The sequence below is a fragment of the Methylobacterium sp. J-070 genome (assembly GCF_022829385.1).
Classification (GTDB): domain Bacteria; phylum Pseudomonadota; class Alphaproteobacteria; order Rhizobiales; family Beijerinckiaceae; genus Methylobacterium.
This window is the reverse complement of sequence record NZ_JAKSXX010000235.1, coordinates 57,672-170,372: the sequence shown is the minus strand read 5'-3', so window position 1 is coordinate 170,372 and position 112,701 is coordinate 57,672. Positions and strand designations below refer to the sequence as shown.

The following is a 112,701-nucleotide window of genomic DNA, read 5'->3' as shown; positions in this document are numbered from 1 at the left end:
GATGACCTTCTGGCACATGTCCCGGGCGATCGGCAGGCCGAAGCCGCCGCAGACCACGTCGCCCAGGAAGTCGAGCAGGACGAAGTCGAAGCCCCAGTTGTGGAAGCCCAGCTTCTCCAAAAGCTCGAAGCCGTGGATGATGCCGCGGCCGCCGCAGCCGCGCCCGACCTCTGGACCGCCGAGCTCCATGGCGTAGACGCCGTCGCGCTTGAAGCAGACGTCGCCGATCGCCACCGCCTCGCCGGCGAGCTTCTTCCGGGTCGAGGTCTCGATGATCGTCGGGCAGGCCTTGCCGCCGAATAGCAGCGAGGTCGTGTCGCTCTTCGGGTCGCAGCCGATCAGCAGGACCTTCTTGCCCTGCTGGGCCATCATGTAGCTGAGATTGGCCAGGGTGAACGACTTGCCGATGCCGCCCTTGCCGTAGATCGCGATGATCTGCGTCTCCTTCTTCACCGGTGCGGTCGGCACCGCGTCCGGCTCGATCGCCGCTTCGGCGCGGAGCTGGGTGGCCTGGCTGAGGGCGGCCTTGTTGAGCTGAACGTTCACGCGGCGTCCCTCCAGTCGAGGATCATCTTCAGGCAGGCCGGATCCGCGAACGCGGTCCGGTAGGCGTCCTGTGCCTGCGTCGCCGGGACGCGATGCGTGATCAGCCCGTCGAGGGAGAGCCGGCCGCTGTCGATCAGCCGGGTGACCGCCGCCGTGTCCTCGGCCCGGAACTCCGCGGAGATCCGGATCCGGGCCTCGCGCATGAAGGCGGGCGGGAAGGCGAAGCTGAGGGGCGCCTCGTAGAATCCCGCGAGGACGATCTCGCCGCCGGGTGCCAGCCGGGCGATCAGATCATCGAGTCCGGCGGCATGGCCGCTCACGTCGGTGATCACCGCGTAATCCCGGCGCGGATCGGTCCCCGGTGACAGGACCGGATAGGCATGGTCGCCCGCGGCGCGGACCGGGTCCGTCTCCCAGACGGTCGGTTCTGCACCGGCCGCCAGGGTCAGGCGGGCGAGCAGCCGCCCGAGCACGCCGTGCCCGACGATGAGCGGGGTCGCCCCCGGCTTTAGGCCGCCGAGGGCGCGATGCGCGGTCGCCGCGAGGGCGAGCAGGCAGGCGTCGGCGCCGAGGGCGGGATCCACTGGAACAAGGCGTGCCGCAGGTGCGACCAGATGGGAGGCGGCGCCGCCGAACAGCCCTTTGACGGCACCGAAGCAGCGGGCACCCGGCACGTACACCGTCTGGCCGACCCGAACCGAGCCGCCGGCATCGGCCTCGACGACGGTCCCGACGGACTCGTAGCCCGGGACCAGCGGGTATCCCATGCCGGGAAACGGCGGCATGCGGCCCGACCACAGCAGACGCTCGGTCCCCGTGCTGATCCCGCTCCAGGACACCGCCACGACCGCGTCGGTATCGGCCGCCGGCGTCAGCGGCAGTCGCTGGACCGCCAGCTGCTCCGGGCCTCCGAGGATGACGGCGAGAGCGTCCATAGCTGGGAAATTCCGCCCTGTGCTTGGCGACTCTCGGATGGGGGAGCCGTTAAGTGTCATCCTAGATAGACACACGTCAGCGTCAAGTGACACTTACATTATGGCGCTTGTTTTTTGGCCCGGATCACACGGGTGAGCAGCGGGCGGCGGGTCGGAAGTTCCCGCGACGAGGCAAACCCCGCGGCCCGAAGCATGGCGTGGAGTTCTTCCGCGCGACGCGGGCGGCCGGAGCCCATCGCCAGCAGGTAGAAACCGAAATACGCGTCGCCGACCGGCGCGGCGCCCGGGGTGCCTGCCATCGGCTCCGCGAGGAGCAGGAGGCCGCCCGGCGGCAGCGCGGCGTGGGCGGCCTTCAGCATGGCGAGGGCCGGCCCGTCGTCGTGATCGTGGACGATGCGGACGAGGGAGATCGCGTCGGCGCCGGTGGGCAGTCCGTTGTGGAAATCCCCGCCGCGACAGCTGATCCGGCCTTCGAGACCGACGCGCGCGAGGCGGTCGGCGGCGCGCTCGGCGACCGGCGGAAGGTCGAACAGGGTCAGGCGCGGGCCGGCATGCCGTCGGGCGACGGCCTCGAGAAAGGCCCCCTCGCCACCGCCCACGTCCATCAGGTGCCGGACCCGCGCGAGATCGCAGACGTCGAGCACGTCTTCGGCGATGAGCGCCTGCGAGGCGCCCATCAGGCCGCCGTAGGGCGCGACGGACTGCGCGTCGCCCGTCTGGCCGGCGGCGTAGGGCCAGTAGGTCGAGAGCCGGGTCGGCTGAACGTTGCCGCGCAGGAGCGATACGGGATCGGCCAGATCGGCGTAGAGCAGCGCGTGGTGCTCCACCATCGCGGCGATGCCGGGATTGCCGACCAGGGCGGCGCCGAGATCGGCCAGCCCGAAGCGGTCGCCCGACAGGCCGCGCAGCAACCCGAGCGACTCGGCCGCCCGGAGCAGGCGCCGGGCGTTCTCCGGAGGCAGTTCGAGACGCCGCGCCAGCGCGGCGACCGTCGCCGGGCCCTCGGCCAGGATGGCGAACAGATCCAGCCGGATGCAGGCGGCGAGCACCTGCGCGTAGACGAAGCCCGCGCAGAGATCGAACAGCGCCCGGGTGTTGCGCCGGGCGATCCCGCGGGTCAGCGGGAAACCCGCCGCCCAGCGCTGGAAGCGGGGGCTCGCGACGAGGCGGTTGCGCCATGCGAGCCACCGGTCCGCCCAGGCGGACGGGACCGGCGGCACCGTGCCGGTCCCGGGAAGCGAGCCGGCGCTCAGGCCATCACCGCGCGCAGGCTCGCGGGCAGGAACAGCCGCGCCTGCGCCTCGATCTCGGCGGTGAGTTCGGCCGCGCCGGGGCAGTCCGGGATCGCCGCCACCGCCTCCCGGGTGAGCCGCGACAGGCGCTCCATCGCGCCGCCCATGCCGAGCAGCGCGGCGGCGTTGGGGCGGCCCAGGGTGGCGTCGCGCCCGGCGGGCTTGCCGATCTCTTCCTGGCGGCAGGCCACGTCCCGCAGGTCGTCGGCCACCTGGTAGGCCTCGCCGAGACACTCGCCCAGCCTGCGCCAGGGCTCCGGCTCGGCCCCGGCGGCCGCGGCGCCCGCCACCGTGGCGGCGGCGAACAGCGCCCCGGTCTTGGCCTGCTGGTAGTCGCTCAGGCTGATATGCGCCTCCGATTCCCAGGCTTGCCCGGCTGCAATGCCGGACGGCGAGCCCGCGGCGCGCCCGAGCAGGCCGACGAGGCGGACCAGACGTCCCGGATGCGGCCCGCAGGCCCGGGCCAGGGTCTCGAAGGCCAGCACGATGAGCGCGTCGCCGGTCAGCACGGCGATCGGTTCGCCGAAGGCGACATGGACCGAGGGCTTCTGGCGACGCGTCGGCGCGTCGTCGAAGCACGGCAGATCGTCGTGGACCAGGGACGCGCAGTGGAGGAGTTCGATCGCCGCCGCGGCGGCCTGGGCGCCCGCGGGATCATCGTCGCCGCAGGCTCTGGCCACGGAGAGGCACAGGCGCGGGCGGATCCGATGTCCTCCGGGGAAGACCGCGTAGCGAAGGGCTTCGGCCAGGAGCGGCGGTGCGCCCGGCGCCTCCGCGTAGGCCACGGCGCGATCCAGCGCGCCCTCGATTCGCCGACCGGACTCCATGGGCTGCCCCCGGTGTTGTTTGCGGTTGTCAGCAACAAGTGTCATTTCTTATTGACACTTTGGCGGCCGGAGATCAATCCGGTTTCGCGGGCGGAGCGCGGAGCGAGCGTGGCGCAAGAGCGCGTCGTTGTGATCGGAGCCGGGATCGGCGGCCTTGCAGCCGCCGTTCGGCTGGCGGCCGCCGGACTTGACACCACGGTCGTCGAGAGGGCGCCGCATCCCGGCGGGAAGATGCGCAGCGTCCCGGCGGGCGGGCGCGCCATCGAGGCGGGCCCGACCGTGTTCACCATGCGCTGGGTGTTCGAGGAGCTGTTCGCCGATTGTGGCGCGCGCTTCGGCGAGCGGATCGCGCTGGCTCCGGCGACGCTTCTCGCCCGCCATGCCTGGAGCTCCGACGAGAGGCTCGACCTCTTCGCGGATGTCGAGGCGTCGGCGGCTTCGATCACGGCCTTCGCGGGTGCCCGGGAGGCGGATGGCTACCGGCGCTTCTGCGCCCGGTCGGCCGAGGTCTACAGGACGCTGGAGGGTCCGTTCATCCGCGAGGGGCGGACCAACCCCGCCGGCCTCGCGCGCCGGGTCGGCCTCTCGGGCCTCGGCGACCTCTGGCGGATCCAGCCCTTCGCCACCCTCTGGTCCGCGCTTGGGACGTTCTTCCACGATCCGCGCTTGCAGCAGCTGTTCGGCCGCTATGCCACCTATTGCGGCGCCTCCCCGTTCAGCGCGCCCGCGACGCTGATGCTCGTCGCCCATGTCGAGCAGGCGGGCGTCTGGACGATCGCGGGCGGCCTCAGCAACCTGGCGCGGGCCGTGGCGGACCTCGCCGCCGAGCGGGGGGCGGCGTTCCGCTACGGTCGCTCGGTCGAGCGGATCCTCACCGAGGCGGGCCGCGTCACCGGCGTGGTCCTGGCGGACGGCGAGCGGATCCCGGCCGACCGGGTGGTCTGCAACGCCGATTGTTCCGCGCTGGGCGCCGGCCTGTTCGGGCCGGAGGTCGCGGCGGCGGGCGAGCGGCTCGCCCCGGACGAGCGCTCCCTCTCCGCCGTGACGCTCTGTGCCGTGGCGACCGCGCGGGGCTTTCCCCTGGCGCACCACACCGTCTTCTTCGGGCGGGACTATCGCGCGGAATTCGACGCGATCCTGCGGGCGCGGCGCCTGCCCGCGGATCCGACCGTCTACGTCTGCGCCCAGGATCGGACCGAGGCCGGCCCGGCGCCCGAAGGGCCCGAGCGCCTCTTGATGCTCGTCAACGCCCCGGCGGACGGCCGGGAGCGCCCGCTCACGCCGCCGGAGATCGAGACATGCGCCAGGACCCTGTTCCGCCGGCTGGAGGCCTGCGGGCTGACCCTGGACCTGGCATCGCCGGCAATGACGACGACGCCGCGGGATTTCGAAGCCCTGTTTCCCGGGACGGGGGGCGCCCTCTACGGACGGGCGGCCCGGGGATGGGCGGCGACCTTCAAGCGCGCGGGCGCGCGGACGGCGGTGCCGGGCCTCTACCTGGCGGGGGGCTCGGTCCATCCCGGCCCGGGCGTGCCGATGGCGGCGCAGTCGGGCCGGCTGGCGGCGGCGGCGATCCTGGACGACCTCGCTTCGACGGCGCGGTCGCGCGGGGCGGCTACGCGTGGTGGTACGTCGATGCGGTGAGCGACGACGGAAGTCAGGGCCTCACCGTCATCGCGTTCATCGGCAGCGTGTTCTCGCCCTACTACGGGTGGAGCGCCGACCGGGACCCGTTCGCCCATTGCGCGATGAACGTGGTCCTGTACGGCGCCCGCAGCCGCTTCGCCATGACCGAGCGCGGCGCCTCCAGCGTGTCGCGCAGCGCGGACCACATCGCCATCGGTCCGAGCGCGATGCACTGGGACGGCACCGCTCTGACGATCCGGATCGACGAGCGCGGCGCGCCGGTGCCGCGCCGGCTCCGCGGCACGGTGCGGCTGGAGCCCCGCGGCTTCACGGGCGGCCCGTTCCACCTCGACCGGGCCGGCCGGCACCGGTGGTGGCCGATGGCCCCGGCCTCGCGGGTGGAGGTCGCCTTCGACGAGCCGGGGCTGCGCTGGAGCGGCAGCGGCTACTTCGACACGAACGACGGCGACGAGCCCCTCGGGGCGGCCTTCTCCAGCTGGACCTGGTGCCGGGCCGACCTGCCGGACGGCGCCGCGATCCTGTACGATGTCCGCCACCGCGAGGGGGGCGGCCAAAACCTGTCGCTGCGCTTCTCCGCCGACGGCGGCCGCCGCGAGATCCGCCCGCCCACCGCCGCGTCCCTGCCGAAGACCTCGTTCTGGCGCATGGCCCGCGACACCCGCAGCGACGACGGCCGTGCGCGGGTGCTCGCCACCTACGAGGACACGCCGTTCTACGCCCGGTCGCTGCTGGCTTCGACGCTCTGCGGCGAGCCCGTGCGGGCGATGCACGAGAGCCTGTCGCTGGACCGGTTCCGGAACCCGCTGGTGCAGCTCATGCTGCCCTTCCGGATGCCGCGCCCGCTGAACCGGGCATGAGCGTCGGGTCCGGCGGACGGGCCGACGGTTGGCAGCCCGACGACCGATCCGATCGGCGATCGCGCGCCGCCGCCCTCGGCCGATCCTTCAGGCCGCCGCGTGGCGGCGCCCCGGAACGGACCACGGCGCCACCCGATGCGCGATGCACGCGAGGGTCGCGAGGCTCAGGATCAGCCCGAGGGAGAGCCCGGTGAAGCCCGCAGTCTCCCGGATCACCGCGGCGAGCGGCGCGGCGCAGACGAGGACGCGCTCGTGCGGCCGCAGGCCGCCCGTCCGGTGCGCCACGAGCGCCGACAGCAGCGTCGCCGGCACCAGCGGCGCGAGGTCGTAGACCGGGACGTAGGGCGACAGCAGCGGCCCGGCCGCGAGGAGGGCGGCGGCGCGCAGGTCCGGGTCGGCGGGTCGTAGCCATGTCCGGAGCGCGACCGCCAGGGCCAGGAGCGCCGACGCCGCCTGCAGCGTCCACGCGGCGGCCGTCGAGCCGCCCAGCAGCCGGACGGCGCCGAAGGCGCTGGCGTTCAGTTCCAGGCCGGCCATCGCCTTCTGCAGGATGATGCGGTTGGTCTCGCCGAGGGTGCCCAGGAAGCCGATCCAGGGTGCGGTGCCGAACAGCGCCAGCGAAGCGAGGCAGAGCGTCAGGATCGTCGCGAGGCACGACGCGAGGCAGGCGCGGCGGCTGGTGAGGAGCAGGAGCAGCGGCGCCAGGCTGGCGAATTGCGGCTTGTAGGCCAGGAGGCCGAAGCAGATCCCGGCGAGAACCGGACGCCGGTCGACCAGAACGGCGCCGAGGGTGAGCAGCGACGCGGTGAACAGGCCGTTCTGTCCGTAGGCGAGGTTGCAGAGGACCAGCGGATGGGCGAGCGCGACGCAGGCGGCATCCGACCGGCCGGCTGCGACCCGCATTGCCAGCGCGAAGACCGTGAGGGACAGGATCGTCCAGAGCAGGAAGGCCGGCTGTGGGTCCAGGGTCGCCAAGGCGGCGGCGGGCAGGAGGAAGACCGGCGGGTAGTGCCACGCGAACCGGCATTCGGGCCCGAAGGCGGCCTTCAGGTTCTCCAGATGGACCGGCAGGTCATAGGGTTCGCCACCGCGCCCCTCCAGCGCCGATCGGCCCGCCACCCAGACCTGGCTGAAATCGTTGCCGAGCATGTCGCCGTACCAGTTCCGCCGCGGCTCCGGTCCCGTGCCGTACACGATCACCACCAGGGCGAACCCGAGCGGCACCAGCACGGCGGCGGCGCGCCGGGCGAAGACGAACAACCGGGCATCGCTGCGGAACAGGTCGGCGATGTCGGCCCGGAGAGCCGCCCGGCGCGGGACGGGTCGTTCCGGTGAGAAGCCTCCTGCCGGTGCCGGGGGCGATGAGGGCACAAGCATGGCGGGGCCTTCGGTTTCGATCCGGCGGAATCCTAGGTGCGGACGGTTCCGCCGCGGTTAACAGGAGGGTTTGCCGCACGACGCAGCTTGTGCGAGAGGGCGGCGGCTGCGATCCTCGCGCCGTCAACCAAGGCGGTCATTCTCGATGCGCGTGGACGAGCCGACCCCCGCCTGCCGTGTCCTGATCTACAGCCACGACACCTTCGGGCTCGGCCACCTGCGCCGCTCGCGGGCGATCGCGAACGCGATCGTGTCGCGCAACCGTGGGTCGCGGGCGATGATCGTCTCCGGGTCGCCGGTGATCGACCGGTTCGCCTTCGCGCCGGGCGTGCGGACGGTCCGGCTGCCGCCGGTCACCAAGTTCCCCGACGGCAACTACGCCAGCCTTGACGCGTCGATCCCCCTGGCGATCACCGTCGCGCAGCGCTCGGCGGTGATCGCCCGGGCCTGCGAGGCGTTCCGGCCCGACGTGATCCTCGTCGACAAGGAGCCGTCGGGCTTTCAGGGTGAATTGATGCCGGTCCTGGAAGCCGCCTCCGCCCGCGGGGTCCGGCTGGTCCTCGGCCTGCGCGACGTGCTCGACGATGCCGACCGGCTTGTGCCGGAATGGGAGCGCAAGGGCGCGGTCGAGACGATGGCGCGGTTCTACGACGAGATCTGGGTCTACGGCCTCAGCCGCATCCACGCGCCCCTGGCGGCACTGCCGCTCGACCTCGCGATGGCCGCGCGGATCGACGCCCGGCTGACCTACACCGGCTATCTCCGCCGGGACCTCCCGGAATGCCGCGCCGGCCGCGAGGAGCCCGCCATGGCGGATGGGCCCTTCATCCTCGTGACCCCCGGCGGCGGCGGCGACGGGGCGGCGCTGATCGACTGGGTGATCGCCGCCTACGAAGCCGATCCCGGGATTCCGCTCCCCGCGCTCATCGCGTTCGGGCCGTTCCTCGAAGCCGCCGACCGCGAGGGTTTCGCGGCGCGCATCCGCCCGCTTGCCGGCCGGCTCGCCGCCATCACCTTCGACAGCGAGATCGAGTTCCTGATGCGCAAGGCCGCGGGCGTGGTGGCGATGGGCGGCTACAACACGTTCTGCGAGATCCTCTCCTTCGACCGGCGCGCCATCCTCGTCCCCCGAACGGAGCCTCGCCGGGAGCAGGCGATCCGCGCGCTGGCCGCGGAGCGTCTGGGTCTCGTGCGGGTCCTGATGGAGTCGGACGGGCGGTCCCCGGCGCGGATGGCCGCGGCGCTGCGCGCCCTTCCGGATCAGACCGAGCCGTCGCGGGTCCTGGTGCCGGGCCTGCTCGACGGGCTCGACGCGGTGGCGCGCCGGGTCCGGGCCCTAGCCGGGGCCGGCGCCGACCGGCCGTCGCTGCGGGCCTTCTCGTGAGGGCCGGCCGGATCGCCGTGGTGCTGAAGGGCTACCCGCGGCTGTCCGAGACCTTCATCGCCCAGGAGGTGCTGGCGCTTGAGCGGCGCGGCCTGCCGCTGGAGATCTGGTCGCTGCGCCAGGGCGACCGCGCCCGCCATCCGATGCATCGGCAGATCCGCGCCCCGGTGGCTTACCTGCCGGAATACCTGCACACGGCGCCTGTGCGGGTGTTGCGCGGCCTCGCCGCCGCCCTGCGGCGGCCGTGCCTGCCCGCGCTCCTCGCCCTCTTCGCCCGCGACCTGCGGCGCGACCCCTCGGTGTCGCGCCTGCGCCGCCTCGGGCAGGCCCTGGTGCTCGCCCGCGAGCTGCCGGACGGGGTGAGCCACATCCACGTGCATTTCCTCCACACCCCCGCCAGCGTCGCGCGCTACGCCGCGCTCCTGACCGGGCGCAGCTGGAGCTTCTCGGCCCACGCCAAGGACATCTGGACCACGCCGGACTGGGAACTGGCCGAGAAGCTGCGCGACGCCGCCTGGGGGGTGACCTGCACCCGGGACGGGCTGGCCCGCCTCGAGAGCTTGGCCCCGGGCCGGACGGGGCTCGCCTATCACGGCCTCGATCTCGGCCGCTTCCCCGCACCGCCGGCGCGGCGCGAGCCCCGCGACGGCTCCGATCCGGGGGCGCCGCTCCGGCTGCTCTGCGTCGGCCGCCTCGTCGCCAAGAAGGGGCACGACGACCTGATCGACGCCCTCGCCACCCTCCCCCGCGCCCTGCACTGGCGCCTCGAGCTGATCGGAGGCGGCGAGCGGGCGCGCAGCCTGGAAGCGCGCGTCGGCGCGCAGGGCCTCGCCGGCCGGATCGCGTTCCGGGGGGCGCTGCCGCAGCCCGACGTGGTCGCGGCGATGCGCGAGGCCGACCTGTTCGTCCTGCCGACCAAGGAGGCTCCGGGGGGCGACCGGGACGGGCTTCCGAACGTGCTGATGGAGGCCGCGAGCCAGGCGCTTCCGATCCTGGCGACCGCCTTCGGGGGCACCCCGGAATTCATCACCGCCGGCGTCCACGGCCTGCTGGTTCCGGCGGGGGATCCCGCCGCGCTGGCCGCCGCCCTGGTGCGGCTCGGGCGGGATCCGGAACTGCGGCACAACCTCGGCACCGCCGCGCGGGCCCGGCTGGTGCGCGACTTCTCGGAGGAGGCCGCCGTGGCGCTGATCGCCGACCGGCTGCGGGCGTCCGCGGGTCTGCCGGCTCCGGCACGGGAGGCCGGCTCGGGATTGTCCGCATGCGCGTCCTGATTGCGGTCACGCATCTCCTCGGCGCCGGGCATCTCACCCGGGCCGCGGCGCTGGCCCGAACCTTCGCGGGAGCCGGTCACGAGGCCGTCCTGGTGTCGGGCGGGGTTCCGGCCCCGATGGTGCGCCTCGACGGCGTGCGCCTCGTGCAGCTGCCGCCGCTGCGGATCGCCGGCACGGACTTCGGCACGCTCCTCGGTCCCGACGGCGTCGCCGCCGATCCGGACCTGCTGGCGCGCCGCCGCGCCCTGACGATCGAGACCGTCGCGGCGTTCGCACCGGACGCGGTCCTCACCGAACTGTTTCCCTTCGGGCGGCGGGCGCTCGCAGGGGAGTTCCTGGCCCTGGTCGAGGTTGCCCGCGCCCTCCGACCGCGTCCGCTGGTTCTGGCCTCCGTGCGCGACATCCTGGTCGTCTCCGCGAGGCCGGAGCGGATTGCGCAGGCCCATCACCGGGTGGCGACCCTCTACGATGCCGTGCTGGTGCACGGCGATCCGTCGCTCGCTCCCCTCGACGCTTCCTGGCCGCTCGATCCCGCTACGGCCGCGAAGGTCCGCTACACCGGCTACGTGGACGAAGGCGACCGCGCCGGACCGGCCGTCGCCCGCGCGGGTGTTCTGGTTGCCGCCGGATCGGGACCGGCGGGCCTGACCCTGCTGCGCACGGCGGCGGATGCGGCCCGACGGCGGCCGGACCTCGGCTGGCGGATCCTGGCGGGTCACGGAGTGCCGGAGCCGGCCCTGACCGTGATCGCGCGGGGCCTGCCGGAGGGGACCGTGACGCGGGCGCGGTCCGACTACCGGGCGCTTCTGGCCGGCGCCGCCGTCTCGGTGAGCCAGAGCGGCTACAACACCGTGGTCGATCTCCTGGCGACCGGAACGCCAGCGGTGCTGGTGCCGTTCGAGGCCGGCGGCGAGACCGAGCAGCGGTTGCGCGCGGAACGCGTGGCCGCCCGCGGCCTCGCCCGGCTGCTTCCGGAAGCGGAAGTCTCCGGCGACACGCTCCTCCGCGCCGTGGACGCGCAACGCGCTGCACCCCTGCCCGGCCCGCACGGGATCGACCTCGGGGGCGCCCGCCGCTCGGTGGCGATCGTCGAGGCCCTGCACGCCGGGCGCAGTGCGCCCGGGCGCGCGGGGCGGTCCGGGTTCGACGCGGTGCGAAGGGCGCTCGACGCCGCCGCCGCCCCCGACCGGTCGGTGCCGTTCTTCTGGCGCGACGACGACGCGGTGACCGCGACCCGGGCCCTCGACCGCCTGATCGGCCTCGCCGAAGCGCACGCCGTCCCGCTCCTCCTCGCCGCCATCCCGGCCGGGCTGGAACCCACCCTCGGTCGCCGGATCGAGGGCGCCGGAGGGGTGAGCGTCGCGATCCACGGCCTCGCCCACCGCAACCATGCCCCGGCCGGGGAGAAGCCGGCGGAGTTCGGCGCCCACAGGCCCTTCGAGGCCCTGCGGGCCGACGCCGCGGCGGCCTTCCGGATCGCCCGGGACCGTCTGCCGGCGGCGGTGCTCCTGCCGGTCTTCGTGCCGCCCTGGAACAGGCTGGCGCCGTCGCTCGCGGCCGTCCTGCCGGATCTCGGCTATCGCGGCCTCTCCGCGGTTCCCGGCCCACCGGTCCCGGGCCTCCGGCGGTGGGACGCCACGCTCGACCCGATCGACTGGCGCGGCGGGCGCTCCCTGGCCGATCCGGACGCGCTGCTGCGGGGGCTCGCGGCCGATATCGCGGCTGGGCGGACCGTGGGCCTGCTGACCCATCATCTGGCCCACGACGCGGCCATCTGGCGTTTCGTGGAGGACCTCCTTTCGCTCCTCCTCGGACATCCCGCGGTACAACCCCTCGATTTTCGTCGCCTGTGCGAGCCCGTCGCGGTGGACTCCGGGGCGCCACCGTCTAACTCTCCGGTTTCCGAGATCGCGAGGAGCGCGTGAGCTCGCTGCTGTCCATCCGCGACCTCGCGGTCGCGTTCCGCACCGAGACCGGACCGTTCGAGGCGTTGCACGGCCTGTCCCTCGACGTGCTGCGCGGGCGCACCCTGGCGCTCGTCGGCGAGTCGGGATCGGGCAAGTCGGTGACCGCGCAGGCGATCCTGCGGATCCTGCCGCCATCCGCCACCATCACGAACGGGCGGATTCTCTTCCGGGACGGAACCTCGGAGACCGACATCGCACGACTGCCCGCCGAGGGTCCGGCGATGCGGGCGATCCGCGGGCAGCGCATCGCGATGATCTTCCAGGAGCCGATGACCTGCCTGTCGCCGCTGCACACGATCGGCGACCAGATCGGCGAGGCCCTGCGCATCCACACCGGCGCCGACCGGAGGGAGGCCGATGCGCGGACGCAGGAGGCGCTCGCCCGCGTCGGCTTCCCGGACCCGCGCCGCGCCCTCCGGACCTACCCGTTCGAGCTGTCGGGGGGCCTGCGCCAGCGCGCCATGATCGCCATGGCGCTGATCCTCAAGCCCGCCCTGCTGGTCGCCGACGAGCCGACCACGGCGCTCGACGTCACCACTCAGGCCCAGATCCTCGCCCTGCTGGCCCGGCTCCAGGAGGAGACCGGCATGGCGATCCTGCTGATCACCCACGATCTCGGCGTGGTCGCCAACATCGCCCACGACGTGGCGGTGCTCTATCGCGGTCGCCTCGTCGAGGCCGGGCCGCGCGATACGGTGATGCGCGTCCCCGGCCACGCCTATCTTCAGGCGCTCCTCCGGGCCGTGCCGCGCTTCGACATGGCGCCGGACGAGCGGCTGACCCCGATCCGCCCGGCGCGGGCCGAGATCCCGCCGACGCAGCTGCGCGCGCCCCTCGACGGTCCCCTCCTCCAGGTCGAGGGCGTGACCAAGAGCTTCACCCTGCGGTCGGGTCGGTTCTGGCAGAAGCCGCGGGTCGTGCACGCGGTCTCCGACGTGTCGCTGGTCCTGAAGACCGGCGAGACTCTCGGCCTCGTCGGCGAGTCGGGCTCGGGCAAGACCACGGTCTCGAAGATGATCATGCGCGCGCTTCAGCCGGATTCCGGCCGGATCCTGTTCGACGACGGCGGCGGCCCGCGGGACGTCCACGGCCTCTCCGGCGACGCTCTGTTCGCCTATCGGCGCACGGTCCAGTTCGTGTTCCAGGACCCCTACGCCTCGCTGGATCCGCGCATGACGGTGCGCCAGATCCTGTCCGAGCCGATGGAGATCCACGGGGTCCCGGCGGCGGAGCGTCGGGAGCGCTGCCGCGCCCTGATGGCGATGGTCGGCCTGGAGCCGGGCGGCCTCGGGCGCTACCCGCACGCCTTCTCGGGGGGGCAGCGCCAGCGCATCGGCATCGCCCGGGCGCTGGCGGCGAAGCCGCGCCTGCTCGTGCTCGACGAGCCGGTCTCGGCCCTCGACGTATCGGTGCAGGCGCAGATCCTGAACCTGCTCAAGGACCTCCAGGCGGCTCTAGGGCTGTCCTACCTCATCGTGTCCCACAACTTGGCGGTGATCGACTACATGGCCGACACGATCAGCGTTATGTGCCGGGGCCGGATCGTCGAGGAGGCCCCCCGCGCCGCCCTGTTCCGCCGACCCATGCATCCCTACACCCGGGCGCTGCTCGCCGCGGTGCCGGACCCGAGCCTCGACCACCCCCTCGACTTCGCGGCGGTCGCTGGCGACCGGAACGACCCGTCCCGCTGGGAGGCGCCGTACCGGCTGGCACCCGACGAGGCCGGGACCATGCGGACCATCGAGGCCGGCCACCGGGTGCGATACGGGGCCGCGCAGGCCGCGGAGGCCGCGTGATGCAGCAGCGCCCCCCCGTGATCCTGGAGCGCCTGCGGCGCAGGGTGCTGTCGCCGCTGTTCGACCGCCTCGGCTACGATCTCGTCCCTGCGGCGTCCGACTGGAGCCACCGGCCGACCTCGGAGCGCGAGGTCGCGACGCTGCTCGGATCCGCGGCGGCGATCCTGGAGCGCGACCTCTCCGCCGCCGGCCTGACGCCGGACGGCGACGTTCTCGAACAGGTCCGGACGTTCTGGTCGCTGATCCCGACCGCCCCCGTCCGGCAGCGCCGGGGCGGCAGCGGATTCAACGGCGCCCTTCAGCTCTACGTGGCGATGCGCGCGCTGAGACCGGACTTCGTGATCGAGTCGGGCGTGTTCCGGGGGCTGACTACCTGGGTGATCCGGCAGGCCTGCCCGGGCGCCGCGATCTTCTGCCACGACCCCGACCTGTCGGGACTGCAGTACCGGGACGCCCGAGCGCGCTACAGCTCCGCCGACTGGTCGAGTGCGGATTGGTCCGCGGTGGATCCGAGCCGCACGGTGGCGTTCTTCGACGATCACGTGGCCCAGGGGCGGCGGGTCGTGGAGGCACATGCCCGCGGCCTCACCCGGCTGCTGTTCGACGACGACGCGGCCGCGCACCGGATCCACGCCCATGGCGGCCCGGCCCATCCGACCATCGCGATGATCACCGGACCCGCGGGGAGCCCGGAGCCGATCCGCTGGACGCGGAACGGCCGTGCCTTCGAGCAGCCGGCGGACGATGCCCTCCTGCGCCGGGCGGGCGGGCTGATCGCGCGGTCCCACGCCTTCGACGACCTGCACCGGGCGACGGGCTATTCACCGGCGCGACTAACCTCTGTGACCCTGCGGACCGGGACGCCGGAGGTTCGATCGTGACCGGGGCCGGCACCGGCGCCGTTTCCCCCTTCGTGTCGATCGGCGGGGATGGCGGAGGAGCCGCCGGCAGGCCGCATCCCGAACACCCCCCGCCTCCAGTCCTTGCCGGCACTCGGGAAAACGGCGCGTCGCCGACATTCGGGTGTCGCCCTGCACCCATCGCGGCGTCGGCGGGAAGCGGCATCTCCCGCCGCGCCCTCCTCGCCGGCCTCGGCGTCACGCTTCTCTGGCCCCGCACCGGCCGGGCCGACACCGACGGCCCCGCCCCGCCCGCATCGCCCTTCGTCGTCGACCTGGCCGCCCGCGGCCGCCGGGTCGGCACGGCCGGCGGAACGATCCGCACGCTGATCGCCAAGGCGCGGGATGTCCGCTATCTCTCGGTCTACGGCTATACGCGCCTGGTCGGCTACGATTCCGAACTCAAGCTCCGGCCGGATGTGCTGGAGCGTGTCGATGTCGCGGGCGGGCGCTTCACCTTCACGCTGCGCGAGGGACACCGCTGGTCGGACGGGCATCCGTTCACCGCGGAGGACTTCCGCTATTACTGGGAAGACGTCGTCAACGAGAAGGCGCTGAGCCCGGAAGGGCCGCCGGCCTTCTTCCTCGTGGACGGCAAGCCGCCGCAGGTCGAGTACCCCGACGCCCGGACGGTCCGCTACACCTGGGAGCGGCCGAACCCGATGTTCCTGCCCGCGCTGGCGGCGCCGCGCGATCCCCTGATCTACCGCCCGTCGCACTACCTGAAGCCCTATCACGCCCGCACCATCGGCAAGGAGGCGGCCGACGCCAAGGCGAAGGCGCTGAAGCTGCGCGGCTGGGCGGCCCTGCACAACCGCCTCGACGACAATTACGAGTTGAACAATCCGGATTGCCCGACCCTGCAGGCCTGGGTGCCGCGCACCCGCTCGCCGGCCGCGCGGTTCCGCTTCGAGCGCAACCGCAGCTACCACCGGATCGACACGGCCGGCACGCAGCTGCCCTATGTCGACGCCATCGTGATGGACGTGGCCTCGCAGGGGCTTTTGGTCGCCAAGACCAACGCGGGCGAGGCGGACCTGATGTTCCGCGGCCTGTCGATGCCCGACATCCCGAGCCTCAAGGAGGGCGAGAAGGCGCACCGCTACCGCACCAATCTGTGGCCCGTCGCCCGCGGATCCGAGATCGCGCTCTATCCGAACCTGACCACGCTCGACCTGGTCCTGCGCGCCCTCAACCGCGACGTGCGCTACCGCCGGGCTCTGTCGCTCGCCATCGACCGGCGGACGCTCAACAACACCCTGCTGTTCGGCCTCGGCACCGAGGGCAACGACACGATCGTGGCGGAAAGCCCGCTGTTCTCCCCCGAACTCCGGACGCTCAACGCCACCTACGATCCGGCCCAGGCCGCGCGCCTGCTGGACGAAGCGGGTCTCGACCGACGCGACGGCGCTGGCACCCGCCTGATGCCGGACGGGCGCCCGCTCGAGATCGTGGTGGAGAGCGACGGCGAAGCCGAGATGGTGCTCGACGCGCTCCTGCTCATCACCGAGTTCTGGCGCGAGGTCGGCATACGTCTGATCACCAAGCCGCAGGAGCGGACCAACCTCCACCGGCGCTCCATCGGCGGACTCACCGTGATGGTGGCCGCCCAGGGGCTCGACCTCGCGGTGCCCACCGCCATCATGCCGCCGACGGAGCTGAGTCCCGCGCAGGCCGAGCATTATTCGTGGCCGCTCTGGAGCCTGAACGTCGAGAGCCACGGTCAGAGCGGCCAGGCCTGCGACGTGCCGGAGGTGCGGCAGCTCCTCGACCTCGACCGTCAATGGCGCGACACGGACGACGCCGAGAAGCAGGCGGGGATCTGGCGCGCGATGCTCAGGAACCACGCGGAGAACACCTGGGTGATCGGCACGGTGGCGGGCGCGCTCCAGCCCGTCGTCGGTGCCGACCGCCTGATCAACCTGCCGAAGCGCGCCCTCTATGCCTGGGAGCCCACCGCGATGATCGGCGTGCAGCGCCTCGACGAGATGTTCTGGGACACGGGCGCCGACACGCGCGCGGAGGCCCGGTGATCGGCGTGGTCCTCCGGCGCCTCGTCACCATGGCGCTGACGCTCCTCGCCATCTCGGCGCTGGTGTTCGTCATCATCAAGCTGCCGCCGGGCGACTACCTGACCAACCGGATCATGGAGCTGCGCGCCACCGGGGACGCGAGTTCGGTCGCCAAGGCCGAGCTGCTGATCCGGCAATACGGCCTCGACCGGCCGGTCTGGCAGCAATACCTCATGTGGATCGGCGTCATGCCGGGCGCGGCGGGTTTCTCGGGCCTGCTCCAGGGCGACTGGGGCTGGTCGTTCGAGTACGACAAGCCCGTGGCCGAGGTTGTCGGCGACGCCCTCTGGCTGACGCTCCTGATCAACCTGACGGCGGTTGTCTTCGTCCATCTCGTGGCGATCCCGGCGGCGATCTACTCCGCCACCCACCGGCACACGGTCGGGGACGCGGTGGTGACGCTGCTCGGCTATGTCGGGCTCGCGGTGCCCGGCTTTTTGCTGGCGCTGATCCTGCTGTTCTACGCCAACCGCTGGTTCGGGCTCTCGATCGGCGGCCTCTACGATTCGGCGCTGACCAACCAGCCCTGGACCTGGGAGAAGGTCCGCTCGCTCCTGGCGCATCTGGTCGTGCCGACGCTGGTGATCGGGCTGGGCGGAACCGCGGCGATGATCCGGCGCATGCGCGCCAACCTGCTCGACGAGCTGGCCAAGCCCTACACGGTCACGGCCCGCGCCAAGGGCCTGCCGCCGCTGCAGGCGCTGCTGAAATACCCGTTCCGGATGTCGCTCAACCCGTTCGTGGCCGATATCGGCAACCTGCTGCCGCATCTCGTCTCGGGCTCGGTGCTGGTCTCGCTGGTGCTCAGCCTGCCCACGGTCGGTCCGCTGCTCCTCGACGCGCTGCGCAGCCAGGATCAGTTCATGGCGGCCTTCATCCTGATGTTCGTCGCCAGCCTGACGCTGGTCGGCATGCTGATCTCGGACCTGACCCTCGTCTGGCTCGATCCGCGCATCCGCATGGGGCTGCGATGACCGGGTCCACGATGACCGGATCCGCGATGCGCGACGGGGCCGCCGCCACCGACCACTTCGTCGACCCCACCCCGTTCGAGCCGGAGGCGCGGGGCGAGAACCCGGCGGGCTCGGCCTCCGCGTGGCGGCTGATCCTGCGCAAGTTCCTGCGCCACCGCCCCGCGGTCGCCTCGGCGTTGATCCTGCTCGCACTCTACACGACGGTGCCGTTCGTCGAGCTGCTCGCCCCTTACGGCCAAGCGCGGCGGAACGGCGACTACCTCTACGCGCCGCCCCAGGGCGTGCACCTGTTCCACGACGGGCGGTTCGTCGGTCCGTTCGTCTACCCGTACCGGGCCCATCTCGACCTCGATACGTTCCGCCGGGACTACGTGGTGGACGGCGCCGATCCGCAGCCCCTGCGCTTCCTCTGCCGCGGCGACGGCTACGACTGGCTGGGGCTCATCCACGCCGACGTCCACCTCGTCTGCCCGCCGGAGACCGGCACGCTGTTTTTGTACGGCACCGACAAGCTCGGGCGCGACCTGTTCTCCCGCATGGTCTACGGCGCCCGGATCTCGCTGACGATTGGCCTCGTGGGCGTGGCGATCTCGTTCGCGCTGGGCCTCCTGTTCGGCGGGATCGCGGGGTATTTCGGCGGCCTCGTCGACGCCGCCGTGCAGCGGCTGATCGAGGTGGTGCGCTCGCTGCCCGAGCTGCCGCTGTGGCTCGCCCTGTCGGCGGCACTGCCGCCGAACTGGAGCCCGCTGCTGATCTTCTTCGGCATCACGGTGATCCTCGGCCTGCTCGACTGGCCGGGACTGGCCCGCGCCGTGCGCGGCAAGCTCCTGGCGCTGCGCGAGGAGGATTTCGTCCAGGCCGCCGAGCTGATGGGGGCCTCTCCCGCACGGGTGATCGGCCGGCATCTGATCCCGAACTTCATGAGCCACCTGATCGCTTCGGCGACCCTGTCGATCCCCACGATGATCCTCGGCGAGACCGCGCTCTCGTTCCTGGGCCTGGGCCTGCGGCCCCCGGTGACGAGCTGGGGCGTCCTGCTCAACGAAGCGCAGAATCTGGCGGCGGTGCAGCTCTACCCGTGGCTGCTGCTGCCGGTGCTGCCCGTGCTGGTCACGGTGCTCGCCTTCAACTTCATGGGCGACGGGCTGCGCGACGCCGCCGATCCCTATCACTGAGGCGAGCGACCGGCGGACGCACGCGAACGCGGCGCCGACGCGGCCGGCGGAGCGAAGCGGCGACGGGCTTCCGTCCCCTATCCCGCGAGGGGCAACGGGGCGATCCGCGTCGGTGCGGCGACGCCCTTGCGCTCGATCAGGCCCGGCGGCGGCACCGGCGCGTTGATGGTGCAGACCACACCGGTCGACTCGTAGGACAGGGTCACCTCGCCGGCCAGCTCGCGGGCGAGGCTGCGCTCTATCAGCCGCGAGCCGAACCCGGTGCGGGTCGGTTTCGACACCGGCGGCCCGCCGCTCTCGGCCCAGCGCAGGTGCAGATGCATCTCGGCCTCGCGCCGCACGGTCCAGGCGATCTCGACGCCGCCGCCCTCGGCGGAGAGCGCGCCGTACTTCACCGCGTTGGTGCCGAGTTCGTGCAGCGCCATGGCGATCGAGAGGGCGAGGCGTGGCGGCAGGCGCAGGGCCGGGCCGACGACCCGGAAGCGCGAGGCGCGGCCGTCGGCCGTGTCGAGGGGCCGGATCGCGTCGGCCACCACCGCCGACAGCTCCGCGCCCTCCCAGCTCTCCCTTGTCAGCACGTCGTGGACGCGGGCGAGCGCCAGGAGACGCGCCTCGAAGGCGGCCCGGGCTGCGTCGGCCTCGGCGCCCTCCAGGCCACGAAGCGACTGGGCGGCGATGGATTGCACCGTGGCCAGGGTGTTCTTCACCCGGTGATTCAGCTCGTGGATCAGCAGGAGCAGGTGCTCCTCGGCGTTCTTCGCCTCCGAGATGTCGATGTTGCAGCCGGTGTAGCCGAGGAAGTTCTGGTCGTCGTCGAGGCGCGGCACGCCCTCGCACTGCAGCCAGCGCACCACCCCGGCCTTGTCGATCACCCGGACTTCCAGCCGGAACGGGGCGCGCGCGTCGAACGCCTCACTGAAGGCCTCCCGGAAGGTCTTCAGATCCTCCGGGTGGATGATCCGGTGCCAGCCGTCATCGGCGAATTCGGCCGTCGGCATCCCGAACATGTGCTCGAAATGCAGGTTCGCGAAGCTCACCGCGCCGGTCTCGTCGGTCATCCAGATCAGGGCCGGTGCCGAATCGGCCATGTGGCGGAAGCGCGCCTCGCTCTCGCTCAGCGCCGTGAGGCCGCGCCGCGTGTCGGCGAGCGCCCGGTCCCGCTCAGCCTCGCGGGTGCGCAGGCGCAGGGACGCGTCCGACAGGACCGCCCCGAGCCGCTGGATCTCGTGCACCGGCGACGAGACCCGCGGGATGGCCTCGCCGCGCGCGAGCGCCGGCCCCGAGGCGGCCAGCAGCCGGAGCGGTCGCGAGACCCGCGACCACAGGTTCACCGCCAGCACCGACGAGGTGGCGAGGACCAGAAGGCCGAACCCCGCGAAGGCCCAGATCCAGCGCCGCACGCGGGCGTCGACCAGCGCCTGGGGGATGCTGGTGGCGACCATCCAGCCGGTGAGACGCGAGCGCGCCTCGATCACCACGACGGGCTTGTGCTGGCGATCCTGGCCCTCCCAGACCCCGGGGGTCGCGGTCTGGACCTGCCGAAGGCTCGCGAGCCGCGGACGGCCGACGACGGCGTCCGGATCGGGCAGGCGCGCCAGCACGATCCCGGCGCGATCGCTGATTCCGGTGGTCCAGCCGGGCACGACCTCGCGGGACAGGATCCCCTGAAGGCGGGTGAGCGGAACGGTGAAGCTCAGGATGTAGGCGACCTCGCCGTCCATCATCACGGGGACGCCCACCGCGTAGGTCGCCTCGGCGGGCGTCGGGCCCGGCACGTAGCCGCTGACCATCGCGCGCTGGGTGCCCCGCGCCAGTTCCTGGTCGAAGGGCAGCGCCACGAGCGGCATCGGCGCGCTGCGCGGCACCCCGGTGTTCACGACTTCCTGGCCGTTGGGGCGGCGCAGCAGGACGTCGAGGTCGATCGATTCGCGCACGAGCCGCGCCTGCGCGTCGAAGGCGTCGAAGTCGCTCTGGCGGATCCGCGGCGAGGTCGCCAGCGTCTGCAGAACCGAGACGAGGCCGGCCGTGTCGCGGTCGAGCGACAGGCCGATCCCCCGGACGTTCTCCCGCGCGTCCTGCTCGAACCGGGCGCGCTCGGCCGAGGCGTAGCGCATCAGCAGGATGCTGGTGAACAGCAGGCCCGGACCGATCAGCGCGATCACGAGCGCGATGAGATAGACCTGCGTCGAGAAGCCGTTGCTCCGGAAGCGGTGAAGCCGCCGCGACACCCACGATCCGCGCGCGGGGATCACCGCCGGGACGCCGCCCTCGGTCTGTTGGTCCGGACTCAAGCGGGGCCCGTCCCCGGCGCGCGGCGTCCCGCGAGCCCCTCGCTGTTCCCTCGCGTCATGATCGGTCGATATGGCCGAGATCGCGCCCGGGGTCGAGGTGGTCGCGCACGCGCTGCTTCAGCGCCTTGACGTCGGGGAAGCCGCCGTCGCGCACCCGCTCCCACAGGAGGACGCCGCCGATCTCGATGCGGAAGACGCCGCCCGTCCCCGGGACCAACGCCACCTCGCCGAGATCGTCGCGGAAGGTGGAGAGCAGCTCCTGCGCCATCCAGCCGGACCGCAACAGCCAGTTGCATTGCGTGCAGTAGGTGATCGCGACGCGCGGCCGCTCAGAGCCCGCCGGGCCCTCTGCCGTCACGTCGCTGCCGGGCTCCGCGCCCGTTGGCCCCTCGTGCATGGCCGCACAGCAGACCGTGGCGGCGGCGTTGTCAACCTCGCGGCTCGGCGCGGCGGAACCGGGAACGCGGCCTCCCGCCGCGCACCGTGCTCACCGCGCGTCCCGGCCTCCGAACGTCATGCAGCCGGCTTGACGTCCCGGCCCGCCGCGCCCTAGAAGGCCCGCCACCGGGTCGCCACGCCTGTTCGGGCGCGCGATCACGCGGCGTGCGCTCAGGCGTCGCGCCGGCTCGGACGGTTAGCACAGCGGTAGTGCGTTCCCTTCACACGGGAAAGGTCGCAGGTTCGATCCCTGCACCGTCCACCATTCCCCTCCCCCGAAGATCCGATCGCGGCAGGCGCGGCGTTTGTTTGCCGCCCGGGAGGCGCGTGCTAAGGGCGCACGATCGGCGAACACACAAGCTTGGACCCGGCCCGATCCGGGTCGCAGGCGACCGGCAGGGGAAGGGCGGGAACGGCCATGAAGGATATCCTCGACAAGCTCGAAGAACGCCGGGCGCAGGCCCGCCTCGGCGGCGGTGAGAAGCGGGTCGAGGCCCAGCACAAGCGCGGCAAGCTCACGGCGCGGGAGCGCATCGAACTCCTCCTCGACCACGGGTCGTTCGAGGAGTTCGACATGTTCGTGCAGCACCGCTCCACCGATTTCGGCATGGAGAAGCAGAAGATCCCGGGTGACGGCGTCGTCACCGGATGGGGCACGATCAACGGGCGCACCGTCTTCCTGTTCTCGAAGGACTTCACGGTGTTCGGCGGCTCCCTCTCCGAGGCGCACGCGCAGAAGATCGTGAAGGTCCAGGACATGGCGCTGAAGATGCGCGCCCCGATCATCGGCATCTTCGATGCCGGCGGCGCGCGCATCCAGGAGGGCGTCGCGGCGCTCGGCGGCTACGGCGAGGTGTTCCGCCGCAACGTCATGGCCTCGGGCGTCATCCCGCAGATCTCGGTGATCATGGGGCCCTGCGCGGGCGGCGACGTCTACTCGCCGGCCATGACCGACTTCATCTTCATGGTCCGCGACACCAGCTACATGTTCGTCACCGGCCCCGACGTGGTGAAGACCGTCACCAACGAGGTCGTGACCGCCGAGGAACTCGGCGGCGCCAAGGTCCACACCACCAAGTCGTCGATCGCCGACGGGTCGTTCGAGAACGATGTCGAGGCGATCCTGCAGATCCGACGCCTCCTCGATTTCCTCCCGGCCAACAACATCGACGGGGTGCCGGAGATCGAGAGCTTCGACGACGTCGACCGCCTCGACGCATCCCTCGACACGCTGATCCCCGACAACCCCAACAAGCCCTACGACATGGGCGAGCTGATCCGGCGCGTCGTGGACGAGGGCGACTTCTTCGAGATCCAGGCGGCCTACGCGCGCAACATCATCACCGGCTTCGGCCGGATCGAGGGGCGGACCGTCGGCTTCGTGGCGAACCAGCCGATGGTGCTGGCGGGCGTCCTGGATTCCGACGCATCGCGGAAGGCCGCCCGCTTCGTGCGCTACTGCGACGCCTTCGGCATCCCGATCGTCACCTTCGTGGACGTGCCGGGCTTCCTGCCGGGGACGGCGCAGGAATACGGCGGGCTGATCAAGCACGGCGCCAAGCTGCTCTTCGCCTACTCGCAGGCGACGGTGCCGCTGGTCACGCTCATCACCCGGAAGGCCTTCGGCGGGGCCTACGACGTGATGGCCTCAAAGCATGTCGGCGCGGACGTGAACTACGCGTGGCCGACCGCGCAGATCGCCGTGATGGGCGCCAAGGGCGCGGTGGAGATCATCTTCCGCAGCGAACTCGGGAATCCCGACAAGATCGCGGCCCGCACCGGCGAGTACGAGGAGCGGTTCCTGTCGCCGTTCGTGGCGGCGGAGCGCGGCTACATCGACGAGGTGATCATGCCGCACTCGACCCGCCGCCGGATCGCCCGGGCCCTGGGCATGCTCCGAACCAAGGCGATGGAGCAGCCCTGGAAGAAGCACGACAACATCCCGCTCTGAGCCCGGGCCGACCGTCTCGGTCGGCCTCAGCTCCGGTCGCTGTGCTCGATGACCGCGCACAGGGTCAGCGGCCCCTTGTCGGGCGAGACCATCGCCGAGCAGGTCACCCGGGCGCCGCCGAGATCGACGTTGCTGTGGCGCAGCTTCGTGGCGGTGGCCTGGGCCCGGTGGGCGGCCTCGGTGATGACCGACGCGTCGATGCCGGTGACCGCGTGGCCCGCGCGGCCGAACAGATCGTAATAGCTGTCCGGCGGGCTCGCGCCGCGGAACTGCGCGCCGACCGAAGATAGTTCCGGCTCGCCGCAGGCCAGCGTGAGGGTCATGTCCGGGCCGGCGGTGAAGCTCGCGTAGTCGCTGCGGCGTTCGGCGGCCTGGGCCGCGGTCTCGGCCGTGACCCGGTCGACGAGCGCGTCGCAGGACTGTGACGCGGCGGAGCCGGGGCTGGCCGCCAGGGCGGCGAGGGCAAGCAGAGGGAGGAGCGCGCGCATGCCGGCGAGTTAGCGCGGCGGCGCGCGGATGACGAGCGGCGCGGCGATCCGGCGCGGTCAGGCGGCGGGAGCCGCGGCGTCCGCCTGTCCGAGTTCGAGAAGGACGATCTCCGGCGGTACGCCGAAGCGCACCGGGATCCGGCTCATCCCGAACCCTCCGGATACGATCATGTGGCGGCCGTCCTGGACCACGTGCCCGTAGGAATAATCGTGGCCCTCGACCCGGCGGATCGCCGGCGAGCGGCCGAACAGCCGTACCTGGCCGCCATGGGTGTGCCCGGCGAGCGTCAGCGCGAAGCGGTCGGGCAGCGTCAGGAAGATCTCGGGCTCGTGCGCCATCAGGATCACCGGCGCCGCATCGGTGACCGCCCGCAGCGTCAGCGGCACGTCGGCGAGGCTCACGGAGGTCCAGTCCGCCTCGAAGGGTTGCTGGTCGGCCAGCCCGGCGATCCAGAACGGCCGCCCGTCCTTGACCAGGCGGACGGCCTGGTTCTCCAGGACCGGGATCCCGCGCGCCTCCAGAAGGCCCTTTACCGCCGGCGACCCGCGCTGGGAGGTCTGAACCGCCTCGTCGTCCCACCAATCGTGGTTGCCGAGGATCGCGTGGGTGCCCAGCGGCGCTTTCAAGCCGTCCATCATCCGCGCGAACTCGGTGAGCGGGAGCTTGCGCCACGCGATCTTGCCGGCCGGATAGTCGCCGAGCAGGAGGATGAGGTCGGGCTTCAGCGCGTTGGTGGCGTCGACGATCTCCGCGACCCGATCGAACGGCATGAACGGCTCGCAGATGTGGAAATCCGCCAGCACGGCCACGCGCAACCGCAGCGCCGGATCCCAGCGCGGCAGCGCCGGCGCGTAGGTGGTCACGACCAGCCGATGCATCGGCTCGACGTCGAAGGCGTAGATGCCCGACCCGGCCGCGAGGGCGGCCCCCGCCCCCAGCCCCGTCAGGAACTGCCGCCGATTCGGCAGGATGAGCATCGCGATGCACCTTGGCCTCAGCAAGCCGGCGGTCCTCCGGCCCGAGCCGTTCCCGCCGCGTTGGGATCGAGACGGGCCGTCGGTTTCGTTCGGCGCGCTCTCTTACGCCGAACCCGTAACGACTTCGGCAAAGTGCCCTCTGAACGCCCAGTCCGGCGAAAGCGCGGCGGCCCTCGCCCGGTGACACCGGTCCGATACCGGCAGTCCGAAGCGTGAACCGGACCGTGGCTTGGCGCGACGCCCGGTCTATAAGGCTATTCCCGTCCAGCGAGCCGACCCGGAACCAGATGTTGAACCGTCCCCTGCGCATCGGCACCCGCGGCTCCCCGATGGCGCTCGCGCAGACCGGGATGGTGCGCGACCGGATCGTGGCGGCCAATCCCGGGCTGGAAACGGAACTCGTCGTCGTCACCACGGTGGCCGACAAGATCCTCGACCGGCCCCTCTCCGAGATCGGCGGCAAGGGCCTGTTCACCAAGGAGCTGGAGCAGGCCCTGTTCGCCGGCGAGGTCGACGTCGCCGTGCATTCCATGAAGGACGTGGAGACCTGGCTGCCGGACGGGCTGACGATCGCCTGCATCCTCGAGCGCGACGACCCGCGGGACGCCTTCCTGTCGCCGCACGCGGAGGGGCTGGACGGGCTGCCCGAGGGTGCCCGCGTCGGGACCTCGTCGCTGCGCCGCGGGGCGCAGGTGCTGATGCGCCGACCGGACCTGCGCGTCGTCCCGCTGCGCGGCAACGCCAACACCCGGATGCGCAAGCTCGAAACCGGCGAATGCGACGCGACGCTCCTCGCCCTCGCCGGCCTCCAGCGCCTGGGCCTGGAGGGCATGGCGCGCAGCGTCCTCCCCGTCGAGGAGATGCTCCCCGCGGTGGCGCAGGGCGCCCTCGGGATCGAGTGTCGCGTGGATGACGGCGCGGTCCGCGACCTGCTGGCGCCGATCGCCTGCGCCCGCACCACCACGGCGATCGCGGCCGAGCGGGCGCTCCTGGCGGAGCTCGACGGGTCCTGCCGCACGCCGATCGCCGCCCTGGCGCGGATCGACGGCGAGACCCTGTCGCTCGACGGCCTTCTGTTCCTGCCGGACGGCAGCCGCCACTGGTCGGTGTCCCGTGCGGGACCGGCCGCGGAGGCCGAGCGCATCGGCCGCGAGGCGGGGGCCGCCCTGAAGGCGGCGGCAGGGGAGACCTATGCCCGGCACTTGCAATGAGGTGATGTCGGCCGCGATCCGGCCGACCTGTTCACCCGCCAGGGAGGCGGCGGCGTTCCGAATCGGACCGGGCTCCGCGGACGGGCGGACGACGGAGTGCTTGCTCCAGGGTGACGTGGTGGCCCGTGCGTGATCGGGTCGAACCGGAACTGCGAAGCATGGCGGGCAGCCGTCAGCCGACGTCCCGACCGGGCACGCGGGATGCAGGGCCCACGCCGTCTTCGGACACGAAGCAACGGGCCCCGGAGCTGCGGCGCCCCTAGATTGGCTGAGATCGCGTGACCGGGCGCGTCCAGACTTCGCCAGGCCTCACTCCGGCCCGCCCTCCCGATCCCGGCGGATGCTCCGGCGGACGGCCAGGAGCTGCCAGAGCCCCAGCCCGAACACCACCGCGAAGGCGAGGCCGAGATCGAAGGCCGCGAACAGGGTGTCGCCCATCCCCGAATCTCAGGACGGCGCCGAGCGGCCGAACGCTTCGCGCTCGCGCATCCGCTCGATCAGGTCGAGCACGTGCACCACCCGGCCGCCCACGTCCCACCAGGGCCGCAAGGCCTGACGCGGGACCGCCGAGCCCTGCGGCTGGGACATCACCGCCGCGATCAGGAAGGCGGCCTCCGGCAGCGCCGGCGCCGCGGGATCGGCACCGCCCGCGGTCGCCCGCGTCGCACGGACGATCAGGGCCAGCTTCCGGTCGAAGTCGACCCGCGCGCGGCCGGTGACCGAATCATAGCCCTGCGCGGCGACGACGCGGCCGATCTCGGCGTAGATCAGACGCGCGGCGCGGATCGCCGGGCGGCAGCGGGGCGGCAGGGCCTCGATCCCGGCCTCGGCGCGGGCGTAGAGCCGGTCCGCCTCGGCGAGCAGACGGGCCACGATGCCGGCCAAAGCCGGGCTCGGTCGCGGATCGGCCAGGAAGGTGTCCGGATCGAGCCCCGCCTCCGCCATCCAGTCCAGCGGCAGGTAGAGGCGGCCCATGCGGGCGTCCTCGCCGACGTCCCGGGCGATGTTGGTGAGCTGCATCGCGGCACCGAGGTCGCAGGCGCGGGCGAGGGCCGCCGGCCCGCGGGCGCCCATGATCAGCGCCATCATCGCCCCGACCGAGCCCGCGACCCGCGCCGCGTAGGCGTGCACCGCGCCGAGATCGGCATAGCGGCGTCCCTCCGCGTCCCAGGCGAAGCCTTCGATCAGGGCGCGCGGAAGGGCCTCGGGGATCGCGTAGGCGGCCACCACCTCGGCGAAGGCCCGATCGGCCGGCGTGTCGGCGGGCCGGCCGGCATAGGCCCGGCCGATCCGGTCATCGAGGCGCGCCACGGCGTCACGCCGGGCGGCGGGGTCGGCGGCCTCGTCCACGAGGTCGTCGGAGAGGCGGCAGAACGCGTAGAGGCCGTAGGCAGCCTCGCGCACGTCGCCCGGGAGCAGCCGGCCGGCCGCGAAGAAGCTCCGCGAGCCGGCGCGGATCGCGGCCCGGCAGGCGGTGCGGTCGGCCGCGGCGGCGAATTCAGGCGGTAACGCGGGCATCGGGGACCACGCTGTCGAGGATGCGGGCGGAGGAGAGCACGCCGGGCAGGCCGGCACCCGGATGGGTGCCGGCGCCGACCAGGTAGAGGTTGCGCACGGCGCTCGACCGGTTGTGCGGCCGGAACCACGCGGACTGCGTCAGCACGGGCTCCAGTCCGAAACCGGAGCCGCGGTAGCTCTGGAAATCGTCCTGGAATTCCTGCGGCGTCGTCACCTTCGAGGTGACGATGGCCTCGGACAGGCCCGGCATCACGCTGGTCTCCAGGATCCGGGCGATCCGCCGCCGGTACGGTTCCGCGAGCGCCCGCCAGTCCTGGCCGCCCGCGAGGTTCGGCACCGGCGCCAGCACGTAGAACGCGTCGCATCCCGGCGGCGCGAGACTCGGGTCGGTGGCGGTGGGCCGGTGCAGGTAGAGGCTCGCATCGTCGGCCAGCACCTTCCGGTCGAAGATGTCGGCGAGCAGCCCGCGATAGCGCGGCCCGAGGACGATCGTGTGGTGATCCACCTCCGGAAAGCGGCGCTTGGTGCCGAAGTACCAGACGAACAGGCCCATCGAGGATCGGGCGCGGCGGAACCGGCCCGGGCTCCAGCGCTGCGCCTCCGGCAGGAGCCGCGCGTGCGTCACCGCCGAATCGGCGTTGGAGACCACGAGGTCAGCCGCGACGGTCTCGCCACCCTGCAGCTCGACCCCCGTGGCGGCCCCACCGGCAACGCGGATCCGCGCGACGTCGACGCCGAGGCGCACCCGCCCGCGCTGACCCCGGATCAGCCGCACCAGGCCGTCGACCAGCTGGCCGGTGCCGCCCATGGCGAAATGGACGCCCCAGCGCCTCTCCAGGTCGGCGATCAGGCAGTAGATCGCGCTCGCCCGGAAGGGGTTTCCGCCGATGAGCAGCGGGTGGAAGCTGAACACCGTGCGCAGCCGCTCGTCGCGGATGAAGCGGGCCACCACGTCGTAGACCGGGCGATGTCCGGACAGGCGCAGCAGGTCGGGGGCGATCTTCAGCATCGACCCGACGCTTCCGAACGGGACGTGGCCGAGCTGCTCGAAACCGATGCGGCAGACCGCCCTGCTGTGGGCCATGAAGCGCTCGTAGCCCGCCACGTCGTCGGGGGCGAAGCGGGCCACTTCCGCGCGCATGCGCTCGGTATCGCCGCTGTAGGCGAAGGAAGAGCCGTCGGCGAAGCGGATCCGGTAGAACGGGTCCATCGGGACCAGCGTCACGTCCTCGGAGAGCCGGCGCCCGGCCAGCGTCCACAGCTCTTCGAAGAGCTGCGGGGCCGTGACGATGGTCGGTCCGGCATCGAAGGTGAACCCGTCCTGCCGGTGGACCCGCGCCCGGCCCCCCGGCTGGGTCAGGCGCTCCAGCACGGTGACCCGATAGCCCCGCGCACCGAGCCGCACCGCCGCGGCGAGGCCCCCGAAGCCCGAGCCGACGACCACCGCATGGGGCCGCGGATCCGTCTCGTGCGCAACCCTCTGGTCAACCGCGAGTGTCAACATGACTTGACACTAGCGCGGCGGTTTCCCGTTGCGCAAGATCGAAAAATGCCGTGGCGCGTGGATCCTCGAGGCTTCGGACCGCGCCGGCGGGACCGGACCCCGCGGCCCGCCTCGATATCCCACCGGCGGTGTCAGCACGGTCGGTCGGCAAGGTGTGCGGTCGCCTCGGCGGCGCGCGATTGTGAAGCGCAGGCGCGACACGTCCACGGGCAGACATGCTGATCCGGCCTTTCGCGTGGGGCGAAGCGTTCAGATCCTGTGATCGGACCGATTCGCCTGCAGCGTTGCGGCTCCGCCATGCGCCCCGTAAAAAGGCCTCCCGCGCGGCGGTTGCGCGCCGGAATGGGGTACAGAGCCCCGGCGAACGAACGATACGCGAGGGGCTGAAGGCAGCATGGACGGTCGAACGCAGACCATCTTCGTGGCGGGCCATCGGGGCATGGTGGGTTCGGCCATCGTGCGCCGCCTGCGCGACATGGGCCACGAGCGCATTCTCACCGCGGACCGGAGCGCGCTGGACCTGCTCGACCAAGCGGCGGTCCGTCGCTTCTTCGCCGAGCACCGGATCGACCAGGTCTATCTCGCCGCCGCCAAGGTCGGCGGCATCCACGCCAACAACACCTACCCGGCGGAGTTCATCCACGAGAACCTGCTGATCCAGTCGAACCTCATCCATGCGGCGCATGTCGCCGATGTCGACCGCCTGCTGTTCCTCGGCTCGTCGTGCATCTACCCGAAGCACGCGGCGCAGCCGATGCGCGAGGACGCGCTGCTCACGGGGGTGCTGGAGCCGACCAACGAGCCTTACGCCATCGCCAAGATCGCCGGCATCAAGATGTGCGAGAGCTACAATCGCCAGTACGGGCGGCGCTACCGCAGCGTGATGCCGACCAACCTGTACGGTCCGAACGACAACTTCCATCCCGAGAACGCCCACGTCCTCCCGGCGCTGATGCGCCGCCTGCACGAGGCGAAGGACGAGGGACGCCCGACCGTCACGGTCTGGGGCACCGGCCGCGCCATGCGGGAATTCCTGCACGTGGACGACATGGCCCGCGCCAGCGTGTTCGTGATGGAGATGGCGGACGACGTCTACGCGGCCAACACCCGGCCCGACCTGTCGCACATCAATGTCGGGACTGGCGAGGACTGCACGATCCGCGAACTGGCCGAGGCTTTGGCCCGGGTCATCGGCTACGAAGGCGCGCTGGACTTCGATGCCGCCAAGCCGGACGGCACCCCGCGCAAGCTGATGGACGTGTCGCGCCTGAAAGCCATGGGCTGGCGGCCGGAGATCGGCCTGGAGGAGGGCCTACGTCAGACCTACCGGTGGTTCCTGGACAACCACGCGACGTTCCGGCGCTGATCGGAGCGGCTGCGGGACGAGCCGGCGAGGCCCGTTCATGATCGACCATCCCCCGGAAGGAGCCGGACCATGGCCCAGCGGCCATCTGACGAGAGCGATCACGCCCGCCGGCAGAAGTTCCTGAAGAACTTCCAGAGCTTCGACGCGAACATCCGCTTCCCCGCCCCCTACGTGCAGTTCGCCGGTAAGCCGCTGGCAGCCCCATCGGAGACCGGCTGGCGCTACGATGCGCTGGGCTACCGCAACGACGGACCCGTGGAGGGACGGTCCGCCGCCGAGACGCTGCGGGTGTTCGTGGTCGGCGACAGCACCCTGGTCGAGGGGCAGACCTTCGCCGACACCATCCCGGGCCGCCTCGAATCCGGGCTCAAGCAGGTCCACGGCCCGGGTGCCCGGGTGTACGATTTCGGCGCGGTCTCGGCCTGTCTGAACCAGATGGTCGCCCTGATCACCACGCGGCTCATGGATCTTCAGCCGGACGTGATCCTGATCGTCGGCGGGGCCACCGACATCTTTCAACCCTGGAGCTTCGATCCGCGGGCGGGCTACCCGTACAACCACTTCGCCACCGAGTGCCTCTACGACTTCGTCTTCGATCCCCGGAAGACGGGCGGGGATGCCCCCGAATTGTCCTACGAGCGGCTGCAGGAGATGATCTTCGGGCGGCTGGAGAACCTGCGGGCGCTGACGAACTGGCAGTCGGACATCTGGGAATGGGAGGTGGTGCGGCAGTTCGAGCTGGCGCTGAAGCGCGTGGCGCGGCTGGCACCGGGCATCGGAGCGCCGATCCGGTTCCTGCTCCAGCCCAGCGTCGTCCGGAAAGTCGAGCGCGCGGGCGACGAGGCCGGCGCCGCCTCCGGCGAGTTCCTGGCCTATCTCGACCGGCAATACGCGCGCTTCGCGGGCGTCCTCGACCGGCTCCACGCCGAGGCCGGCACCGAGGCGGCCTTCGCGGTCCGGGATCTCGGCGGCCTGTTCGCCGAGGACACCCGCCCCCTGTTCACCGACATCGTCCACCTCAACGGCGAAGGGCGGCAGAGGATGGCCGACCGGCTGCAGCAGGAGGTGGCCGACACGCTCGGCGCCCCGATCGGGCCGTCGGCGTAAGTGGTGGACGGGCGGATCGTCTTCATCGGGGATTCGATCACGGAACTGTGGGGCTTCCACCGGGCCGCGACCTTCGCGGCCTACGACCTGATCCCCCGGGGCGGCTCCGGCCAGACCGCCCGCTGGATCACCATGCGGTTCCGCCGCGACCTTGAGGAAACCGGTGCCCGGGGCGTCCATCTCCTGTGCGGGGTGAACGACATCGGCCGCAACGAGGGCGTCTTCGTGCCTGCGGAGGAGATTGCCCGGACGCTCGCCGGGATGCTCGACGAGGCGCGGGCCCTAGGTGTGAAGGCCTGGGTCGGCTCGATCATGCCGGCGGCCCGCATCCCGTGGAACCCGGCCGTCAAGGACGCTCCGGCGATGATCGCCGCGGTCAACACGTGGCTGCGCGACCACGCGCACGAGCACGGCGCGACCTTCATCGACTACCATGCCGTGCTGGCGACCGAATCCGGGGCACTCCGGGCGAAGTATGGCACGGACGGCCTGCACCTCAGCCCCGCCGGCTACGCGGCCATCGAGCCCTTGATGCTGTCGGCGCTGGGGCGCGTTCCCCCCGGATCCCGGCCGGCCGTACCTCGGACTCGGCTCGCCGGCCGCCGCTTCATCGCCCTCGCGGCGGCGGCGGCGGTCGTTCTGGCGGTGATCGCCGGCTGGGTGCTGGGCACGCGCTGATCAGGCCCGGCGCACCGCGCCGTGCGCCGCGCTGGTGGTCAGCATCGCATAGGCGCGCAGGGCCGCGCTGACCTTGCGCTTGCGCGGGGTCGCAGGCTGCCAGCCCGCGGCCTCCTGGGAGGCCCGCCGGCGTTCGAGCTCCGCGGGGTCCACGGCCAGGTGGATGCTCCGGGCCGGGATATCGATGGCGATGGTGTCGCCGTCACGCACGAGGCCAATCAGGCCGCCCTCCGCCGCCTCCGGGGAGACGTGGCCGATCGACAGGCCCGAGGAGCCGCCGGAGAACCGCCCGTCGGTGACCAGCGCGCAGGCCTTCCCCAGCCCCTTCGATTTCAGGTAGCTCGTCGGATACAGCATCTCCTGCATGCCGGGGCCGCCTCGGGGGCCCTCGTAGCGGATCAGTACCACCTCGCCGGCCATGACCCTGCCGTTGAGGATGCCGTCCACCGCGGCGTCCTGGCTCTCGAACACCCTGGCCGTTCCGCTGAAGACCAGGAGCGAGGCATCCACGCCTGCGGTCTTCACGATGCAGCCCTGCTCGGCGAGGTTGCCGTAGAGCACGGCGAGGCCGCCATCCTGCGAATAGGCGTGCGCGGCGTCGCGGATCACGCCGGCCTCCCGGTCGAGGTCGAGTTCCTCGAAGCGGGACTCCTGGCTGAACGCCACCTGGGTCGGCACGCCGCCGGGGGCCGCGCGGTAGAAGGTCTTCACCGACGCGCTCGGGGCCGCGCCGACGTCCCACCGTGCCAGGGCGGCACCCAGCGTCCCGGCCGAGACGTTGCCGACGCCCGTGTCGATGAGGCCGGCGCGGTCCAGCTCGCCCAGGATGGCCATGATCCCGCCGGCGCGGTGCACGTCTTCCATGTGGACGTTGGCCACGGCCGGGGCGACCTTGCACAGCACCGGCACCCGCCGGGACAGCCGGTCGATGTCGGCCATGGTGAACGGGACTTCGCCCTCGTGGGCGGCGGCGAGCAGGTGCAGCACCGTGTTGGTCGAACCGCCCATGGCGATGTCCAGCGTCATGGCGTTCTCGAACGCCGCAAAGCTCGCCACGGCCCGCGGCAGCACGCCGGCGTCGTCCTGCTCGTAGTGCCGTCGGGCGAGGTCGACGATCAGGTGGCCGGCCTCCACGAACAGGCGCCTCCGGTCGGCGTGGGTCGCGAGCGCCGAGCCGTTGCCCGGCAGGGCGAGCCCGAGCGCCTCGGTGAGGCAGTTCATCGAATTGGCCGTGAACATGCCCGAGCACGAGCCGCAGGTCGGGCAGGCGGAGCGCTCGATCACCGCCACGTCCGCATCGGAGATCCGGTCGTCGGCCGCGGCGATCATCGCGTCGACGAGGTCGACCTTCCTGGCGATACCCGGCAGCTGGACCTTGCCGGCCTCCATCGGGCCGCCCGAGACGAAAACCGTCGGGATGTTGAGGCGCAGGGTCGCCATCAGCATGCCGGGGGTGATCTTGTCGCAGTTCGAGATGCACACCATCGCGTCGGCGCAGTGCGCGTTGACCATGTACTCGACGGAATCGGCGATGAGCTCCCGGGACGGCAGCGAATACAGCATGCCGTCATGGCCCATGGCGATGCCGTCATCGACCGCGATGGTGTTGAACTCCTTGGCGACGCCGCCCGCGGCCTCGATCTCCCGGGCGACCAATTGGCCGAGGTCCTTGAGGTGCACGTGCCCCGGGACGAACTGCGTGAAGGAGTTGACCACCGCGATGATCGGCTTGCCGAAATCGGCATCCTTCATGCCCGTGGCGCGCCAGAGGCCGCGGGCGCCGGCCATGTTGCGGCCGTGGGTGGTGGTGCGGGAACGATAGGCGGGCATCGCGGACTTCGACCGGTTCACAGGTGCGGCGGTTTCTGCTCCCGCGCGCCGTCGTCCGCAAGCGTCGCGCGGCGGGGCGCGGCCGTGGCATGCTCCTGGCGGATGGCAGAGCCGGATGGCAGAGGCGGAGGACGGCGGCGCAATGACCGGGATGGACTTCTTGCGGCGCGCCATCGCGCAGGGGCAGGGCCTCGCCGAGGCCGACCTCGTGCTCAAGGGCGGCCGGTTCCTCGACCTCGTCACCGGCGACCTGGTCGCCTCCGATATCGCGATCTGCGGCGACCGGATCGTCGGCACCTACGGGGCGTATCGCGGGACCCGGGAGATCGACCTGGCCGGCAAGGTCGTCGTGCCGGGCTTCATCGACACGCATTTCCACGTCGAATCCTCGCTGATGCCGCCGCAGGAATTCGAGCGCTGCGTCCTGCCGCACGGGGTCACCACCGGGATCTGCGACCCGCACGAGATGGCCAACGTCCTCGGCACCGACGCCTTCGCGTGGTTTCTCGCGTCCGCCGAGACGCTGGCGATGGACCTGCGGGTGCAGCTCTCCGCCTGCGTCCCGGCCACCGACCATCTGGAGACCTCGGGCGCCCGGATCGAGGCCGCCGACCTGTTGCCGTTCGCCGACCACCCGAAGGTCATCGGGCTCGCCGAGTTCATGAACTTCCCGGGCGTGCTGGGGGCCGATCCGGGCGCGCTGGAGAAGCTCGCCGCCTTTCAGGGCCGGCACATCGACGGCCACGCGCCGCTGCTGCGCGGCGCCGCCCTGAACGGCTACATCGCGGCCGGCATCCGCACGGAGCACGAGGCGACGACGCCCGAGGAGGCCTTGGAAAAACTCTCCAAGGGCATGACCGTGCTGATCCGGGAGGGCTCGGTATCCAAGGATCTGCACGCCCTCGCGCCGATCCTCACCGAGCGCACGGCGCCGTTCCTCGCCTTCTGCACCGACGACCGGAACCCGCTCGACATTGCCGAGGAGGGCCATCTCGACCACATGATCCGCACCGCGATCGGGCTGGGCGCCCCGGTGCTGGCGGCCTACCGGGCCGCCTCCTGGTCCGCCGCCCGGGCCTTCGGCCTACACGACCGGGGGCTGGTGGCGCCCGGCCAACGGGCCGATCTCGTCGTGCTCGACGACCTGGCGGCCTGCGCCGTGTCGGCGGTGATCAGCGCCGGGCGCCCGGTGGACGACGCGCTCTTCACGGGACGGATTCCCGTGGCCCCGATCGGGCGCGGCAGCGTCCGGGCGCGGCGTGTGGAGGCGTCCGATTTCGCCGCCCCGGGCTCGGGGCCGTCGACGCCGGTGATCGGCGTGGTGCCGGGCAAGATCATCACGCTGCGGCACGACCTCACGCTGCCCTATTCCGAGGGAGAGCGCCGGATCGACCTCGGCCAGGACGTCATCAAGGTGGCGGTCGTCGAGCGCCACGGTCGGACCCCGCCGGGCCGGCGCGGCATCGGGGTCGCCTTCGTGAAGGGCTTCGGGCTGCAGCGCGGCGCCATCGCCTCGTCGGTCGGGCACGACAGCCACAACATCACGGTGGTCGGCGCGGACGAGGCCGACATGGCCGCGGCGGTCAACCGCCTCGGCGCGATCGAGGGCGGCTTCGTGGTGGTCGAGGGCGGGCGGATCCTCGCGGAGATGGCCCTGCCGCTGGCCGGCCTCATGAGCCTGATGCCGTTCGAGACGATCCGGAACGCCCTCGTGACCCTGAGGGCCGCCGCCCGCAGCCTCGGCGTCGTCCTGCCCGAACCGTTCCTGCAGGTGGCGTTCCTGCCGCTGCCCGTGATTCCGCACCTCAAGATCACCGACCGGGGGTTGGTCGACGTGGACCGATTCGCGCTCGTCGATCCTTGAATCTAAATTGTGCGCAATTTAAATGGGGCTAGGCGGATGCCCGCCGGACCCTAGTTGCCGATTTTCTTCCTGACATCGGAGAGAGCCATGTCCGTAGACGTGAAGTACCGCACCACCGCCACCGCCACCGGGGGCCGCGACGGCGCCGCCCGGACCGCTGACGGCAGCTTCGAGGTCAAGCTCTCGACTCCGAAGGAGCTGGGCGGTGCGGGCGGCCCGGGCGCCAATCCCGAGCAGCTCTTCGCCTCGGGCTACTCGGCCTGCTTCCTCGGCGCCATGAAGGCGGTCGCGCCCTCGCTGCAGATGAAGGTCCCGGCCGATACCACAGTCACCGCCGATGTCGGCATCGGACCGCGCTCCGAGGGCGGCTTCGGCATCACCGCCGACCTGACGATCAGCCTCCCCGGCCTCGACCACGCCGACGCTCAGAAGCTCGTCGACGCCGCCCATCAGGTCTGCCCGTACTCGAACGCGACCCGCGGCAACGTCAACGTCGGGCTGAAGCTCGCCTGAGTCGCGCTATGGATCGGTGAGGCGGACCTCGGACGCCTCACCGACATTGGCCGGCCGATTCATCGCTCGCAACGGAAGCGGGCATTCCCGTCGACCTCCCGCAGCCCGCGGTGGCGAGGGACCGTCCCTATCCCTCGCCCCGCGCCCGCATGCAGACACGGCGCGCCGCGTCGAGGGTGACGCCCTCGAAAGCGCCCTCCGCCACCCGGCCGCAGACCTGGAAGGTCTGGTTGGCCGTCATCGGCGACACGCCGCGATACCGGAACCTCGGCGGCACGCGCCCGAGCAGGCTGGCCGCGAGGTTCATCAGCAATGTCGCCTGCATGGGACCGTGGACGACGAGATCCGCGTAACCCTCCACCTGCGTGGCATAGGGCCGGTCGTAGTGGAAGCGGTGGCCGTTGAAGGTCATCGCCGAGTAGCGGAACAGCAGCGTCGGCGTGGCCGAAACCGCCCACACGGCCTGGTAGGCGGCAGGGTCGTCGCGCTCGGGATCCACCGCCGTCCCGGTCTGCGCCGCGGCCGCCTCGCGGTAGACGATGTCCTGCCGCTCGCGGATCGCGACGCCCCGGTCCGTCGCCACCGCGTGGTCGACGGTGACGAAGCACAGCGTCCCGCTCCGCCCCTCCTTGAAGGCCACGTCCCGAACGGTCTCGGTGCGCGTCACGCGCTCGCCTTCGCGCAGGTCGCCGAGGGTCTCGATCGACCCGCCCGCCCACATCCGCCGGGGCAGCGGCACCGGCGGAAGGAAGCCGCCCTTGGCGGCGTGGCCGTCCGGCCCCAGGGCGTCGGCCGGTGGCGACTCCGGGGCGAGGCACCAGTGAAGGGCGGGCCAGGCGATACCCTCCGGAACCGGCGCGAGGTTCGGCGCGAAGGTCGCGCGGAACTCGGCCATCAGGCGCGGCGTGATCAGGTCGGACGAGTCCCGCGTCCGGCCGATCCAGGCGGCGAGGTCGGTCATGCCCGGAATCCGGTCAGGTCAGTAGGAGCGCGGCAGCCCGAGCACGTGCTCGGACAGGTAGGCGAGGATGAGGTTCGTGGAGATCGGCGCCACCTGATAGAGGCGCGTCTCGCGGAACTTCCGCTCGATGTCGTACTCCTCGGCGAAGCCGAAGCCGCCGTGGGTCTGGATGCAGGCATTGGCGGCCTCGAACGAGGCGTCCGCGGCGAGCATCTTGGCCATGTTGGCCTCCGCCCCCGGATTGGCGCCGCCCTCGTAGAGCGTCAGCGCCTCACGCACCATCAGCTCGGCCGCCCGCATGTTCGCGTAGGCCTTGGCGATCGGGAACTGGACGCCCTGGTTGGCGCCGATCGGCCGGCCGAACACGGAGCGCTCGTTGGCGTAGCCTTTCGCCTTGTCGATGAACCACTTGGCGTCGCCGACGCATTCCGCGGCGATCAGGATGCGCTCGGCGTTCATGCCTGAGAGGATGTAGCGGAAGCCCCGCCCCTCCGCGCCGATCAGGTTTTCGACCGGCACCCGAAGGTTGTCGAAGAACACCTCCGTGGTGGCATGGTTCATCATCGTGCGGATCGGCCGGATGGTCAGGCCGCGGCCCACCGCCTCGCGCATGTCGACGAGGAGGACGGAGAGCCCGTCCGTGCGCTTCATGCCCTCGGTGCGGGGGGACGTGCGGGCGAGCAGCAGCATCAGGTCCGAGTGCTCGGCGCGGCTGGTCCAGATCTTCTGGCCGTTGACGACGTAATGGTCGCCCTCGCGGCGCGCCGTGGTCTTGAGGCTGCCGGTATCGGTGCCGGAGGTCGGCTCGGTGACCCCGAACGCCTGGAGCCGCAGGCGTCCCTCGGCGATGGCCGGCAGGTATTCGGCCTTCTGCGCGTCCGACCCGTGCCGCAGCAGCGTGCCCATCGTGTACATCTGCGCGTGGCAGGCGCCGCCGTTGCAGCCCGCCCGCTGGACCTCCTCCAGGATCGCCGCGGCGGCCGAGAGCGGCAGGCCGGAGCCGCCGTACTCTTCCGGGATCAGCACCGACAGGTAGCCGCTCTCGGTGAGCGCGTTCACGAACGCGGTCGGATAGGCCATCTCGCGGTCGAGCGCCCGCCAGTACGGGCCGGGGAAGCCCGCGCAGAGCTTGGCCACGGCTTCGCGGATCTCGGTATGGGGTTCCATGGCGGGCTCCTCAGGCCGTGCGACCACCATCGACCGGAAGGTCGATCCCGGTGATGAAATCCGCCTCGTCGGAGGCGAGGAACAGGGCGGCGGCCGCGATGTCGCGCGCCTGCGACAGGCGCCCGAGGGGAATCGTGGCGATGAACCGCTCCCGGTTCTCCGGCGTGTCGGGCATGCCCATGAAATGCTCCAGAAGGCCGGTGGCGCCCATGACCGGGCAGAGGGCGTTCACCCGGATCCGCCACGGCGCCAGCTCGAGGGCCAGGGACTTCGAGGCAAGGCTCGCCGCCCCCTTCGAGGCGTTGTACCACGTCAGCCCCGGCCGCGGCCGGAGCGCCGCCGTCGAGCTGACGTTCAGGATCACGCCGCCGCCCTGATCGCGCATGAGCGGCGCGACGGCGCGGACATAGTGGAAGATCGACTTCACGTTCACCCGGAACACGCGGTCGAAGTCCTCCTCCGTGACCTCCATGAGCGGCTTGTTCCGGTGCGTCGTGCCGGCGTTGTTGACGAGGATGTGGGGCACCCCGAACCGGTCCCGGGTCGCCGCGACGCTGGCCTCGACTTCGGCGGCGCTGCCGACGTCCGCACCGATCGCGAGCGCCTGCGCGCCGATCCCGGACGCGACGCGCTCGGCCGCCGCCCGGTCGATGTCCACGCAGGCGACCGACGCTCCCTCCGCGGCGAAACGCTGGGCGATCCCCGCACCGAAGCCGCCCCCGGCGCCCGTGACGATCGCGACCTTGCCGTCGAGCCTCATCGTCCCCTCCCTTGTGTCGTCGTGCCCCGATCCCAGGGCTTCAAATCGCGGACGCGAATTCCGAGCGGATGCGCAGCGTGTGTTCGCCGATATCGGGCACCGGGCCGAGCGCCCGGGCACGCCCGTCGATGAGCACCGGGGGCGCCACGATACGGGCCGGGCCGGCCGGCGTATCGACCTCCGCGCGGACGAGCGCCGGATGGATGGCGAGATCGGCCAGCGTGTTGACGAAGCCGTAGGCGGTACCGGCCGCCTTCAGCCGGGATGCGGCCGCATCCCGGGTCAGCCGCACCAGCTCCGCGCCGATGCGCAGATCGACGGCGGCCCGGTTGGCGACCCGGGCGTTGTTGGACGCGAAGCCCTCGGCGGCGGCGAGACCGGGCTCGCCCAGCACGCCGTCGCAGAAGCGCGCCCATTCCCGCTCGTTCTGGATCGAGATCAGCACGAGGCTGCCGTCGGCGGTAGGGAAGGCGCCGTACGGGCAGATCGAGGGATGGGCGAGGCCGACCCGCTGAGGCGCGCGGCCGGTGCCCTCGAAATACAGGAGCGGCACGTTCATCCAGTCCGCCGCACCGCTGAACAGGCTGACCTCCAGGGCGCAGCCGTCACCCGAGATCCCGCGGGCGATCAGCGCCTCCAGCACGGCGGCGTGGGCGTCCATCCCGCAGGCGATGTCGCACACGGAGACGCCGACGCGGCCCGGACCCGCCGGATGGCCGGTGATGCCGGCCAGCCCGCTCTCCGCCTGGACCAGCAGATCGTAGGCCTTCATGTCGTCGTAGGCGTGACCGGCGCCGTAGCCGGAGATGTCCACCGTGATCAGCCGCGGATGGCGGGCGCGCAATGCGGCGGCGCCGAAGCCCGCGCGGGCGGCGGCGCCCGGGGCGAGGTTCTGCACGAAGACGTCCGTCTGCGCGAGGATCGCGTGGAGCAGGCGCGCATCCGCCTTGTCCTTGATGTCGGCGACGAGGCTCTCCTTGCCGCGGTTGAGCCAGACGAAGTAGCTCGACAGACCGTTGACGGCGGCATCGTAGCCGCGGGCGAAATCCCCCTCCGGCCGCTCGATCTTGATGACCCGCGCGCCGGCATCCGCCAGCCGCGACGTGCAGTAGGGTGCGGCAACGGCCTGCTCCAGGGCGAGGACGGTCAGTCCGCGCAGCGGCAGGTTCTGGTTCATCCCCATCGTTCGGCCTTCGCCTGGGCCTTATCGGGCCGGTCCGGGCTCAACTGGAACGCCATGGGTCTACGCCAAGCCGAAAGTGATGACAGGACCGTGCCGGCGTCGGCTGCGATGGTCAGGCACATTCCCCTCCCCGCAAGGTGAGGAGAGCGCGTCGCGCTTCGTGTTCTGCGTCAGATAGACAAGGCTCGAGCGCCGGGCCGATCGGCCCTGCCGGGCTGATTCGCTCCGCTTGCAAGGACGGGTCCGACCGAACAGATCACTCCGCCGCGCGCAGCGCCGGCGGTCCGCGGACTTCCTCCGCCGGCTCCGGTTCACCCAGCGCCGCGTCCACCGCCTCCGGCTTGTCGCGGAACGACAGGCGGTGCGCCAGACGATCAAGGTAGATGTAGATCACCGGCGTGGTGAACAGCGTCAGGATCTGGCTGACCGCGAGGCCACCCACCATAGCGTAGCCCAGCGGCTGGCGGATCTCGGAACCGGTCCCGTGGGCGAACATCAGCGGGATGCCGCCGAGCAGCGCCGCCATGGTGGTCATCAGGATCGGGCGGAAGCGCAGCAAGGCCGCCTTCCGGATCGCCGCCTCGGGTCCGAGACCCTCCTCGCGCTCGGCCACGATGGCGAAGTCCACCAGCATGATGCCGTTCTTCTTCACGATGCCGATGAGCAGGATGATGCCGATCAGCGCGATCAGGCTGAAATCGAAGCCCGCGGCCATCAGCACCGCCAGCGCGCCGACGCCGGCCGACGGCAGGGTCGACAGGATGGTGATCGGGTGGATGAAGCTCTCGTAGAGGATGCCGAGGATCAGGTAGACGACGAAGAGCGCCGCCAGGATCAGGAGCGGCACCGTCGACAGCGACTGCTGGAACGCCTGGGCGGTACCCTGGAAGCCGCTGACCACGGTGGGCGGCACCTGGAGGTCCCGCATCGCCCGGCCGATCGCCTCCGTGGCCTGACCGAGCGCGACGTCGGGCGCGAGGTTGAAGCTGATCGTCACCGCCGGGAACTGGCCCTGGTGGTTGACGGAGAGCGGCGCGACCGGGTCGGTGGTCCAGCGGGCGAAGGCGGCGAGCGGCACCTGCCCGCCGCCGTTGGGCGCCTTGATGTAGATCTTGTCCAGGCTGTCGAGGCTGCCCTGGAGGACCGGAAGCACCTCCAGCACCACGTGGTAGCTGTTGAGCTGCGTGAAGTACTGCGCGATCTGGCGCTGGCCGAACGCGTCGTAGAGCGTGTCGTCGATGAGCTGGGGCGTGATGCCGTAGCGCGAGGCCGCGTCCCGGTCGATCGACATCGTCAGGGTCGTGCCCCGGGTCTGCTGGTCGGTGGCGACGTCGCGCAGCTCGGGAAGCGTCTTCAGCCGGTCGAGGATGCGCGGCGCCCAGGTGTTCAGCTCGGCGAGATCCGGATCCTGAAGCGTGTACTCGAACTGCGTCCGCGAGGTGCGGCCGCCCGTGCGCACGTCCTGCGTGGCCTGGATGAAGGTCCGGATGCCGGCGACGCGCTCCAGTTTGGGCCGCAGCCGCCCGATGATCTGGAAGGCGTTGGCGGCGCGCTCGTCCCGGGGCTTCAGGGTGATGTACATCCGGCCCGAGTTCAGGGCCTGGCCGTTGCCGCCGAGCGACATGCCGACGGTGGCCACGTCGGGATCGGCCTGCACGATGGCGCCGACTTTCTCCTGGAGGTCCTGCATCGCCGAGAACGAGATGTCCTGGCCCGCCTCGGTGACGCCGATCATGAAACCGGTGTCCTGCTGCGGGAAGAACCCCTTCGGGATCGCGACGAAGAGGTAGCCGGTGAGGCCGAGCGTCGCGAAGAAGGTGAGCAGCGTGATGCGGCGGTGGCGCAGGGCAACGTCGAGGGCGCCCTCGTAGGTCGAGAGCAGCCAGTCGAACCCTGCCTCGCTCATCCGGTAGAGCCGGCCGTGGCGCTCGGCGCCGTGCGGCTTCAGCAGACGCGCCGCCATCATCGGGGTCAGCGTCAGCGACACGAAGGCCGAGACTGCGATCGTCATCGACAGCACCACGGCGAATTCGCGGAACAGGCGACCGATGATGCCGCCCATGAGCAGCAGCGGGATCAGCACGGCGATCAGCGACACCGAGATCGACACGATGGTGAAGCCGATCTCGCCCGCGCCCTTGAACGCGGCCTCCATGGGCCGCATCCCCTCTTCGACGTAGCGGCTGATGTTCTCCAGGACGACGATGGCGTCGTCCACCACGAACCCCACCGCGATGGTGAGCGCCATCAACGAGAGATTGTCGAGCGTATAGCCCGCCACCCACATCAGCGCGCAGGCGCCGAGCAGGGCCAGCGGCACCGTCACGCTCGGGATCACGGTCGCCCAGAAGCTGCGCAGGAATACGAAGATCACCGCCACCACCAGCACGATGGTCAGCAGCAGGGTGAACTGCACGTCCTCCACGGAGGCCCGGATCGTCTGCGTGCGGTCGCTCAGGATGTCGATCTTGATCCCGGCCGGCAACGTCGCGGTGAGACGCGGCAGCTGAGCCTTGATGCTGTCGACGGTGTCGATCACGTTGGCGCCGGGCTGCTTGAAGATCACCAGGAAGACGCCCCGGCGGCCGTTGGTCCAGCCGGCCTGCTTGGCATCCTCCGGGCCGGCCACGGCGTGGCCGATGTCGCGCACCCGCAACGGGGCCCCGTCGCGATAGGCCACGATGACCCCATCCCAGTCGCGGGCCGCGATCAGCTGGTCGTTGGCGTAGATCGTGTAGCTGCGGCTGGTCCCGTCGATGCTGCCCTTCGGGTTGTTGACCGTCGTGATGGCGAGCTGGTTGCGTACGTCCTCCAGCGACAGGCCCTTGGCCACGAGCTTGGCCGGATCGACCTGGATCCGCACCGCCGGCTTCTGCTGGCCGCCGATGAACACCTGCGCCACGCCGGAGATCTGGCTGATGCGCTGCGCCAGCTGCACGTCGACGGCGTCGTCCAGCTCGGTCAGCGGCAGGGTGTCGGAGACCGCCGAGAGCAGAAGGATCGGTGAATCCGCCGGGTTGACCTTGCGGTAGGTCGGCGGGCTCGGGAGGTTCTTGGGCAGCTGGCCGCTCGCCGCGTTGATGGCCGCCTGGATGTCGCTGGCGGCGCCGTCGATGTTGCGGTTCAGGTCGAACTGGACCGTGATCGTCGAGATCCCCAGGGAACTCGTCGAGGTCATCTGGGCGACGCCGGGAATCTGCGAGAATTGCCGCTCGAGCGGCTGCGCCACCGACGACGCCATCGTCTCGGGGCTGCCGCCCGGCAGCTGTGCCGTCACCTGGATCGTCGGGAAATCCACCTGCGGTAGCGGCGCGACGCCCAGCAGCGGGTAGGCTACCAATCCGATGAACAGGATGCCGACCATGATCAGCGTGGTCGCCACTGGGAACCGGATGAAGGGCGCGGAGATGCCGCCTTTCATGGGCGGCTCCCGGGGCGCGTCACGGGGCTCCGTGCCGGCACCGACGACGGACCGGACGCGCATTCCCGCCCGTGGAGGGACCCGGTCATGCTCGGTGCGTCGCGCATCAGCGGCTGACCTCGGCTTGCAGGCCGCTCTCCGGTTCGCCCGCCTGCGCCGTGTGCGCCGCATGCGGGTCGGCCACGAGGCTGCCGTCCTGCACCTTGTATTGACCGGTGACGATGACGCGCTCGCCGGGCTTCACGTCGCCGCTCAGGAGCTGCGTTCGGCCGGCATCCGAGCGACCCGCCTTCAGGGCGCGCTGATGCGCACGCCCGGACTCATCCACCACGAAGGCGAACAGGCCCGAAGGCCCGTGCTGCACGGCGTCGTCCGGCACCGTCGTGGCGGTGGCGACGATGCCGACCCGCATCTTGGTGGACACCGAGAGGCCCGGCCAGAGCGCGTGGTTGCGGTTCTCGTACACGGCCTTCAGGCGGATCGTGCCGGTGGCCGTGTCGACCTGGTTGTTGAACAGGGCGAGCTTGCCGTCGGCGAGCTTGGTGATCCCGTCCGAGCTCCAGGCCTCCACCGGCACGTCGCCCTTGCGCAAGGCCGCGGTGATCGCGGGCAGCTGGTCCTCGGGCGCGGTGAACACCACGAAGATCGGTTCCACCTGGGTGATCGTCACGATCGCCGACTGCCCGGACGCGTTGACGATGTTGCCGATGTCGACCTGACGGAAGCCCGTGACGCCGTCGATCGGCGATCGGATCGTCGCGTAGCCGAGCTGCGTCGCCGCGTTGTCGATGGCGGCCTGATCGGAGGCCACCTGCGCGGTCAGCTGGGCGACCAGAGCGGTCTGCGTCTCGGTCTGCTGCCGGGACGCGTAGGCGCCGAGGCCGGTGTAGCGGACGAGATCGGCCTTGGCATTGTTGAGGTTGGCGGTGTCCTGCTCCTTCTTTGACCTCGCCTGATCCAGCGTCGCCTGGTAGGGGCGCGGATCGACCTGGACGAGGACGTCGCCCTTGTGGATCGTCTGGCCTTCGCGGAAGGCGACCTGCTGGATCTCGCCGTCGACGCGCGTGCGAACCTGGACGGTGTTGTAGGCCTGCACCGTACCGAGCCCGTTCGACACGAGCGCGAAGGGCCCCTGGTCCACGGTCCCGAGGGTCACCGGTATGGGGAGCGCGGCGACGGCCTTCGGCTTCGTCTCGGGCTGGCGCAACCGCGTGTAGGCGTAGGCGCCTCCGCCCCCCGCGGCGGCGAGGAGCAGCACGAGGACGAGCCCGCGGGACCGGCGCGGCTTGTGGAGCGTCGGCGCCGGAGGCGCGTCGCCCGGGGCGTCGCGGTCGGCGTGCTCGTGCGTTCGGGATACGCCGCGATGGTGGTCGTCCGCACTCAGCATCCGCCCCTGTCCGCCCTGATATCCCGCCGATTCCCACGCGGGAATAATTTTGCATTCATTAGCATACAATGCGGCGCGCCGACACCGACCCGATGCTGCATTCCCGGGAGCGTGATGCTGACGGGCGGCGTGCAACGGCCCGCGTTGCAGGGTAGCGTCGCGCTGCGCCGGACGCCCATCTCGCCCCGCCCACGCGGCATCGGGGACCGGGCGGGGACGGCGCATGAAGGCTGCGCGGCGCCTGCGGATCGGCGCTGGCGCGACGGGGATCTGAGACCGGGACGGCGCATGGGCTCGACGGTGGAACTGGACGGACTGAACGAGCTGCGCGCGGCGCTCATCGAGGAGCGGCAGATCATCGTCGCCTCGGTCCGCCGGCTCCGCACGACCCGCCGGCAGAAGGGCACGTTCGCCCTCGGCGACGGCTCGGAGGCGGGGCCGCGGCTGGCGGAGGTGCAGCGGCAGATCGAAGTTGTCGAATCCATCATCGCTACCCTGTCGGGGTTGGAGAGCTGACACGGCCGGCGGCGACTGAGCCGCACGGGCCTCTCGCCAGGACGCCCGCCGACAGCTTGGCATCCGCGCGTATCCGGGATGTTGCTGAGACCTTCGAAACTTGACAGTTGAATTATTTGCACGCGTTCGCCGATCGATCTTGAATTCGCTGTGGACCCTACGAGATTATCGATCAGAAATACTTTTTTCGAGGCTTAAAATGCCCAGATCGACAGCGGATGCCGCTACAGCCGGGCGCCCATCCCATAGCGACCCGAACTACAGACTGCTCGCGGCCGAAATCGTTTCGGCCTACGTGTCCAACAATTCCGTCTCGGTGCCGGATCTGCCGGGGGTCATCGGGCGCGTGCACGCGGCGCTCACGCAGCTCGGGTCGCAGACGGTGGACCAGAGCCGGGAGCCTCACGTCGAGCGGCTGACGAACGGCCGGATCCGCAAGTCGGTCCGGCCTGACGGCATCGTCAGCTTCATCGACGGCAAGACCTACAAGACGCTCAAGCGCCATCTCACCAGCCACGGGCTCGACCCCAAGGCCTACCGGGATCGCTACGGCCTGCCGGCCGACTACCCGATGGTCGCCGCGAGCTACGCCGCGCAGCGCTCCGCGCTCGCCAAGGCCATCGGACTGGGCCGTGGCGAAGCCCCGCCGCGGCCGAGATCGCCCCGGCGGCGCAAGGCGGCCTGACCGTCGGCGCGCGATCCCGCGGTGACGATCGTCGCGAGATGTCGAATGTCGAGCCATTCGCCGGGCTGGACCTGAGGCGGGCTGTGCTGTTAGCGGACCGCAGCGCTAGGCGCGGGGATCCGAGCATGGACGCCTTCGAACAGACCGAATCTCTGGGTGCGGCGAACGAGACTGTCGAACCGCAGCGCCGGCCGGAGCTGGTGGCCCTTTGGCTGGCCCTCGACGCCGACCGACGCGCACGGGACGAGCGCACGGCACGGCTGCGCGCGATGCGCCTCATCGGCGGCGAAGCCGCGATCGACGACCGCGCCGGCTGATCAGTCCGCACCGCTCCCGGCCGAGGGCAGTTGCGCCGCCAGCGTGAAGCCGACCGCCATCGCCATGGCTTCCGCCTGCGCGATCAACGCGAGATCGCCCGAATCCCGCGCGGCCTGGAGCAGCGCGATCGCGTGCCGTCCGAGGCGCTGGAGCGCATCGTCGTGATCGGTCCCGGCGCGGCTGCCGGCCCTGTCGAATTGGACCGGATCAGTCATTCGCATGCGTCTGGCTGGAGATGGCCGGTGCCGGCCTGAACGCCGCGGAGGCGGAGATCCACGACTGCGTGTCGATGACGTCTCCGAAGGCGCGCATCACCGCGCTCACCGTGCGATGGATGTCGCCGGCCGCGATCCCGTCGAGGCCGTGGCTGGCGGAGGCGTCGGACAGGAATGTCACCTCCTGACCCCGGTGGAAGCCGTCGATCGCCGTGGCGAGGCAGGCCGCCTCACCGGCGAAGCCCGCGATCACGAGGGGCGGGCAGCCGCGCTCCATGGCATCGGCGAAGGCCGGGCTGGCGTAGCAGGACGGCCGGTCCCGGTCGAAGATCATGTCGCAGCCATGGGGCTCGAAGCCTTCGATCCATCGGGAAAAGCGGTTGCCCGCCTGGAACAGCGGGGCGCCGATCCAGCGCACGTAAGCGACCTGGATGCCGCTCTCCCGGGCATGGCTGAGGGCCAGTCGGCAATTGTGCAGGGCCGGCGCGATGTCCGACAACGCGAGGGGCCGGCCTGCGACCTCGTATTCCTGCTGCATGTCGACCAGCACGAGGACGGGTACGCTGCGCGGCCGGCGGTAGAGCGCCGGGTTGAAGGTCCGGATCATCGGGCTGCCGCCTTCGCTCCGACGGAGGGCCGGGTGACCGCCCGGGCCTTGGAGCGATCGAGGGCCCCGGCGCGGTGCCAGCGGCCTTCCGGCCGGATGATCACGTAGGGGTCGGCCCCGATGGCGATGGCCTGTGGGTGGGGCTCGGCCTCCAGCAGCATCTCGATGTAGTCGAAATCCGAGAAGACCAGTTCCTGAGCGCCCTCGAAGATGCGGAAGCCGAAGCGGCTCCAGAAGCCGACGAGGCGCTTCTGCGCATGGCCGTAGAGGCGGCGATAGCCTTTCACGCGAGCCAGCTCGATGCCGGCCCGGACGAGCGCGAAGGCCATGCGCGTGTTGCGAAACTCGGCCCGAACCGCGAGGCGCTCGATCTTGGCGAAGTCGGCGAAGAAGCGGATGCGCAGGCAGCCGGCGGGCTCGTCCCCGACATAGCCGATCAGGTGGGTGGCCGAGAGGTCGTTGCCGTCGAACTCCTCCTCGTAGGGGCAGGCCTGCTCGGCCATGTACACGGCGGAGCGCAGGGCGATGACTCGGGACAGATCCTCGAAGGTCCGCGCCACCGAGACGCTTGTGCCGGTGACGCCGGGGCGATGGCTGTCGTAAGGGGGCAGCCGCTCGGCCGGCTCCGAGCGGTGGAACATGTGCAGCCCGGGGGCGCGCAGGCCGCGCCACGCCGCGCCCCTGGTGAACCCGATCCCCTCCAGGTAGTCGGCGCCCTCGGCGGTGGCCGCGCGGGCGAACAGGTCGACATCGCGGCACAGCGGCGTCGAGATTCGCTGCAGCATCAGGGCGACGGCCGCCGCGAGCCGCCGCCGGGCATGGATCACCCAGAGATAGATCCCGGCCGGACGCTCGTGCTGAAGGGCGATGAACCCCGTGTCGGGATCACTCGCGTCGAACGTGCCGGACAGCAGGGCCTGCATCCCGGCTTCGTTCAGGGGCAGGATCGCGGTCAGGCCCTCGCCGCGGGGCGAACGCGCATCGTAGGTCTCGCGGCGGGCGATCGCGAAGACGGTGTCGGGATTGGTCGTCATCACGCGGCGGACCACGGAGACGTCGGCGACGCCCGGCAATGCGGCCCGGGTCTCGTCCAGCAACCGCTCCAGATCGCCCGGGGCCGGGGTGAACAGTACCAAATGACGGGCGAGGCGCGCCGATCTCAGGTCGATGATGTCGTGCCGCGCTTCCGGCGCGCCGGGCGGATGGAGCGCATGGTCGGGCGGGGATACGTGGACCGTCATCGCAGCGCCTTCGGGAGATGATTTGCGAACGGCCCTCGGCTTCGCATGGTCGAAGCCCCGCGTCTGTGCAAAACTTGAAGTATGGGGGTCCCACAGATGGAACACGCGCTGGTATCGGAATCCGGCATGCCGGACTGGCAGGACCTGCGCCTGTTCCTGGAACTCGACCGCCGCGGCAGCTTCCGGGCGGCGGCCGCCGCAGTGGGTCTCTCGATCAACACCCTGCGTCGGCGGATCGACGACCTGGAGGCGCAACTCGGCGTCACCCTGATCACCCGCCACGCCGCCGGGGTCCGCCTGACGTCCGAAGGCGAGACGATCCTGGCGGCGACACGCACCATGGAGAGCGCCGCCTACTCGGTTCTGCGGGCCCGGGATGCGGCCTCCGCCACCCCGACCGGCGAGGTGCGGATCGCCGTCACCGAGGGCCTCGGCACGTTCTGGCTCGCGCCGCGCCTCGTCGAGTTCCAGCGCTCGAACCCGCGGCTCGTGGTGGATCTGCGCTGCACGATGGATCCGGCCGATGTCGGCCGCCTCGAGGCCGACGTGGCGGTCCAGCTGGTGCGGCCGGTCAATCCGGACCTCAAGGTGGTCAAGCTCGGTCGCCTGCACGTCATGCCGTTCGCGGCGCGCAGCTATCTCGACATCTACGGTCACCCGTCCGGAGTCGAGGACGCGGCGCGGCACCGGATCGTCCTTCAGGTCTCGAGCCAGACCGTCAGCATGGCGGAATACGACCGGCACACGCCCGGGATGCCGCAATCCGGCTACGTGACCCTCAAGACCAACGTGAGCAGCGCCCATTACTGGGCGGTCGCCAACGGCGCCGGGATCGGCTGGCTGCCCACGTACGCGGCAGCGATCGGCGCCCGGCTTGTGCCCCTCGACGGCCTCGTCCAGGTCGGTCTCGACATCTGGCTGACCTATCACCCCGACGCCGAGCGAATCGATCGGGTCCGCCAGGCGATCGACTGGATCCGCGGCAGCTTCGATCCGGCGCGGTTTCCCTGGTTTCGCGAGGCCTTCATCCATCCCCGCGACCTTCCGGCGACGCTGAAGGGCGCGACGATGCCGGAGCTGTTCGCGGGTTTTGCCGGGATGGAGCGCTGAGTCCGGCCGGCCGCATCCTTGACCGCGCCCCGCGCATGATCCTTGCTCCGGCGGCCGCAACGACGAGGTTTGCCGTGCTGCTGACGCCCCGTGAGAAGGACAAGCTGCTGATCGCCATGGCGGCGCAGGTGGCGCGCAATCGCCTCAGCCGGGGCGTGAAGCTCAATCATCCGGAAGCCGTGGCACTGATCACCGACTTCGTGGTCGAGGGCGCCCGGGACGGCCGCACCGTCGCGGAGCTGATGCAGGCCGGCGGCACCGTGCTCACGGCCGATCAGGTGATGGAGGGCGTGGCCGAGATGATCCCCGACATCCAGGTCGAGGCGACCTTCCCGGACGGTACGAAGCTCGTCACCGTTCACCATCCGATCCGGGGCGCCGCCTCGGCCGACATCCCCGGCGCGGTGACGACCCTGCCCGGCGAGATCGTGTTCAACGCCGGGGCCGAGCGGACCGTGATCGAGGTCGCCAACACCGGCGACCGCCCGATCCAGGTCGGGTCGCACTACCATTTCTACGAGGTCAATCCGGGTCTCGTTTTCTCGCGCGAGCATGCCCGCGGCAAGCGTCTCGACATCGCCCCCGGCACTGCCGTGCGCTTCGAGCCGGGTTCGACACGGGAGGTCGCGCTGGTGCCGCTGTCCGGCGGCCGCACCGTCTACGGGTTCCGCGGCGACGTGATGGGTAAGCTGTGAGCGGTCCTCCGGGTTTCTCAGGCCGGAATTGCTTGCGACCACCGCGCACGTCTCCTTACATCGCGGACCTTCGCGGAAGCGTTGGAACCGATGCGTGCGATCCGATCGCGCCGGTCGATCGTGCGCGCATCGTGCGCTGGATCGAGGAGAGCCGCAGCGCCCGTTGGAACCGGATGAGAGGCACCGGCGAGGATGGTGAAACGTGATCGGCCTCGACACCGATGTGCCGTTGCGCTGGTTGGTCGATGAAGCCGTGTGGCCCGACGATGCGCCTGATCAGACGGCGAAGGCCGCCGAAGCTTTGAGCCGACGCGACGCTCAGTTCTTTGTGAATGCCGTCGTGCTGGCCGAGACAATCTGGATCCTGGCCCGGCCGCTCCGTCAGAAGAAGCTCGCTCTTGCCGCCCTGATCCGGCGGCTCCTTGACACCTCCAACATTGCCATCGGCCGGCGTGACGCGGCCGAGGCCGCTCTGGCCGCCTGGACTAAGGGACGAAGAGGCTTCGCGGACCACCTGATCGGCGCCATCAATCGGTCGGCCGGTTGCAGCACGACGCTGACCTTCGATCAGAAAGCCGAGCCGGCCGACGCCTACACACGCTTGCGACGGGAGAGCTGACCATGGCCAACACGCCCAAGCCCGCAAGCCTGCCGCGGTCCGCGTATGCCGACATGTTCGGCCCCACCGTTGGCGACCGCATCCGCCTCGCCGATACCAGCCTCGAGATCACGGTCGAGCGGGACTTCACCACCTACGGTGAGGAGGTGAAGTTCGGCGGCGGCAAGGTCATCCGCGACGGCATGGGCCAGAGCCAGGTGACGAACGCCGGAGGCGCGGTCGACACGGTTATCACCAACGCCGTCGTGCTCGACCATTGGGGCATCGTGAAATGCGATGTCGGCATCGTGCGGGGCCGGATCTTCAAGCTCGGCAAGGCCGGCAATCCGGACGTCCAGCCGGGCGTCGACATCGTGGTCGGGCCCGGGACCGAGGTCATCGCCGGAGAGGGCAAGATCCTGACCGCCGGGGGCTTCGACAGCCACATCCACTTCATCTGCCCGCAGCAGATCGAGGAGGCGCTCTGTTCAGGGGTCACCACGATGCTCGGCGGGGGCACCGGCCCGGCCCACGGCACCTTCGCCACCACCTGCACGCCCGGTCCCTGGCACATCGCCCGGATGATCGAGGCGGCCGACGCCTTCCCGATGAACCTGGCCTTCGCCGGCAAGGGCAACGCCGCCCGGCCGGAGAGCCTGGTCGAGATGGTCCGGGCTGGCGCCTGCGCGCTCAAGCTGCACGAGGATTGGGGGACCACGCCGGCGGCGATCGACACCTGCCTGTCGGTGGCGGACGCCCACGACATCCAGGTCATGATCCACACCGACACGCTCAACGAATCGGGCTTCGTCGAGGACACGATCGCGGCCTTCAAGGGCCGGACCATCCACGCCTTCCACACGGAGGGCGCCGGCGGCGGCCACGCGCCGGACATCATCAAGGTCGCCGGGCTGCCGAACGTGCTGCCCTCCTCCACCAACCCGACGCGGCCCTACACCCGCAACACGATCGACGAGCATCTCGACATGCTCATGGTCTGCCACCACCTCGACCCGTCGATCCCCGAGGATCTCGCGTTCGCGGAGAGCCGGATCCGGCGCGAGACGATCGCGGCCGAGGACATCCTGCACGATATCGGCGCGCTCTCGATGATGTCGTCCGACAGCCAGGCCATGGGCCGGGTCGGCGAGGTCGTCATCCGCACCTGGCAGACCGCCGACAAGATGAAGCGCCAGCGCGGCCCCCTGCCGGGGGACGCCTCCGGCACCGACAACCTGCGCGCCCGGCGCTACGTCGCCAAGTACACGATCAACCCGGCGATCGCCCACGGCGTCTCCCGGCACATCGGTTCCGTGGAGCCCGGCAAGCTCGCCGATCTCGTGCTGTGGACGCCGGCCTTCTTCGGCGTGAAGCCCGACCTGGTGATCAAAGGCGGGACCATCGCGACGGCGCCCATGGGCGACCCGAACGCCTCGATCCCGACGCCGCAGCCGGTCCATTACCGGCCGATGTTCGGCGCCTACGGCCGGGCGCCCTTCGCCACAGCCCTGACCTTCGTCTCCAAGGCAGCCGTCGAGGACGGTCTGCGGGAGCGGCTCGGCGTCCAGAAGGAGCTGGTCGCCGTCGAGAACGTCCGCGGCGGCATCTCGAAGGCGAGCATGGTGCTCAACGACGCCACGCCGGTGATCGAGGTCGATCCCGAGACCTACGACGTCCGGGCCGACGGCGAGCTGCTGGTCTGCGAGCCCGCCGAGGTGCTGCCGATGGCGCAGCGCTATTTCCTGTTCTGAGCTATCGTGGTGCGGACGGACAGGGGGGCGCCGTGGCGAGGGCCGCGCCGAGACCACCTCCGACGGACGACCTCTCCCGAACCGAGAGTCCTGAGGCCATGATCCGCGCCACCCGCATCCTCCGCCGGGACGCCCTGTCCGGCGGCGAGATCGTCGACCGCGTGATCCTCGACCACGGCGACCGGCACCGCCGCCGCGTCGCCATGCGCGGCGCCGGCGGCCTGAGCTTCCTGCTCGACCTCCCCGAGCCGACCGTCCTGGAGGACGGCGACGCCCTGGTCCTGCAGGATGGCCGCCTCGTCTGGGTCGAGGCGGCGCCGGAGCGTCTGCTGGAGATCCGCGCGCCGAGCGATCACGCCCTCAAGCGCCTCATCTGGCACATCGGCAACCGGCACATCCCCGCCGAGATCGGTGCGGACGCCGTCTGGATCGCCTATGACCACGTGCTGGCCGAGATGGTGCGGGGCCTCGGCGGGGGCGCCGAGCCCGTGGAGCGGCCCTTCCGGCCGGAGCGCGGCGCCTATGCGGGCGGTCACGCTCACGACCATCCGCAGGGCGGCCACCACCATCACCCCCATGAAGCCGTCTGACCCCCTCGACGCGCTCCGCCTGATGGCTTGGCTGTCGCCGGGCTATCCGGTCGGCGCCTACGCGTACTCGCACGGGCTGGAATGGGCGGTCGAGGCCGGCGACGTGCGCGACGAGGCCAGCCTCGCGGCCTGGCTCGGCGATGTGTGCGAGCGCGGCGCGTTGCGGAACGACCTGATCCTGGCCGCCGAGGCCCACCGTCTCGCGCGATCTGCCGACGGCGTCGCCCTCGGCGCGCTCAACGATCTCGCCTTGGCGCTCGCGCCGTCGCGGGAACTGCATCTGGAGACCAGCCAGCAGGGCCGGAGCTTCCTCGATGCGACCCTGATCGCATGGCCCTGCGCGCCGCTCTCTGGACTGGCCGGACATCTCCCCGGCCCGGTCGCCTACCCGGTGGCCGTCGGGGTCGCGGGCGGGGCGCACGGCATGGCGAGCGGACCGGTGCTGTCGGCCTACGGTCTCGCCTTCGTCCAGAACCTCGTCTCCGCGGCGCTGCGCGCGGCGCCCGTGGGCCAGACGGCCGGCACGCGGGTGGTGGCCGCCCTCGCCCCGCGGATTGCCGCCCTCGCCGAAGCGGCTGATGTCTCGGATCTCGACGCCCTCGGCTCCGCCACGTTCCGCCTGGACCTCGGGTCATTCCGGCACGAGACCCAGTATTCCCGCATCTTCCGATCCTGAGCGCGCAGCATGACTCCCTCAAACGGCCCCCTCCGCGTCGGCATCGGCGGCCCCGTCGGGTCCGGCAAGACCGCCCTGATGGAGCAGCTCTGCAAGCGCTTCCGGGATCGCTACGAGATCTGCGCGATCACCAACGACATCTACACCAAGGAAGACGCCCGGATCCTGACCGTCGCCGGCGCGCTGCCGGAGGAACGCATCCTGGGCGTCGAGACCGGCGGCTGCCCGCATACCGCGATCCGCGAGGACGCCTCGATCAACCTCGCGGCCGTGGCCGAGATGAGCCGGCGCTTCCCGAAGCTCGATCTGGTGCTGATCGAGTCCGGCGGCGACAATCTGGCGGCGACGTTCTCGCCGGAACTCGCCGACATCACCCTCTACGTCATCGATGTGGCGGGGGGCGAGAAGATCCCGCGCAAGGGTGGCCCGGGGATCACCCGCTCCGACCTGTTGATCGTCAACAAGACCGACCTCGCGCCGCTCGTGGGCGCCGACCTGTCGGTCATGGAGGCGGACACGCGGCGGATGCGCGGTGTACGACCCTACGTGTTCGCTTCCCTCCGTAGGGGCGACGGTGCGGACGCGGTGGCGCGCTTCGTGGAGGAGGCGGGCGGCCTCGGCCGGTGATCCGGCGGCCGCGCGTCAGCGCCCGGCCTCGGCCGAGCGCGACCGCAATGCTGGGGTCGACGGCAGGCCCATCAGCCTGTCGAGGCGGCCCATCCGCGCGCTGAAATCGTTCATCGCGGTCTGGCGCGCCTTGATCGCCGCACTCGGCGGGGCCTTGGCCGGCACCCGGATGGTCCGGGCCTCGGCCTGCGCCGCGGAGCCGAGGAGCAGCGCCGCCACGGCGAGGGTGGTCAGGGTGCGTCGCATGACGAAAATCCATCCCGCATCCGCCGCATCGGTCGGTCGGATCACCGCAAATCTACGGGCGCGCGAAGCGTGACCGTGTGCGCCGGCGCACAGCGCGTCGATTGGCCGGCCGATGCCACTTTGGCCGAGCGACAGATTGACAGCCGGGCTCGACTGATCCACGCCGCAGTATTGAGTGGCCCAGGATTGTATCGCGCATGCGACATCTGCGTTGGCTCGCCGTTCTGCCCTTTCTCGGCATCCTGCTCGGCCCGTTCCTCCTGAATCGCGTCGAGCCCTTCGTCCTCGGCCTGCCGCTGCTCCTCGCTTGGCTGGTGCTTTGCGTGATCGGAACCTCGGCGGTCATGGGGGTGATCTATCTGACCGATCCCGAACGGCGCGCGCCGGACGATGCGCGATGAACGTCGCACTCATCATCGTGGCGGCGGGCTTCGCCGTGGCGATCGGGCTCGGCCTCTATGCCCGGCTCGGGCGCGACATGGGTCTGGAGCAATGGACGGTCGGCGGCCGCGGCTTCGGCACGGCTCTGGTCTTCCTGCTGATGGCCGGCGAGATCTACACGACCTTCACCTTCCTGGGGGGCTCCGGCATCGCCTACGGGAAGGGCGGCCCGGCCTACTACATCCTCTGTTACCTGACCCTCGCCTACGTGACCTCGTACTGGCTGCTGCCGCCGGTCTGGCGCTACGCGAAGCGGCACGACCTCTATACGCAGCCCGACTTCTTCGCGCGGAAGTACGAGAGCCGGGCGCTGGGCATGCTCGTGGCGCTGGTCGGCCTCGTCGCCCTCGTCCCCTACCTCGTCCTCCAGTTCAAAGGGCTCGGGATCATCGTCTCGACCACCTCGTACGGCGCGATCTCTTCGACGGTCGCGGTCTGGATCGGTGCCGCGGCCCTGACCGTCTACGTGATCGTCTCCGGCGTGCACGGCTCGGCCTGGACTGCGGTGATCAAGGACACCAGCATCCTGGCACTGGTGATCTTCCTCGGCATCTACCTGCCGCTGCACTATTACGGCAGCTACGAGGGGCTGTTCCGGGCCATCGAGACCGCGAAGCCGGGCTTCCTGGCCCTGCCCGACCGGGGCCAGAGCCCCACGTGGTTCTCAACCACCGTGCTGCTCACCGCGCTCGGCGGCTACATGTGGCCGCACACCTTCGCGTCGCTCTACACGGCGCGGGAGCCGGGCGCCTTCCGGCGCAACGCGGTCATCCTGCCCATCTACCAGCTGATCAACCTGTTCGTGTTCATGATCGGCTTCACCGCAGTGCTTCAGGTGCCCGGCCTCACCGGACCGGACGTCGATCTGTCGCTGTTCAAGCTGTCGCTGCAGAGCTTCCCGCCGTGGTTCATCGGGATCATCGGCGCCACCGGCGTGCTCACCGCCCTCGTCCCGGGCTCGATGATCCTGATCGCGGGCGCGACCCTGGCGGCCAACAACCTCGTCCGGCCCTTACGGCCCGGCATGGACGATGCCGCGACCGCACGGCTGTGCAAGCTCACGGTCCCGATCCTGGCCCTCGTCTGCGTCGGGTTCACGCTCTCGGGCGGCGACACCATCGTGCAGCTGCTGCTCATGGGCTACAATTTCGTGACCCAGCTCTTCCCCTGCTTCATCGCGAGCCTGATGCGGCGCAATCCGCTCGACTGGCGCGCCGCGATGGCCGGCATCGTGGCGGGCGTCGCCACCGTGGCGGCGACGGTGCTCAGCGGTTTCAGCCTGTCGGCCTTCCCGTCGCTCGGACCCTTCCAGGACGTGAATGTCGGCGTCGCGGCTCTGGTGGTGAACATCCTCGTCACGGCGGCGGTGGCGCAGCTGACCCGGGCAAACGCCGCGACGCGGCCGCAGGCGGCGGAATGAGACGCCTTACCTCGGCCCGCGCCGGGCGGTCAGCCACGAGGCCAGGAGCACGGCCGCGCTCACGAATCCGATGAGTAGCGTCGAGGCGGCGTTGATCTCGGGGTTCACGCCGAGCCGAACCTGGCTGTAGAGCCGCATCGGCAGCGTGGTCGAGCCCGGACCCGAGACGAAGCTGGCGATCACGAGATCGTCCAGCGACAGGCTGAAGGCCAGGAGCCCGCCGGCCGCCACCGCCGGCGCCAGGAGCGGCAGCGTTATGGTGGTGAGGACGCGCCAGGGCCCCGCGCCGAGGTCGGCCGCCGCCTCGTCGAGGGACCGGTCGAGACCGCGCAGCCGCGCCGCCACGACCACCGCCACGAAGCCCGTGCAGAACGTGGCGTGCGCGATGATGAGCGTGATCAGGCCCCGGTCGAGTCCGATGCCGATGAACATCAGGAGCAGCGACAGCCCGATCATCACCTCCGGCATCACGATGGGTCCGAGGATGAGGCCGGTGAACATTGTCCGCCCCCGGAACCGTCCGTGCCGCTCCAGGGCCAGAGCCGCCAGGGTGCCGAGCGATGTGGCGATCAGGCTCGCCAGGACCGCCACCTTGAACGACACCCAGGCGGCCGCCATGAGCTGCGCGTCCGACAGGAGCACGCCGTACCAGCGCGTCGACACCCCGCCCCAGACCGTCACCAGGGGCGAGGCGTTGAACGAGTAGGCGATCAGCACGAGGATCGGCGCGTAGAGGAAGCCGAGCCCGGCCCACAGGGCGGTGCGGGTCACCCAGGTCACGGCCGGCGCTCCTCGGCATCGCCCGTGCGCAGGCCGTCGCGGAACAGCACCACCGGGCCGACCACGATGGCGAGGATCAGCACGGCGACCGCGGAGGCGAGCGGCCAGTCGCGGTTCGAGAAGAACTCGGTCCAGAGCACCCGGCCGAGCATCAGCGTCTCCGAACCTCCCAGCAGGTCCGGGATCACGAACTCGCCCACCATCGGGATGAAGCACAGCCCGGCGCCCGCCACGATGCCGGGGAGGCTCAGCGGCACGGTCACGCTCCAGAATACCCGGGTCGGCGATGCGCCGAGGTCGGCGGCCGCCTCGCGCAGGGTTGGGTCGAGGCGGTTCATCACCGCGTAGAGCGGCAGCACCATGAAGGGCAGGTAGGCGTAGACGAGGCCGATGAGGATGGCGGCATCGGTGTTGAGGATCGTCAGCGGCGCGGAGATGAGCCCGAGCCGGAGAAGCCCCAGGTTGAGCAGCCCCTCGGGCTTCAGGATCGCGATCCAGGCATAGATCCGGATCAGGAAGCTCGTCCAGAACGGCACGACCACGAGGGCGACGAGGAGCGGCTGCCACCGGGAGGGCGCCCGGGCCAGGGCATAGGCCAGGGGCGTGCCGAGGGCCACGAGGATGAGGCTCGCCAGGGCCGCGTAGGCCACCGAGCCGAGTGCGGCGTCGCGATAGAGCGGGTCGGCGTAGAGCGTCGCGTAGTTGTCGAAGTTCAGGGCTTCGAGAAAGGTCGACCAGCCGTCCAGACCGGCGCGCCAATCGAGCAGCGGCAGATAGGGCGGGATCGCCGTGGCCGGTTCCGACAGGCTGATCTTGAGCGTGATCGCGAAGGGCACGAGAAAGAATGCGGTCAGCCACAGGAACGGCGCCAGCCGCACCAAGCGATCGAAGGCCCGACCGGGTTTAAGACGGCTCACGGGACGCAGGCCGCATCACGGCGGTCCGAGGCGCGCGGGCGCCCGCACAATCCCCCGAGATCGATCGGGCGCGGGATCCTCCGCCGACGAGACGGCGCGGCCGGCCCCCGCGCCTGCCCGCTTCCGCGGACCGGGAAGGAGACGCGCGCGTCGTCGGCGCAGCTCATGCCGGCAGGATCACGGCGGCATCGGGCGCGAAACCGACACGCGTTTCCGAGCCCGGGGATACACCCGAGTCCCCGGGCCGGCCGCTGGCCCTCAGGATCGCGCCGTCGGGCAGGCGCAGCGTCCGCCGCACGCGGTCGCCCAGGAACGTGGCGTCGGCCACCACGACCGGAAGACCGTCGTCGACGAAGGCCAGATCCTCGGGACGCACCGCCACCGCCACCGCGGCGCCCTCGGCCAGGGCGCCCTCCGCGACGCCGCGAACCTCCCCGTGGGCCGTCCGGACGGTGCGGATCCCGCCCGGTCCCTCGGGCCCGACGCGGCCGGGGATGAGGTTCACGTCGCCGAGCAGCCCGGCCACGAAGCGGTTCGCCGGGCGCCGGTAGAGCGCGTCCGGCTTCCCGACCTGGACGAGGCGACCACCCTCCATGACCCCGATCCGGTCGGCGAGCATCATCGCCTCTTCGGGATCGTGGGTGACGACCACGAAGGCGGTGCCCAGCCGCCGCTGCAGCGCGCGCAGCTCGCCCTGCGTCTCCTCCCGCAGGCCGCGGTCCAGGGCGCCGAGGGGTTCGTCGAGCAGGAGCAGCCCGGGCTCGCGGGCGAGCGCCCGGGCCAGCGCGACCCGCTGGCGCTGCCCGCCGGAGAGCGTCTCCGGCCGGCGCGCGCCGAAACCGTCGAGGCGAACCAGCCGCAGAAGCTCGGCCACCCTGGCGGCGGTCGCGGCCCGGCTCAAACCCTTGAGTCCGTAGCCGACATTGCCCGCCACGCTCATGTGCGGGAACAGGGCGTAGGACTGAAACATCATGTTGACCGGCCGCCGATGCGGCGGCATCGCCGTGAGGTCCGTTTCGCCGAGCCGGACATGGCCCGCGCTCGGGGCCTCGAAGCCCGCGATCAGGCGCAACAGGGTGCTCTTGCCGCAGCCGGAGGGCCCGAGCAGGCAGAAGAACTCCCCGGGTTCCAGATCCAGCGTCACCGCATCCACGGCCCGGTGCGTGCCGAAGTCCTTGGTCAGATCCTGCAGTCTCAGGCGCGGCGCCGACGCGTCGGACAAGGGATCAGGAATCCTCGCGCAGGGCCTCGGCCACGCGCGCTTCGAGCAGGTCGGGCCGGCGCAGCACCAGAGCGCCGCGGGTGCGATCGACCAGCCCCTCGGCGGCCATCGTGGTGAACTCCCGCGTGACCTGCTCGCGGCGGCAGCCGATCCGGGCGGCGAGGACGTGATGGTAGGGCGGCGGCGAAACCACCCGCTCGCCGGAAGCGCCGGACCGGGGCACCGACAGGCGCAGCAGCTCGGCGTAGAGGCGGTGCTTGAGGTCGAGCAGCGCGTGCTCCATCAGCCGCGTGTTCAGCTCGCGGACGCGCTTGGCCAGGAGCCGGAACAGCCGGTCGGCGATCGCCTCCGAGGCGAACACGATCTGTCGGAACACCGCGGCCGGCACCACGCAGACCTCCCCGCGGGTCAGCGCCGTGACGTTGGCCGAGCGGCCGATCCCGTCGATGGCGGCGAGCTCACCGAAGAACGCGCCCCCGCGCATCTCGCCGAGGATCACCTCCTTGCCCGACTGCGTGCGGTTCAGGATCCGAACCTCGCCGGAGGCGATGAAGTAGACGTCCGTGGAGATGTCATCGAAGTCGACGAGGACCTCGTTCTCGTCGAAGCGGCGCCAGTGGCAGCGGGACTCGTAGGGGCTGAGCTCGATGCCCGGGTCCTTGAAGAAGGGTATCGTCCCCAGCCGCGCCATCAATCGTGTTCCCTCAAGACCGGCCTCCGTCCCTGCCCTGACGGGTGCCGGCCAGCAGATCGGGAGACGGGAGCAGCCCGCACGGTGAAGCCGGGCCTCGCCGCAGCAAGGCTCGATCGGTCGGGCATGCGTAATCGTGACCGTCGCGGGCGGGGCGGTCAAGCCGCGCCTAGCTGAACAGGAGTTTATTAGCGTGGATCCGGAATCAGGGCTAACTACCTGAGCCGCGTGGGGGCGCGGCTACGATGCCTCACGAGATCACATCCGCCTATCCCGGTACCCGCGCCGCCGTGCCGTTCCCGCGCCTGCAGGCCACGCTCACAGTTCCGTTCGAACGATCCGGACTCAGCCTGCATTCCGGGCGCCACGCCGTCGTGCGCGTCAGCCCGGCGCCCGAGGGACACGGCATCGTCTTCCGGCGGCGCCTGAGGGACGGCCGCGTCGTCGACGTTCCGGCGCTCTGGCAGTACCGCGAGTCGCAGCCGCTTTCCTCGGCGATCCGGCGGGAGGGCGTCCTCGTCCGCACCATCGAGCATCTGATGGCGTCCCTGAGCGCCCTGCAGATCGACAACGTGCTGGCCGAGATCGACGCGGACGAACTGCCGATCTTCGACGGCAGCGCCGCGCCCTGGTGTCAGGCGATCCGGGCCGCCGGGCGGACCGAACAGCCGGCGCGCTGCCGGATGATCCGGGTCCGCCGCGCGGTGGCGGTGGAACGCGGCCAGCGCCGCGTCCGGATCGAGCCCGGCACGGGCCTCCACGTGACCGGCCATGTGGCGCTCTCGCATTTCGGCGAGATCGACTGGTCGGGCGCCATCACGCCGGAGATTTTCGAGCGCGAGATCGCTCCGGCCCGGAGCTTCGGCCGGTACGTCCGCGCCATGGCCGGACGCGCCTACGGATACCTGACGCGGAGGGATTTTCTGCAGGGGGTCTCGCCCCGCTCGGCGGCGCTACTGGTGCGCGGTCGGGTGCTCGGCGGGATGCGCGTTCCGGGGGAGCCGGTGCGCCACCGCATCCTCGACCTCGTCGGCGACTTCGCCCTGGCCGGCCACCCGATCGAGGGACGCGTCACGGCCCTGCATACCGGGCACGAGCTGAACCACGCGCTCGTGGCCGCGCTGATGCGGGACCGGTCGGCCTGGGAGCTGGCCTGACGCCGCCGGTCGTGGCTCGGAACGGTCAGGCCGAGGCGCGGCAGGCGGTCTCGCAGGCCATCGCGACGCCGCCGAAGGCACGAACGAGGTCGGTGTCGAGCTTCGCGCCCATGGTCTCCAGGATCGCGAAGGCGTCGCGAGCGGGCTTCGGAGCCTTATAGGGCCGCGCCTCGATGAGCGCCGCGAAGATGTCGCAGATCGTGATCAGCCGCACCAGATCCGGGATCTGCGGGGCGGTGAGCCTGTCCGGATAGCCGGACCCGTCGAGATACTCGTGATGCGACCGGACGACCGCGAGGGTCAGGGCGTCGTAGCCGCCTTCGAGCAGCATGCCGTGCCCGAGCGCCGGGTGCCGCGCCATGTCGACCCGCTCCTCCGGCGTCAGCGGCGCCGGCTTGTTCAGGATCGCGAGGGAGATCTTGGCCTTGCCGATGTCGTGGAGCAGCGCGCCCTTGATCAGGTCGCTGGAATCGGTCTCGTTGAGCCCCAGGCGCTGCGCGAAGGCCGCCGCCAGCCCGGCCACGCTCAGGCAGTGCCGGTGCGTCACGTCGTCGAAATTCGCCACGACCCTGAGCCAGTCGCGGATCTTTGCCTCGCGGACGGCGCGCTTGACCAGGATGGCGCCCGACTCGACGATCGCCGGCGCCGGGGCCCGGTCCGCGCGGAAGATGGCGGTGAAGGCGTCCCGCGCGCCCTTGGCCTGATCTCCGAGATCGGAGCGCGCTCTGGGCGGACTGACGCCGCCGGTCAATGCGGCGGCCGCGTTGAGCAGCATGGTGCTCGCCGCCGAGGCCGGCAGGACCCGGGTTGCGCCGAGGGCGGTGGCCTGGATCTCTCCGCGCCCGAGATTGCCGTGGACCAGCGCCAGGAACGGCGTATCGGCGGTCCGCGCTGCGGTGAGCGCGTGCCGCAGGCGCCGCACGGATTCGGAGGTGAGCGCACTCACGTCGCTGATGATCAGGGCGGCGCCCGCCGGAGGCACGCCGTCACCGTAGAGATCGTAAAGGGACACGGTCCCGTTCGGGCCGAGACTGCGCGCGAGGCGCTCGGCGCGCGCAATATCGTCGGTGAGGATCAGGGTCCGGCCCAAGATTTCGCTCCCGTCATACGCCCAACGCCAGAGCGTACGATTCTGAAGGCCGTAGCGATCGCGGCGTCCCGCGACGCGGTTGTCTGCGGCCAGCGTCCGCAATCGCACCGAAGAACAACGTTCGCGGAGCAACTGCGGAGTAGACAGCCGACGATAGGCACACGATCCATGCGATTCCGTTAAAATAGGCGCGGTCGCACGGTCGCTAGGTTGCGCTATAAAGTTTGGACTCGCCCATGTGCTTGCCGGATCCGGGATGGCGGCGGGCGCTCAGGCGACGCTTGCCTCGCAGCGTCCAGACCGCCAGAACGCCGCCATGCTGCGCGTCAACGACCTCTCCTACCGCATCGGCGACCGTCTGATCCTCGACGCCGCGAGCTTCACGATCCCGGAAGGCGCCCGCGTGGGCCTCGTCGGGCGCAATGGCGCCGGCAAGACGACGCTGTTCCGGGCGATCCTCGGCGACCTGTCGGTGGACGCCAAATCGATCTCGCTGCCGAAGGGCATGCGGATCGGCGCGGTCGCGCAGGAAGCGCCGGCGGGTCCCGAGACGCTGCACGCCGTCGTGCTGGCGGCCGACACCGAGCGCGCCCGGCTGATGGCGGAGGCCGAGCATGCCGACGGCCTGCGCCGGGCCGAGATCGAGACCCGGCTCGTGGATATCGGCGCGCATTCGGCGCCCGCCCGGGCCGCCGCGATCCTGCACGGCCTCGGCTTCGACGCCGCCGCGCAGAGCCGCCCCTGCGCGGATTTTTCCGGCGGCTGGCGGATGCGCGTGGCGCTCGCCGCGGTGCTGTTCTCGCAGCCCGACCTGCTCCTCCTCGACGAGCCGACCAACTACCTCGACATCGAGGGCACGCTCTGGCTCTACGACTACCTGGAGCGCTATCCGCGCACCGCGATCATCATCAGTCACGACCGCGACCTGCTCGACACCAGCGTCGACCACATCCTCCATCTCGATCGCGGGAAGCTCGCGATCTATCGCGGCGGCTACACGAGCTTCGCCAGGCAGCTCTCTGAGAAGCGGGTCCTCCAGGCCAAGGCGAAGGCCAAGCAGGATGTCGAGCGGGCCCATCTCCAGAGCTTCATCGACCGGTTCAAGGCGAAGGCCACCAAGGCGCGTCAGGCCCAGTCGCGGATGAAGCGGCTCGCCAAGATGGAGCCGATCGCGGCCTTGCTCGAGGATGACGTGCCGGTGATTCACCTGCCGAGCCCGGAGAAGCCGCTGTCGCCGCCGATCGTCGCCATGGAGCGGGTGAAGGCCGGCTATGGGGACCGGATCGTCCTCAACGGGCTCGATCTCAGCCTCGCCCCCGACGATCGGGTGGCGCTGCTCGGCGCCAACGGAAACGGCAAATCGACCTTCTGCAAGCTGATCGGCGGCCGGCTCGGTCCCCTCGCCGGCGAGGTCAAGCGCTCCTCCAAGATGGAGGTCGCCTACTTCGCCCAGCACCAGCTCGACGAGCTGCGCCCCTCCGAGAGCGCCTACGCGCATGTCCGCACCCTGATGCCCGACGTGCCGGAGGCGAAGGTCCGCGCCGCCACCGCCCGGCTCGGCTTCGGCGCCAACAAGGCCGACACTCCGGTGGAGAAACTCTCCGGCGGCGAGAAGGCGCGGCTGCTGATGGGGCTCGCCGCCTTCCACGGCCCGCATCTGCTGATCCTCGACGAGCCGACCAACCACCTCGACATCGAGAGCCGGCAGGCCCTGGTCGAGGCGATCAACGATTACGAGGGCGCCGTCATCCTGGTGAGCCACGACCGGTTCCTGGTCGAGGCCTGCGCCGACCGGCTGTGGCTGGTCGCCGACGGCACGGTGAAGACCTTCGACGGCGACATGGACGATTACCGCCGGTTCGTCCTGTCCGGACCGGAGCGCGAGGCCGAGCGCGACGCGGAGCCCACCGGCGGCCAGAAGGCCGAGGCGCGGCGGGCGGGGGTCGAGCGCCGGGCGGCCCTGGCGCCCCTGCGCAAGCGCCTGGAGGCGATCGAGGCGCGGATGGCGAAGCTGACCGCGGCCATCGAGAAGATCGACGCGGCCCTGGAGGACGGGTCCGCGTTCCGGGAGAACGCCGCCAAGGCCGGCGAGATCGCCAGGATGCGCGCCGACGCCGCCGGGGCCCTGGCCGCCGCCGAGGAGGAATGGCTGACCGTCAGTGGCGAGATCGAGGCGGCCTGAGGCCTTCGATCCTGTGCCCGACTGCGCCGCGTTCGGGCTCCCTGCCACCGCTCGCAAGGACGAGACGGCGGTTTCGGTGACCTGAGTCCGATCGATAAATCTAAAGGCTGTCCAGCCATCGCAGCCAAGTCGAAGCTGAGCCGGAATTGATCGGCCAGATCACCCGATCCCTCACGGCGCTCTCTGCTTGCGCGATGAGCCCGACGGGCACCGCGGGCCGGGGCAGGATGCTGGGATGCCAGGTCGAACAGGCTCCTAGACGCAACTCTCGAGAGCCTGCTCCAGGATATCGACGCCGAGGTCGATCTCCGCATCCGTGGCCGTCAGCGGCGGCGCGATGCGGAACACGCCGCCCATGCCGGGCAGCTGCACGATGTTCATGCTGAGCCCGAGGTCGAGGCATCGCCGGGTGATCGCATCACCGAGGTCCGGCGCCGGCACCTTCGTGGCCCGGTCGGCGACGATCTCGACGCCCTGCAGCAGGCCCCGCCCGCGCAGGTCGCCGATGCAGGCGAACCGCTGCTGGAGCGCCCGCAGCCGCGCGGACAGCCGGGCCCCGGCCTCCGCTGCCCGCGCGACGAGGCCGTCGCGCTGCACGATCTCCAGCACCTTCAGGCCGACCGCCGCGGGCAGCGGATCGGAGACGTGGGTCGTGTAGAACAGGAAGCCGCGGGCGTGGCACAGATCCTCGATTTCCGGCGTCGTCAGGACCGCCGCGAGCGGCAGGCCGGCCCCCAGCGTCTTCGAGAGCGTCAGGATGTCGGGCACCACGCCGTCGCGCTCGCAGGCGAACATCAGGCCGGTGCGGCCGATGCCCGTCTGGGCCTCGTCGAGGATCAGCAGCATGCCGCGCTCGGCGCATTTGCGCTTCAGGGCCCCGAGATAGCCCGGCGGAAGCTCGATGATGCCCCCCGAGCTGAGGATCGGCTCGGCCAGGAAGGCCGCGAGATTGCCGGTCGACTGCCGGTCCACCAGGGCGAAGGCGTAGTCCAGCTCGGTCTGCCAGTCCAAAGCCCCGTCCTTCGCGAAGGCCGGGCGGTAGGCGTTCGGTGCCGGGATCGCGAAGGATCCGGCCGGAGCCGGACCGTAGCCCTTGCGGCCCGCGCTGTAGGTCGCCGAGGCGGCGCCGGCCGTCATGCCGTGCCACGACTGGGCGAAGCTCACCACCTCCCAGCCGCCGGTGGCGAGCTTGGCCATCCGCAGGGCCGCCTCGTTGGCCTCCGCGCCCGTGGTGAGCAGGAGGGCCCGTTCGAGGTCGCCCGGAGCCAGCCGGGCCAGCTCCGCGGCGAGATCGACGACGGGGCGGCTCAGCATCCCGCTGAACAGGTGATCCAGGTGCCCGACGTGATGGGTCGCCACCGCGGCGATCTCGGGGTGGCCGTGACCCAGGATGGCGCTCATCTGACCGGAGGTGAAGTCGAGGATCTTCCGGCCATCGGCGTCGATGACGAAGCTGCCCTCGGCCCGTTCGATGATCACGGGCGCGAAGGTGCCGCCGTACCGCACGAGGTGGCGGCGCGCGCGGGTCCAGAACTCCGGGTCGGCGTTGCGCGTCATGGCGGATGCTGCTCCCTGGCTCGGCGGGTTCAAGCTAGGCGCGGCGGCGACCGCCGTGTAGCGGATAGTTCTGAACCGAGGGTTCAGTTTCTCTGATGGCTCAGACGCTCGACATCGCGCTGCTGCGCAGCTTCGCCCTGGTGGCGGAGACCGCCGCGCTCAGCCGGGCCGCCGAGCGCGTCGGCCGCAGCCAAGCCGCGCTCAGCATGCAGATGAAGCGCCTGGAGGCGCTGGTCGATCAGCCCCTGCTGACCCGGACCGGGCGGGGCGTTCTGCTGACCGTCCAGGGTGAGCGCCTGCTGGTCCACGCACGCCGGATCCTCGCCTCGCACGACGAGGCCCTTGCCGAACTTGCGGGCCAGAGCCTGCGCGGGACCCTGCGGTTCGGCTGCCCGGACGATTATGCGCAGGCGTTCCTGCCGGCTCTGCTCAGGACCTTCGCGCAGCTTCATCCGGCTGCGGCGATCGAGGTCGTCTGCGCCGCGACGCCCCGCCTCGAAGGGCGGATCGAACGCGGCGGCCTCGACCTCGCGCTCGTCTCCGTGCCGCTCTCCACCGCCTGCACGATCCTGCGGCGCGAGGACCTGGTCTGGGTGACCCCCGAAGGCGCGGCGCGCGATGGATCCGCTCCCTGGCCGGACCCGCTGCCCCTGGCGCTCGGCGATCCCGACACCCTCGACCATCAGGCCGCCCTCGCCGCGCTGAACCGGGCCGGGCGCCCGTACCGGATCGCCTACGCGAGCGGCAGCCTGTCCGGGCTTCTGGCGGTCGCGCGGTCGGGCCGCGCCGTCGCGGTGCTGACCCGCTCGGCGGTCCCGCCGGACCTGCGGATCCAGCCCCGTGCCAGCGGATTACCGCCGCTCCCGCGGATCGGCCTCGCCGTTCGACTGGATGAACGGCACGCCTCGCCGCTCACCCGGGCGTTCGCTGCGCATCTGCGCGCCATCCTCCCGAAGCTCTGACGGCGAATCTGGCTCGGCGGTGCCGTCTGCACCACCCCCACCTCCTCCTCCACCCCACGAGGGGGAGGAGAGCGTGTCGCGCCTCGTGATCCGCATCAGATCAAATATATTCTACGCCTCGTCGGATTCCGTGCCGAAGGTTTTCGGCCAGAAAAAAAAGATCTCGTCGTTGTCGATGTTGATCCAGTTGATTTTGGTATCCGGATGATCGTCGCTGAAGAGTCTGAACTTCTCCCCGTTGCAGAGCAGGTAGATGTCCTTCGCCGTTCCGCTGTAGCCGGCATTCTTCGCGGCCACGGCGAGGGCCGATTTGACCGCCATGTCCGACACCAGCAGGCCGCGGTATTGCCGGCGCGCGACATCGGGGAAGGCGGCGCTCCAGGCGGCCATGACCCGCGGGCTGTCGTATTGGACGGTCAGATCCGCGCCGACCTTCCGGGGCGTCACCGGCTCGAGCCGGACGTCCTCGTTCCAGTTCCGGTTGGCGGCACCCACCGATTTCGTGGGTTCCACCGAGACGACCGGCGCGGTCACCGCGGCGGTCGCCATCACCGCGCGGGTGCCCTCAGGGCCGTGGCCGTACCGACTGTCGAACTCGGCGATCTGCACGGCCTGAGACCGCGTCTGCGCCAGGGACAACACCGCGTTGGCCGCCTCCGGGGTCAGCGTGTAGACCGATCGCGGATCGAGGGCCGGGGCCGGAGGGGCGACTCCCACGATCGCCTTGAGCGAGACGGCCTCGGTCTGCTGTATTTTCTGCATCGCCGCGGAGACCGCGGCCATCGAGGGTACGAAATCCATCCGACTATCTCCCGCTGTTCAGGCCGAGACCGAGCCGTTTCCCCACACATCCGGCAATGCGCAGTGCATCGTTATTGTTGGGAGGTCTCGCGAAGCCTCGGACATCGGGCGACGATCCCGTCCTCGACCTCGCAGCGCCATCCGACGTTTCCAATCGGCAATTGACCGGGAGGGACCGCACCCGATCGCTGGCGGCTCAGACCGCGATGCGCCCGATCGGTCATTCGGCACGCCGGGTCGGTCTCGATCGCCAGCGAGGGGGGAGGCAGATGCCCTCGGGCGTAGGGCACTCGTCGGTCGTCATGCCCGGGAGTGCGCGATCCTAGAGCTTCATGCTCTATCGGCACGAGTGTGATCACCAGAGACTAGATCTGTCAACGGCAAACGTCTGCGCGCCGGCGCCTAGACAGGAAACGGTATCGACGCGTTGTTCAGATAGAAATGTACTTATGAAGACTTGCGTCGCCCTCGCGATCAGCAATCCTGCGGCGCGCTTCGAGCGTCGGCAGCAGGATCGAGGAAGGCCCTTGCATGACGCGTTTCCGCGATTGCAGCCGTCTGTCCCGGGAAAAACATCGATCGCGGGTTACGCCGTGGCGGATTGGACCGCCCGATCGCGACTCCGCCCGAGGCCGAGGACGAGCAGGCAGCCCACGGCGGAGAGCGCGGCCAGCGGCAGGAGGCCCAGGGGGTAGCTCCCCGTGGCGTCCTTGATCACGCCGAGCAGATAGGTGCCGACGAAGCCGCCGATGTTGCCGATGGCGTTGATCTGCGCGATGCCCGCCGCCGCCGTGCCTGCCGACAGCCACTCGGTGGACAGGGCCCAGAACGGCCCCTTGACCATATAGGTGGCGGTCACGGCGAGGCACAGGATCAGGATTGTCGGCAGAAGCTGCGCGGTGGCGAGCGCGGCGGCGAGGCTCAGCGCCAGCAGGGCCAGCGGGAGGGCGGTATGCCAGACCCGCTCGCGCCGCCGGTCGGACGACCGGCCCCACAGGATCATCAGCACGGAGGCGATCCCGAACGGGATGGAGTTGAGCAGCCCGGTCTCCAGGTTGGTGAGCCCGAAAGACTTGATGATCTGCGGTTGCCACAAGGACAGGCACTGACTGGCGCCCGAGGCCCCCGCGTAGATCAGGGACGCTGCCAGCACGTAGCGGTTGCGCATGACCTCCCAGACCGAGCGGTGTTTCGCCGGGGCCGCCGCGCCGCGGACCACCGAGGCGCGTTCCGCGGCGAGCCGCTCCTGGAGCCACGCGCATTGCTGCGGGGTCAGCCAGCGCGCCGTGCCGGGGCCGTTCGGCAGGAGCGCGAAGGCGAGAACCCCGAGGAGCACCGCCGGCGCCGCCTCCAGGATGAACAGCCATTGCCACCCGCGCAGGCCGAGCATCCCGTCGGTGTCGAGGATCGCCGCCGAGATGGGCGAACCCAGGAAACTCGAGATCGGGATCGCCACCATGAAGATGGCCACGATCCGGCCGCGGTAGGCGCGGGGGAACCAGTAGGTGAGGTACAGGATCACCCCGGGGAAGAAGCCGGCCTCGGAGGCGCCCAGCAGGAGGCGCACCGCGTAGAACGAGTACGGCCCGACCACGAACGCCATGGCGGCGGAGACCAGACCCCAGGTGATCATGATCCGGGCGATCCAGATCCGGGCGCCGAACCGCTCCATGGCGATGTTGCTCGGCACTTCGCAGAGCACGTACGACACGTAGAACAGGCCGCCGCCGAGCCCGAACTGCGCCGCGGAGAGGCCGATGTCGTGGTTCATCTGGAGCGCCGCGAACCCGGCATTCACCCGGTCGACGAAGGCCACGAAATAGGCAAACATCAGGAACGGCAGGATGCGCCACGTGACCTTTCGCAGGGTCGCACGCTCGATTTCCGGGATCGCGTCCGGCACGTGCGTCGGGGCCATGCTGTCCTCCTGACTCTGCCGACTTGGCTTGGAGCAGCGGCGGTCCGGATGCCAGACGCGATTTGCGACACCACCTCGCCTCTGTCACGGCCCTGTCGGGCGGCGCCGAGGACCGCCCTCGAGCCCGCGCGAGCGGCGGAGCGTTTGCCCCTCGCCCGCGGACATGCGATTGAAGCCGCATGTTGACCGTCGATAGCCTCTGGCGCGTGCGGCACCGGCTCGCGCAGTTCGGGAAGAAACGGACCGGATCGCCCCGCCTCCTCGTGATCGGCGTGTGTCAGGCCGGCTCCATCGCGAAGGCGATGCGCTACCTTTTGCCCGACGCGCAGGTCGATTTCGTCTCCGCGTTCACGGCGGCCCGGCGCTTCCCGCGGCTGGCCGACCTGATGGCGCACGCGGACGGCTACGACCACGTCTTCTCCAGCATCTACCTGCCCCGGTTCAAGGGTGGCGGGACCATCGACACGCTGCGCACGCATCCCAAGGTGCGGCTGATCCCGACCATCGTGTTCGGCGCCTACCACCCCGATCTGGTCCATGTCGGCGTGCAGGATTCGGTGTCGCTGAACGGTCTCATCTCCGGCCCGATGGGGCACTCGCATTCCGCCGTCACCCTGTATGCCTACCTGGCGGGATTCTCGCAGGCGCAGGCGCTGCGGCTGCTTGCCGAGCCCGTCTTCGAACGCCTCGGCTACTTCGATCTCTGGGACGAGTCGGTCTCGTACCTGCGCGGGCTGGGTGTCCAGGCGGGCTACAATCTCGACACGCACCTGACGCGCTGGGCGCGGCGCGGCTGCTTCATGCATTCGATCAACCACACGAAGCTGTTCGTCGTGGCCGACCTCGCCCGAGGATTGCTGACACAGGCGGGCGTGCCCTTCGAGGAATGCGACCTCGACGCGTTCCTGCCGGACGATCTCGGCGGCCAGGGCAGCTGGCCGGTCTACCCGGAGATCGCCCAGCACTACGGCATCGCGGGCAGCGCCCTGTTCTTCAAGGCGGAGACGCGCCGGTCCGGGCCCGCGCGCACCATGAATCGCGCCGAGTTCGTGGCGGCCTCCTACGCCAATTACGACCGGCGGGAGCGCAGCCTCCTGATCTCCCAGCGCGTCGAGGGCTGGCGCAACGACGCGCCGACGGTGGACTTCCTGCGCGAGGCCGCGGGCCGCGGCGACGCGGCGCTCCGGTCGGCGGCCCGGGTCCCCGCCCTGAAGGCCGGCAGCTTCGCGGGTCACGCCTCGTAGGGTGGCGCGAAGGCCGGGACCCGCGGGCACTTCCCGGTCTGTCCGGCGTTGTCGCGCGCTGCCCGCGCCGTGCGGGATCGACGTCGAGGTCGTGCGATGACATCCCCGTTCCGGCACCGCCCCGGCCGCCCGGCGGTCGCAGCGGCGCTCGCGTTTGCCGCTTCGGCGGTCGGCCTCGTCGGGTGGGGACGGCTGGCGGTGAACCGGCGCATGCCGCTCCCGCCCGCCCTCCCCGGCCGTCACGAACGGCTCGGAACCCGGCGCGCCGGGGATGTCTCGCTCTACAGCGCGATGGAAGCGGAGGGCGTGCCGCTCCTGCTGATCCATTCGGTCAACGCGGCGGCGAACGCCTACGAGGTTCGCCCGCTCTATCTGCACTACCGGGGCCGCCGGCCGGTCTACGCCCTGGACCTCCCGGGCTTCGGTTTCTCAGAGCGGTCCCGGCGCCTGTACACGCCGCGCCTGATGGTGGAGGCGATCCACGCCGCGGTGAGCGAGATCCGGAACCGCCACCACGGACTGCCCATCGACGCCTTGGCGCTGTCGCTGTCCGCATCCTTCCTGGCCCGCGCCAGCCTGGAGCGGCCGGACGGCTACCGCAGCCTCGCCCTGATCAGCCCGACGGGTTTCGACGCGCAGCTCTCCGGCGAAGGGCCGCCGGACGGTCATCGCGGGCGCGACTGGCTGCGAGACCTGCTCGACCGGCCGCCCTTCGGCCGCCCGCTGTTCGACGCCCTGGTGACGCGGCCGAGCATGCGGTTCTTCCTGCGCAAGACCTTCGGCTCGCCGCAGATCGACGAGGCGCTGCTCGCCTACGACCACGCCTCTGCGCACCAGCCCGGTGCCGAGCACGCGCCCTTCTGCTTCATCTCGGGACACCTCTTCCCGACGGACACGACGCGTCTCTACGAGCGGCTGCGCCTTCCGGTCTGGATGGTCCACGGCACCCGCGGCGACTTCGTCGATTACCGGCTGGTGCCCCGGGTCGCCGACCGTCCGAACTGGCGCGTGGAGACATTGCCGACGGGCGCCTTCCCGCATTTCGAGCAACCGGAGGCGGTCACCACCGGCTACGACGCGTTTTTGGCGAGCCTCGCTCGGATGCCGGCCGGTCGACCCGCATGATCGCGCAGGCTGGACCGGCGCGGCTGAAAGTGCGGCGCGAGGACCCGGCGTGATCCCGGCGCTCCGCGAAGGATCATCCCGGATCGGGTCGGCGACGGAAATCCGCCGGGCGTACGCCGGCACAGCGGGGTAGCCGGCTGATCGTCTCGCGGACGGGCGAGCATCGCGCGGGCCGGGACGATGTGCGGATCGCCTCGGTTGCCGCCACCCGGGATGGTAGACCCGCCGCGGCCCGATCCCATAAGGTCGCGGTCGCCGCCCGGAGCGGCGTCCGTGTTGGAAACCGATGATCGACCTCACCCTCGATGCCGCCCGCCTTGTGCTCGACACCGCCCTGCGCGAGGCGCGGACCCGCAACCTGAAGCCCCTCGCCGTCGTCGTGTACGATGCCCGCGGCGCCCTGAAAGCGGTCGCGGTCGAGGACGGCACCGCCCTGCGCCGGGCCGAGATCGCCTGCGGGAAGGCCAACGGGGCCCTGGCGCTGGGCCTCGGCTCCCGGGCGATCCACGCCCGCGCGGAGGCGCAGCCCTATTTCGTGGCGGCCGTGACCCACCTCGCGGGCCCCGCCGCCCTCGTGCCGGTGCCCGGCGGCGTCCTGATCCGATCGGCCGAGGGGCGCCTCCTCGGCGCGGTCGGCATCTCGGGTGACACCTCCGACAACGACGAGGTCTGCGCGGTGGCCGGGATCGAGGCGGCTGGCCTCGTGCCGGAGACCGGCGCCTGACCGTGCGCCTGCGCCGGCGCGACTGGCTCGCCGGCGCTGCCGCGCTCTCGGTGGTGCGGCCGGCCCGCGCGGCAGAACCGATCTACCGCCGCGGCAACGACGCCGATCCCGAAACGCTCGATCCCCACCGCTCCTCGACGGTGGCGGAGGCCCATATCCTCCGCGACCTCTGCGACGGGCTCCTCACCTACGACAACCGGGGCGCCATCATTCCCGGCGCCGCGCGGGCCTGGACGGTTTCGGACGACGGCACCACCCTGCATTTCGACCTGCGGCCCGACGGCCGCTGGTCGAACGGCGAGCCGGTCACGGCGGCGGATTTCGTCTACTCGTTCCGCCGGATGCTCGATCCGGCCACCGCGGCGAAATACGCCGAGATCCTGTTCCCGATCCGCAACGCCGCCGCGGTCAACCGCGGCGAGCAATCCGCCGGCAGCCTCGGGGTCGTCGCGGAAGGGCCGCTGCGGCTGGCGATCACCCTCGAACAGCCCACGCCCTACATTTTGGAGCTGCTCACCCATCAGACCGCCCTGCCCGTCCACCGGGCCTCGGCGGAGCGCGCCGGTGACAGCTTCACCCGCCCGGGCACCCTCGTGACCAACGGCGCCTACCGGCTCGTCGACCAAGTGCCGGGCGGCGCGATCATGCTGGAGGCCAACCCCCATCATCCCGACGCGGCCAGCCTCGCGATCCGGCGGGTCGACTTCCTGCCGACCCCCGACATGGCGTCGGCGGTGCGCCGCTACGCCGCCGGGGAGATCGACTCGCTGGCGGACCTGCCCGTCGACCAGATCGCCGACCTGCGCCGGCGCTTCGGCCCGCAGGTGGTGCTGGGCCCCGCGCTCGGACTGGCGGCGCTGGTGATCAACACCCGCAAGGCGCCGTTCTCGGACAGGCGGGTCCGCCAGGCGCTGTCCATGGTCATCGACCGGGAATACCTCGCCGACGGGCTCAACGGCGGCACCATGAGCCCGGCCTATTCCCTGTGCCCGCCCGGCCTCGACAATTACCGGACGCCGCCCGAGACCGAGGGCCGGCGCGGCCTGCCGATCGACCACGAGGCGGAGGCGCGCCGCTTGCTCGCGGAGGCCGGCTTCGGGCCGGATCACCCGCTCACGGTGGAGTACCGGTTCAACGTCAGCGACAACAACCGTACCGTCGCGGTGGCGATCGGCGAGATGTGGCGCGACCTCGGGATCGTGACCCGCTACGTCTACACCGACGCCAAGACGCACTTCGCCTACCTGCGGGACGGCGGCGATTTCGACGTCGCCCGCTACAGTTGGATCGCCGACTATTCCGACCCGCAGAACTTCCTGTTCCTGCTCCAGAGCGGGAACGTCGGCATGAATGCCGGGCACTGGTCGGATGCCGCCTACGACGGCCTGATGGCGCGGGCCGCGGCCGAGCGCGACCTCGCCCGGCGCGCCGACCTGCTCTTCGACGCCGAGGCGATCGCGCTGCGCGAGCTGCCGTGGATCCCGCTGATGCACTACCGGTCCAAGGCCCTGATCGCACCGCGGCTGCACGGCTACCACCCGAACCTGCGCAACGCCGCGCCGACGCGGTTCATGAGGCTCGACGCGTGATCCGCTTCATCCTGCGCCGCCTCGCGCAGGCGGTCCCGACGCTGCTGGCGGTGGTGACCGTGAGCTTCTTCCTGATGCGGCTCGCCCCCGGCGGCCCCTTCGACCTGGAACGGCCGCTGGCCCCCGCCGCCATGGACAACCTGCGCCGGGTCTACGGCCTCGACCGACCGCTGATCGCGCAGTTCGGATACTACCTCGCCGCGCTGGCGCGGGGCGACCTCGGACCGTCCTTCTCGTTCCGCGACCGGAGCGTCCTCGACCTGATCGCCCGGGGCCTGCCGGTCTCGGCGACCCTGGGCGCCCTCGCCCTCGCGCTGGCGACCGGTCTGGGTGTCGGCCTGGGGATCGCGGCGGCGCTTCGGCGGGGCGGGATCGTCGACCGGCTGCTCGGGCTTGCCGCCGCCCTGACATTGTCGCTGCCGAGCTTCGTCGTCGCCCCCCTGCTCCAGATCGTCTTCGGGCTGACGCTGCGCTGGCTGCCGCTCGGCGGGTGGGAAGACGGAGCGCCGAGCCACCTCGTCCTTCCGGTGATCACCCTGGCGCTGCCGCAGATCGGCGCCCTGGCCCGCCTGACCCGGGCCTCGCTCGGTGAGGGTTTGCGCACACAGCCGGTGCGGACCATGCGCAGCCTCGGCCTGCCGCCGATCCGGGTCACCCGGCACGCGCTCCGGGGCGCGCTGCTGCCCGTCGTGGCCTATCTCGGCCCGCTGGCCGCGTCCCTGCTCACCGGCTCCGTCGTGGTGGAGACGATCTTCGGCCTGCCGGGGATCGGCCGCTACTTCGTGGAAGGGGCACTCAACCGCGACTACACGCTGGTCATGGGCACGGTCCTGCTGGTCGCCGGACTGGTGATCGCCCTCAACATCGCGGCCGATCTCGCCTGCGCGTGGCTCGATCCGCGCCTGCGGGTGGCGGCGTGAGTGCGCGCGTTCCCGCGGCGGGACCGGCCGGACGCGCCCTCGCCCGCCTCGTCCGCGAACGCACCGCCCTCGCGGCCCTCGCCGCACTGATCGGGATCGCCCTGGCGTGCCTGTTCGGTCCGGCGCTCACGGGTCACGATCCCGAGCGGGCCTACCCGGACCTGCGTCAGCTGCCGGCCGGCCTCGCGGCGCAGCCCGATGCCGGGCATCTCGGATCCGCGCTGGAGCGCCTCGCGTTCCGGATGCGCGCCCGCCTCGAGGGGGTTGTCCCCGACGGCGATACGATGCGCCTGACGCTCGGCTCGGACGCGGGTGTCGATCGGCGCAGCCTCGTCTACCTGCCGCGCTCGGCCCTGTTCGGCACCCCCGAGGTCGTGGAGGAGCGGGATGCCGGCCGCAGCCTCGTGGTGGCGGTGCCGATCCGGCACCTGTATTTCCCCCTCGGCACCGACGTGCAGGGACGCGACCTCCTCACCCGCTGCCTCGTCGCCGGCCGGGTCTCGCTGGCGATCGGGCTCGCCGCGAGCCTCGTCGCCCTGCTCATCGGTGTCGGCTACGGGGCCAGCGCGGGCTTCCTGGGCGGGGCGGTCGATGCCGTGATGATGCGCGTCGTCGACGTGCTGTACGCCCTGCCCTTCGTGTTCTTCGTGATCCTGCTGCTGGTGTTCTTCCGCCCGAGCCTGCTGCTCATGCTGGTGGCGATCGCCGCGGTGGAATGGCTCGACATGGCCCGGGTGGTCCGCGCCGTGACCCTGTCGCTGCGCGAGCGCGACTTCGTCCGCGCGGCCCGCGCCCTCGGGCTCGGGACCCCCCGCATCATCCTCCGGCACATCGTGCCCAGCACCCTCGGCCCGGTGGCGGTGACCGCCACGTTGCTGGTTCCGCAGGTGATCCTGCTGGAGAGCTTCCTGTCGTTCCTCGGGCTCGGCGTGCAGGAGCCGCAGACGAGCTGGGGCGTGCTGATCGCCGAGGGCGCCCGCTCCATCGAGGCGGCGCCGCACATGCTCGCCGCCCCCGCGGCCTTCCTGATCACCACCCTGGTCGCGCTCAACCTCCTCGGTGACGGGCTCGCCGACGCGCTCGATCCGCGTTCGGCGTAGGCTCAGCCCAGCTCCCGGATCGGCGCGCCGGCGAGCCAGGCCTCGATGTCCTCGACCGCCTGGGTGAAGAACGTCCGGTAGTTGTCGCGGGAGACGTAGCCGAGATGCGGCAGCGCCAGCACGTTCGGCAGGCGCCGGAATGGACTGTCGGCGGGCAGCGGCTCGGTCTCGAACACGTCGAGCCCGGCGCCCGCGATCCAGCCCTCCTCCAGGGCCCGCACCAGCGCCGTCTGGTCGACGATCGGCGCCCGGGAGGTGTTCACCAGGACGGCGCCCCGGCGCATCCGCCGCAGCTCGGCTTCGCCCAGGAGGCCGCGCGTCCTCTCGCCGAGCACCAAGTGGATCGTGACGACATCGCTCGCCTCCAGGAGCGCCTCCTTGGAGGCCGCGCGCTCGACCCCGGCGGCGGCGGCCCGGGCCTCGTCGAGATTGGGGCTCCAGGCGATCGCCCGCATGCCGAAGGCCCGGGCGATCCCGGCGACGCGGGTCCCGATCTTGCCCAGCCCGAGGATGCCGAGGGTCGCGCCCGCCAGATCGGTGCCGATGGTGCTCTGCCAGGGACCGCCGTCGCGGAGGTTGCGGTTCTCCAGCGGGAGATGGCGGGCGAGCCCCAGGATCAGCGCCCAGGTCAGCTCGGTCGGCGGCGTGGGGCTCGAGTCCGTGCCGCAGACCGTGATGCCTTGCGACCGCGCCGCCGCGACGTCGATCGCGAGGTTGCGCATGCCGCTGGTGACCAGCAGCTTCAGCCGCGGCAGGCGCTCCAGCAGGGATGCCGGAAACGGCGTGCGTTCGCGCATGATCACCAGGATCTCGGCCTGGTCGATGCGCGAGACGAGCGCGTTCCGATCCGCGACGTGATCGGTGATCGACGAGACCGCGATCCGGTCGGACAGGGACGCCCAATCGGCGAGGCCGAGGGCTGCGTTCTGGTAGTCGTCGAGGATCAGGCAGGTTCGCACGGTGATCGCGCTCCAAATTCACGGGCTACGCCGCGCGGGCGGTCGCGGCGTTCGTCGAGACCGGTGGCGCAGACCGAGCGAGCGGACAGGGTCACCGAGACGGATGGACTGATGTCGGGCGACTTGCCGCCCGCTGTCGACGGTCAGCCAAGCGACGCCAGCGCCTCGAATGCCGCCGCCACCCCGGCCGCTCCGGGATCCTCGACGCCGGCGAGGTCCGCCGCCGCGAGATAGCTCGACCGCCCGGTGGCGGCGCGCTCCATCCGGGCCGTGGCGGCGGCGCCCGATCGGGCGGCGGCCGCGGCGGCCTCGAGTCCGCCCGATCGGAGCGCGTCGAGCGCCGGGACGAGGGCGTCCAGCATCGTGCGGTCGCCCGGCCCGGCGCCCCCATAGCCCTGCACCCGCGCCACGCCCTCGGCCAGCGCATCGGGCCACGCCGCTCCGTCGGTGAGGGCCGCGGCCGTCGCGGCGAAGAAGATCGACGCCAGGACACCGCTCGAACCGCCCACCGCGCGCCCGATCCGCTCGGCGAGGGCGCGGCACAGGGCGGCCGGATCGGCCTGCGGCAGCCGGTCGAGATCCGCCGCCACGGCCCGCGCCGCGCCGGCGAAGGTGGTGCCGGTGTCGCCGTCGCCGACCTTGGCGTCCAGGGCGTTGAGCGCCCCCTCGGCGGCGACGAGCGCGCGCGTCACGGCGGCGATCCGGGCGGCCGCCACGGGATCGCGCGACGGCGTGAACGACTCCCCCGCCAATCCCTCGGGAAGCGGGCGCAGGACCGGCGGCGCGATCCGCACCGCCCCGGGCCACGCCGGCACCGGGACCGGCGCCAGGAGCGCCGCCTCGATCGCGTCGTCCAGCGGCAGGATCGACAGCGACGCCCCGTGCATGTCGAGGGCGGTCATCATCGGCGCCGGGCCGAGCAGCAGGCGCACGCGCCGGCCGAGATCTGTCGCCAGCACCGCCTGGGTCAGGACCTGCATCTCCAGGGCCGTCGCCGAGCCGAGATTGTTGACGAGGAGCGCCACGGGCCCGGCCCCGGCAAGGCGCTCGGTCATCAGCCGCGCCAGATCGGCGGCGCCGGGCAGCGCGATGCGCTCGACACCCGGCTCCCCGTGGATGCCGAGCCCGAGTTCGGCCTGGCCCTCCGTGAGGCGCTCGCTGCGCGCCGAGCCCGGGATCGTGGCGGTCGACACCGCGATGCCGAGCGACCGGACCGAACCCGCCACCCGGCGGGCCAGCTCGGCGATGCTCTCCAGACGTGCGCCAGCCTGCGCCGCGTGGCCCGCGACCTTGTGGACGAACAGCGTGCCGGCCACGCCGCGGGGCTGTGTCGCCTCCGGCAGGGCGATATCGTCGGCGACGATCACGGTCTCGACCTTGCGGCCGAGGGCCCGGGCGCGCTCGGCGGCGAGGCCGAAATTCAGCCGGTCACCCGCGTAGTTCTTGATGATCAGCAGGCATCCGGCGGGCCCGGTCACCGCCAGGATTCCGGCCAGGACCGCGTCGACGCTCGGCGAGGCGAACACGTCGCCACAGACCGCGGCGGTCAGCAGGCCCGGCCCGACGAAACCCGCATGGGCCGGCTCGTGACCGGACCCGCCCCCCGAGATCACCGCGACCGTGTCGGCGTCCACTTCGGCGCGCAGCACGACGCGGATGTCGGGATCGCCGTCCAGCCGCGCGAGGCGGCCGCCGCTGGCCGCCAGGAGCCCGGCGATGGCGTCGCCCACCAGGGTGGCGCGGGTCTCGATGAAATGGGCCATGGCGTGACCTTCCGCGCATTCGGTCCGCGGCTCTCAGCGCTGCGGTGCCAGGGCCGATTGTCTGAGCAATCACGCCCTCCGGCACAAGGGCGGCGGCCGCCTTCTCCGCCGCTCCGGCGCGCCGCCGCTACTCCTTCACGGCGCCCGTCAGCGCGGAGACGTAGTACTCCACGAAGAACGAGTAGAGGATCACCAGCGGCAGCGAGCCGAGCAGCGCACCGGCCATCAGCGAACCCCACTTGTACACGTCGCCGTCCACGAACTCGCTGACCACGGCGATCGGCACGGTCTTGTTCTGGGTCGAGGACAGGAAGGTCAGGGCGTAGATGAACTCGTTCCAGCAGAGCGTCAGGGAGAAGATCCCCGCCGAGATCAGGCCCGGGAAGGCGAGCGGCAGGATGATCTTGGTCAGGATCTGCCAGCGGCTCGCGCCGTCCATGAGCGCGCATTCCTCCAGCTCGTAGGGGATGGTCTTGAAGTAGCCCATCAGGAGCCAGGTGGAGAACGGGATCAGGATCGTCGGGTAGGCCAGGATCAGGGCGATCGGCGAATCGAACAGGCCGTAGGCCTGCACGATGGTGGCCAGCGGGATGAACAGGATCGAGGGCGGTACCAGATAGGCGAGGAAGATCGCCGCCCCGACCCAGTGGGCGCCGCGGTAGCGCACCCGCACGCAGGCGTAGGCGGCCAGCACGCTCGCGAACAGCGACAACGCCGTGGCGGCGACCGACACGTACATCGTGTTCCAGAGCCAGCGCGGATACTGCGTCTCGAACAGCAGTTTGTGGATGTGCTTGAACGTCGGATCGACCACCCAGAACGGGTTGAACCGCTCCATGTCGATCAGCTGCTCGTCCGGTTTGATGGCGGTCAGCGCCATCCAGTAGAACGGGAACAACAGGACCGCCAGGATGACGAGGAGCGGCAGGTAGGTGGTCACGAGCCGCCGCGGCAGGCGCTCGAGATAGGCCATCCCCTCGGAATTGTCGGTGAGCCCGGCCGGCTGGGCCGCCATGACCGGGGCGAGGTGCGGATCGACGTGGGCCGGCGGTGCGGGCGCGCTCATCGGTCGGACTCCCCGGCCTGCCAGGCCCGGCGCTGCAGGCCGAACCACGAGATCCCGATCGCGGCGAGCAGGAACGGCACCATGGCGGTGGCGATCGCCGCCCCCTCGCCGAGCGTGCCCGACAGGATGCCGCGCTGGTACGACAGGGTCGCCATCAGGTGCGTGGCGTTCACCGGGCCGCCGCGGGTCATGGCCCAGATCAGCTGGAAGTCGGTGAAGGTGAACAGCACCGAGAAGGTCATCACCACGGCGATGATCGGCGTCAGCAGCGGCAGGGTGATCCGCGAGAAGATCTGCCAGTTCGAGGCGCCGTCGAGCGTCGCGGCTTCGTAGAGCGACGGCGACACCGTCTGCAGGCCGGCGAGCAGCGTGATCGCGATGAACGGCACCCCGCGCCAGATGTTGGCGAAGATCACGCAGGCCCGCGCCATGGCCGGCTCGCCCAGGAAGTCGATGTTGCCGTTGATCACCCCGAGATGGCGCAGCGACCACGAGATGATCGAGAACTGGCTGTCGAAGATCCACCAGAACGCGATCGCCGACAGCACCGTGGGCACCACGAACGGGATCAGCACGATCGACCGGATGATCGATTTGAACGGCATGTTCTTGTTGAGCAGCAGCGCGAGATACAGGCCGACTCCGAATTTCACCACCGATGCGACGACCGTGTACAGGCAGGTGTTGAACACCGAGAGCCAGAACACGTCGTCGTCCCAGAGCCACGCATAGTTCTCAAGGCCGATGAACACACCCTCGCGGCCGATCCTTGTGTTGGTGAAGGACAGCCAGATGCCCTTGACCAGCGGATAGGCCAGGAACAGGCCGAGGATCAGCGCGGTGGGCAGCATGAACCAGAAGCCCGCCCAGCCGCGGCTGCCCCGGAGGCGTGCCCAGCCCGAGCGGGTCGGGACCGCGACCGGAACGGGCTGTGTCAGGGCGGTGTGCGCCATGGTCTCGCCTCCGGCGGATGCGGTCAGGTGTTCCGGAAGATACGCTGGGCGGCGCGCTCGGCATTGCGGATCGCGGTCTTCACGTCCTCCCGGCCGGTGCAGTGGCTGGCGAACATGTCGACAACCACGAAGTCGGCGAGCACCGCGGCGATCCGCTCGCTCACCGGCGCGAGGCCCCCGGCCGCCAGGGAGCGTCGTCCCGCCTCGGCGAACACCGCGTTCTTGGGATCGCTCGTCCAGATCGGGTTCTTGGGATAGTTCGACAGCGGCTCGCACAGGTAGCCCTGCGCGGCCTCCAGCCAGGGATTGTAGTTCGACGCCTCCATCATGAAGCTGATGAACGCCTTGCAGGCGTTGGGCGCCTTCGAATACTTGAACGCCAGGATCGGGAAGGCGAGCTGGAATTCGGTCGGCTTGCCGGCCGGACCGATCGGCCAGACCGCGTGGTCCATGTCCTCGGCGAGCTTCGGGTTGTCCTTCTTGGCGGCGGCGTAGATCGAGATGCCGTTGTTGGTCAGGTACAGGTCCCCGGCCAGGAACGCCTTGTTGTTGGACGAGTCGTTCCACGAGACGGTGCCGGGCACGAAGGTTTCGTAGAGCGACTTGACGTATTCCAGCGCCTTCGCCGTCTCGGGCGAATTGATCACGATCTTTTCGTTGGCGTCGACGAGGTTGCCGCCATGGGACCACAGCGCCCAGTGGCACCAGGTGTTGCCGTCGCCGGTGGCATGCCCGAGGGCGAAGCCGGCCGGGGTGTTGTTCTTCTTCAGGCCCCGGCACAGCTCGAGGAAGCCGGCGGTATCCGTGGGGAACTTGCTGAAGCCGGCCTTCTGCATCGCCGAGATGCGATAGTTCGGATAGCCGCCGTTGAACCCGACGGGAATGGCGATCCACTTGCCCTTGACCTTGCCGTAGGCCTCCGCCGACGGGAACCACGGTCCGTACTTCTTGCCCAGGGACTCCGCCACGTCCTCCAGAGGCAGGCACTTGTCGGGGAACAGCGCGGGGAACGAGAATAGGCCCCAGACCATGTCGGGGCCCTGCCCGGTATTGGCGGCCACCGACGCCTTGGGCTGGATGTCGTCGAACGATTCGTTGGTCACCGTGACCTTGACGCCGGTCGCCTGCGTGAAGGCGTCGACCATCTTCAGGAACGCCTCGTCCTCGCTGGGCACGAAGCGCTTCCAGCGCAGCAGCGACAGGCTGGCCCCCGGCTCGGGTTTCCACTCGGCGGTCTGCGCCCAGGCGCGGGCGAAGCCGAGGAGGTCGCCGCCGGCCGCGAGGCCGGTCGCGGCAGCACCCGCAAGAAGGGAACGGCGATCAAGAACGGGCATCGTAGGCTACTCCCTCGGTGATCCTGGTCCGCGGGCGCGCACCGCGACCCGCCCCCTGCATCCCTTCCGGCGCAGGTCAGCTCGGCAGGCGACGGCCGGTCTCGGCGTCGAAGAAGTGCACGCGGTTCGGCCGCAGGGAGACGGTCTCCCCCGGCCGCTCGCGCACGCGCTCGCGCAGCACGCAGGTGAGATCCTGGCCCAGGGCCCGCACCGCCAGCATGGTCTCGGAGCCGGTCGGCTCCACGACCACCACCTCGGCGGCGATGCCGTCCGGCGCGAGATCGAAATGCTCCGGACGGACGCCCAGGATCAGGGGACGTCCCTCGGTGCCCGCCGGCGCGTCGGTCAAGGGGATCGTCAGACCGGTGTCGGTTGTGAAGACCAGGCGTCCGTTGGCCTGGACCTTCCCGGGCACGAAATTCATGGCCGGCGAGCCGATGAAGCCCGCGACGAACAGGTTGTCGGGCCGGTCGTAGAGGTCCAGGGGCGGCCCGATCTGCTCCACGACCCCGTCGTGCATCACCACGATGCGGTCGGCCATGGTCATGGCCTCGATCTGGTCGTGGGTGACGTAGATGGTCGTGGTCTTCAGCCGCTGGTGCAGTTCCTTGATCTCGGTGCGCATCGCCACGCGCAGCTTGGCGTCGAGATTCGAGAGCGGCTCGTCGAACAGGAACACCTGCGGGTCGCGGACGATCGCCCGGCCCATGGCGACGCGCTGGCGCTGGCCGCCGGACAGCTGGCGCGGGTAGCGGTCGAGCAGGTGCGTCAGACCGAGGATCTGGGCCGCCTTGTTGACGCGCAGATCGATCTCGGAGGCCGGCGCCTTCCGGATCCGCATCGAGAAGGCCATGTTCTCCCGCACCGTCAGATGCGGGTAGAGCGCGTAGTTCTGGAAGACCATGGCGATGTCCCGCTCCTTGGGCGGAACATCGTTCACGACGCGCTCCCCGATGCGGATCTCGCCGCCGGAGATATTCTCCAGCCCGGCGATCATCCGCAGGAGCGTTGATTTCCCGCAGCCCGACGGGCCGACCAGGATGACGAATTCACCGTCTCGGATGTCCACCGACACGCCGTGCAGGACGTTCGTCGATCCGAAAGCCTTGCGAACCTCGCGGATTCCCACCGAGGCCATGCGTCCTCCCGATCAAGACCGCTCTGTCGGCGGTTGTTGAGCGACAGTACAAAGGACGGCCTGCGGGAAAGCAAGCCGGCCTCCCGGCAAACCCGCAGATTATCTTCGTTCTGTCAGCCGCCGGGTTCGACCGGGGTGACGAGCCCGGCGCGGTGAAACATCCCGCCGGATTCCGGAGCGCCGGGGGTGCTATGGGACGGCGCTCCGGCCGCATCGACGCCGGGGTGACGATTCGGGTGCCGCGTCGCGGCGGCCCTGCGACGCCCGAGCGAGAGGCGGCGCGGGCGGTAGTCCGGGAGATTCGAGCACATGTCGTTATCGGGCCTGACCGCGCGGGAGATCCTGCCCGCCGATGGAGTCCGCGGCGCCCTCGTGGGCCGGGTGTGGCGACCGGACGTGGCGGGTCCGAGCGTCGTGGCGATCCGGGCCGACGCGGCCGGAACCGCCCGCGCGATCGATGTGACCGCAGCCTTCCCGACGGTCAGCGACCTGTGCGAGGCGCGGGATCCCGGTGCCGCCCTGCACGGCGCCGAGGGCCCGGACCTCGGCGGGCTCGACGCGATCCTGGCCAACACGCCGCCCGATGGCCGCGACCCGGCGCGGCCCTGGCTGCTCGCGCCGGTGGACCTGCAGGCCCTGAAGGCCGCGGGCGTGACCTTCGCGACCTCCATGCTGGAGCGCGTGATCGAGGAGCGCGCCCGGGGCGACCTCGCCGCCGCCGCGGCGATCCGCGCCGAGGTCGAGCGCCTCGTGGGCCGCGACCTGCGCCGGCTGAAGCCCGGCTCGTCCGAGGCGATGGCGCTCAAGGACGCGCTGGTCGCCCAGGGCGCCTGGAGCCAGTACCTGGAGGTCGGGATCGGCCCGGACGCGGAGATCTTCACAAAGGCGCAGCCGCTCTCGGCGGTGGGCTGCGGTGCCGATGCCGGCCTGCACCCCGACTCGCACTGGAACAACCCGGAGCCCGAGGTCGCGCTCGCCGTCACCTCCGACCAACGCATCGTCGGGGCGACCCTCGCCAACGACGTGAACCTGCGCGACTTCGAGGGCCGGTCGGCCCTGCTCCTCGGCAAGGCCAAGGACAACAACGCCTCCTGCGCGCTGGGACCGTTCCTGCGCCTGTTCGACGGCACCTTCGGGCTCGACGATGTCCGTCGCACCACCGTCACGCTGGAAGTGACCGGCCGTGAGGGGTTTCGCATGGAGGGCGCCTCGCCGCTGGCCGAGATCAGCCGCGACCCGGAGGAGCTGGTGGAGGCGCTGATGGGGCGGACGCACAACTATCCGGACGGCGCCCTCCTCCTCCTCGGCACGATGTTCGCGCCGATCCAGGACCGGCACGGACCGGGGCTGGGCTTCACCCACGCCGAGGGCGACCGGGTCGTCGTGGCGAGCCCGGAACTCGGCCGCCTCGTCAACCGCATGCGCCCGTGCGATGCCTGCGAGCCCTGGACCTTCGGCGTTCGCGCGCTGATGCGCAATCTCGCGGCCCGCGGGCTACAATGAGTCCGCGCCGTCGGAGATCCGCCCGACGCCGAAACCACGCTTCCCAGAGATGATGCCGATGTCGCACGCCGCCCTCCTCGACCGCCTCGCCGCGATCGTCGGATCGTCGGGCCTCGTCACCGGAGAGGAATTGCGCGGGCGCTCGGCGAATTGGACGCGGCCGGCCGAGCCCTGTGCCGCCCTGGCGCTGGTCCGCCCGCGCAGCACCGCCGAGACCGGCGCCGTGATGGCGGCCTGCGGTGCGGCCGGCGTGGCGGTGGTCCCGCGGGGCGGCGCCACCGGCCTCGTGGACGGCACGCTCTGCGCACCCGACGAGATCACCCTGTCGACGGAGCGCATGACCGGCCTCGAGCCGGTCGATCCCCTGGGGATGACCATAGTCGTGGGGACCGGTGCCACCATCGAGAGCGTGCAGGAGGCGGCCGCGGCCGCCGGCCTGTTCTTCCCCCTCGACCTCGGCGCCCGGGGCTCGGCGACGATCGGCGGCGCGATCTCGACCAATGCCGGCGGCCTGCGGGTGCTGCGCTACGGCATGATGCGCGAGATGGTGCTGGGCCTGGAGGCGGTGCTGGCCGACGGCACGGTGGTGTCGTCCATGCGCCCGCTCATCAAGAACAACACCGGCCTCGACCTGAAGCAGCTCTTCGTGGGCACGGAGGGGACGCTGGGGATCGTCACGCGGGCGGTCCTGCGGCTGCGTCCGGAGCCGGCCGGCTACGCCACCGCGCTCGTCGCCTGTCCGGGTGTCGATGATGGCGCGCGGGTTCTGCGAGCGGCCCAGAGCGCATTCCAGGGCCGGGTCTCGTCCTTCGAGGGGCTGTGGCCGGATTTCTATCGGCTGATGACGGCGCCCGGCCGGGCGACGCCGCCGCTGGGACCGGATCATCCGTTCTACGCGATCATCGAGGTCGAGTGCGTAGCCGAGGAATCCGACCGCTTCCTCGACCTGCTCGAAGGCCTGATGACCGACGGCACCATCCTCGACGCGGCGATCGCCTCCTCCGAGGAGCAGCGCCGGGGCATGTGGCGCATCCGCGACCGGGTCGAGCATCTCAACGCCGACGGGATCGAGCGCGCCTTCGACGTCAGCGTGCCGCTGTCGAAGATGGATGGCTACGTCCGTAAGGCGAGCGAGGATCTTGCCGCGATCCCCGGCTGCCGGGCCGTCGTCTACGGACATATCGGCGACAACAACCTGCACTGGAACACCACCCGCCTCGACGCGGCCGGCAACGCGGCGATCGACGCGGCGATCTACGCGCCCCTCGCCGCGCTGAACGGCTCGGTCTCGGCCGAGCACGGGATCGGGCTGGAGAAGCGGGGCAAGCTGCCGCTGTCGCGCTCGCCCGAGGAGATCGCCACGATGCGGCTGGTCAAGCGGGCGCTCGATCCGGAAAACCGGCTCAACCCCGGCAAGATCTTCTGAGGCTCTTGCGGTGGCGATACGGCTCGCGGTGCGTCTGACGCCCCGCGGCGGCCGCGACGCCGCGGAGGGCTGGGCGCGGGACGAGAAGGGCCAGCCCTATCTGAGGGCTCGCGTCGCCGCCCCGCCGGTGGACGGCGCCGCCAACGCGGCGCTGGTGGTGATGATCGCCAAGGCGCTCAGGGTCGGGCGCGGCTCGGTGCGGGTCGTCGCGGGTGACCAGAGCCGGCTGAAGATCCTGGAGATCGACGGCGTCGTGCAAGAGGATCTGGATCGGGTGTTCGGGCCGCCCGCGCGCTGATCCTGGGCCGCGTAGTTAGCTCGCCGATGCGGGGGGACCCGGCCCGCGTCCGGTTCACGCGGCGCCGTGGATCGCGGACGGGCGTTGTCCCGCCTGACGAGTCGATCAGATGGGTTGGACGCCGAAGGCCAACGGCAACGGTGCATTCCAGGCCCCGTCGCTGCCGGCCCTACAGGCCGAAGCGGACGCTCAACTTCGCTTCACGTTCCAGAAGATCGCGAAGCCGTCGACAAGATCGACCAGGCTGGATCGATAGGCCGTCGGAACGAAGAATTGTCCGAGCGGGATGTAGGGAACGCTGACGAAGGCCGCGCGCTGGATGTCGGCCGCCAGGTCCTGCTGCGCGGCGAGGTCCTTGGTGGCGAACCACGCATCGCGCAGGCGTTCGATTGTTGCGTCGCTCGGCCAACCGAACCACGCCTGCGATCCGTGGGTGCGCAGGGCGAGATGGCCCGCCGGATCGGCCAGATCGGCCCCCTCGAAGTTCGTGACGAACGCGCTCCAGCCGCCCCGGTCGACCGGGTCCCGCGAATAGCGGCGCTGCTGCACCGTGCCCCAGTCGAGGGACTGATAATCGACGTTCAGCCCGATCTTCCGCATCGTATCGGCGGCGACGTCCGACATCGCCTTGAAGGCGGGGAAGTCGCTCGACACGATGAGCGCGACGGGCTCCCCGGCGTAGCCGGCCTCGACGACCGCATGCTTGGCGGCTTCGAGGTCGCGCGGGCCGGTCACCGCCGCGATCCCGGCCTCCGAGGCGAGCGGGGTCTCCGGGCAGAAGAAGCCGACGCCGTCGCGCCACAGGCTGCGGTCGTCGCCCGCCACCGCCTGCATGAACTCGGACTGGTCGAACGCCGCGAGCACGGCCCGCCGGATCTTCGGGTTGTCGAACGGCGGCTGCAGGTGGTTCATCCGGAAGACGCCGATCAGGCCCTTCGGATCGAGGATCTTCACGCTCACGTCGGGGCTCGATCGCAGCGTCGGCAGCAGGTCGATCACCGGGTAGTCGATCCAGTCGACCTCCCCCGCCCGCAGGGCCGAGGCCGCCGTCCCCGGATCGGAGATCGTGATCCACTCGATGCGGTCGAAGTGCACGCGCTTCGGCCCCGCGGTCCGCGAGACCGCACCGTCCCCCCGGGGCTTGTAGGCGGAAAACCGCTCGTAGACGTTGCGCGCACCGGGCACCCGCTCCTCGGTGCGGTAGCGGAACGGTCCCGAGCCGACGATCTCGGTGACCTGCTTGGTCGGGCCGATGGAGGCCAGCCGTTCCGGCATCATGGCGGGGAAGAAGGCGGCGGACTTGCCGAGCGCGTGGGGCAGAGACGGAAACGGCGCCTTCAACCTGAACAGGATGGTTTGGTCGTCCGGTGCCGCGAGTTCGTCGGTTGCGGCCATGAGCGCCTGCCCGAACGCGTCCTTGGCGCCCCATCGGCGGATGCTGGCGACGCAGTCGCGGGCCAGCACGCGCTCCCCGTCATGCCACGTCAGATTCTCCCGCAGGGTCAGCCGCCACAGGCGTCCGTCGGCTTCGGTCCGGTGTCCCGCCACCATCTGTGGGCTCGGCTCGAAGTCGGAATTCTCCCCGTAGAGCGTGTCGTAGACCATGAAGGCGTGGTTGCGCGTGATGATGGCCGAACTCCAGATCGGGTCGAGTACGCCGAGATCCGTGCGCGGCACGAAGCGCAGGACACTCTGACCCGCGCCCCACGCGCGCCGCGGCAAGGCGAGCGTGGCGGCGGCGGCGATCACCTGGCGGCGCGTGGGCATCAGACAGACTCTCGGCACATCCTCACCGTTGGCGGTGACCCGGCGGCCGCCCGTCCGCGCCCGCAGAGACCGACCTGCGTGGCACGCAGAATCGGCATGAAACCGCCGTCGCGGGTCAAGCATACCCGATCGACGATCAGATCATACTTCAGTGTTTCAAGCCCAATCGATTGTGATCGGATAGCGACGATCCGAGTAGTTTTTGCCCCGTGACTCCGGTTTGGGCCGGCGATGTCGAGCCGAACTCGTCTGCGCGTTGCCGGTTCGTCGGGGGAAGCGCGCGTCGGTCGGCTCACATCGAAACATCGTGGGCCGGACTGTTCACGTTTGCCGGCGCCGGTGGACTATCGGCGTGCCGATGGCCTTATATTGGTTCTTGAAGGCTGAACCCCGGTCAGTCGGCAGGATGCTGGACGTTCGATGACGGCGGCGGGAGTGACCGGACTGTCCCTACATCCGCGCGTCCGCTGTCGCCCGATCGAGCCGACCGATCTCGCTGCGCTGACCGACCTTCTGTGCGTGGCGTTTCCCGACAGATCCCGAGCCTATTGGGAGCGGGGACTGGCGCGTCTCACGGCCCGCAGCCTGCCCGCCGGCGTGCCGCGCTTCGGCTACGTGCTCGATCACGAGGGCGAACTCGTCGGCGTCGTCCTGACGATCTATTCCGTCGTGTCGGACGGCACCGCGACGCATCTGCGCTGCAACCTGTCGAGCTGGTATGTCGCTCCGCGGTTTCGCATCTTCGGCACCGTGCTGGACGGACAGGCGATGCGGGACAAGAGCGTCACCTACCTCAACGTTTCCCCGGCACCCGGCACGATCGCCATGCATGTGGCCCGGGGCTTCCGCCGCTCCACCGCGGGACAGATGCTCGTCGTCCCGGCCCTCGGCGCGCTGCGCCGCGGCGTCCATGTGCGCGCCTTGGTGCCCGGCGACGACGCGCGTCTGCCGGAACCTTTGCGGAGCCTCGTCCGCGACCATGCGGCCTTCGGCTGTCTCTGCCTGCTCTGTGACGACGCCACCGCGCGCCACGTCGTGATCCTTCAGCGGCTCACGCTCAAGCTCAGCCGACGTCACACCTGGCTGCCGCGTCTCCCGGCGCTTCAGATGGTCTATGGCCCCCCGGCCGACGCGCTGCCGCGCTGGCTCGGCGCGATCGGCCGTCACCTGCTGCTGCGCGGCGAGCGGCCGTTCCTGTTGCTTGATGTCGACGAGCGCCTTCCGGGCGCCGTCGGCCGCCACCTCGACGGCTGGCGCCCGCGCTACAGCCGCGGCCCGCATCCGGTGCCGGTGGGCGACCTGAGCTACACCGAGATCACGGTGTTCGGGCCGTGAACCGCGGATCGCCGGGCGCTGCCTCCCGCGGTCCGGGTGCGCGACCCGCCCGCCCCGGGCCGCCGCGTGTCCGAAGCGGGGACGGATGAGACAGGCTGACCACGACACCGCGGAGCCGGCGCGCCCCTCCGCCGCGCAGGATTGGGCGCGGGCGCTCACCGCCACGGCATCGATCGCCCGCGATCCCGGACGAACGTTGCCGGACCTGGTCGACGCGTTGGCGCTGAACCATGGGGCGCGCCCGGCGCTGATCGGCGAGTCGACGGGGCTGAGCTACGACGAACTCGCATCGCGCTCCCGGCGCTACGCGCGCTGGGCTCTCGCGCAGGGGCTCGGCCGCGGCGACCGGATCGCCCTCCTGATGGGGAACGACCCGGACTATCTCGCGATCTGGCTCGGTCTCGGCCGGATCGGTGTCGTCACCGCGCTCATCAACACGAGCCTCGTCGGCGGCTCCCTCGCCCATGCCCTGCGCGTCTCGGAGGCGCGCCACGTCATCGTCCAGGCCGCGCTCCGGGAGCGGCTCGGTGCGCCGGACGGCGTAGCGGTGTGGACGCACGGGTCCGCGGACGGCGAGGCCTGCATCGAGGCGGACATGAGCCGCCGCTCCGATGCGCCGCTTCGCCCGGACGAGGGCGTGCGGCCCACGATCGCCGACACGGCGCTCCTCGTCTTCACCTCCGGCACCACCGGCTTTCCGAAGGCGGCGCTGGTCAGCCACCGCCGGATCCTCGAATGGAGCCTCTGGTTCGCCGGACTCGCCGACGTGACGTCCGACGACCGCATGTATCTGTGCCTGCCGATGTCGCACAGCGTCGGCGGGATCGTCGCGCCGGGGGCACTCCTGGTGCGCGGGGGATCGGTCGTGATCCGCAGCCGCTTCTCCCTGTCGCGGTTCTGGCCGGACGTGACCGCTTCGGGCGCGACACTGTTCCAGTATATCGGGGAGCTGTGCCGACTTCTCGCGGAGGCGCCGCCGCATCCCGACGAAGCGCGTCACAGGCTGCGTCTCTGCGTCGGCAACGGCCTGGCGCCGGCGCCCTGGCGGGCGTTCGCGGCGCGGTTCACGGGGCTGCGCATCCTCGAATTCTACGCCTCCACCGAAGGCAACCTGTCGCTCTACAATTGCGAGGGTGAGGTCGGCGCGATCGGCCGCGTGCCGCCGCTACTCGCAGGACGCTTCCCGTTCGCCATCGTGCGCTGCGATCCGGAGACCGGGACGCTCCTGCGCGGGACCGACGGCTTCTGCATCCCGTGCGCCTGGGACGAGCCCGGCGAAGCCCTGGGTTTGATCGGATCCGGCGAAGGCGACGCTGGCCGGCCGTTCGAGGGCTATACCGACCCCGCCGCCACCTCCGCCAAGGTCGCGCACGACGTGCGCACGCCGGGAGACCGCTGGTTTCGCACCGGCGACCTGATGCGCCGCGACCGACGCGGCTTCGTCCGTTTCGTCGAGCGGATCGGCGACACCTTCCGCTGGAAGGGCGAGAACGTCTCCTGCGCCGAGGTCACGGAGACGCTGCTCGCCATACCGGGCGTGCGGGCGGCGGCGGTCTTCGGTGTCGACGTCCCGGGCCACGAGGGCCGGGCCGGCATGGCGGCGCTGGCGGTCGATCCGGACTTCGACGCCGCCGGCTTCAACCGATCTCTCCGCGTGTCGCTGCCCTCTTATGCATGCCCGGTGTTCCTGAGACTGGCGGACAGCCTTCCGCTCACGAGCACGTTCAAACCGGCCGTCGGAGACCTGCGCGCGGTCGGTTTCGCGCCAGCCCGCTGTCCCGACCCGATCCTGGCCTGGGACCGGCAGCGCGGCGCCTACATGCGCCTCGATCCGGCCGGCTACGCGCGGATCGCGGCGGGCGACTGGCCGTTCTGATCGGCGGCCTCAGGCGGTGCTTCCGGCGTCCACGGTCAGGACCGTGCCGGTGATGTTCCGGGCCCGCTCGGACATCAGGTAGGCGACGGCATCGGCCACGTCCCGAGGTTCGGCGAGGCGCCGCAGGGCCGCGCGTCGTGCGATCCGGTCCTGCTCCTCGGCGCCGAGGCCGCCGGTCATGTCGGTGTCGATGAAGCCCGGCGCGACGGCGTTCACCGTGACGCCGAGCGGCCCGACCTCCCGCGCCAGCGAACGCGTAAACCCCACCATCCCGGCCTTGGTCGCGCCGTAGACCGAGAGGGCGTTGTACCCGGTCCCGGCGATGATCGAGGAGACGTTGACGATGCGCCCGGCGCGGGCCGACATCATCCCGCGGACGAGATGCTTGGTCAGCACCATCGGCGAGAGCACGTTGAGCTGCACCATGCGGGCGATCTCACCCGTCGGCATCGTCGCGAGGAGGCCCGGCGTTCCCAGGGCGGCGTTGTTCACCAGCCCGTAGACGGTGCCGTGATCCGTGCGGATCTCCCGCGCGAGATTGTGGAGGCCGTCGACGTCCGCGAGGTCGAACGACCGGAACCGCAGGCTCGGGCGGCTGGCCATCGCCGCCGTCAGCGCCGGACCGCAGTTGCGCGCGATGGCCAGTACCGAAAATCCGTCGCCGGCAAGAGTCTCGGCGATGGCGAGACCGATCCCGCGGCTTGCCCCGGTGACGACGACGAGACGCGGTGCGCTCACGGCATGCCTCGCGCGAGCTTGCCGCTCGCCGTCAGCGGCAGCGTCTCGACGAAGACGAGCCGGGCGGGAACCTTGTAGGCGGGCAGTTCCCGGCGACAGAGGGCCAGCAGCTCGGCCGACAGGGCCGCCGCGTCGTCGCCCTCCGGGAGACGCCCGTGCAGCGCGATATCGGCGACCACGAGGGATCCGAGGATCGGGTTCGGGCGCCCGCGCACGCGCGCCATCGACACGCCGGGGTGACGGTTCAGGACCGCCTCGACCTCCTCCGGCTGCACCTTGGCACCGCCAACGTTGATGAGTCCGCTGCGCCGGCCGAGGAAGACGTACCGACCCTCGTGTACCGCGACCCGGTCGCCCGTATCGACGAAGCCCTCGCTGTCCGCGAGGTCAGCGGCATCGGCGCCAAGGTAACGCCGCCCGGTCCGGACCGACCGCACCTGCAGGATCTCGTCCCGGACCCGGATCTCGATGCCCGGTCGGGCGCCGACCAGATCGGCGGGAAACCCGGCGCGGCCGTCGTCGACGCTGAAGCCGACGCCCGCCTCGGTCGACGCGTAGGCGTGGGCCACGTGCGCCTCGGGGAACGCCCGCTTGAGCTGATCGAGGATCGCCTGGTCGGCGATCTCGCCGGAGAGGCGCACGTAGCGCGGCGCGAGCCCCGACAGTCTCGGGCTCATCAGGGCCCTCCGCCAATGCGACGGCGTGCCGAGGATGTGGGTCGCGCCCGCGCGGCCCAGGCGATCGAGGAAGGTGCCGACGGCCTCGTCGGCGTCCGAAAGAATCAGCGAGGACGGACCCAGGACGGCGCGGAGGAAGATCTGCAGACCGCCGTAGCGCCTGATGTCGTAGAAGGTGCCCCAGACCGTGGCGGCGGCATCGACCACCGGTTCGATCGCGCCGGCCAAGCCCTCCAGGGTGTGGACGACGAGCTTGGGTGCGCCGGTCGTGCCGGACGTGGCGAGGACCCATTCGGTCGCGACCGCGTCGTCGGGCATCGGGTCGATCGGGACGAGCCGGTCGTCGGCGATCACGACATCGAGCCCGGCGAAATCCGACGTCGCGTGCGCCGCCGCGTCGGTGACGACCGTGTCGATCTCGGCGTCGCGCAGGATCGTCCCGAGCGACGCTTGCGGGAGGTCGGGGGGCGCGAGAACCAGCCGCTGCGCCAGACCGTCGAGGGCGATCAGGGAGAGCGCCGCCGGAAACTGGGCTTGCGTGGCGATCAGCACGGAGCGACCCGCCAGTGCGGCCGGCGGACAGGACAGGTTCGAACCGGTCTCGAGCGACGCGAACGCCACGGAGCGCTTGGGATCGGACATGGTCCGGCCGCCGACGTCTCCGGCGCGGCTCAGGGCGGAGCGGAGGCTCGCCGGGCTAGGCGGCCGCATGCGCCTGCGCGCGGTCGTAGAGCGCGACGAGTTCGCCCACCGTCACCGGCAGATCGGCCATATCCATCTCGGTGAAGGGGTCGAGGCCGGTGCGCTCCTCCATGCCGGCGACGAGAAGCGCGAAGCAGAGCGAGTCGAACTCGGTCTCCAGCATCACCAGATCATCGACGAGCGGCGGCAGGGACTTCTGATTTTCGTCGGCGATACGCGTCATCTCGGAAAGAAGGATCGGTCTGACAGACATCGTCCACTCCTCACGGTATCGTTCCGCAAAGCGTTAAGGGACGCGCGCGGAATCGAGAAGGGGGAGCGTCGAGCATGAGTACTGATTTCGGCCTCCTGCCGGTCACGTCCCCGAGCGCCGGCCACCCCGGCGTGCCGCCCGTACAGCGGGCGCCGTTCGGGCCGAGGACGACGGCACGTCCCGTGAGCCCGCAGAGGCCCGCGATCCTCCGGGTCTGCGGCCCGACCGGCATCGACTGCGCCGGCGAGCAGGAATCCACCGGTCCGGTCCGGCTGAGGCCTCCGGGGTGATGGCCCTGCCGGCGTCGCCATCCGGGTCTTTCCCCTCCGTCAGAGGAATCGATCCATGAGATCCGTCCGCCTCGGCGCCGGCGCGGGATATGCCGGCGACCGAATCGAGCCCGCGATCGAACTCGCCGAGCGTGGCGAGATCGACTACCTCGTCTTCGAGTGCCTCGCCGAGCGCACCATCGCGCTGGCGCAGCAGGCCAAGCTGCGAGACCCCGAGGGCGGCTACGATCCGCTTCTCGAAGCCCGGATGCGGGCGGTGCTCGTGCCGTGCCGGACCCGCGGCATCCGCATCGTCACCAACATGGGCGCGGCCCATCCGGTCGCCGCCGCCCATAGGACCCGGGCCGTGGCGCGGGACCTGGGTCTCGCCGGGCTGCGGATCGCCGCCGTGACCGGCGACGACCTCCTCGCCGCGGTGCGGGCCGGCGATTTTACCCTGGAGGAGAGCGGCGCGCCCGCGACGAGCCTCGGCAACCGCATCGTCTCGGCCAATGCCTATCTCGGCGCGGCCCCGATCGTCGCCGCGCTCGCGGACGGCGCCGACGTGGTCATCACCGGCCGCGTCGGTGATCCGGCCCTGTTCCTCGCCCCCCTGATCCACGAATTCGGCTGGGCGATGGACGACTGGGAGCGCCTGGGCCGCGGCACCCTCGCGGGCCACCTGCTCGAATGCGCAGGCCAGATCACCGGCGGCTACTTCGCAGATCCCGGCCACAAGGACATCCCGGACCTGGCGCGCCTCGGCTTCCCGATCGGGATCGTGGCGGAGGACGGCACGGTGGAGATCACGAAGGTCGCGGGCTCGGGCGGCCGGGTCAGCCTGGCGACCTGCAAGGAGCAGATGCTCTACGAGGTGCATGACCCGGCCCGCTACCTGCAGCCGGACGTGGTCGGCGACTTCTCTGGGGTCGAGATGGCGCAGGTCGGTCCGGATCGCGTCCGGGCCTCCGGCGCGACGGGGTCGCCGGCGACGGGTCTCCTGAAGGTCTCGGTCGGGTACGTGGACTCGTATGTCGGCGAGGGGCAGATCTCCTACGCCGGACCCGGCGCGCTGGCCCGCGGCCGGCTCGCCCGCGACGTGGTCCGCGAGCGCCTGGCCCTCACCGGCGTGGCGACGAGCGAGCTGCGGTGCGATCTCATCGGCCTCGACGCGCTTCACGGGGAGGCGCTGTCGGCCGGGCGGGAGCCCTACGAGGTCCGGCTCCGCGTGGCCGGGCGGACCGAGACGTACGCCGAGGCGGTCCGGATCGGAAACGAGGTCGAGACGCTCTACACCAACGGTCCGGCGGGCGGCGGGGGTGCCTGGAAGTCGGCCCGCGAGGTGGTGGCCGTGCAATCGGTGCTGGTCCCGGCCGCGCTCGCACGGCCGCGCGTCGACTTCGTGGACGCCTGAGATCGGGAGACGGGATCATGAAGCTGCGCGCGCTCGCCCATTCCCGCACGGGCGACAAGGGCAACACGTCGAACATCGCGCTGATCGCCTACGACATGGCGGATTACGGCCATCTCGAAGCGCATGTCACGGCCAGGCGGGTGCAGGAGCACTTCCGCGAGATCGTGACGGGCGAGGTCGTCCGCTACGCGCTGCCGAAGATCGGGGCGCTGAACTTCGTGATGACGGGCGCCCTTGGGGGCGGCGTGACCCGCTCGCTGGCGCTCGACGCGCACGGCAAGGGACTGGGCTCCGCCCTCCTCGATCTGGATATCCCGGACCGAACCTGAATCGGCCCATGCGCCCGGCATCGAGGCAGCGGCTCCAAACGGGTGATGGGGACGCGCGATGGCGGTCGGCCGCGGGGCGCACGGCAGTGCGCCGGCGAAGGCACGTTGCTGAAGAACGATCAAAGCCGTGACGCTGCTCCTCAGGGAATTTTAGCGGGTAGGGCGAACAGGTCGACGAAGGAGTGCGCCAGAGCGGCCTTGCCCGTGAAGGCGAGCGTGCCGCCCGCGCCGTCTCTGGCGAGGGGCGCCTTGCCGTAGATCGTGCGGCGCATGGCGAGTGTGTCGCCGGTGAAGGCGAGGTCCGGCGCCGCCATGACGCCACGGCTCACCAGGATCTCGCCGCCGGCCACCGTGGCGACGAAATCCTCGCCGGGAAAATGGAAGGCGGCCGCGACGGGCAACGTCGCGGCCTTCGCGCGATCGACGAGGGCCTGCAGCGACATCATGGCCGACGCGGCCGACATGAACAGGCGCGGGTCATGACGTGGGGAGCGCGCGGCCCAGCGACCGAGATCCCGCATCAACGGCGCGGCGTCGCGGCCCCAATCCGTCAGATCGTAGACCTGCACGTTGGCCGGGGACGGCAACCGACGGCGCAGGACGATCCCCGCCTCCTCCAGGCTCCCCAGACGCTGGGTCAACACGTTCGCGCTGATGCCCGGAAGGTTCAGCCGGATCTCGCCGAAGCGCCTGGGGCCGTAGACCAGCTCGCGCATGATCAGCAGCGACCAGCGCTCGCCGATGAATTCCAGGGCGAGGGCGGTGCCGCAGGCATCGTCGTACCGGCGCTCCCGTGGCGGAGAGAGATCACAAGTTATTTTATCTGACTGCATGGTTGCTTTGTGTAACCGAGGATGCAAGCTTGGGTAAAGCGAGGCCCGCGATGTCGCCGCGAGGCGGCCACAGCACCCGTCGTCACGGAGGAACGCCCGATGCCCGTCGTCGAGGGAACACCGATCTGGTTCGAGCTGAACGCAGCCGACCCGGACGCGGCCCAGGCCTTCTACCAAGCGGTCGCCGGTTGGCGCGTCGCCGCCTCGCCGATGCCCGAGCATGGCGGCTACCGCATCGCCGAGGCTGACGGGATACCCGTGGCCGGGATCCGGCGGCCGATGCCCGAAGCCCCGGGCTTTCCCGGTTGGGCGGTCTACCTCGCGACCCGCGATGTCGACGCCTTGGCGTCCCGGGTGATGGATCTCGGCGGCCGGATCCATTTCGGGCCGGTCGATATCCCGCATGTCGGTCGCTTCGCCATGGTGAGCGACCCGCAGGACGTGGTCTTCGCCGTGATGAGCGCCGCGCGCCCGGGGGAGACCCGCGCCTTCGGCCCGGTGCCCCTCGGGACGGCGCCGACCCTCGGCCACGGCGTGTGGATCGAACTCGCAACCCCCGATCCCGATGCGGCAATCGGGTTCTACGGCGCGCTGTTCGGCTGGGAGAAGCTCGGGGCCATGCCGATGGGCGCGATGGGCGCGTACGCCTTCATCGGGCGCGGCGACCTGCGCCCCGGCGCGGTGATGTCGAGCGCAGCGACGGGCGCCCCGGCCCGGTGGAACTGGTACATCCACGTACCGGATATCGATGCCGCACTCGGGACGGTTCGCGAGAGCGGCGGCACGGTGCTCCGAGGACCCGATCCCATTCCCGGAGGCAGCTATTCGGCCATCATCGCCGATCCGGAGGGCAATCGGCTGGGCCTCGCCGGTCCGCGACAGGCGCCATGAGGGGAGACCGGCCATGACGACCGACAAGCTGACGACCTGCCTCTGGTTCGATCGCGGCGAGGCCCGCAAGGCCGCGCAGTTCTATGCCGACACCTTCCCGGACAGCCATGTCGGCGCCCCCATGAACGCCCCGTCGGATTATCGGGGGGCACCGAGGGCGGCGAACTCACGGTCGCGTTCACCGTGCTCGGCCGTCCGTTCGTCGGCCTGAACGGCGGCCCCGCCTTCAAGGCCAATCCGGCCATCAGCTTCATGGTGCTGACCGAGGATCAGGCGGAGACCGATCGGTACTGGGATGCCATCGTGGGCAACGGCGGAGCGGAGAGCCAGTGCGGCTGGTGCACGGACCGGTGGGGCTTCTCCTGGCAGATCACGCCGCGGGCGCTGCTGCGTGCCAACAGCAATCCCGACACGGCCGCGGCCCGGCGCGCCTTCGAGGCGATGATGACCATGCGCAGGATCGACATCGCCCGGATCGAGGCTGCCGTCCGAGGCGACCCCGCCGATGCTTGAGGGCCTCGTCTCCCGCTTCCCGGCCCCCGACGATCCGTTGCCGGATTGGCTGAACATGCGACGCGCGCACCGCGAGACGACGATCACAGGAAGGCGAGCCCCGACCGTCGCGCGCCGGTTGGAACCGGCATCCCGGTGACGAGCCCGGTCGATGGCTTGCCCATCCTCATCGCCCGGCTCAAACCGGGCAGAAAGTGAGACGATGCCGATCGCGGCATGGTCCACGCCGCCCGCCGCGGGAGAGTCCGGAATGTCCGTCAAGGCCGAAACCGTCCACGTGACCGGCGGCGTGAGCCCGGCGGACTCCATTCGCGACGCCCTTCGGTCTCAAGGCTGCGAAGCACGGGTCATCGCGCTCCCCAGCCGCCTGAACTTCGGCCCGATCGACCCGCCGGATCCGGATGCTCGCCAGAGGTGGATCAGAACCGTCCTGCGCTGCGATCCCTACGACGACCAGCGCGAGGCGGAGGAACCCTGGGCGGACGCCACATCGGCCGGCGTGCATCCGGTCTACTGGGTCTGCCTGACAGACGCCGCCGAGCAGGCGAGCTTCCTCGAATTCGCGTTCCGCATGGACGGCCGGCCCTTCGACATCATCGACGCGACGGCCCTCGACTTCGTCACGCGGGACGGCATTCGAATGCCCTGGTCGCTCGGGATCATGCGCCCGGAGGACATCGTCGCGTCCGGCCTGAAGGACAAGCGCCGCACCGTCGAGAGCGCCGAGTGCGCGGCCGCCGCGGCGGCCTGGGCGCGCCTGAGGCGCGAGAATGCACCGCTGCGCGTGGTATGCGACGGCCGCTTGGTCTCGGCTCCGCTGACGCATTTCGACCCCGTTCTCGTCGCCCAGGCGTCCGCAGACTGGGAGCTCGCCGTCAAGGTGGTCGGGCGCGCTCTGCACCATCTCTGCGTCGAGGTCGACCCGCCGGGTCAAGGCGTCAGCGACATCGTCCTGTTCGGACGCGTGCAGGCGCTCGGGGCTGCGGGCGACCTCGAAATCCGAGGGCCCGGACCCGGTCTGCGCGACTTTGAGGTCCGACGGCCCGCCGGCCGGCAGTCGGCCTGAGATGGCTGCGGGCGCTGCACGGTAGCCAGCTGCCCCCGAGGCCGACCGCCAGACCGTCCCGCACCCGGCGGAGCATCCCGACTGGGGACCTCTTAGTCGCGCTCGGGCAGGCGTTCCTCGAGGTGGGTCGCCGCATCCGCGTAGAGCTCGAAGCGTCTCAGCAGGACAGCGCGCTTCTCGGGCTTTCTGGTCTGGTCCATCTTGCCCTTCGCCTTGTCGGCCCGCGCGCGCATCCTCTTGGCGAGCTTCAGAAAAGCCTCATCGATCTTGGTGCTGACGGCCTCGGCTTCCGCCTTCACCGCGTCCTTGTGGTCCGGCAGCGAGCCGGGAAACGTGCTGATCGGCTTCTTCGACATTGCGGGCCTCGATCGGTCTGGCCGTCACGTCCTACCCCATACGCCGCCGCGATGCGACGAGCTTGAAGCGTCTTGGAACCTCTTCTATCGGGCCGGCCTGCGTTCACGGCTGCTGAGATAGAATCATAAACGCCGCTGAGGCGCGCAATAACAGATGAATCCCGTTCGGAGACAATCGATCGACGTCCTGTCGATACCGAAAAATTGACCGCCTGGCGGAAGCACTGTCACGGCATCGTCATGTCGGGATCCTAACGCCCCTGCTCAGCGCTTCACGCACGCGGTGGCCCCCATGTCCGATGCCGTCACAGCCCCTACCGGCCTCGCGACGGGGGCTCCGCCACAAGCGGGGAAGCCCAAGCTCGACCGCGGCATGCATCCCGGCGGCATCATCGCCTTCCTGCTCGTCCTCGTGGCCGGCCTCGGCTACGCGGTGGTGAGCCTGGTCGCCGACATGAACGCCGTTCATCAGGAACCTCTGGCTGTCGGCGCCTTCGTCCTGCTCGGTCTCGCCCTTCTGATCGCGCTGGGCTTCGAGTTCGTGAACGGCTTCCACGACACCGCCAACGCGGTGGCCACCGTGATCTACACCCACTCGATGCCGCCGCTCGTGGCGGTGATCTGGTCGGGCGCCTTCAACTTTCTCGGCGTGATGCTCTCGTCGGGGGCCGTGGCCTACGCCATCGTGACGCTGCTGCCCGTCGAACTGATCCTTCAGGTCGGCTCGGGGGCGGGATACGCGATGATCTTCGCCCTGCTGCTGGCGGCGATCATCTGGAATCTCGGAACCTGGGCCTTCGGCCTGCCCAACTCCTCGTCCCACGCGCTGATCGGCTCGGTGCTCGGCGTCGGCCTCGCCAACCAGCTCATGGGGGGCCAGGACGGGACCTCGGGCGTCGATTGGAACCAGGCGCTCGGCGTGTTCAAGGCGCTGGCCTTCAGCCCGATCTGCGGCTTCGTGATGGCGGCGCTGCTGCTGCTGGCGCTGAAGTTCACCGTGCGGCGCAAGGACCTCTACGAGGCGCCGAAGGGCGACGCGCCCCCGCCCCTGTGGATCCGCGGCCTGCTGATCCTGACCTGCACGCTGGTGTCGTTCTTCCACGGCGGCAACGACGGCCAGAAGGGCATGGGCCTGATCATGCTGATCCTGATCGGCGCCGCCCCCACCGCCTACGCGCTCAACCGCACCATGAACGCCGACGCGACCCCGGCCTTCGTGCAGACCTCGCAGGCCGCCAGCGCCGTGTTCGCCGGCCATGCCGGCCGTGAATCACGCCCCGAAGCGGCCCAGGCCCGCAAGATGGTCGCCGAGGCGTTGAAGGCCAAGGAGCTCAACAAGCCTGAGGTCTACGGGGCCCTCGCCGCGCTCTCCACCGACATCGCGACGTCGGTGAAGAACTACGGCTCGCTCCAGCAGGTCCCGGCCGGGGCGACGTCGAACGTGCGCAACGACATGTACCTCGCCGCCGACGCGATCCGGCTGCTGCCGAAGACCGGCGCCACCTTCTCGGAGGCCGAGACCAAGACCCTCAAGGGCTACACCGAGCTGCTCAACGACGGGACCCGCTACATCCCGGGCTGGGTGAAGGTCTGCGTCGCCCTGGCGCTTGGGCTCGGCACCATGGTCGGCTGGAAGCGCATCGTGGTGACGGTGGGCGAGAAGATCGGCAAGACCCACCTGACCTACGCGCAGGGCGCCTCGGCCGAGATCGTGGCCGCCGGCACGATCGGGCTCGCCGAGCTCTACGGCCTGCCGGTCTCGACCACACACATCCTGTCCTCGGGCGTCGCCGGGACCATGGCGGCCAACGGCTCCGGCCTCCAGGCGTCCACCGTGCGCAACATGGCGCTTGCCTGGATCATGACGCTCCCGGCCGCCATCCTGATCGCCGGCACGCTGTTCTTCATCCTCCGCCGCGTGTTCTGAGGCGCTGGACGAGCGGGTTCCGGCCCTGGACCGGGCGCACGTGCACGAGGACGCGGCGACTTTCATCGGGGGCCGAGCCGGTGAAGGTACTCGTCCAGGATCGCGAGGGCCGGGCCGCAGCCGTGTCGGCCCATGCCGAGGCGCAGGTGGTCCTCGGGCAGCGGCGCCAGCGACGAGCGCCACAGGACCGAGGGCAGCACCAGGAGGCCGACATCGGACGCCACCGCCCGCGCGAACGCCGTCGCACCGGCCGGCCCGCGGAAACGGGGAAACGCGAAGGCCAGATTCCGCGGTTCGTCCGGCTCGAACAGAGCCGGATGGCGGTCGAGCAAGCTGCGCAGGCGGCCGTGGTTGCGCCGGCCGATCGCCCGCGCCCGGCCCGTGAGGCGCGCCTCGGCCCGCACGGCGATGTGCGCCAGGATCTCGCTCGGGCCGGCGAGGCAGCTCGACAGCAGACTCTTGACGTCCAGGATCCTGTCCAGAACACCGCGGTCGCGGCACGCGACCCAGCCGACGCGCAGGCCCGGCAGCCCGAACCCCTTCGACAATCCGTTGATCGAGATCCCGCGCTCGTACAGGTCGACCACGGGCGGCACCGCGCGCTCCGGATCGACGTCGGTCTGGCGGTAGACCTCGTCGTTCACCAGCCAGAGCCCGTGCCGGCGGCACAGGGCGATCAGGTCGGCCAGCGACGCGCGATCCAGGGTCGCGCCGGTCGGGCTGTTGGGGAAGTTCACCAGCACCAGCCGCGTCTTCGGGCGGATCGCGGCGGCGAGGCGGTCGAGGTCGAGGCTCCAGCCTCGGTCGGGGTCGAGGGGCACCCCGCTCGCGGCGCAGAGGCCCGTCACGGCCATCTCCGAGGGTTGATAGATCGGAACCACCGCGACCGCGTGGTCGTCGGGGGCCAACAGCGCGCGCAGGACGCAGGCGACCGCTTCCTGGACGCCGGCACTGAGCAGCACGTCGTCCTGGGCCAGGCCGGCATAGCGGGCGGCGACGGCCGCGCGCATCCAGGAGGCGCCGCGCGGATCGGCATAGCCCAGTTTGACTGTGCGCCAGCGCTGAAGGTCCTCGGGGCTCGCCAGGCGCAGCAGCGCCGCGAGCGGAAGCGTCTGCGCGTCGGAGGCCGCGAGGTCGTGGTGCGTGCAGGCGGCCCAGCGGGTCAGGTATGCCGCCAGGGGGAAGGACCCGGACGGCGCAAGCCCAGGCCCGCGCGGGTCGTCCACGGCGCGTCCGCCGGGCAGGTCGCCCGCGCATCCGGTCATGGCCGCATCCGTGTCGAGTGCCATGGCCGTCCTCAAGCGCCCGGTGTCGGCGTGGCGGCGACGCGCAGGTAGGTCGCGCCGATCCGTGTGGCGGCCCGCAGCGTGCCCCCGAGCGATCCCGCGACCTTCGACGAGCCTCCCAGCCGGCATCGGTAGGGCATCGGCACCTCCCGGATGCGCAAGCGGGCCCGCGCGGCCTGCATCTGCATCTCGATGTTCCAGCCGTAGGTCATCTCCCGCATCGCCAGGCGCTCCAGCGCCGACCGGTCGATGGCCCGGTAGGCGCACATGTCGCTGTAGGAGATGCCGTAACGCAGGCCGATGCCGAGGCCGACGAGCCAGCCGGCGAGCACTTGGTGCCACAGCATCGAGCCCGGCGCGCGCGCGCCGCGGGTGCGCGAGGCGATGACGAAATCATGCGTTCCGGCCAGGACCGGACCGGCGATCGCGTCCACGAGATCGCCCCGGTCGGCGCCGTCCCCGTCCAGGAAGACGATGACGCGGCTGCCGGGAGCCGCCGCGGCCGCCCCCGCCGCGCAGGCGCGGCCATAGCCGCGACCGGCGTCGATGACCCGGGCGCCGGCGGCCCGGGCGATGTCCTGAGTGCCGTCGGTCGATCCGCTGTCGGCGACGATGACGTCCGACGCGTAGGCCGCCGGGATCTCGCGGATCACCGAACCGATCGCCTCGGCCTCGTTCAGGGTCGGGATGACGATGCTCGCCGGGTGCATCGGGTCAGAGGCTCCACCGCAGACCGCAGTTCCGGCACGGGCCCGGTGGCGCGTCGGAGAGGAGCGCCGTGCGGAAGTCGCGATAGGCCGCGCCGTTCCAGATCTCCCGGAGCGTCGCCTGGGTGGCATCGCCCAGCGTGTAGTTGCCGTAGCCCCGCATCGAGAACGGCGCGATGCAGCAGGGCAGCGCCCGGCCGTGGGCGGTGACGTACATCAGCGACCAGGGACGGCGGCAGGTCGTCCAGGCCCGGTCGTCCTGCTTCCTCAGGCTGACCCCGGGTTCGGTGGCGCCGGAGGCATCGAGCGTCACCCCCAGCGCGCGGCCCACCGCTTCGGCCTCGACGATGGCGGCAGTCTCGTCGGCCCGGGTGCTCTCGAAGAGCGACAGGTCGGCGCGGGCCATGCCGTAACCGGCCTCGTCGAACACGAGACGCTGAAGATGCACCTCGGTGACGCCCATCTCGGCCGCCAGCCTCACGAAGGCGGGCAGCTGGTCCACGGTCTCCTTGAGGCCGGTCAGCCACAGCGAGACGCGCGGCGTCGTGGCGCCCGTCGACTTCTGGTAGGCGACAAATTTGCCGACGTCGCGCACGATGCGGTCGAAATAGTCCTTGCCGCGCACCTTCAGGTATGAGTCCCGATCGGCGGCATCGAGGGAGACGCGCAGTTCGTCGAGGCCGGTGTCGATCAGCTCCTGGAAGCGCCGCGGCTGCATCAGGGTGCCGTTGGTGTTGAACAGGACGTAGGTGCCGCGGTCCTTCAGGTAGCGGACCATGCGCGGCAACGCCTTCACCAGCATCGGCTCGCCGACCCCGTGCAGCACGACGCGGGCGACGTCCGGCACCTGGTCGACGATGCGCGTGAACAGCGCCCAGCTCATGTCGGCCGGGGGCTCCAGGGTCTCGAAGGTGCGCGGGCACGTCTCGCAGAGCAGATTGCAGCGGTTCGTGACTTCCAGATAGAGGCAGACCGGTGGGCCCGAGGCCTCGGACGCACGATCGGCGCCGACCTCCTCGAAATAGCGGCGCGGATCCTTGAGCGTGGCGGATGCCGACATCAGACGGTTCCTTCTGAAAGGGCGGCCGTGGCGGCAGCCCGGCTCTGCCAGAGCGCGCGGACGGTCAGGAAAATCGCGGGCGCGAAGACCAGCGACGGCCACAGGAACCGGTCGTTGAACGGGTCGATCAGGAACAGGATCGGCGCCGAGCCGAGCCAGATCGCTGCCGGGACCGGCGCGACCACGGCGGGCAGCGCCAGCCAGGCATAGTACCAAGCGTAGTGCGGGCTGGCCGCGCAGGTCGCGGCCGCGGCCAGGATCGCCGCGCCGTGGCACAGCGCGGCGGCGTCGGGCTCCGTCTGCCGGTTGCGGCCGAAGGCGATCCGGAGCGCGAGGGCGGCGAGCGTGAGGCCGGCGCAGATCAGGTAGGTCCGCAGCAGGCTCGACGGGGCGAGGCCGAGATGGCCGAGCCCCGCGAGCAGCCAGTAGCCGGCCCCGGTGTCGTATCCCTCCTCGGCGCCGTAGGCCCCGGCGAACCCGAAGACACCCCAGCCGGCGTCGAGATAGGCCAGGTATAGGACGGCGATCACCGCCGAGCCGGCGAGCATCGGCAGCCACAGGCGCCCCCCGCGCACGAATGCGGGCGCGACCGCTAGGGGCAGCACCTTCACCAGCGTCGCGGCCCCGAGCAGCGCGCCGGCGAGGCCTTCGCGGCGACGGGTGCGGGCCAGCAGGGCCAGGCCGAGGAGCCCGATCGCCACGGCGTCGACGTGCCCGTCGCACGCGAAGGACCACAGGGCCAGCGGGTTCCAGGCGTAGATCAGGATCCGGGCCGGAGGCAGGCCGGCGCCGCGCAGGACGGCGAGCATCGCCAGCATGCCCAGGGCCTCGAAGCCCAGCATCGCGAGTTTCATCCCGATGACGCTGCGCGACACCTGCCCGACGGCGGCGAAGATCAGCTGGGCCGCGGGCGGGTAGATCGTCCGGGCGTAATCCTTACGGTTGATCAGCGGGTAGACCGCGGGGTCGCGCAGGCGCTCCAGGGCCGGGTCGGCCGGGATGTAGCGGTAGGGGTTGATGCCGGCGGCCTGAACCTGTCCGTCCCAGACGTAGCGGTAGAGGTCGCTCGAGAGAAACGGCGGCTCCGGCAGCAGCGCGGCGCGCATCGCCACGGCGATGCCGAGGATCGTCCAGAGCGCCGGGCGCGGGAGCCGCTCCCGCAGCACGAGGCGCACGGCGACCAGGTAGACGACGAGGCCGATGGCGATCACGCCGACGAAGACGTTGGCACGGGCCGCAGAGCCGACGGTGTCGGCACCCGGGATGTGGATCGCCAGGGCGCCGATGTTGATGGCTGCCAGCAGCAGGCCGAGCAGCGTGAGGCGGCCGGACGGGCCGGCGAGGAGCCGGATCACGCCGACACCGCTTCGGAACCACGCGCGAGACGGGCCAGGACGGCGCGGGTCGCCGGGGCCGCGGAGCCGGCGGTCTCGGTCGCGAGACGCGCCAGCGCGGCCGCGTCGTCCACGTCGTACCAGGGCTCGAGCGCGACGAGATCGAGGGCGATGTCCCGGGCCCGGGCCCGGGTCGCGGCGGCGACGGTGTCGGTGCTCCACGCGATGTCGGCGAACAGGCGGGCATGGGCCCGCTTCAGGCCGAGGATGTAGTAGCCGCCGTCGTCGCAGGCGCCGAGCACGCCCCGCTCGCCCGGTGCGAGCAGAATCCGGGCCGCCTCGACCAGCAGGCGCGTCGGCAGCGTCGGGACGTCGGAGCTGAGCACGCAGGCCGCCGGGTGGCCACGGTCGAGCATGGCTTCGAGAGCCTGAAGCAGGCAGCGGCCGAAGCCCTCGACGCCCCCGGGGACCGGACGGCTTCCGTCCGCCAGCAGGAGCTCCGTCCCGGGCGCGAGGTGGGGGGCGATCATCGTCTCGGCGCCCGGCGGCGCGAAAGCCGCGTAGGCGGCGATGGGCGCGGAGCGCGCCGCTTCCCGGATGTTGCCGGTCGTGTCGCGCAGGAAGGCGGCGCTCAGGGTCGCGGCCTGATCGGGGGTGAGCGGCGGGCACAGCCGCGTCTTGGAGCGGCCGCTCTGCGGCGCCTTGGCCATCACGCCGATCGCGCAGGTCGCGGCTGTCCCGGAATTCGCGCCTCGTGCCATCTCCGGAGTTCCTGCGCTGCTCAGTGGAAGGGCCGGACGATGCCGAGGCGGATCGTCTCGTCCGGCGGGATCTCGGGGGCGGAGCCGGGCGTGAAGGTCGGCAAGGCGTGCAGGCGCTCGGGCGTCAGCCCCATGAGGGCGACGTGCTCGCCAAGGACCGCCACCGCCTCGGCGGGCACGGCCACCGAGCGCGATCCGAAACCGCGCCAGTCGACCCATCTCAGGCCGAGCCAGCCCAGCCCCAGCGTGCCGTCGAGGCGCACGACCAATGCGGGCCCGCCGTCGGCGCCGCGGACCAGCCCCGTCACGCGGGCGAGGACGGGCTGTGCCTCCTCCGGCTGGAGCAGCAGGCGCCCGGCGAGATCGCCGACGCGCACCGGCTGGGGAAAGCGGTTCGCCGCGCGCCCGGCCATCTCGGGGGCGGTCATACCGGGCTTCGGCATGTGGTCCGGGGCCGGCGATGGGCCCGCCGTCTGCGCCTGCGCCGAGGTGGCGAGCACCAGGGCGAGCAGGTGGGCGGCACGCGCGCGCGCCGTCACAGGCCGGCGAACCAGTTGAAGCCCCGGCGCTCCCAATAGCCACCGGGATAGGCATTGGTGACTTCGATCGCCGTGATCCATTTCGGATTCTTGTAGCCGAGCTTGACCGCGGTGCGCAGGCGCAGCGGATAGCCGTACGGGTCCGGCAGGGTCTCGCCGGCGTATCGGGTGGCGAGCAACGTCTGGGGGTGCAGCGCGCTGGCCATGTCGATGCTGCTCGGGTAGTCGTCCGCGGTCCTGAAGGCGACGTACTTGGCGGTGAGATCGGCGCCGATCCGCTCCAGGAAGGCGCGCAGGGGCACGCCCGACCACTGCCCGATGTAGTCCCAGCCCTCCACGCAGACGTGGCGGACGATGATCTCGCGCTCGGGCAGATCCGCGATCTGGCGACGCGTCCAGGATCTCTTGTCGGAGACGAGGCCGCCGAGTTCGAGCCGCCAGGCGTCGCCATCGACCGGCTTCACGTCCTCGACGTCGTAATAGGCGTTGAAGCGCGGCGGCTTCAGCACCTGCGAGGCCGGGTATTCGGGCGCGAGCTTCTGAGGATCGAACAGGGCGGCCTGGACGCCGTCGTTGAAGTCCGAGACGGCCCGGAGCGCCCGCCCGACCGCGCTGGTGTCGGTCACGTCGCAGCCGGTCAGCATCGTGAGCGCGCCTAGCGACAGCCCTCCGCGCAGGAGACCGCGACGCTCGATCTGCCTGACCAGCGGGCGATGGTCATCGAGGATGCCGGCATCCGGCACCACGCTGGGGCGGAAGGGCGACCTCATCGGACAGCCTCCTTCAGCGGCCCGGGCGACGATGGCCGGCGCACTGGGCCTCCGGTCAGCATCGCCCACAGCGTCCGCGGCACCAGCAGCGCGAGCGCGACGTGGATGGCCAGGAACCCGACCAGGATTGCCATGCCGGCGAAGTGGACGAGGCGCGCACCCTGGAAGCCGCCGAGGAGGGCGACGAGGCCGGAGAACTGGACCGGCTTCCAGATCGCCAGGCCGCTGACGACCTGGCTGATGCCGGCCAGGATCGCCACGATGTAGAGGATCTTCTGGACCGCGTTGTAGGTCGTCAGGTCCTCGTGCGCGAGCTTGAGCCGCAGCGTGTCGCGCACCGTCAGGACGATATCGCGGGGGCGGATCGGCAAGAGGCGCTCGCGCAGGCGTCCGGTCGCGAGACCGTAGATCAGGTACGCGGCGCCGTTGGCGGCCAGCACCCACATGGCGGCGAAGTGCCAGAGCAGGCTCTCGGCCGCCCAGGAACCGATCCGGATCGCCTTGGGAAAATAGACGCCGTGGAGGATCACGGAATCGTCGTAGATACCCCAGCCGGAGCCGATCAGCACGACCATCGCGGCGGCGTTCGTCCAGTGCATGATCCGCACCGGCCAGGGATGCAGCCGGCCGAGCAGGGCCTTAGGCTGCGGCGGCACGGTTCTCGCTGCGCCCGGCGACTCCGACATCACCGATGTCCGGACCGACGACGATCAGGCGTCCGGCCGGCATCCGCGCGGCCGTCAGATATCCCGAGCTCATGCCGAACCATGATGCAAACCCCTGATCGATCTTGCCGCTCAGCGCCGGTCTTCACCGATATTTTCGAGGCTCATTCCGAAAGGTAAGATGTCGAAGACCATATTGGCAAATCTGCTCTCGACCTTGGCGGTCGAGGTTCACGCTTTCGCCCTGTGCGAGATCCAGTCTGGCTGGAGGTTGCACAAGCAAGGTCTGGATGACGCACTGCTCATCCATTACGTCCTCGCGGGCACCGGCACGATTGTGGTCGGTGACCAGTCGCCGATTTCCTTCGGGCCGAACTGCATGGTGATCCCACCGCGCGGCGTTCCTCACTCACTTGGTTTCGCGGGGGCTCGTCATGCGGTTACAGCCGGCGACGCCCTCCGGGTGCGGCCCGATGGCCTCGTCGCGCTCACGGCCGGCGACGGAAGCCGCGACATCCTGCTGGCCTGCGGCGCGATCTCGGCGCGGTACGCCGGCGCGCTCGGCCTCTTCGACCGCCTGCACGGCGCGCTGGTGGAGGACCTCTCGGACGACGGCCGGCTGCGGCACGCCTTCGCCTTCATGATCGAGGAACTGGTCCAGCCCGGGCTCGGCACGCAGGATGTGACGAGCGCCCTGATGAAGCAGTGTCTCGCGATCCTGCTGCGGGTCCATCTCAGGGAGCGCGGCACGCAATCGCCCATCTTCGAAGCGTTGCGCGATCCGCGGCTCGTGCCCGCCGTCGCGGCGCTCCTCGACGCCCCGGGCACCTCTCACACGGTGGACAGCCTCGCCGCGCTGTGCGGGATGAGCCGGTCCGCCTTCGCCGAGCAGTTCTCCGCCACCTTCGGCGAGGGGCCGATCGCGTACCTGCACCGGGTCCGGATGCGCCTCGCGGCACGGTTGCTGACGACGTCGCCCATGCCGGTGAAGGTCATCGCCGCCAGTGTCGGATACGCCAGCCGAAGCTACTTCTCGCACGCTTTCACGGCCGCCTACGGGACAGATCCGAGTGCCTACCGCAGCCGGTACGCGGACGTGGCCGGCGCCGCGGAGCCGCCTCCCGACGCGATCTTCGACGTTGCCGCAGCGATGCCGGATGACTAGGCCCGCGGCCCGTTGCGATCTCTGCGGCGCGGTGAGGAGAACCATCGGATCTATTGTCATCGCTGTTCCGCTGCAGTCTTGCCGAGAGCAAGCCTGCGGGGAAGCCGGATGACGTGCGCTATCGTGCAAATCGGGTGCTGCCCACCAACTCCGCGGCGGCTGGAGCATGCGTGGAATGCCGAAAACGCTGCGGGTGCTCGAAGCGCCTCCGCAGGCCGCGCCGGCAGGACGAAAGGATTGCTCCCGCTACGGATCGCGGGGGGATCGGACCGGTGTTCCCGGACATCGGTCTGCGCGGCGAGACGGGGCGTCGCGTTGCCGGCATAGGCGCCGGACAGCTTGCGCTCGATCTCGAACCCTCGGCCACGCCGCGTCGGGAATCACCGCGCGACGGTCGTCAGTTCCTGACGCCGCGAGGACGCCGCCTGCGAAGGGACGGGCGGCCCGCTCCGCGTTCGAGCGCGCGTGCACCCGGTCGGAGGTGGGTCCTACCGCCCTGACGCACGACGATCTCAGTCGCGGATACTATCGGCTTGCTTGGAATTCGCTGCGGCCCGGCGACGGACTGCCAGATGCCTGTCAGGCTTGGTGGGCGCACTAGGGTTCGAACCTAGGACCCGCTGATTAAGAGTTTGAAGTTTTTGTGTCCCGCCTCATTCCCGATAGACCCGCTGTTACTCGCGCTCTGGGATCTGATTACCCGTTTTTACCTTGGCGAGACCCACTCGTCCCGCTAGGATGGTTGCTAGTTCGGGCCCTAGCTACCAGCCATGCCAGACGCCAAGCGCATCACCAAAACCGCCGTCGAGATGATCCTCCCAGGGCAAACCCTTTGGGACGCCGAACTCAAAGGGTTCGGCGTGCGCTGCCAGCGTCGCGATCGAGTCTACGGTCTGAAATACCGTCTCCACGGCCAGCAGCGCTGGTTCACCATCGGCAAGCACGGCTCGCCTTGGAGCGCCGATCAGGCTCGACGCGAGGCGAAACGCTTGCTCGGGCTGGTCGCCGCAGGCGAGGATCCGGCCAGGAAGAAGGTGACTGATCGCGTCGCCCCGACCGTCGCTGAGTTGGCCGACCTGTTCCTCGGCGAGCACGTGGCGGCCAAGAACAAGGGCAGCACGCACCGCGAGTATGAGCGGCTCGTGAACCGCATCGTCAAGCCGTATCTCGGACGACGCCGGGCGGAGGACGTCACGCACGAGGACGTGCGCCGCCTTCACGTCGAGTATCGGGCGACCCCCTACCAAGCCAATCGGACCCTAGCCCTCCTCTCGAAGATGTTCGCGTGGTCGGGCCGGCGCGGTGAGCGCAACCCTTGCCTCGGGATCGAGCGGTTCGGCGAGAAGAAGCGCCGGCGGTATCTCTCGGCGGTTGAGCTGCAGCGGCTCGGGGCAGCCCTCGATAATTTCGAGCGTGACGGCGGTGTCTCGCTTTACCCCTTGGCGGCGATCCGCCTGCTGCTGCTCACAGGCGCACGGCTCAGCGAGATCCTGACCCTTCGCTGGGGCTGGGTCGACCGCGAGCGGGCGTGCCTGAGCTTGCCCGACAGCAAGACCGGGGCGAAGGAGATCCACCTGAGTGAACCGGCGCTTAGAATCTTGGCCTCGCTGCCCCGGGCGCTCGACAACCCGTTTGTCATCGTCGGGCAGAAGATCGGCGCGCACCTCGTCAACCT

At 70.9% G+C, this 112,701-nt stretch carries 102 protein-coding genes, 1 tRNA gene and 1 pseudogene (2 of these 104 running past the window's edge); 53 read left to right on the top strand and 51 right to left on the bottom strand.

Annotated elements, in window-relative coordinates; genetic code table 11:
* The 4 genes from MKL01_RS25660 to MKL01_RS25645 all read right to left on the bottom strand — a co-directional run.
* Positions 1-546 carry the 5' portion of a chlorophyllide a reductase iron protein subunit X gene (locus MKL01_RS25660; protein ID WP_243907990.1) on the bottom strand. The gene continues 459 nt to the left of window position 1, outside the view, so the window shows 546 of its 1,005 coding nt (coding positions 1-546); it begins with the start codon at positions 544-546; the stop codon falls past the left edge of the window.
* Positions 543-1,481 (bottom strand): chlorophyll synthesis pathway protein BchC, encoded by a 939-nt coding sequence (gene bchC / locus MKL01_RS25655; RefSeq protein WP_243907989.1) that lies wholly within the window; start codon positions 1,479-1,481, stop codon positions 543-545. Before bchC ends, MKL01_RS25660 begins: the two co-directional genes overlap by 4 nt.
* 98 nt (positions 1,482-1,579) lie before the next feature.
* On the bottom strand, positions 1,580-2,701 hold the full coding sequence (locus MKL01_RS25650; RefSeq protein WP_243907988.1) for an acetylserotonin O-methyltransferase: 1,122 nt from the start codon (positions 2,699-2,701) through the stop codon (positions 1,580-1,582).
* Positions 2,702-2,730: 29 nt separating this feature from the next.
* Entirely contained in the window at positions 2,731-3,600 is an 870-nt protein-coding gene (locus MKL01_RS25645; protein WP_243907987.1) for a polyprenyl synthetase family protein, read from the bottom strand.
* A 108-nt stretch (positions 3,601-3,708) separates the two neighbouring features.
* Between MKL01_RS25645 and crtD the strand changes: the two genes are divergently transcribed.
* Together crtD and MKL01_RS25635 are read left to right on the top strand one after the other, a co-directional pair.
* Positions 3,709-5,244 carry a 1-hydroxycarotenoid 3,4-desaturase CrtD gene (gene crtD / locus MKL01_RS25640; protein ID WP_243907986.1) on the top strand — a complete coding sequence of 512 codons (1,536 nt, stop codon included), beginning with the start codon at positions 3,709-3,711 and terminating at the stop codon, positions 5,242-5,244.
* Complete coding sequence (locus MKL01_RS25635; protein ID WP_243907985.1) at positions 5,241-6,104, top strand: carotenoid 1,2-hydratase; 864 nt, start codon at positions 5,241-5,243, stop codon at positions 6,102-6,104. Before crtD ends, MKL01_RS25635 begins: the two co-directional genes overlap by 4 nt.
* Positions 6,105-6,191: 87 nt before the next feature.
* On the opposite strand, the gene MKL01_RS25630 is transcribed toward MKL01_RS25635, so the two are convergent.
* The gene (locus MKL01_RS25630) at positions 6,192-7,481 is read right to left on the bottom strand and encodes a glycosyltransferase family 87 protein (protein ID WP_243907984.1); all 1,290 of its coding nucleotides are present in this window, start codon (positions 7,479-7,481) and stop codon (positions 6,192-6,194) included.
* Positions 7,482-7,626: 145 nt separating this feature from the next.
* Between MKL01_RS25630 and MKL01_RS25625 the strand changes: the two genes are divergently transcribed.
* The 8 genes from MKL01_RS25625 to MKL01_RS25590 all read left to right on the top strand — a co-directional run bounded on the left by MKL01_RS25625 (position 7,627) and on the right by MKL01_RS25590 (position 19,022).
* Positions 7,627-8,865, top strand: coding sequence for a glycosyltransferase family protein (locus MKL01_RS25625; RefSeq protein ID WP_243907983.1), 1,239 nt, complete (start codon positions 7,627-7,629; stop codon positions 8,863-8,865).
* Positions 8,862-10,139: a glycosyltransferase family 4 protein gene (locus tag MKL01_RS25620; RefSeq protein ID WP_243907982.1), complete on the top strand. Its 1,278-nt coding sequence runs from the start codon at positions 8,862-8,864 to the stop codon at positions 10,137-10,139. Before MKL01_RS25625 ends, MKL01_RS25620 begins: the two co-directional genes overlap by 4 nt.
* A complete protein-coding gene (locus tag MKL01_RS25615) occupies positions 10,127-12,064 on the top strand; it encodes a glycosyltransferase (protein WP_243907981.1) in 1,938 nt (645 codons plus the stop codon). Before MKL01_RS25620 ends, MKL01_RS25615 begins: the two co-directional genes overlap by 13 nt.
* Positions 12,061-13,902, top strand: a complete 1,842-nt coding sequence (locus MKL01_RS25610; RefSeq protein ID WP_243907980.1) for an ABC transporter ATP-binding protein — start codon at positions 12,061-12,063, stop codon at positions 13,900-13,902. The genes MKL01_RS25615 and MKL01_RS25610 overlap by 4 nt, the downstream gene beginning before the upstream one ends.
* Positions 13,902-14,783 (top strand): hypothetical protein, encoded by an 882-nt coding sequence (locus MKL01_RS25605; protein ID WP_243907979.1) that lies wholly within the window; start codon positions 13,902-13,904, stop codon positions 14,781-14,783. Before MKL01_RS25610 ends, MKL01_RS25605 begins: the two co-directional genes overlap by 1 nt.
* A 158-nt stretch (positions 14,784-14,941) precedes the next feature.
* Positions 14,942-16,834, top strand: a complete 1,893-nt coding sequence (locus tag MKL01_RS25600) for an ABC transporter substrate-binding protein (RefSeq protein ID WP_243908212.1) — start codon at positions 14,942-14,944, stop codon at positions 16,832-16,834.
* The gene (locus MKL01_RS25595; protein ID WP_243907978.1) at positions 16,831-17,847 is read left to right on the top strand and encodes an ABC transporter permease; all 1,017 of its coding nucleotides are present in this window, start codon (positions 16,831-16,833) and stop codon (positions 17,845-17,847) included. The genes MKL01_RS25600 and MKL01_RS25595 overlap by 4 nt, the downstream gene beginning before the upstream one ends.
* Positions 17,848-17,858: 11 nt before the next feature.
* Positions 17,859-19,022 carry an ABC transporter permease gene (locus tag MKL01_RS25590; protein ID WP_243907977.1) on the top strand — a complete coding sequence of 388 codons (1,164 nt, stop codon included), beginning with the start codon at positions 17,859-17,861 and terminating at the stop codon, positions 19,020-19,022.
* Positions 19,023-19,099: 77 nt separating this feature from the next.
* Here the strand turns inward: MKL01_RS25590 and MKL01_RS25585 are convergent, their stop codons facing one another.
* Complete coding sequence (locus tag MKL01_RS25585) at positions 19,100-21,313, bottom strand: sensor histidine kinase (RefSeq protein ID WP_243907976.1); 2,214 nt, start codon at positions 21,311-21,313, stop codon at positions 19,100-19,102.
* A 55-nt stretch (positions 21,314-21,368) separates the two neighbouring features.
* The gene (locus tag MKL01_RS25580) at positions 21,369-21,710 is read right to left on the bottom strand and encodes a SelT/SelW/SelH family protein (protein ID WP_243907975.1); all 342 of its coding nucleotides are present in this window, start codon (positions 21,708-21,710) and stop codon (positions 21,369-21,371) included.
* Between the two features lie 231 nt (positions 21,711-21,941).
* On the opposite strand from MKL01_RS25580, the gene MKL01_RS25575 reads away from it, so the two are divergent.
* Positions 21,942-22,016, top strand: a tRNA-Val gene (locus MKL01_RS25575).
* A gap of 153 nt (positions 22,017-22,169) precedes the next feature.
* Entirely contained in the window at positions 22,170-23,702 is a 1,533-nt protein-coding gene (locus tag MKL01_RS25570; protein ID WP_243907974.1) for an acyl-CoA carboxylase subunit beta, read from the top strand.
* A gap of 26 nt (positions 23,703-23,728) precedes the next feature.
* Here the strand turns inward: MKL01_RS25570 and MKL01_RS25565 are convergent, their stop codons facing one another.
* Both MKL01_RS25565 and MKL01_RS25560 read right to left on the bottom strand, forming a co-directional pair.
* Complete coding sequence (locus tag MKL01_RS25565) at positions 23,729-24,190, bottom strand: ABC transporter ATPase (RefSeq protein ID WP_243907973.1); 462 nt, start codon at positions 24,188-24,190, stop codon at positions 23,729-23,731.
* A 57-nt stretch (positions 24,191-24,247) separates the two neighbouring features.
* Positions 24,248-25,168 carry a metallophosphoesterase gene (locus MKL01_RS25560; RefSeq protein WP_243907972.1) on the bottom strand — a complete coding sequence of 307 codons (921 nt, stop codon included), beginning with the start codon at positions 25,166-25,168 and terminating at the stop codon, positions 24,248-24,250.
* Between the two features lie 287 nt (positions 25,169-25,455).
* Here MKL01_RS25560 and hemC point away from each other — a divergent pair, with 287 nt between their 5' ends.
* Entirely contained in the window at positions 25,456-26,379 is a 924-nt protein-coding gene (gene hemC / locus MKL01_RS25555) for a hydroxymethylbilane synthase (RefSeq protein ID WP_243907971.1), read from the top strand.
* A gap of 309 nt (positions 26,380-26,688) precedes the next feature.
* Here the strand turns inward: hemC and MKL01_RS35830 are convergent, their stop codons facing one another.
* The 3 genes from MKL01_RS35830 to MKL01_RS25545 are packed head-to-tail and all read right to left on the bottom strand — an operon-like array spanning position 26,689 to position 29,401.
* The gene (locus MKL01_RS35830; RefSeq protein ID WP_279604875.1) at positions 26,689-26,817 is read right to left on the bottom strand and encodes a hypothetical protein; all 129 of its coding nucleotides are present in this window, start codon (positions 26,815-26,817) and stop codon (positions 26,689-26,691) included.
* Positions 26,818-26,826: 9 nt separating this feature from the next.
* On the bottom strand, positions 26,827-27,897 hold the full coding sequence (locus MKL01_RS25550; protein ID WP_243907970.1) for a phytoene/squalene synthase family protein: 1,071 nt from the start codon (positions 27,895-27,897) through the stop codon (positions 26,827-26,829).
* The gene (locus tag MKL01_RS25545) at positions 27,878-29,401 is read right to left on the bottom strand and encodes a phytoene desaturase (protein ID WP_243907969.1); all 1,524 of its coding nucleotides are present in this window, start codon (positions 29,399-29,401) and stop codon (positions 27,878-27,880) included. The genes MKL01_RS25550 and MKL01_RS25545 overlap by 20 nt, the downstream gene beginning before the upstream one ends.
* Before the next feature lie 394 nt (positions 29,402-29,795).
* Between MKL01_RS25545 and MKL01_RS25540 the strand changes: the two genes are divergently transcribed.
* The 3 genes from MKL01_RS25540 (at position 29,796) to MKL01_RS25530 (ending at position 32,552) form a co-directional block, all read left to right on the top strand.
* Positions 29,796-30,767 (top strand): GDP-L-fucose synthase family protein, encoded by a 972-nt coding sequence (locus MKL01_RS25540; protein WP_243907968.1) that lies wholly within the window; start codon positions 29,796-29,798, stop codon positions 30,765-30,767.
* Positions 30,768-30,836: 69 nt separating this feature from the next.
* Positions 30,837-31,874, top strand: coding sequence for an SGNH/GDSL hydrolase family protein (locus MKL01_RS25535; RefSeq protein ID WP_243907967.1), 1,038 nt, complete (start codon positions 30,837-30,839; stop codon positions 31,872-31,874).
* Between the two features lie 3 nt (positions 31,875-31,877).
* Positions 31,878-32,552 carry a GDSL-type esterase/lipase family protein gene (locus MKL01_RS25530; RefSeq protein ID WP_243907966.1) on the top strand — a complete coding sequence of 225 codons (675 nt, stop codon included), beginning with the start codon at positions 31,878-31,880 and terminating at the stop codon, positions 32,550-32,552.
* On the opposite strand, the gene ilvD is transcribed toward MKL01_RS25530, so the two are convergent.
* Positions 32,553-34,382 (bottom strand): dihydroxy-acid dehydratase, encoded by a 1,830-nt coding sequence (gene ilvD / locus MKL01_RS25525; protein ID WP_243907965.1) that lies wholly within the window; start codon positions 34,380-34,382, stop codon positions 32,553-32,555.
* A 142-nt stretch (positions 34,383-34,524) separates the two neighbouring features.
* Here ilvD and ade point away from each other — a divergent pair, with 142 nt between their 5' ends.
* Positions 34,525-36,246: an adenine deaminase gene (ade, locus tag MKL01_RS25520; RefSeq protein WP_243908211.1), complete on the top strand. Its 1,722-nt coding sequence runs from the start codon at positions 34,525-34,527 to the stop codon at positions 36,244-36,246.
* Positions 36,247-36,333: 87 nt separating this feature from the next.
* Positions 36,334-36,759, top strand: a complete 426-nt coding sequence (locus tag MKL01_RS25515) for an organic hydroperoxide resistance protein (RefSeq protein WP_243907964.1) — start codon at positions 36,334-36,336, stop codon at positions 36,757-36,759.
* Positions 36,760-36,886: 127 nt separating this feature from the next.
* Here the strand turns inward: MKL01_RS25515 and MKL01_RS25510 are convergent, their stop codons facing one another.
* The 6 genes from MKL01_RS25510 to MKL01_RS25485 form a co-directional block, all read right to left on the bottom strand.
* The gene (locus MKL01_RS25510; RefSeq protein ID WP_243907963.1) at positions 36,887-37,720 is read right to left on the bottom strand and encodes a MaoC family dehydratase N-terminal domain-containing protein; all 834 of its coding nucleotides are present in this window, start codon (positions 37,718-37,720) and stop codon (positions 36,887-36,889) included.
* Between the two features lie 18 nt (positions 37,721-37,738).
* Positions 37,739-38,887: an acyl-CoA dehydrogenase family protein gene (locus tag MKL01_RS25505; protein ID WP_243907962.1), complete on the bottom strand. Its 1,149-nt coding sequence runs from the start codon at positions 38,885-38,887 to the stop codon at positions 37,739-37,741.
* A gap of 10 nt (positions 38,888-38,897) precedes the next feature.
* Positions 38,898-39,647, bottom strand: a complete 750-nt coding sequence (locus tag MKL01_RS25500; RefSeq protein ID WP_243907961.1) for an SDR family oxidoreductase — start codon at positions 39,645-39,647, stop codon at positions 38,898-38,900.
* A gap of 40 nt (positions 39,648-39,687) precedes the next feature.
* Positions 39,688-40,824 (bottom strand): CaiB/BaiF CoA transferase family protein, encoded by a 1,137-nt coding sequence (locus tag MKL01_RS25495; RefSeq protein ID WP_243907960.1) that lies wholly within the window; start codon positions 40,822-40,824, stop codon positions 39,688-39,690.
* A 262-nt stretch (positions 40,825-41,086) separates the two neighbouring features.
* Positions 41,087-44,251 (bottom strand): efflux RND transporter permease subunit, encoded by a 3,165-nt coding sequence (locus MKL01_RS25490; RefSeq protein WP_243907959.1) that lies wholly within the window; start codon positions 44,249-44,251, stop codon positions 41,087-41,089.
* Positions 44,252-44,357: 106 nt separating this feature from the next.
* The gene (locus MKL01_RS25485) at positions 44,358-45,638 is read right to left on the bottom strand and encodes an efflux RND transporter periplasmic adaptor subunit (RefSeq protein ID WP_243907958.1); all 1,281 of its coding nucleotides are present in this window, start codon (positions 45,636-45,638) and stop codon (positions 44,358-44,360) included.
* A 114-nt stretch (positions 45,639-45,752) separates the two neighbouring features.
* Between MKL01_RS25485 and MKL01_RS25480 the strand changes: the two genes are divergently transcribed.
* The 3 genes from MKL01_RS25480 (at position 45,753) to MKL01_RS25470 (ending at position 47,156) form a co-directional block, all read left to right on the top strand.
* Positions 45,753-46,154 (top strand): hypothetical protein, encoded by a 402-nt coding sequence (locus MKL01_RS25480; RefSeq protein WP_243907957.1) that lies wholly within the window; start codon positions 45,753-45,755, stop codon positions 46,152-46,154.
* Between the two features lie 199 nt (positions 46,155-46,353).
* A complete protein-coding gene (locus MKL01_RS25475) occupies positions 46,354-46,839 on the top strand; it encodes a MucR family transcriptional regulator (protein ID WP_243907956.1) in 486 nt (161 codons plus the stop codon).
* Positions 46,840-46,964: 125 nt separating this feature from the next.
* Complete coding sequence (locus MKL01_RS25470) at positions 46,965-47,156, top strand: hypothetical protein (protein WP_243907955.1); 192 nt, start codon at positions 46,965-46,967, stop codon at positions 47,154-47,156.
* Here the strand turns inward: MKL01_RS25470 and MKL01_RS25465 are convergent, their stop codons facing one another.
* Genes MKL01_RS25465 through MKL01_RS36025 form a run of 3 tightly spaced genes read right to left on the bottom strand, consistent with a single transcriptional unit; the run spans position 47,157 to position 49,220 of the window.
* The gene (locus MKL01_RS25465; protein ID WP_243907954.1) at positions 47,157-47,372 is read right to left on the bottom strand and encodes a hypothetical protein; all 216 of its coding nucleotides are present in this window, start codon (positions 47,370-47,372) and stop codon (positions 47,157-47,159) included. It lies immediately after the preceding gene.
* Entirely contained in the window at positions 47,365-47,979 is a 615-nt protein-coding gene (locus MKL01_RS25460) for a cysteine hydrolase family protein (protein ID WP_243907953.1), read from the bottom strand. Before MKL01_RS25460 ends, MKL01_RS25465 begins: the two co-directional genes overlap by 8 nt.
* Complete coding sequence (locus tag MKL01_RS36025; RefSeq protein WP_313901489.1) at positions 47,976-49,220, bottom strand: GNAT family N-acetyltransferase; 1,245 nt, start codon at positions 49,218-49,220, stop codon at positions 47,976-47,978. Before MKL01_RS36025 ends, MKL01_RS25460 begins: the two co-directional genes overlap by 4 nt.
* 96 nt (positions 49,221-49,316) lie before the next feature.
* Here MKL01_RS36025 and MKL01_RS25450 point away from each other — a divergent pair, with 96 nt between their 5' ends.
* The 7 genes from MKL01_RS25450 to ureG all read left to right on the top strand — a co-directional run bounded on the left by MKL01_RS25450 (position 49,317) and on the right by ureG (position 55,267).
* Positions 49,317-50,330, top strand: a complete 1,014-nt coding sequence (locus MKL01_RS25450) for a LysR family transcriptional regulator (protein WP_409566335.1) — start codon at positions 49,317-49,319, stop codon at positions 50,328-50,330.
* Between the two features lie 74 nt (positions 50,331-50,404).
* Entirely contained in the window at positions 50,405-51,025 is a 621-nt protein-coding gene (locus MKL01_RS25445) for an urease subunit gamma (RefSeq protein ID WP_243907951.1), read from the top strand.
* A gap of 202 nt (positions 51,026-51,227) precedes the next feature.
* On the top strand, positions 51,228-51,644 hold the full coding sequence (locus tag MKL01_RS25440; RefSeq protein WP_243907950.1) for a PIN domain-containing protein: 417 nt from the start codon (positions 51,228-51,230) through the stop codon (positions 51,642-51,644).
* A 2-nt stretch (positions 51,645-51,646) separates the two neighbouring features.
* On the top strand, positions 51,647-53,374 hold the full coding sequence (ureC, locus tag MKL01_RS25435) for an urease subunit alpha (RefSeq protein WP_243907949.1): 1,728 nt from the start codon (positions 51,647-51,649) through the stop codon (positions 53,372-53,374).
* A 98-nt stretch (positions 53,375-53,472) separates the two neighbouring features.
* Complete coding sequence (locus MKL01_RS25430) at positions 53,473-53,964, top strand: urease accessory protein UreE (RefSeq protein WP_243907948.1); 492 nt, start codon at positions 53,473-53,475, stop codon at positions 53,962-53,964.
* A complete protein-coding gene (locus tag MKL01_RS25425) occupies positions 53,951-54,640 on the top strand; it encodes an urease accessory protein UreF (RefSeq protein WP_243907947.1) in 690 nt (229 codons plus the stop codon). Before MKL01_RS25430 ends, MKL01_RS25425 begins: the two co-directional genes overlap by 14 nt.
* Before the next feature lie 9 nt (positions 54,641-54,649).
* The gene (gene ureG, locus MKL01_RS25420) at positions 54,650-55,267 is read left to right on the top strand and encodes an urease accessory protein UreG (RefSeq protein WP_243907946.1); all 618 of its coding nucleotides are present in this window, start codon (positions 54,650-54,652) and stop codon (positions 55,265-55,267) included.
* A gap of 15 nt (positions 55,268-55,282) precedes the next feature.
* Here the strand turns inward: ureG and MKL01_RS25415 are convergent, their stop codons facing one another.
* A complete protein-coding gene (locus tag MKL01_RS25415) occupies positions 55,283-55,513 on the bottom strand; it encodes a hypothetical protein (protein ID WP_243907945.1) in 231 nt (76 codons plus the stop codon).
* Between the two features lie 197 nt (positions 55,514-55,710).
* Between MKL01_RS25415 and MKL01_RS25410 the strand changes: the two genes are divergently transcribed.
* Together MKL01_RS25410 and MKL01_RS25405 are read left to right on the top strand one after the other, a co-directional pair.
* Positions 55,711-55,914, top strand: a complete 204-nt coding sequence (locus MKL01_RS25410; RefSeq protein WP_243907944.1) for a DUF3311 domain-containing protein — start codon at positions 55,711-55,713, stop codon at positions 55,912-55,914.
* Positions 55,911-57,374 carry a sodium:solute symporter gene (locus MKL01_RS25405; protein WP_243907943.1) on the top strand — a complete coding sequence of 488 codons (1,464 nt, stop codon included), beginning with the start codon at positions 55,911-55,913 and terminating at the stop codon, positions 57,372-57,374. Before MKL01_RS25410 ends, MKL01_RS25405 begins: the two co-directional genes overlap by 4 nt.
* Positions 57,375-57,380: 6 nt before the next feature.
* Here MKL01_RS25405 and MKL01_RS25400 read toward each other — a convergent pair whose 3' ends face one another.
* The 4 genes from MKL01_RS25400 to MKL01_RS25385 form a co-directional block, all read right to left on the bottom strand.
* Positions 57,381-58,154 carry an ABC transporter permease gene (locus MKL01_RS25400; protein WP_243907942.1) on the bottom strand — a complete coding sequence of 258 codons (774 nt, stop codon included), beginning with the start codon at positions 58,152-58,154 and terminating at the stop codon, positions 57,381-57,383.
* On the bottom strand, positions 58,151-59,080 hold the full coding sequence (locus MKL01_RS25395; protein WP_279604887.1) for an ABC transporter permease subunit: 930 nt from the start codon (positions 59,078-59,080) through the stop codon (positions 58,151-58,153). Before MKL01_RS25395 ends, MKL01_RS25400 begins: the two co-directional genes overlap by 4 nt.
* Before the next feature lie 154 nt (positions 59,081-59,234).
* Positions 59,235-60,293, bottom strand: coding sequence for an ABC transporter ATP-binding protein (locus tag MKL01_RS25390; RefSeq protein ID WP_243907940.1), 1,059 nt, complete (start codon positions 60,291-60,293; stop codon positions 59,235-59,237).
* 4 nt (positions 60,294-60,297) lie between these two features.
* Entirely contained in the window at positions 60,298-60,984 is a 687-nt protein-coding gene (locus tag MKL01_RS25385; protein ID WP_243907939.1) for a Crp/Fnr family transcriptional regulator, read from the bottom strand.
* 245 nt (positions 60,985-61,229) lie between these two features.
* Here MKL01_RS25385 and MKL01_RS25380 point away from each other — a divergent pair, with 245 nt between their 5' ends.
* Positions 61,230-62,141 (top strand): UDP-3-O-acyl-N-acetylglucosamine deacetylase, encoded by a 912-nt coding sequence (locus MKL01_RS25380; protein WP_243907938.1) that lies wholly within the window; start codon positions 61,230-61,232, stop codon positions 62,139-62,141.
* Positions 62,142-62,166: 25 nt separating this feature from the next.
* Here MKL01_RS25380 and MKL01_RS25375 read toward each other — a convergent pair whose 3' ends face one another.
* Entirely contained in the window at positions 62,167-63,231 is a 1,065-nt protein-coding gene (locus MKL01_RS25375) for an HD-GYP domain-containing protein (RefSeq protein ID WP_243907937.1), read from the bottom strand.
* 316 nt (positions 63,232-63,547) lie between these two features.
* Here MKL01_RS25375 and MKL01_RS25370 point away from each other — a divergent pair, with 316 nt between their 5' ends.
* Positions 63,548-65,413: an ABC-F family ATP-binding cassette domain-containing protein gene (locus MKL01_RS25370; protein ID WP_243908209.1), complete on the top strand. Its 1,866-nt coding sequence runs from the start codon at positions 63,548-63,550 to the stop codon at positions 65,411-65,413.
* A gap of 255 nt (positions 65,414-65,668) precedes the next feature.
* On the opposite strand, the gene MKL01_RS25365 is transcribed toward MKL01_RS25370, so the two are convergent.
* Positions 65,669-66,970, bottom strand: a complete 1,302-nt coding sequence (locus tag MKL01_RS25365; protein WP_243907936.1) for an aspartate aminotransferase family protein — start codon at positions 66,968-66,970, stop codon at positions 65,669-65,671.
* A gap of 95 nt (positions 66,971-67,065) precedes the next feature.
* Here MKL01_RS25365 and MKL01_RS25360 point away from each other — a divergent pair, with 95 nt between their 5' ends.
* Positions 67,066-67,932, top strand: coding sequence for a LysR substrate-binding domain-containing protein (locus MKL01_RS25360; RefSeq protein ID WP_243907935.1), 867 nt, complete (start codon positions 67,066-67,068; stop codon positions 67,930-67,932).
* A gap of 111 nt (positions 67,933-68,043) precedes the next feature.
* Here the strand turns inward: MKL01_RS25360 and MKL01_RS25355 are convergent, their stop codons facing one another.
* Together MKL01_RS25355 and MKL01_RS25350 are read right to left on the bottom strand one after the other, a co-directional pair.
* Positions 68,044-68,733, bottom strand: coding sequence for a hypothetical protein (locus MKL01_RS25355; protein WP_243907934.1), 690 nt, complete (start codon positions 68,731-68,733; stop codon positions 68,044-68,046).
* A 586-nt stretch (positions 68,734-69,319) separates the two neighbouring features.
* Positions 69,320-70,651, bottom strand: coding sequence for an MFS transporter (locus tag MKL01_RS25350; RefSeq protein ID WP_243907933.1), 1,332 nt, complete (start codon positions 70,649-70,651; stop codon positions 69,320-69,322).
* Between the two features lie 179 nt (positions 70,652-70,830).
* On the opposite strand from MKL01_RS25350, the gene MKL01_RS25345 reads away from it, so the two are divergent.
* From MKL01_RS25345 to MKL01_RS25320, 6 genes are all read left to right on the top strand, one after another.
* Complete coding sequence (locus MKL01_RS25345) at positions 70,831-71,895, top strand: WcbI family polysaccharide biosynthesis putative acetyltransferase (RefSeq protein ID WP_243907932.1); 1,065 nt, start codon at positions 70,831-70,833, stop codon at positions 71,893-71,895.
* A gap of 96 nt (positions 71,896-71,991) precedes the next feature.
* On the top strand, positions 71,992-73,020 hold the full coding sequence (locus tag MKL01_RS25340; protein ID WP_243907931.1) for an alpha/beta fold hydrolase: 1,029 nt from the start codon (positions 71,992-71,994) through the stop codon (positions 73,018-73,020).
* Positions 73,021-73,306: 286 nt separating this feature from the next.
* Positions 73,307-73,744 (top strand): GlcG/HbpS family heme-binding protein, encoded by a 438-nt coding sequence (locus tag MKL01_RS25335; RefSeq protein ID WP_243907930.1) that lies wholly within the window; start codon positions 73,307-73,309, stop codon positions 73,742-73,744.
* Between the two features lie 2 nt (positions 73,745-73,746).
* On the top strand, positions 73,747-75,333 hold the full coding sequence (locus tag MKL01_RS25330; protein ID WP_243907929.1) for a peptide ABC transporter substrate-binding protein: 1,587 nt from the start codon (positions 73,747-73,749) through the stop codon (positions 75,331-75,333).
* Positions 75,330-76,253, top strand: a complete 924-nt coding sequence (locus MKL01_RS25325) for an ABC transporter permease (protein ID WP_243907928.1) — start codon at positions 75,330-75,332, stop codon at positions 76,251-76,253. The genes MKL01_RS25330 and MKL01_RS25325 overlap by 4 nt, the downstream gene beginning before the upstream one ends.
* A complete protein-coding gene (locus tag MKL01_RS25320; protein ID WP_243907927.1) occupies positions 76,250-77,353 on the top strand; it encodes an ABC transporter permease in 1,104 nt (367 codons plus the stop codon). Before MKL01_RS25325 ends, MKL01_RS25320 begins: the two co-directional genes overlap by 4 nt.
* A gap of 2 nt (positions 77,354-77,355) precedes the next feature.
* Here MKL01_RS25320 and MKL01_RS25315 read toward each other — a convergent pair whose 3' ends face one another.
* The 6 genes from MKL01_RS25315 to MKL01_RS25290 all read right to left on the bottom strand — a co-directional run bounded on the left by MKL01_RS25315 (position 77,356) and on the right by MKL01_RS25290 (position 84,566).
* On the bottom strand, positions 77,356-78,312 hold the full coding sequence (locus MKL01_RS25315; protein WP_243907926.1) for a D-2-hydroxyacid dehydrogenase family protein: 957 nt from the start codon (positions 78,310-78,312) through the stop codon (positions 77,356-77,358).
* A gap of 143 nt (positions 78,313-78,455) precedes the next feature.
* Positions 78,456-80,075: a dihydroxyacetone kinase subunit DhaK gene (locus tag MKL01_RS25310; RefSeq protein ID WP_243907925.1), complete on the bottom strand. Its 1,620-nt coding sequence runs from the start codon at positions 80,073-80,075 to the stop codon at positions 78,456-78,458.
* A 127-nt stretch (positions 80,076-80,202) separates the two neighbouring features.
* Positions 80,203-81,090: a carbohydrate ABC transporter permease gene (locus MKL01_RS25305; RefSeq protein WP_243908208.1), complete on the bottom strand. Its 888-nt coding sequence runs from the start codon at positions 81,088-81,090 to the stop codon at positions 80,203-80,205.
* 47 nt (positions 81,091-81,137) lie between these two features.
* Positions 81,138-82,094 carry a carbohydrate ABC transporter permease gene (locus MKL01_RS25300; RefSeq protein WP_243907924.1) on the bottom strand — a complete coding sequence of 319 codons (957 nt, stop codon included), beginning with the start codon at positions 82,092-82,094 and terminating at the stop codon, positions 81,138-81,140.
* A gap of 23 nt (positions 82,095-82,117) precedes the next feature.
* Positions 82,118-83,428, bottom strand: a complete 1,311-nt coding sequence (locus MKL01_RS25295; protein ID WP_243907923.1) for an ABC transporter substrate-binding protein — start codon at positions 83,426-83,428, stop codon at positions 82,118-82,120.
* 76 nt (positions 83,429-83,504) lie between these two features.
* Complete coding sequence (locus tag MKL01_RS25290; protein ID WP_243907922.1) at positions 83,505-84,566, bottom strand: ABC transporter ATP-binding protein; 1,062 nt, start codon at positions 84,564-84,566, stop codon at positions 83,505-83,507.
* A 309-nt stretch (positions 84,567-84,875) separates the two neighbouring features.
* On the opposite strand from MKL01_RS25290, the gene MKL01_RS25285 reads away from it, so the two are divergent.
* From MKL01_RS25285 to MKL01_RS25275, 3 genes are read left to right on the top strand one after another with little or no spacing between them, the layout of a single operon-like run.
* Positions 84,876-86,069 (top strand): fumarylacetoacetate hydrolase family protein, encoded by a 1,194-nt coding sequence (locus tag MKL01_RS25285; protein ID WP_243907921.1) that lies wholly within the window; start codon positions 84,876-84,878, stop codon positions 86,067-86,069.
* A 58-nt stretch (positions 86,070-86,127) separates the two neighbouring features.
* A complete protein-coding gene (locus MKL01_RS25280; protein ID WP_243907920.1) occupies positions 86,128-87,495 on the top strand; it encodes an FAD-binding oxidoreductase in 1,368 nt (455 codons plus the stop codon).
* A gap of 10 nt (positions 87,496-87,505) precedes the next feature.
* Complete coding sequence (locus tag MKL01_RS25275) at positions 87,506-87,793, top strand: DUF167 family protein (protein ID WP_243907919.1); 288 nt, start codon at positions 87,506-87,508, stop codon at positions 87,791-87,793.
* Between the two features lie 189 nt (positions 87,794-87,982).
* On the opposite strand, the gene MKL01_RS25270 is transcribed toward MKL01_RS25275, so the two are convergent.
* Entirely contained in the window at positions 87,983-89,560 is a 1,578-nt protein-coding gene (locus MKL01_RS25270) for an ABC transporter substrate-binding protein (RefSeq protein WP_243907918.1), read from the bottom strand.
* A 420-nt stretch (positions 89,561-89,980) separates the two neighbouring features.
* Here MKL01_RS25270 and MKL01_RS25265 point away from each other — a divergent pair, with 420 nt between their 5' ends.
* Both MKL01_RS25265 and MKL01_RS25260 read left to right on the top strand, forming a co-directional pair.
* Positions 89,981-90,895 (top strand): hypothetical protein, encoded by a 915-nt coding sequence (locus MKL01_RS25265; protein ID WP_243907917.1) that lies wholly within the window; start codon positions 89,981-89,983, stop codon positions 90,893-90,895.
* 85 nt (positions 90,896-90,980) lie between these two features.
* The gene (locus MKL01_RS25260) at positions 90,981-92,771 is read left to right on the top strand and encodes a long-chain-acyl-CoA synthetase (RefSeq protein WP_243907916.1); all 1,791 of its coding nucleotides are present in this window, start codon (positions 90,981-90,983) and stop codon (positions 92,769-92,771) included.
* A 9-nt stretch (positions 92,772-92,780) separates the two neighbouring features.
* Here the strand turns inward: MKL01_RS25260 and MKL01_RS25255 are convergent, their stop codons facing one another.
* From MKL01_RS25255 to MKL01_RS25245, 3 genes are read right to left on the bottom strand one after another with little or no spacing between them, the layout of a single operon-like run.
* The gene (locus tag MKL01_RS25255; RefSeq protein WP_243907915.1) at positions 92,781-93,509 is read right to left on the bottom strand and encodes an SDR family NAD(P)-dependent oxidoreductase; all 729 of its coding nucleotides are present in this window, start codon (positions 93,507-93,509) and stop codon (positions 92,781-92,783) included.
* Complete coding sequence (locus MKL01_RS25250; protein ID WP_409566332.1) at positions 93,506-94,897, bottom strand: ANL family adenylate-forming protein; 1,392 nt, start codon at positions 94,895-94,897, stop codon at positions 93,506-93,508. The genes MKL01_RS25255 and MKL01_RS25250 overlap by 4 nt, the downstream gene beginning before the upstream one ends.
* A complete protein-coding gene (locus MKL01_RS25245; RefSeq protein WP_243907913.1) occupies positions 94,884-95,141 on the bottom strand; it encodes an acyl carrier protein in 258 nt (85 codons plus the stop codon). Before MKL01_RS25245 ends, MKL01_RS25250 begins: the two co-directional genes overlap by 14 nt.
* A 74-nt stretch (positions 95,142-95,215) precedes the next feature.
* On the opposite strand from MKL01_RS25245, the gene MKL01_RS25240 reads away from it, so the two are divergent.
* The 3 genes from MKL01_RS25240 to MKL01_RS25230 are packed head-to-tail and all read left to right on the top strand — an operon-like array spanning position 95,216 to position 97,153.
* The gene (locus tag MKL01_RS25240) at positions 95,216-95,431 is read left to right on the top strand and encodes a hypothetical protein (RefSeq protein ID WP_243907912.1); all 216 of its coding nucleotides are present in this window, start codon (positions 95,216-95,218) and stop codon (positions 95,429-95,431) included.
* Between the two features lie 55 nt (positions 95,432-95,486).
* A complete protein-coding gene (locus MKL01_RS25235) occupies positions 95,487-96,824 on the top strand; it encodes an acyclic terpene utilization AtuA family protein (RefSeq protein WP_243907911.1) in 1,338 nt (445 codons plus the stop codon).
* Positions 96,825-96,841: 17 nt separating this feature from the next.
* Positions 96,842-97,153, top strand: coding sequence for a hypothetical protein (locus MKL01_RS25230; RefSeq protein ID WP_243907910.1), 312 nt, complete (start codon positions 96,842-96,844; stop codon positions 97,151-97,153).
* 140 nt (positions 97,154-97,293) lie between these two features.
* Here MKL01_RS25230 and MKL01_RS25225 read toward each other — a convergent pair whose 3' ends face one another.
* Entirely contained in the window at positions 97,294-97,986 is a 693-nt protein-coding gene (locus MKL01_RS25225) for a winged helix-turn-helix transcriptional regulator (RefSeq protein ID WP_243907909.1), read from the bottom strand.
* A gap of 99 nt (positions 97,987-98,085) precedes the next feature.
* On the opposite strand from MKL01_RS25225, the gene MKL01_RS25220 reads away from it, so the two are divergent.
* From MKL01_RS25220 to MKL01_RS25210, 3 genes and pseudogenes are all read left to right on the top strand, one after another.
* Positions 98,086-98,877, top strand: coding sequence for a VOC family protein (locus MKL01_RS25220; protein ID WP_243907908.1), 792 nt, complete (start codon positions 98,086-98,088; stop codon positions 98,875-98,877).
* A gap of 13 nt (positions 98,878-98,890) precedes the next feature.
* Positions 98,891-99,390, top strand: a pseudogene (locus MKL01_RS25215) (VOC family protein).
* A 250-nt stretch (positions 99,391-99,640) separates the two neighbouring features.
* Positions 99,641-100,456, top strand: coding sequence for a DUF3658 domain-containing protein (locus MKL01_RS25210; protein WP_243907907.1), 816 nt, complete (start codon positions 99,641-99,643; stop codon positions 100,454-100,456).
* Between the two features lie 92 nt (positions 100,457-100,548).
* Here MKL01_RS25210 and MKL01_RS25205 read toward each other — a convergent pair whose 3' ends face one another.
* A complete protein-coding gene (locus MKL01_RS25205) occupies positions 100,549-100,812 on the bottom strand; it encodes a hypothetical protein (protein ID WP_243907906.1) in 264 nt (87 codons plus the stop codon).
* Between the two features lie 292 nt (positions 100,813-101,104).
* On the opposite strand from MKL01_RS25205, the gene MKL01_RS25200 reads away from it, so the two are divergent.
* Entirely contained in the window at positions 101,105-102,739 is a 1,635-nt protein-coding gene (locus MKL01_RS25200; protein ID WP_243907905.1) for an inorganic phosphate transporter, read from the top strand.
* Between the two features lie 62 nt (positions 102,740-102,801).
* Here the strand turns inward: MKL01_RS25200 and MKL01_RS25195 are convergent, their stop codons facing one another.
* The 8 genes from MKL01_RS25195 to MKL01_RS25160 are packed head-to-tail and all read right to left on the bottom strand — an operon-like array spanning position 102,802 to position 109,882.
* Entirely contained in the window at positions 102,802-104,028 is a 1,227-nt protein-coding gene (locus MKL01_RS25195) for a pyridoxal phosphate-dependent aminotransferase (protein ID WP_243907904.1), read from the bottom strand.
* Between the two features lie 8 nt (positions 104,029-104,036).
* The gene (locus MKL01_RS25190; protein ID WP_243907903.1) at positions 104,037-104,735 is read right to left on the bottom strand and encodes a glycosyltransferase family 2 protein; all 699 of its coding nucleotides are present in this window, start codon (positions 104,733-104,735) and stop codon (positions 104,037-104,039) included.
* Between the two features lie 4 nt (positions 104,736-104,739).
* A complete protein-coding gene (locus tag MKL01_RS25185; RefSeq protein ID WP_243907902.1) occupies positions 104,740-105,792 on the bottom strand; it encodes a radical SAM protein in 1,053 nt (350 codons plus the stop codon).
* The gene (locus MKL01_RS25180; protein ID WP_243907901.1) at positions 105,792-107,147 is read right to left on the bottom strand and encodes a glycosyltransferase 87 family protein; all 1,356 of its coding nucleotides are present in this window, start codon (positions 107,145-107,147) and stop codon (positions 105,792-105,794) included. The genes MKL01_RS25185 and MKL01_RS25180 overlap by 1 nt, the downstream gene beginning before the upstream one ends.
* Complete coding sequence (locus MKL01_RS25175) at positions 107,144-107,887, bottom strand: DUF2064 domain-containing protein (protein ID WP_243907900.1); 744 nt, start codon at positions 107,885-107,887, stop codon at positions 107,144-107,146. Before MKL01_RS25175 ends, MKL01_RS25180 begins: the two co-directional genes overlap by 4 nt.
* A 20-nt stretch (positions 107,888-107,907) precedes the next feature.
* Complete coding sequence (locus tag MKL01_RS25170; RefSeq protein WP_243907899.1) at positions 107,908-108,426, bottom strand: hypothetical protein; 519 nt, start codon at positions 108,424-108,426, stop codon at positions 107,908-107,910.
* The gene (locus MKL01_RS25165) at positions 108,423-109,196 is read right to left on the bottom strand and encodes a molybdopterin-dependent oxidoreductase (RefSeq protein WP_243907898.1); all 774 of its coding nucleotides are present in this window, start codon (positions 109,194-109,196) and stop codon (positions 108,423-108,425) included. Before MKL01_RS25165 ends, MKL01_RS25170 begins: the two co-directional genes overlap by 4 nt.
* Positions 109,193-109,882 (bottom strand): cytochrome b/b6 domain-containing protein, encoded by a 690-nt coding sequence (locus MKL01_RS25160; RefSeq protein WP_243907897.1) that lies wholly within the window; start codon positions 109,880-109,882, stop codon positions 109,193-109,195. Before MKL01_RS25160 ends, MKL01_RS25165 begins: the two co-directional genes overlap by 4 nt.
* Positions 109,883-110,042: 160 nt before the next feature.
* Here MKL01_RS25160 and MKL01_RS25155 point away from each other — a divergent pair, with 160 nt between their 5' ends.
* Complete coding sequence (locus MKL01_RS25155; RefSeq protein WP_279604873.1) at positions 110,043-111,026, top strand: AraC family transcriptional regulator; 984 nt, start codon at positions 110,043-110,045, stop codon at positions 111,024-111,026.
* A 770-nt stretch (positions 111,027-111,796) separates the two neighbouring features.
* Positions 111,797-112,701, top strand: partial view of a tyrosine-type recombinase/integrase gene (locus tag MKL01_RS25150; protein ID WP_243907895.1) — the 5' portion only. 244 nt of this gene lie beyond the right edge of the window; the window shows 905 of its 1,149 coding nt (coding positions 1-905); it begins with the start codon at positions 111,797-111,799; its stop codon lies beyond the right edge, outside the window.

Bases quoted from the DNA above. Each gene is read 5' to 3' on its own strand.
- MKL01_RS25615 (WP_243907981.1), top strand. From the start codon at position 10,127: ATGCGCGTCCTGATTGCGGTCACGCATCTCCTCGGCGCCGGGCATCTC.
- MKL01_RS25645 (WP_243907987.1), bottom strand. From the start codon at position 3,600: ATGGAGTCCGGTCGGCGAATCGAGGGCGCGCTGGATCGCGCCGTGGCC.
- MKL01_RS25285 (WP_243907921.1), top strand. From the start codon at position 84,876: ATGTCGTTATCGGGCCTGACCGCGCGGGAGATCCTGCCCGCCGATGGA.
- MKL01_RS25230 (WP_243907910.1), top strand. From the start codon at position 96,842: ATGAAGCTGCGCGCGCTCGCCCATTCCCGCACGGGCGACAAGGGCAAC.
- MKL01_RS25200 (WP_243907905.1), top strand. From the start codon at position 101,105: ATGTCCGATGCCGTCACAGCCCCTACCGGCCTCGCGACGGGGGCTCCG.
- MKL01_RS25345 (WP_243907932.1), top strand. From the start codon at position 70,831: ATGTTGACCGTCGATAGCCTCTGGCGCGTGCGGCACCGGCTCGCGCAG.
- MKL01_RS25240 (WP_243907912.1), top strand. From the start codon at position 95,216: ATGAGTACTGATTTCGGCCTCCTGCCGGTCACGTCCCCGAGCGCCGGC.
- MKL01_RS25410 (WP_243907944.1), top strand. From the start codon at position 55,711: ATGCGACATCTGCGTTGGCTCGCCGTTCTGCCCTTTCTCGGCATCCTG.
- MKL01_RS25590 (WP_243907977.1), top strand. From the start codon at position 17,859: ATGACCGGATCCGCGATGCGCGACGGGGCCGCCGCCACCGACCACTTC.
- MKL01_RS25385 (WP_243907939.1), bottom strand. From the start codon at position 60,984: ATGGCGCGGCTGGGGACGATACCCTTCTTCAAGGACCCGGGCATCGAG.
- MKL01_RS25360 (WP_243907935.1), top strand. From the start codon at position 67,066: ATGGCTCAGACGCTCGACATCGCGCTGCTGCGCAGCTTCGCCCTGGTG.
- MKL01_RS25265 (WP_243907917.1), top strand. From the start codon at position 89,981: ATGACGGCGGCGGGAGTGACCGGACTGTCCCTACATCCGCGCGTCCGC.
- MKL01_RS25485 (WP_243907958.1), bottom strand. From the start codon at position 45,638: ATGCTGAGTGCGGACGACCACCATCGCGGCGTATCCCGAACGCACGAG.
- MKL01_RS25335 (WP_243907930.1), top strand. From the start codon at position 73,307: ATGATCGACCTCACCCTCGATGCCGCCCGCCTTGTGCTCGACACCGCC.
- MKL01_RS25405 (WP_243907943.1), top strand. From the start codon at position 55,911: ATGAACGTCGCACTCATCATCGTGGCGGCGGGCTTCGCCGTGGCGATC.
- MKL01_RS25280 (WP_243907920.1), top strand. From the start codon at position 86,128: ATGTCGCACGCCGCCCTCCTCGACCGCCTCGCCGCGATCGTCGGATCG.
- MKL01_RS25355 (WP_243907934.1), bottom strand. From the start codon at position 68,733: ATGGATTTCGTACCCTCGATGGCCGCGGTCTCCGCGGCGATGCAGAAA.
- MKL01_RS25450 (WP_409566335.1), top strand. From the start codon at position 49,317: ATGGAACACGCGCTGGTATCGGAATCCGGCATGCCGGACTGGCAGGAC.
- MKL01_RS25475 (WP_243907956.1), top strand. From the start codon at position 46,354: ATGCCCAGATCGACAGCGGATGCCGCTACAGCCGGGCGCCCATCCCAT.
- MKL01_RS25605 (WP_243907979.1), top strand. From the start codon at position 13,902: ATGCAGCAGCGCCCCCCCGTGATCCTGGAGCGCCTGCGGCGCAGGGTG.
- MKL01_RS25260 (WP_243907916.1), top strand. From the start codon at position 90,981: ATGAGACAGGCTGACCACGACACCGCGGAGCCGGCGCGCCCCTCCGCC.
- MKL01_RS25560 (WP_243907972.1), bottom strand. From the start codon at position 25,168: ATGCTCATCCTGCCGAATCGGCGGCAGTTCCTGACGGGGCTGGGGGCG.
- MKL01_RS25295 (WP_243907923.1), bottom strand. From the start codon at position 83,428: ATGCCCGTTCTTGATCGCCGTTCCCTTCTTGCGGGTGCTGCCGCGACC.
- MKL01_RS25165 (WP_243907898.1), bottom strand. From the start codon at position 109,196: ATGAGGTCGCCCTTCCGCCCCAGCGTGGTGCCGGATGCCGGCATCCTC.
- MKL01_RS25570 (WP_243907974.1), top strand. From the start codon at position 22,170: ATGAAGGATATCCTCGACAAGCTCGAAGAACGCCGGGCGCAGGCCCGC.
- MKL01_RS25270 (WP_243907918.1), bottom strand. From the start codon at position 89,560: ATGCCCACGCGCCGCCAGGTGATCGCCGCCGCCGCCACGCTCGCCTTG.
- MKL01_RS25630 (WP_243907984.1), bottom strand. From the start codon at position 7,481: ATGCTTGTGCCCTCATCGCCCCCGGCACCGGCAGGAGGCTTCTCACCG.
- MKL01_RS25430 (WP_243907948.1), top strand. From the start codon at position 53,473: ATGATCCGCGCCACCCGCATCCTCCGCCGGGACGCCCTGTCCGGCGGC.
- MKL01_RS25565 (WP_243907973.1), bottom strand. From the start codon at position 24,190: ATGCGCGCGCTCCTCCCTCTGCTTGCCCTCGCCGCCCTGGCGGCCAGC.
- MKL01_RS25205 (WP_243907906.1), bottom strand. From the start codon at position 100,812: ATGTCGAAGAAGCCGATCAGCACGTTTCCCGGCTCGCTGCCGGACCAC.
- MKL01_RS25190 (WP_243907903.1), bottom strand. From the start codon at position 104,735: ATGCACCCGGCGAGCATCGTCATCCCGACCCTGAACGAGGCCGAGGCG.
- MKL01_RS25480 (WP_243907957.1), top strand. From the start codon at position 45,753: ATGCTGACGGGCGGCGTGCAACGGCCCGCGTTGCAGGGTAGCGTCGCG.
- MKL01_RS25250 (WP_409566332.1), bottom strand. From the start codon at position 94,897: ATGCGGCCGCCTAGCCCGGCGAGCCTCCGCTCCGCCCTGAGCCGCGCC.
- MKL01_RS25500 (WP_243907961.1), bottom strand. From the start codon at position 39,647: ATGAGGCTCGACGGCAAGGTCGCGATCGTCACGGGCGCCGGGGGCGGC.
- MKL01_RS25515 (WP_243907964.1), top strand. From the start codon at position 36,334: ATGTCCGTAGACGTGAAGTACCGCACCACCGCCACCGCCACCGGGGGC.
- MKL01_RS35830 (WP_279604875.1), bottom strand. From the start codon at position 26,817: ATGGGCGACACCCTGTTCGCGGCCTTCGATCTCGGCCTCGCCTTCGCG.
- MKL01_RS25160 (WP_243907897.1), bottom strand. From the start codon at position 109,882: ATGTCGGAGTCGCCGGGCGCAGCGAGAACCGTGCCGCCGCAGCCTAAG.
- MKL01_RS25210 (WP_243907907.1), top strand. From the start codon at position 99,641: ATGTCCGTCAAGGCCGAAACCGTCCACGTGACCGGCGGCGTGAGCCCG.
- MKL01_RS25300 (WP_243907924.1), bottom strand. From the start codon at position 82,094: ATGGCGCACACCGCCCTGACACAGCCCGTTCCGGTCGCGGTCCCGACC.
- MKL01_RS25155 (WP_279604873.1), top strand. From the start codon at position 110,043: ATGTCGAAGACCATATTGGCAAATCTGCTCTCGACCTTGGCGGTCGAG.
- MKL01_RS25415 (WP_243907945.1), bottom strand. From the start codon at position 55,513: ATGCGACGCACCCTGACCACCCTCGCCGTGGCGGCGCTGCTCCTCGGC.
- MKL01_RS25245 (WP_243907913.1), bottom strand. From the start codon at position 95,141: ATGTCTGTCAGACCGATCCTTCTTTCCGAGATGACGCGTATCGCCGAC.
- MKL01_RS25350 (WP_243907933.1), bottom strand. From the start codon at position 70,651: ATGGCCCCGACGCACGTGCCGGACGCGATCCCGGAAATCGAGCGTGCG.
- ilvD (WP_243907965.1), bottom strand. From the start codon at position 34,382: ATGCCCGCCTATCGTTCCCGCACCACCACCCACGGCCGCAACATGGCC.
- MKL01_RS25370 (WP_243908209.1), top strand. From the start codon at position 63,548: ATGCTGCGCGTCAACGACCTCTCCTACCGCATCGGCGACCGTCTGATC.
- MKL01_RS25625 (WP_243907983.1), top strand. From the start codon at position 7,627: ATGCGCGTGGACGAGCCGACCCCCGCCTGCCGTGTCCTGATCTACAGC.
- MKL01_RS25305 (WP_243908208.1), bottom strand. From the start codon at position 81,090: ATGGCGGCCCAGCCGGCCGGGCTCACCGACAATTCCGAGGGGATGGCC.
- ade (WP_243908211.1), top strand. From the start codon at position 34,525: ATGACCGGGATGGACTTCTTGCGGCGCGCCATCGCGCAGGGGCAGGGC.
- MKL01_RS25505 (WP_243907962.1), bottom strand. From the start codon at position 38,887: ATGGAACCCCATACCGAGATCCGCGAAGCCGTGGCCAAGCTCTGCGCG.
- MKL01_RS25175 (WP_243907900.1), bottom strand. From the start codon at position 107,887: ATGGCACGAGGCGCGAATTCCGGGACAGCCGCGACCTGCGCGATCGGC.
- MKL01_RS25235 (WP_243907911.1), top strand. From the start codon at position 95,487: ATGAGATCCGTCCGCCTCGGCGCCGGCGCGGGATATGCCGGCGACCGA.
- MKL01_RS25510 (WP_243907963.1), bottom strand. From the start codon at position 37,720: ATGACCGACCTCGCCGCCTGGATCGGCCGGACGCGGGACTCGTCCGAC.
- MKL01_RS36025 (WP_313901489.1), bottom strand. From the start codon at position 49,220: ATGACGGTCCACGTATCCCCGCCCGACCATGCGCTCCATCCGCCCGGC.
- hemC (WP_243907971.1), top strand. From the start codon at position 25,456: ATGTTGAACCGTCCCCTGCGCATCGGCACCCGCGGCTCCCCGATGGCG.
- MKL01_RS25470 (WP_243907955.1), top strand. From the start codon at position 46,965: ATGGACGCCTTCGAACAGACCGAATCTCTGGGTGCGGCGAACGAGACT.
- MKL01_RS25220 (WP_243907908.1), top strand. From the start codon at position 98,086: ATGCCCGTCGTCGAGGGAACACCGATCTGGTTCGAGCTGAACGCAGCC.
- MKL01_RS25460 (WP_243907953.1), bottom strand. From the start codon at position 47,979: ATGATCCGGACCTTCAACCCGGCGCTCTACCGCCGGCCGCGCAGCGTA.
- MKL01_RS25185 (WP_243907902.1), bottom strand. From the start codon at position 105,792: ATGTCGGCATCCGCCACGCTCAAGGATCCGCGCCGCTATTTCGAGGAG.
- MKL01_RS25580 (WP_243907975.1), bottom strand. From the start codon at position 21,710: ATGCACGAGGGGCCAACGGGCGCGGAGCCCGGCAGCGACGTGACGGCA.
- MKL01_RS25310 (WP_243907925.1), bottom strand. From the start codon at position 80,075: ATGGCCCATTTCATCGAGACCCGCGCCACCCTGGTGGGCGACGCCATC.
- bchC (WP_243907989.1), bottom strand. From the start codon at position 1,481: ATGGACGCTCTCGCCGTCATCCTCGGAGGCCCGGAGCAGCTGGCGGTC.
- ureG (WP_243907946.1), top strand. From the start codon at position 54,650: ATGACTCCCTCAAACGGCCCCCTCCGCGTCGGCATCGGCGGCCCCGTC.
- MKL01_RS25425 (WP_243907947.1), top strand. From the start codon at position 53,951: ATGAAGCCGTCTGACCCCCTCGACGCGCTCCGCCTGATGGCTTGGCTG.
- MKL01_RS25465 (WP_243907954.1), bottom strand. From the start codon at position 47,372: ATGACTGATCCGGTCCAATTCGACAGGGCCGGCAGCCGCGCCGGGACC.
- MKL01_RS25225 (WP_243907909.1), bottom strand. From the start codon at position 97,986: ATGCAGTCAGATAAAATAACTTGTGATCTCTCTCCGCCACGGGAGCGC.
- MKL01_RS25495 (WP_243907960.1), bottom strand. From the start codon at position 40,824: ATGAACCAGAACCTGCCGCTGCGCGGACTGACCGTCCTCGCCCTGGAG.
- MKL01_RS25195 (WP_243907904.1), bottom strand. From the start codon at position 104,028: ATGGCACTCGACACGGATGCGGCCATGACCGGATGCGCGGGCGACCTG.
- MKL01_RS25380 (WP_243907938.1), top strand. From the start codon at position 61,230: ATGCCTCACGAGATCACATCCGCCTATCCCGGTACCCGCGCCGCCGTG.
- MKL01_RS25540 (WP_243907968.1), top strand. From the start codon at position 29,796: ATGGACGGTCGAACGCAGACCATCTTCGTGGCGGGCCATCGGGGCATG.
- MKL01_RS25545 (WP_243907969.1), bottom strand. From the start codon at position 29,401: ATGTTGACACTCGCGGTTGACCAGAGGGTTGCGCACGAGACGGATCCG.
- MKL01_RS25365 (WP_243907936.1), bottom strand. From the start codon at position 66,970: ATGACGCGCAACGCCGACCCGGAGTTCTGGACCCGCGCGCGCCGCCAC.
- ureC (WP_243907949.1), top strand. From the start codon at position 51,647: ATGGCCAACACGCCCAAGCCCGCAAGCCTGCCGCGGTCCGCGTATGCC.
- MKL01_RS25535 (WP_243907967.1), top strand. From the start codon at position 30,837: ATGGCCCAGCGGCCATCTGACGAGAGCGATCACGCCCGCCGGCAGAAG.
- MKL01_RS25340 (WP_243907931.1), top strand. From the start codon at position 71,992: ATGACATCCCCGTTCCGGCACCGCCCCGGCCGCCCGGCGGTCGCAGCG.
- MKL01_RS25290 (WP_243907922.1), bottom strand. From the start codon at position 84,566: ATGGCCTCGGTGGGAATCCGCGAGGTTCGCAAGGCTTTCGGATCGACG.
- MKL01_RS25490 (WP_243907959.1), bottom strand. From the start codon at position 44,251: ATGAAAGGCGGCATCTCCGCGCCCTTCATCCGGTTCCCAGTGGCGACC.
- MKL01_RS25550 (WP_243907970.1), bottom strand. From the start codon at position 27,897: ATGCCCGCGTTACCGCCTGAATTCGCCGCCGCGGCCGACCGCACCGCC.